General features: G+C 47.3%; 96 protein-coding genes, 3 tRNA genes and 1 pseudogene (1 of these 100 only partly in view). 42 read left to right on the top strand and 58 right to left on the bottom strand.

Annotated elements, in window-relative coordinates:
* Together EOO49_RS04175 and EOO49_RS04170 are read left to right on the top strand one after the other, a co-directional pair.
* On the top strand, window positions 1-1,151 hold the 3' portion of the coding sequence (locus EOO49_RS04175) for a S9 family peptidase (RefSeq protein WP_290843006.1). It extends 910 nt beyond the left edge of the window; the window shows 1,151 of its 2,061 coding nt (coding positions 911-2,061); its start codon lies beyond the left edge, outside the window; its stop codon occupies window positions 1,149-1,151.
* Window positions 1,152-1,229: 78 nt separating this feature from the next.
* Window positions 1,230-2,270: a PLP-dependent cysteine synthase family protein gene (locus EOO49_RS04170; RefSeq protein ID WP_290843004.1), complete on the top strand. Its 1,041-nt coding sequence runs from the start codon at window positions 1,230-1,232 to the stop codon at window positions 2,268-2,270.
* A gap of 659 nt (window positions 2,271-2,929) precedes the next feature.
* Here the strand turns inward: EOO49_RS04170 and EOO49_RS04165 are convergent.
* Window positions 2,930-3,652, bottom strand: a complete 723-nt coding sequence (locus EOO49_RS04165; RefSeq protein WP_290843002.1) for a YebC/PmpR family DNA-binding transcriptional regulator — start codon at window positions 3,650-3,652, stop codon at window positions 2,930-2,932.
* A 215-nt stretch (window positions 3,653-3,867) separates the two neighbouring features.
* Window positions 3,868-4,950 (bottom strand): glycine cleavage system aminomethyltransferase GcvT, encoded by a 1,083-nt coding sequence (gene gcvT, locus EOO49_RS04160; RefSeq protein WP_290843000.1) that lies wholly within the window; start codon window positions 4,948-4,950, stop codon window positions 3,868-3,870.
* A gap of 747 nt (window positions 4,951-5,697) precedes the next feature.
* Between gcvT and EOO49_RS04155 the strand changes: the two genes are divergently transcribed.
* Complete coding sequence (locus tag EOO49_RS04155) at window positions 5,698-6,543, top strand: NAD(P)H-hydrate dehydratase (protein ID WP_290842998.1); 846 nt, start codon at window positions 5,698-5,700, stop codon at window positions 6,541-6,543.
* On the opposite strand, the gene EOO49_RS04150 is transcribed toward EOO49_RS04155, so the two are convergent.
* The 6 genes from EOO49_RS04150 to EOO49_RS04125 all read right to left on the bottom strand — a co-directional run bounded on the left by EOO49_RS04150 (window position 6,527) and on the right by EOO49_RS04125 (window position 14,211).
* Window positions 6,527-7,225, bottom strand: a complete 699-nt coding sequence (locus tag EOO49_RS04150; RefSeq protein ID WP_290842996.1) for a hypothetical protein — start codon at window positions 7,223-7,225, stop codon at window positions 6,527-6,529. The genes EOO49_RS04155 and EOO49_RS04150 overlap by 17 nt on opposite strands.
* Complete coding sequence (locus EOO49_RS04145; RefSeq protein WP_290842994.1) at window positions 7,222-7,833, bottom strand: trans-aconitate 2-methyltransferase; 612 nt, start codon at window positions 7,831-7,833, stop codon at window positions 7,222-7,224. Before EOO49_RS04145 ends, EOO49_RS04150 begins: the two co-directional genes overlap by 4 nt.
* Window positions 7,830-9,128, bottom strand: coding sequence for a threonine synthase (gene thrC / locus EOO49_RS04140; protein ID WP_290842992.1), 1,299 nt, complete (start codon window positions 9,126-9,128; stop codon window positions 7,830-7,832). Before thrC ends, EOO49_RS04145 begins: the two co-directional genes overlap by 4 nt.
* Window position 9,129: 1 nt before the next feature.
* A complete protein-coding gene (locus EOO49_RS04135) occupies window positions 9,130-10,059 on the bottom strand; it encodes a homoserine kinase (protein WP_290842990.1) in 930 nt (309 codons plus the stop codon).
* Between the two features lie 68 nt (window positions 10,060-10,127).
* On the bottom strand, window positions 10,128-12,575 hold the full coding sequence (thrA, locus tag EOO49_RS04130; RefSeq protein WP_290842989.1) for a bifunctional aspartate kinase/homoserine dehydrogenase I: 2,448 nt from the start codon (window positions 12,573-12,575) through the stop codon (window positions 10,128-10,130).
* Between the two features lie 295 nt (window positions 12,576-12,870).
* Window positions 12,871-14,211 (bottom strand): TlpA disulfide reductase family protein, encoded by a 1,341-nt coding sequence (locus EOO49_RS04125; RefSeq protein WP_290842987.1) that lies wholly within the window; start codon window positions 14,209-14,211, stop codon window positions 12,871-12,873.
* Between the two features lie 115 nt (window positions 14,212-14,326).
* Here EOO49_RS04125 and hutH point away from each other — a divergent pair, with 115 nt between their 5' ends.
* From hutH to EOO49_RS04105, 4 genes are all read left to right on the top strand, one after another.
* Window positions 14,327-15,832 carry a histidine ammonia-lyase gene (gene hutH / locus EOO49_RS04120; protein WP_290842985.1) on the top strand — a complete coding sequence of 502 codons (1,506 nt, stop codon included), beginning with the start codon at window positions 14,327-14,329 and terminating at the stop codon, window positions 15,830-15,832.
* Window positions 15,833-17,359: 1,527 nt separating this feature from the next.
* Window positions 17,360-18,235 carry a carbon-nitrogen hydrolase gene (locus EOO49_RS04115; protein WP_290842983.1) on the top strand — a complete coding sequence of 292 codons (876 nt, stop codon included), beginning with the start codon at window positions 17,360-17,362 and terminating at the stop codon, window positions 18,233-18,235.
* Between the two features lie 83 nt (window positions 18,236-18,318).
* Window positions 18,319-19,380, top strand: a complete 1,062-nt coding sequence (locus EOO49_RS04110) for an agmatine/peptidylarginine deiminase (protein ID WP_290842981.1) — start codon at window positions 18,319-18,321, stop codon at window positions 19,378-19,380.
* 549 nt (window positions 19,381-19,929) lie between these two features.
* Window positions 19,930-20,172, top strand: a complete 243-nt coding sequence (locus EOO49_RS04105) for a hypothetical protein (RefSeq protein WP_290842979.1) — start codon at window positions 19,930-19,932, stop codon at window positions 20,170-20,172.
* A gap of 94 nt (window positions 20,173-20,266) precedes the next feature.
* On the opposite strand, the gene EOO49_RS04100 is transcribed toward EOO49_RS04105, so the two are convergent.
* The 3 genes from EOO49_RS04100 to EOO49_RS04090 all read right to left on the bottom strand — a co-directional run bounded on the left by EOO49_RS04100 (window position 20,267) and on the right by EOO49_RS04090 (window position 25,466).
* A complete protein-coding gene (locus tag EOO49_RS04100) occupies window positions 20,267-20,782 on the bottom strand; it encodes a DUF421 domain-containing protein (RefSeq protein ID WP_290842977.1) in 516 nt (171 codons plus the stop codon).
* The gene (gene rimK, locus EOO49_RS04095; RefSeq protein ID WP_290842975.1) at window positions 20,779-22,164 is read right to left on the bottom strand and encodes a 30S ribosomal protein S6--L-glutamate ligase; all 1,386 of its coding nucleotides are present in this window, start codon (window positions 22,162-22,164) and stop codon (window positions 20,779-20,781) included. The genes EOO49_RS04100 and rimK overlap by 4 nt, the downstream gene beginning before the upstream one ends.
* Window positions 22,165-22,919: 755 nt before the next feature.
* Complete coding sequence (locus EOO49_RS04090; RefSeq protein WP_290842973.1) at window positions 22,920-25,466, bottom strand: ATP-dependent Clp protease ATP-binding subunit; 2,547 nt, start codon at window positions 25,464-25,466, stop codon at window positions 22,920-22,922.
* A gap of 257 nt (window positions 25,467-25,723) precedes the next feature.
* Between EOO49_RS04090 and gyrA the strand changes: the two genes are divergently transcribed.
* Together gyrA and EOO49_RS04080 are read left to right on the top strand one after the other, a co-directional pair.
* A complete protein-coding gene (gene gyrA, locus EOO49_RS04085; RefSeq protein ID WP_290842971.1) occupies window positions 25,724-28,327 on the top strand; it encodes a DNA gyrase subunit A in 2,604 nt (867 codons plus the stop codon).
* 15 nt (window positions 28,328-28,342) lie between these two features.
* Complete coding sequence (locus tag EOO49_RS04080) at window positions 28,343-29,635, top strand: hypothetical protein (RefSeq protein ID WP_290842970.1); 1,293 nt, start codon at window positions 28,343-28,345, stop codon at window positions 29,633-29,635.
* A 52-nt stretch (window positions 29,636-29,687) separates the two neighbouring features.
* Here EOO49_RS04080 and EOO49_RS04075 read toward each other — a convergent pair whose 3' ends face one another.
* From EOO49_RS04075 to EOO49_RS04045, 7 genes are all read right to left on the bottom strand, one after another.
* The gene (locus tag EOO49_RS04075) at window positions 29,688-30,449 is read right to left on the bottom strand and encodes a C40 family peptidase (protein ID WP_290842967.1); all 762 of its coding nucleotides are present in this window, start codon (window positions 30,447-30,449) and stop codon (window positions 29,688-29,690) included.
* A gap of 219 nt (window positions 30,450-30,668) precedes the next feature.
* Window positions 30,669-31,844 (bottom strand): acetyl-CoA C-acyltransferase, encoded by a 1,176-nt coding sequence (locus EOO49_RS04070; protein ID WP_290842965.1) that lies wholly within the window; start codon window positions 31,842-31,844, stop codon window positions 30,669-30,671.
* A 236-nt stretch (window positions 31,845-32,080) separates the two neighbouring features.
* Window positions 32,081-32,154, bottom strand: a tRNA-Arg gene (locus tag EOO49_RS04065).
* A gap of 569 nt (window positions 32,155-32,723) precedes the next feature.
* On the bottom strand, window positions 32,724-34,049 hold the full coding sequence (locus tag EOO49_RS04060) for an SWIM zinc finger family protein (protein ID WP_290842963.1): 1,326 nt from the start codon (window positions 34,047-34,049) through the stop codon (window positions 32,724-32,726).
* Between the two features lies 1 nt (window position 34,050).
* A complete protein-coding gene (locus EOO49_RS04055) occupies window positions 34,051-37,332 on the bottom strand; it encodes a DUF6493 family protein (protein WP_290842961.1) in 3,282 nt (1,093 codons plus the stop codon).
* A gap of 121 nt (window positions 37,333-37,453) precedes the next feature.
* A tRNA-Pro gene (locus tag EOO49_RS04050) sits at window positions 37,454-37,528 on the bottom strand.
* A 54-nt stretch (window positions 37,529-37,582) separates the two neighbouring features.
* Window positions 37,583-37,666 (bottom strand) — tRNA-Ser (locus tag EOO49_RS04045).
* A 194-nt stretch (window positions 37,667-37,860) separates the two neighbouring features.
* Here EOO49_RS04045 and EOO49_RS04040 point away from each other — a divergent pair.
* Window positions 37,861-38,574 carry a M15 family metallopeptidase gene (locus tag EOO49_RS04040; protein WP_290842959.1) on the top strand — a complete coding sequence of 238 codons (714 nt, stop codon included), beginning with the start codon at window positions 37,861-37,863 and terminating at the stop codon, window positions 38,572-38,574.
* Here EOO49_RS04040 and EOO49_RS04035 read toward each other — a convergent pair.
* The 6 genes from EOO49_RS04035 to tsaD all read right to left on the bottom strand — a co-directional run bounded on the left by EOO49_RS04035 (window position 38,571) and on the right by tsaD (window position 43,886).
* A complete protein-coding gene (locus EOO49_RS04035; protein WP_290842957.1) occupies window positions 38,571-39,140 on the bottom strand; it encodes a hypothetical protein in 570 nt (189 codons plus the stop codon). The genes EOO49_RS04040 and EOO49_RS04035 overlap by 4 nt on opposite strands.
* A gap of 3 nt (window positions 39,141-39,143) precedes the next feature.
* Entirely contained in the window at window positions 39,144-40,325 is a 1,182-nt protein-coding gene (locus EOO49_RS04030; RefSeq protein ID WP_290842955.1) for a class I SAM-dependent methyltransferase, read from the bottom strand.
* A gap of 2 nt (window positions 40,326-40,327) precedes the next feature.
* Entirely contained in the window at window positions 40,328-41,416 is a 1,089-nt protein-coding gene (locus EOO49_RS04025) for an AI-2E family transporter (RefSeq protein WP_290842953.1), read from the bottom strand.
* Between the two features lie 4 nt (window positions 41,417-41,420).
* On the bottom strand, window positions 41,421-42,068 hold the full coding sequence (locus EOO49_RS04020; RefSeq protein ID WP_290842951.1) for a DUF4159 domain-containing protein: 648 nt from the start codon (window positions 42,066-42,068) through the stop codon (window positions 41,421-41,423).
* Between the two features lie 91 nt (window positions 42,069-42,159).
* Window positions 42,160-42,864, bottom strand: coding sequence for a 16S rRNA (uracil(1498)-N(3))-methyltransferase (locus tag EOO49_RS04015; protein WP_290842950.1), 705 nt, complete (start codon window positions 42,862-42,864; stop codon window positions 42,160-42,162).
* Window positions 42,864-43,886, bottom strand: a complete 1,023-nt coding sequence (gene tsaD / locus EOO49_RS04010) for a tRNA (adenosine(37)-N6)-threonylcarbamoyltransferase complex transferase subunit TsaD (protein WP_290842948.1) — start codon at window positions 43,884-43,886, stop codon at window positions 42,864-42,866. The genes EOO49_RS04015 and tsaD overlap by 1 nt, the downstream gene beginning before the upstream one ends.
* Before the next feature lie 205 nt (window positions 43,887-44,091).
* Between tsaD and EOO49_RS04005 the strand changes: the two genes are divergently transcribed.
* From EOO49_RS04005 to EOO49_RS03990, 4 genes are all read left to right on the top strand, one after another.
* Window positions 44,092-48,549, top strand: a complete 4,458-nt coding sequence (locus EOO49_RS04005) for a translocation/assembly module TamB domain-containing protein (protein WP_290842946.1) — start codon at window positions 44,092-44,094, stop codon at window positions 48,547-48,549.
* Between the two features lie 145 nt (window positions 48,550-48,694).
* Window positions 48,695-49,681, top strand: coding sequence for a 6-phosphofructokinase (gene pfkA / locus EOO49_RS04000; RefSeq protein WP_290842944.1), 987 nt, complete (start codon window positions 48,695-48,697; stop codon window positions 49,679-49,681).
* A 92-nt stretch (window positions 49,682-49,773) separates the two neighbouring features.
* A complete protein-coding gene (gene gap / locus EOO49_RS03995) occupies window positions 49,774-50,778 on the top strand; it encodes a type I glyceraldehyde-3-phosphate dehydrogenase (protein WP_290842941.1) in 1,005 nt (334 codons plus the stop codon).
* 187 nt (window positions 50,779-50,965) lie between these two features.
* Window positions 50,966-51,814, top strand: a complete 849-nt coding sequence (locus EOO49_RS03990) for an N-acetylglucosamine kinase (RefSeq protein ID WP_290842939.1) — start codon at window positions 50,966-50,968, stop codon at window positions 51,812-51,814.
* Window positions 51,815-52,489: 675 nt separating this feature from the next.
* Here the strand turns inward: EOO49_RS03990 and EOO49_RS03985 are convergent.
* From EOO49_RS03985 to EOO49_RS03970, 4 genes and pseudogenes are all read right to left on the bottom strand, one after another.
* Window positions 52,490-52,576, bottom strand: a pseudogene (locus EOO49_RS03985) (RidA family protein); the annotation flags it as partial.
* A gap of 152 nt (window positions 52,577-52,728) precedes the next feature.
* Window positions 52,729-52,854 (bottom strand): Rid family hydrolase, encoded by a 126-nt coding sequence (locus tag EOO49_RS03980; protein WP_290842937.1) that lies wholly within the window; start codon window positions 52,852-52,854, stop codon window positions 52,729-52,731.
* Window positions 52,855-52,967: 113 nt separating this feature from the next.
* Window positions 52,968-53,348: a RidA family protein gene (locus EOO49_RS03975; RefSeq protein ID WP_290842935.1), complete on the bottom strand. Its 381-nt coding sequence runs from the start codon at window positions 53,346-53,348 to the stop codon at window positions 52,968-52,970.
* 205 nt (window positions 53,349-53,553) lie between these two features.
* A complete protein-coding gene (locus EOO49_RS03970; RefSeq protein ID WP_290842933.1) occupies window positions 53,554-56,013 on the bottom strand; it encodes a putative LPS assembly protein LptD in 2,460 nt (819 codons plus the stop codon).
* A 31-nt stretch (window positions 56,014-56,044) separates the two neighbouring features.
* Between EOO49_RS03970 and EOO49_RS03965 the strand changes: the two genes are divergently transcribed.
* From EOO49_RS03965 to EOO49_RS03905, 13 genes are all read left to right on the top strand, one after another.
* Complete coding sequence (locus tag EOO49_RS03965; RefSeq protein WP_290842931.1) at window positions 56,045-56,311, top strand: hypothetical protein; 267 nt, start codon at window positions 56,045-56,047, stop codon at window positions 56,309-56,311.
* Window positions 56,312-56,363: 52 nt separating this feature from the next.
* On the top strand, window positions 56,364-57,527 hold the full coding sequence (locus EOO49_RS03960; RefSeq protein WP_290842929.1) for an N-acetylmuramoyl-L-alanine amidase: 1,164 nt from the start codon (window positions 56,364-56,366) through the stop codon (window positions 57,525-57,527).
* A gap of 50 nt (window positions 57,528-57,577) precedes the next feature.
* Complete coding sequence (locus EOO49_RS03955; RefSeq protein WP_290842928.1) at window positions 57,578-58,537, top strand: MlaD family protein; 960 nt, start codon at window positions 57,578-57,580, stop codon at window positions 58,535-58,537.
* Between the two features lie 6 nt (window positions 58,538-58,543).
* On the top strand, window positions 58,544-59,878 hold the full coding sequence (locus EOO49_RS03950) for a (Fe-S)-binding protein (RefSeq protein ID WP_290842927.1): 1,335 nt from the start codon (window positions 58,544-58,546) through the stop codon (window positions 59,876-59,878).
* 175 nt (window positions 59,879-60,053) lie between these two features.
* Window positions 60,054-60,500, top strand: coding sequence for a phosphoheptose isomerase (locus EOO49_RS03945; RefSeq protein ID WP_290842926.1), 447 nt, complete (start codon window positions 60,054-60,056; stop codon window positions 60,498-60,500).
* Window positions 60,501-60,639: 139 nt separating this feature from the next.
* Complete coding sequence (locus EOO49_RS03940; RefSeq protein WP_290842925.1) at window positions 60,640-61,431, top strand: (Fe-S)-binding protein; 792 nt, start codon at window positions 60,640-60,642, stop codon at window positions 61,429-61,431.
* Between the two features lies 1 nt (window position 61,432).
* A complete protein-coding gene (locus tag EOO49_RS03935) occupies window positions 61,433-62,023 on the top strand; it encodes a hypothetical protein (protein ID WP_290842924.1) in 591 nt (196 codons plus the stop codon).
* Window positions 62,024-62,033: 10 nt separating this feature from the next.
* A complete protein-coding gene (locus EOO49_RS03930; protein WP_290842923.1) occupies window positions 62,034-62,516 on the top strand; it encodes an ABC transporter ATPase in 483 nt (160 codons plus the stop codon).
* Window positions 62,517-62,525: 9 nt separating this feature from the next.
* Window positions 62,526-65,429: a glycoside hydrolase family 3 N-terminal domain-containing protein gene (locus EOO49_RS03925; RefSeq protein WP_290842922.1), complete on the top strand. Its 2,904-nt coding sequence runs from the start codon at window positions 62,526-62,528 to the stop codon at window positions 65,427-65,429.
* A gap of 38 nt (window positions 65,430-65,467) precedes the next feature.
* Window positions 65,468-65,995 (top strand): hypothetical protein, encoded by a 528-nt coding sequence (locus tag EOO49_RS03920; RefSeq protein ID WP_290842920.1) that lies wholly within the window; start codon window positions 65,468-65,470, stop codon window positions 65,993-65,995.
* 92 nt (window positions 65,996-66,087) lie between these two features.
* Window positions 66,088-66,582 (top strand): hypothetical protein, encoded by a 495-nt coding sequence (locus EOO49_RS03915; protein WP_290842918.1) that lies wholly within the window; start codon window positions 66,088-66,090, stop codon window positions 66,580-66,582.
* 186 nt (window positions 66,583-66,768) lie between these two features.
* Entirely contained in the window at window positions 66,769-67,902 is a 1,134-nt protein-coding gene (gene bshA, locus EOO49_RS03910; protein WP_290842916.1) for an N-acetyl-alpha-D-glucosaminyl L-malate synthase BshA, read from the top strand.
* Entirely contained in the window at window positions 67,899-68,324 is a 426-nt protein-coding gene (locus EOO49_RS03905) for a protease complex subunit PrcB family protein (RefSeq protein WP_290842914.1), read from the top strand. Before bshA ends, EOO49_RS03905 begins: the two co-directional genes overlap by 4 nt.
* Window positions 68,325-68,541: 217 nt before the next feature.
* Here EOO49_RS03905 and EOO49_RS03900 read toward each other — a convergent pair whose 3' ends face one another.
* Both EOO49_RS03900 and EOO49_RS03895 read right to left on the bottom strand, forming a co-directional pair.
* Entirely contained in the window at window positions 68,542-69,060 is a 519-nt protein-coding gene (locus EOO49_RS03900) for a hypothetical protein (RefSeq protein WP_290842913.1), read from the bottom strand.
* 71 nt (window positions 69,061-69,131) lie between these two features.
* A complete protein-coding gene (locus EOO49_RS03895; RefSeq protein WP_290842912.1) occupies window positions 69,132-69,998 on the bottom strand; it encodes a UDP-2,3-diacylglucosamine diphosphatase in 867 nt (288 codons plus the stop codon).
* A 304-nt stretch (window positions 69,999-70,302) separates the two neighbouring features.
* On the opposite strand from EOO49_RS03895, the gene aroC reads away from it, so the two are divergent.
* From aroC to EOO49_RS03880, 3 genes are all read left to right on the top strand, one after another.
* A complete protein-coding gene (aroC, locus tag EOO49_RS03890; protein WP_290842910.1) occupies window positions 70,303-71,367 on the top strand; it encodes a chorismate synthase in 1,065 nt (354 codons plus the stop codon).
* Window positions 71,368-71,718: 351 nt separating this feature from the next.
* A complete protein-coding gene (locus tag EOO49_RS03885; protein WP_290842909.1) occupies window positions 71,719-72,981 on the top strand; it encodes a dicarboxylate/amino acid:cation symporter in 1,263 nt (420 codons plus the stop codon).
* A 98-nt stretch (window positions 72,982-73,079) separates the two neighbouring features.
* Complete coding sequence (locus tag EOO49_RS03880) at window positions 73,080-74,129, top strand: T9SS type A sorting domain-containing protein (RefSeq protein WP_290842907.1); 1,050 nt, start codon at window positions 73,080-73,082, stop codon at window positions 74,127-74,129.
* A gap of 47 nt (window positions 74,130-74,176) precedes the next feature.
* Here EOO49_RS03880 and EOO49_RS03875 read toward each other — a convergent pair whose 3' ends face one another.
* Complete coding sequence (locus EOO49_RS03875) at window positions 74,177-74,599, bottom strand: thiol-disulfide oxidoreductase DCC family protein (RefSeq protein ID WP_290842905.1); 423 nt, start codon at window positions 74,597-74,599, stop codon at window positions 74,177-74,179.
* Window positions 74,600-74,712: 113 nt separating this feature from the next.
* Entirely contained in the window at window positions 74,713-76,878 is a 2,166-nt protein-coding gene (locus EOO49_RS03870; RefSeq protein ID WP_290842903.1) for a DNA mismatch repair protein MutS, read from the bottom strand.
* 100 nt (window positions 76,879-76,978) lie between these two features.
* On the opposite strand from EOO49_RS03870, the gene ung reads away from it, so the two are divergent.
* Window positions 76,979-77,647: a uracil-DNA glycosylase gene (gene ung, locus EOO49_RS03865; protein WP_290842901.1), complete on the top strand. Its 669-nt coding sequence runs from the start codon at window positions 76,979-76,981 to the stop codon at window positions 77,645-77,647.
* A gap of 1 nt (window position 77,648) precedes the next feature.
* Here ung and EOO49_RS03860 read toward each other — a convergent pair whose 3' ends face one another.
* The 9 genes from EOO49_RS03860 to EOO49_RS03820 all read right to left on the bottom strand — a co-directional run bounded on the left by EOO49_RS03860 (window position 77,649) and on the right by EOO49_RS03820 (window position 84,235).
* Complete coding sequence (locus EOO49_RS03860; RefSeq protein WP_290842899.1) at window positions 77,649-78,272, bottom strand: hypothetical protein; 624 nt, start codon at window positions 78,270-78,272, stop codon at window positions 77,649-77,651.
* Between the two features lie 13 nt (window positions 78,273-78,285).
* On the bottom strand, window positions 78,286-78,867 hold the full coding sequence (locus EOO49_RS03855; protein ID WP_290842897.1) for a hypothetical protein: 582 nt from the start codon (window positions 78,865-78,867) through the stop codon (window positions 78,286-78,288).
* A gap of 313 nt (window positions 78,868-79,180) precedes the next feature.
* Window positions 79,181-80,113, bottom strand: a complete 933-nt coding sequence (locus EOO49_RS03850) for a transglutaminase (protein ID WP_290842895.1) — start codon at window positions 80,111-80,113, stop codon at window positions 79,181-79,183.
* An 18-nt stretch (window positions 80,114-80,131) separates the two neighbouring features.
* Complete coding sequence (locus EOO49_RS03845) at window positions 80,132-80,977, bottom strand: substrate-binding domain-containing protein (RefSeq protein ID WP_290842893.1); 846 nt, start codon at window positions 80,975-80,977, stop codon at window positions 80,132-80,134.
* 363 nt (window positions 80,978-81,340) lie between these two features.
* Complete coding sequence (locus EOO49_RS19300) at window positions 81,341-81,733, bottom strand: DinB family protein (RefSeq protein WP_366927233.1); 393 nt, start codon at window positions 81,731-81,733, stop codon at window positions 81,341-81,343.
* Window positions 81,734-81,789: 56 nt separating this feature from the next.
* Window positions 81,790-82,662: a nucleoside phosphorylase gene (locus tag EOO49_RS03835; RefSeq protein WP_290842889.1), complete on the bottom strand. Its 873-nt coding sequence runs from the start codon at window positions 82,660-82,662 to the stop codon at window positions 81,790-81,792.
* Between the two features lie 19 nt (window positions 82,663-82,681).
* Complete coding sequence (locus EOO49_RS03830; protein ID WP_290842888.1) at window positions 82,682-82,804, bottom strand: hypothetical protein; 123 nt, start codon at window positions 82,802-82,804, stop codon at window positions 82,682-82,684.
* Window positions 82,801-83,151, bottom strand: a complete 351-nt coding sequence (locus EOO49_RS03825) for a translation initiation factor (RefSeq protein WP_290842886.1) — start codon at window positions 83,149-83,151, stop codon at window positions 82,801-82,803. Before EOO49_RS03825 ends, EOO49_RS03830 begins: the two co-directional genes overlap by 4 nt.
* Window positions 83,152-83,281: 130 nt before the next feature.
* Window positions 83,282-84,235 carry a 2-oxoglutarate and iron-dependent oxygenase domain-containing protein gene (locus EOO49_RS03820; RefSeq protein WP_290842884.1) on the bottom strand — a complete coding sequence of 318 codons (954 nt, stop codon included), beginning with the start codon at window positions 84,233-84,235 and terminating at the stop codon, window positions 83,282-83,284.
* A 181-nt stretch (window positions 84,236-84,416) separates the two neighbouring features.
* Here EOO49_RS03820 and EOO49_RS03815 point away from each other — a divergent pair, with 181 nt between their 5' ends.
* From EOO49_RS03815 to EOO49_RS03805, 3 genes are all read left to right on the top strand, one after another.
* Window positions 84,417-86,393: a dehydrogenase E1 component subunit alpha/beta gene (locus EOO49_RS03815; protein WP_290842883.1), complete on the top strand. Its 1,977-nt coding sequence runs from the start codon at window positions 84,417-84,419 to the stop codon at window positions 86,391-86,393.
* A gap of 340 nt (window positions 86,394-86,733) precedes the next feature.
* Window positions 86,734-87,885 carry a methionine aminotransferase gene (locus tag EOO49_RS03810; RefSeq protein ID WP_290842882.1) on the top strand — a complete coding sequence of 384 codons (1,152 nt, stop codon included), beginning with the start codon at window positions 86,734-86,736 and terminating at the stop codon, window positions 87,883-87,885.
* 367 nt (window positions 87,886-88,252) lie between these two features.
* Window positions 88,253-89,716, top strand: coding sequence for a glycoside hydrolase family 130 protein (locus EOO49_RS03805; protein WP_290842881.1), 1,464 nt, complete (start codon window positions 88,253-88,255; stop codon window positions 89,714-89,716).
* 239 nt (window positions 89,717-89,955) lie between these two features.
* Here EOO49_RS03805 and EOO49_RS03800 read toward each other — a convergent pair whose 3' ends face one another.
* From EOO49_RS03800 to EOO49_RS03720, 17 genes are all read right to left on the bottom strand, one after another.
* Window positions 89,956-90,240, bottom strand: coding sequence for a hypothetical protein (locus tag EOO49_RS03800; protein WP_290842880.1), 285 nt, complete (start codon window positions 90,238-90,240; stop codon window positions 89,956-89,958).
* A 12-nt stretch (window positions 90,241-90,252) separates the two neighbouring features.
* The gene (locus tag EOO49_RS03795; RefSeq protein WP_290842878.1) at window positions 90,253-90,414 is read right to left on the bottom strand and encodes a hypothetical protein; all 162 of its coding nucleotides are present in this window, start codon (window positions 90,412-90,414) and stop codon (window positions 90,253-90,255) included.
* A 184-nt stretch (window positions 90,415-90,598) separates the two neighbouring features.
* Complete coding sequence (locus tag EOO49_RS03790; RefSeq protein ID WP_290842876.1) at window positions 90,599-90,841, bottom strand: hypothetical protein; 243 nt, start codon at window positions 90,839-90,841, stop codon at window positions 90,599-90,601.
* 152 nt (window positions 90,842-90,993) lie between these two features.
* Window positions 90,994-91,164, bottom strand: coding sequence for a hypothetical protein (locus EOO49_RS03785; RefSeq protein ID WP_290842874.1), 171 nt, complete (start codon window positions 91,162-91,164; stop codon window positions 90,994-90,996).
* 98 nt (window positions 91,165-91,262) lie between these two features.
* The gene (locus EOO49_RS03780) at window positions 91,263-92,012 is read right to left on the bottom strand and encodes an Asp/Glu racemase (protein ID WP_290842873.1); all 750 of its coding nucleotides are present in this window, start codon (window positions 92,010-92,012) and stop codon (window positions 91,263-91,265) included.
* A gap of 77 nt (window positions 92,013-92,089) precedes the next feature.
* Window positions 92,090-92,269 carry a hypothetical protein gene (locus tag EOO49_RS03775; RefSeq protein ID WP_290842872.1) on the bottom strand — a complete coding sequence of 60 codons (180 nt, stop codon included), beginning with the start codon at window positions 92,267-92,269 and terminating at the stop codon, window positions 92,090-92,092.
* A complete protein-coding gene (locus tag EOO49_RS03770) occupies window positions 92,266-93,180 on the bottom strand; it encodes a fumarylacetoacetate hydrolase family protein (RefSeq protein WP_290842871.1) in 915 nt (304 codons plus the stop codon). Before EOO49_RS03770 ends, EOO49_RS03775 begins: the two co-directional genes overlap by 4 nt.
* Window positions 93,181-93,511: 331 nt before the next feature.
* Window positions 93,512-93,880 carry a nuclear transport factor 2 family protein gene (locus EOO49_RS03765; protein ID WP_290842870.1) on the bottom strand — a complete coding sequence of 123 codons (369 nt, stop codon included), beginning with the start codon at window positions 93,878-93,880 and terminating at the stop codon, window positions 93,512-93,514.
* 238 nt (window positions 93,881-94,118) lie between these two features.
* Window positions 94,119-95,225 (bottom strand): cupin domain-containing protein, encoded by a 1,107-nt coding sequence (locus EOO49_RS03760; RefSeq protein WP_290842869.1) that lies wholly within the window; start codon window positions 95,223-95,225, stop codon window positions 94,119-94,121.
* Between the two features lie 72 nt (window positions 95,226-95,297).
* On the bottom strand, window positions 95,298-96,605 hold the full coding sequence (locus EOO49_RS03755) for an amino acid permease (protein WP_290842868.1): 1,308 nt from the start codon (window positions 96,603-96,605) through the stop codon (window positions 95,298-95,300).
* A 361-nt stretch (window positions 96,606-96,966) separates the two neighbouring features.
* Window positions 96,967-97,566 carry a hypothetical protein gene (locus EOO49_RS03750; RefSeq protein WP_290842867.1) on the bottom strand — a complete coding sequence of 200 codons (600 nt, stop codon included), beginning with the start codon at window positions 97,564-97,566 and terminating at the stop codon, window positions 96,967-96,969.
* A gap of 119 nt (window positions 97,567-97,685) precedes the next feature.
* Window positions 97,686-98,654 carry a carbon-nitrogen hydrolase family protein gene (locus EOO49_RS03745; RefSeq protein WP_290842866.1) on the bottom strand — a complete coding sequence of 323 codons (969 nt, stop codon included), beginning with the start codon at window positions 98,652-98,654 and terminating at the stop codon, window positions 97,686-97,688.
* Entirely contained in the window at window positions 98,654-99,079 is a 426-nt protein-coding gene (locus EOO49_RS03740; protein WP_290842865.1) for a thioesterase family protein, read from the bottom strand. Before EOO49_RS03740 ends, EOO49_RS03745 begins: the two co-directional genes overlap by 1 nt.
* Window positions 99,080-99,264: 185 nt before the next feature.
* The gene (locus tag EOO49_RS03735; RefSeq protein ID WP_290842864.1) at window positions 99,265-100,848 is read right to left on the bottom strand and encodes an FMN-binding glutamate synthase family protein; all 1,584 of its coding nucleotides are present in this window, start codon (window positions 100,846-100,848) and stop codon (window positions 99,265-99,267) included.
* Entirely contained in the window at window positions 100,845-102,449 is a 1,605-nt protein-coding gene (locus EOO49_RS03730; protein WP_290842863.1) for an AMP-binding protein, read from the bottom strand. Before EOO49_RS03730 ends, EOO49_RS03735 begins: the two co-directional genes overlap by 4 nt.
* Window positions 102,450-103,116: 667 nt before the next feature.
* Window positions 103,117-105,423, bottom strand: coding sequence for an FAD-dependent monooxygenase (locus EOO49_RS03725; RefSeq protein ID WP_290842862.1), 2,307 nt, complete (start codon window positions 105,421-105,423; stop codon window positions 103,117-103,119).
* A complete protein-coding gene (locus EOO49_RS03720) occupies window positions 105,420-106,025 on the bottom strand; it encodes a flavin reductase family protein (protein WP_290842861.1) in 606 nt (201 codons plus the stop codon). The genes EOO49_RS03725 and EOO49_RS03720 overlap by 4 nt, the downstream gene beginning before the upstream one ends.
* A gap of 218 nt (window positions 106,026-106,243) precedes the next feature.
* On the opposite strand from EOO49_RS03720, the gene EOO49_RS03715 reads away from it, so the two are divergent.
* The 8 genes from EOO49_RS03715 to EOO49_RS03680 all read left to right on the top strand — a co-directional run bounded on the left by EOO49_RS03715 (window position 106,244) and on the right by EOO49_RS03680 (window position 115,262).
* On the top strand, window positions 106,244-106,663 hold the full coding sequence (locus EOO49_RS03715; protein ID WP_290842860.1) for a helix-turn-helix domain-containing protein: 420 nt from the start codon (window positions 106,244-106,246) through the stop codon (window positions 106,661-106,663).
* A 106-nt stretch (window positions 106,664-106,769) separates the two neighbouring features.
* On the top strand, window positions 106,770-108,143 hold the full coding sequence (locus tag EOO49_RS03710) for a porin (RefSeq protein ID WP_290842859.1): 1,374 nt from the start codon (window positions 106,770-106,772) through the stop codon (window positions 108,141-108,143).
* A gap of 51 nt (window positions 108,144-108,194) precedes the next feature.
* Window positions 108,195-109,733 carry an MFS transporter gene (locus EOO49_RS03705; protein ID WP_290842858.1) on the top strand — a complete coding sequence of 513 codons (1,539 nt, stop codon included), beginning with the start codon at window positions 108,195-108,197 and terminating at the stop codon, window positions 109,731-109,733.
* A 10-nt stretch (window positions 109,734-109,743) separates the two neighbouring features.
* Window positions 109,744-109,959 (top strand): DUF6814 family protein, encoded by a 216-nt coding sequence (locus tag EOO49_RS03700; RefSeq protein WP_290842857.1) that lies wholly within the window; start codon window positions 109,744-109,746, stop codon window positions 109,957-109,959.
* 153 nt (window positions 109,960-110,112) lie between these two features.
* Window positions 110,113-110,307 (top strand): hypothetical protein, encoded by a 195-nt coding sequence (locus EOO49_RS03695; RefSeq protein ID WP_290842856.1) that lies wholly within the window; start codon window positions 110,113-110,115, stop codon window positions 110,305-110,307.
* Entirely contained in the window at window positions 110,300-112,999 is a 2,700-nt protein-coding gene (locus EOO49_RS03690) for an ATP-binding protein (protein ID WP_290842855.1), read from the top strand. The genes EOO49_RS03695 and EOO49_RS03690 overlap by 8 nt, the downstream gene beginning before the upstream one ends.
* Window positions 112,996-113,361 carry a response regulator gene (locus EOO49_RS03685; RefSeq protein WP_290842854.1) on the top strand — a complete coding sequence of 122 codons (366 nt, stop codon included), beginning with the start codon at window positions 112,996-112,998 and terminating at the stop codon, window positions 113,359-113,361. Before EOO49_RS03690 ends, EOO49_RS03685 begins: the two co-directional genes overlap by 4 nt.
* A complete protein-coding gene (locus EOO49_RS03680; protein WP_290842852.1) occupies window positions 113,358-115,262 on the top strand; it encodes an AMP-binding protein in 1,905 nt (634 codons plus the stop codon). Before EOO49_RS03685 ends, EOO49_RS03680 begins: the two co-directional genes overlap by 4 nt.
* The last annotated feature ends 81 nt before the right edge of the window (window positions 115,263-115,343 follow it).

Genomic DNA, 115,343 nt, shown 5'->3' with positions numbered 1-115,343 from the left:
CGACTTCAAAAGAGAATTGGGTCGACCTTATCGCTCATCGGGAAGATACTTTGCTTGAAGGCATCGATATTTTTAAGGACTATCTCGTGATCGAGGAACGTTCGAACGGACTGAACAAAATCCAGATTCGTCCGTGGAATGGGCAACAAGCTTATTATTTGCCGTTCGATATCGAGACTTACACGGCTTACACGACGACCAATGTCGATTTCGATACCGAAGTTTTGCGTTACGGCTATCAGTCGATGGCGACGCCTTCATCGGTGATCGATTTCAATATGCGTACGAAGCAAAAAACAGTGTTGAAAGAACAGCAAGTGCTTGGCGGAAAGTTCCAAAAGGGAAATTATGTCGAGGAACGTCAATGGGCGACAGCTCAGGACGGGACCAAAGTGCCGATTTCGCTCGTTTACCGAAAAGACCTGACCAAGGATGGAAAAAATCCTTTGCTGCAATACGCTTACGGCTCTTATGGCGCATCGATGGATCCTTACTTTTCGTCGACGCGACTTTCGCTTCTCGATCGCGGTTTCATCTATGCCATCGCACATATCCGCGGAGGCGAAGATCTTGGCAGGCAATGGTATGAAGACGGAAAATTGCTGCAAAAGAAGAATACGTTTACCGATTTTATCGATGTTTCGAGGTTTTTGATTTCCGAAGGTTACACTTCACCGGAGCATTTGTATGCCGAAGGCGGTTCTGCCGGCGGATTGCTAATGGGCGCGGTGGCAAATATGGCTCCCGAATTGTACAACGGCGTGATCGCGCAAGTGCCTTTCGTGGATGTCGTCACGACGATGCTCGACGAAGACATCCCGCTTACGACAGGCGAATACGACGAATGGGGAAATCCGAACGAAAAAGACTATTACCACTATATGTTGTCCTATTCGCCTTATGACAATGTTTCGGCCCAAAATTATCCGAACATGTACATATCGACGGGACTTCACGATTCGCAGGTGCAATATTGGGAACCCGCAAAATGGGTGGCCAAGTTGCGGAATATCAAGACAAATGACAAGCTGTTGTTCCTCGATACCAACATGGAGGCAGGCCACGGAGGCGCCTCGGGAAGATTCGAGGCGTTGAAGGAACTTGCACGTGAATTCAGTTTTTTGCTTACCCTTGAAAAAATTGGGAAGTGAAAAGAATTTTTTTGTTAAATTTGCAAGGTTTCAAGGTATGCCCATTCGGCATGCTCGCCCTTGACTAATTATTTTTTTATGAAAGAAGAAATAAAAGCTTACAATAATGTCCTGGAACTTATCGGAAACACGCCACTCATCAAACTGAACCGCGTTACCGAAAATCTCAAAGGAAATTTCTACGCAAAAGTAGAGGCTTTCAACCCGGGACACTCCACCAAAGACAGGATTGCCCTTTACATTATTGAAGAAGCTGAGAAAAAAGGAATTCTTTCACCTGGTGACACTATCATCGAAACGACTTCGGGCAACACCGGATTCAGTTTGGCGATGGTGAGCATCATTAAAGGTTACAGCTGTATTTTGGCCGTGAGCTCGAAATCCTCGAGAGACAAGATCGATATGTTACGCACGATGGGAGCGAAGGTTTACGTTTGTCCGGCGCATGTTTCTGCAGACGATGAACGTTCCTATTATAACGTAGCCAAGAGGCTTCACGAGGAAATCAAGGGTTCGGTCTATATCAACCAATATTTCAACCAACTCAATATCGACGCCCATTACAAAAGCACAGGTCCGGAAATCTGGGAACAGACCAACGGAAAAATTACCCACCTTGTTGCTTGTAGCGGAACCGGAGGAACAATTTCCGGAGCGGCGAAATACCTAAAGGAGAAAAATCCGAACATCAAGGTGTTGGGTGTGGATGCCTTCGGATCTGTTTTGAAAAAATACCACGAGACAAGAGAGTTCGACAATGAAGAAATTTATCCTTACCGAATTGAAGGTTTGGGCAAAAACCTGATTCCGTCGGCTACAGATTTCGACCTGATCGACAAATTCATCAAGGTAACCGACGAGCAAAGCGCACACGTTACGCGTGAAATCGCCAAGAAGGAAGGACTTTTCGTCGGATACACGTCAGGTGCGACACTTCAGGCCGTGAGGCAATATGCAGAAGAAGGCGAATTTGACGAGAACAGTGTCGTAGTGGGAATCTTCCCGGATCACGGATCGCGTTACATGAGCAAAGTGTTCAGCGACGAATGGATGGCCGAGCAAGGATTTTTCGACAGTGTGAACGCCGAAGAAGCGCAGAAAGTGGAATTTATAAAATAATTACTAATTAGTAATTAGTAATTGACTGGCCTCGATATTTCGGGGCTTTTTTATTTCGGGTGTATGAAATCGGAAAGAGAAAAGATGCTAGCCTGCGAACTTTATCTGGCTTTCGGAAAAGAATTGTTCGACAAATGCAAGTGCTCCAAACGACTTTACATGAACGCAAAATCTCGATCCTGATGCTTTAGACAGACTGGCGCAACGCGAACTGGCGTTTAGCCAATCATGGATTTATACGGATGACACTGATTTTCGCCGCGCTTTCGGACACACTGATCAAATAGAAACTCGACTTCGTCCTTAACTTTCCTAACTCCTTAAGGCTTCAAAATCACGCAGAATTGCGGTTTTGCAACAAGTGAAGAGCCTTAACATTCTTAATGTTCTTAATGTCCTTAATGGTTCAATAAAATCACTTCCAAGATTAAAAGTTTGCAGCGAACTAATCGTGACAAATCCAAAAAATAATAAGCCACGAATGCACAAATAAGATTGTTCTGGTATTGCCTTCGGCCAGTTCGCGTTGCTCGGGTTGTGGCAACAAACAAAATTCATCTAATCTGCTACAAAAAAAATAGGCTCCAAAACGAAGCCTATTTGTATATGACTGCAATCGCGTCTGCATACTGCTACTGTAACTGCAACGCCACTAAAATTTACTCCGCGGCTTCTTCCATCGTGTGATAAACGTTCATCACATCATCGTCTTCCTCAATTTTCTCGAGCAACTTTTCGACATCGGCCACTTGATCCGGCGTCAATCCCGGCTTCATGACCTGTGGAATTCGCTCAAAGCCAGACGACAAGATTTCGATGCCACGATTCTCGAGCTCTTTCTGGATCGATCCGAAGCTACCGAAAGGCGCGTAGATCAAGATTCCGTCCTCGTCCTCGAAAACTTCCTCGGCGCCAAAGTCGATCAATTCCAATTCCAGTTCCTCGGGATCGAGTCCGTTTTTGGGAATCCTGAAGTTGCAAGTGTGGTCGAACATGAATTCCACCGAACCTTGCGTTCCCAAAGTGCCATTGCACTTGTTGAAATAACTGCGGATGTTCGCCACAGTCCTGTTGTTGTTATCGGTTGCGGTTTCGATCAGGATCGCGATACCGTGCGGCGCGTAACCTTCGAACAAAACCTCTTTGTAGTTCGCCGTGTCTTTGTCGGTCGCTTTCTTGATGGCGCGCTCGACGTTGTCCTTAGGCATGTTGGCCGATTTCGCGTTCTGGATCACGGCGCGCAAACGAGCGTTGGCTTCCGGATTCGGTCCGCCTTCTTTCACCGCCATGACGATGTCTTTCCCGATTCTTGTGAACGCCTTTGCCATTGCGGCCCAACGCTTCATTTTTCTTCCTTTTCGGAATTCAAACGCTCTTCCCATTTCTATATAAACTTCTAAGTTCGTTGTTCAATGTTCGTTATTCCTTGTTCATCCAAAGACACGAAAGTTTTTTTCACGCGCAAAAATAAGCCTTTCGGAACGTCTGCAAAAAGGCAAGCTATTTTTTTTGTCGCAACTACACCATTTTCGCTATTTGCAGAAGAATCGGATTCGTGGATTTATGCCCTGATTTTATTTCTACAGCCGGCGCAAAATCAGGCTTTATAAAAAGGCAATTTCACGACTTTGGCGGCGACATCGTTCTTTCGGATTCTGATAAAAATCTCCGAATCGACGCCGGCAAATTCCATAGTGACATAACCAAGACCGACTCCTTTGTTCAGCGACGGCGCCTGAGTGCCCGAAGTCACGTTTCCGATAACGTTTCCGTCCTTGTCGACAATCTCGTAACCTTGTCTCGGAACGCCGCGTTCGGTCAATTCAAAACCGACCAATTTTCTCGAAACGCCCGCTTCTTTCTGCTTTTTCAGATTGTCCGAATTCGTGAAATCCTTTGTGAATTTCGTAATCCAGCCCAAACCGGCTTCAAGCGGGGAAGTCGTGTCGTCGATGTCGTTTCCGTAAAGGCAAAAGCCCATTTCCAAACGCAAAGTGTCGCGTGCGGCCAATCCTATAGGTTTTATGTCCCAAGCTTTTCCGGCTTCGAAAACCTTGTTCCAGATCGCTTCGGCCTGTTCGTTTTTGCAGTAAATCTCGAATCCGCCCGAACCCGTGTAACCCGTAGCCGAGATGATCACATCGTCGAATCCGGCAAAATCACCCACCTCAAAATGGTAGTATTTGATGTCGGACAAATTCGTCGAAGTCAACGACTGCATGGCTTCGGCCGCTTTCGGACCTTGAATCGCAAGCAGCGAATAGTCTTCTGAAGCGTTGGTCATCTTCACGTCGAGATCGTTGTGTTTCGAAATCCAATCCCAATCCTTGTCGATGTTCGAGGCGTTCACGACCAAAAGATACTTCTCGTCGTTGAATTTATACACGATCAAATCGTCCACGATTCCGCCTTCGTTGTTGGGCAAACACGAATATTGGGCGCGTCCGTCGGTCAAAACCGAGGCATCGTTAGAGGTTACTTTCTGGATCAAAGCCAGCGCATTCGGGCCTTCCAAAAAGAATTCTCCCATGTGTGAAACGTCAAAAACACCAACGCCTTTTCGCACGGTCTCGTGTTCGGCATTCACGCCTTCGTAAGTGATTGGCATAAAATAGCCCGCAAATGGCAGGATTTTCGCCCCAAGTTGCTCGTGAATGTGCGTTAGCGCCGTATTTTTCATTATTCGTAGGAATTAGGATTTGAGGCGCTAATTTAGTCAAAAAATGCAATGTTGAAATTTGAAAATCTGGGAATCTGAAAATGTTTTGAAGTGATTTCCGGCTTTCGCTTTTAGCTTTCTGGCAAAACGATGGTTTGTTCAACATTCGTTATTCAGCATTCGTTATTCAACATTCGTTGTTCAACATTCGTTATTCGGCAGTCGTTGTTCAACATTCGTTATTCAACATTCGTTGTTCAACATTGTTTTCAATATTCATTATTCAACATTGTTTCAATATTCATTATTCATTTTCCAACTTCAGCTCCCCATGTCCCGAATTGCAAAATCGCGTTAAATGACTAGCGTTTCGGCATCCATAGACGTAAATTAAATTTTCAAAAGCCATCAGTTATGAGAATCATTGAGATTTTCTGCATTCGTGTATTCGTGGCCAAAAAAGCAGAAGTAAGCTAGGAAAAACCGTTTTAAATCCAGGCATCAGTAGCAGGAAATCACGACTAAGTCTTCGTCGTAAATAGAACAAACGGGAAAAGTTCGCCACAGATGCACATATTTATGTAGATCCAACCTTATAAATACAGGGCCAAAAAAAGTGTGAAATCTTAAAAAGTTCGGAACAAATTAGAATAACGAACAACGAATAACGAATAATGAACAACGAATAATGAACAACGAATAACGAACAACGAATAACGAATAACGAACAACAAATAACGAATAACGAATAACGAATATTGAAGTACGATGACCAAAATCACCAAATCAGCCATAAAAAAAAGCTACAAACCGCTAGACCCAAAAACGCACAAAGGCACGCAAGGTCACGCATTATTGATCGGCGGCAGCTACGGAAAAATAGGTTCGATCACACTTTCGTCCAAAGCGGCGCTGCATTCGGGAGCAGGTTTGGTTACGGCGTTCGTGCCTGAATGTGGATACGAAATCGTGCAAACCGCGATCCCCGAAGTCATGGTCTTGACAGATGTCGAAACAAAACACCTGTCCAAAATCGAATACGAATTCTCGCCAAACGCCATAGGAATCGGTCCGGGAATCGGGCAGGAGCAAGCCGTCCAAAACGCTTTGCACGACTTTTTGCAGCACGTGAAATCGCCTTTGGTGATAGATGCCGACGCGCTGAACATCCTGTCGCAACATCAGGAATGGTTGTCGCTTTTACCCGAGAACACGATCCTGACGCCACATCCGAAAGAACTTTCACGTCTTATAGGAAGTCATGAATCACAAGAAGAATCCGAAAAAGCGGCGTTGAAATTCGCAGCTGAACACAAAATAATCCTCGTCTGCAAAGGCGCGCCAACCAAAATCACGAACGGAGAAAACTGGTTTGAGAACACAACCGGAAACGCGGCGTTGGCCACCGCTGGAAGTGGCGATGTGCTGACGGGAATAATTACGGGATTGCTCGCCCAAGGATACGCTCCGCTCGAGGCTGCGAAATTCGGCGTTTACCTTCACGGCTTGACCGCAGATCTGGCTATAAAAACAACGGCGCCCGAAAGCTTTGTCGCATCGGACATCATCGAATATCTCGGAAAAGCATTTCTGCAAATTAGTCGGGCTTCTTAGCGATCGAATCTTTTTCGATATATTTCCCGTTGACCAAGCGCTTGACGGAATAGTGAGTGCCGTCCGCTTGGGGAAAATCCCTGTTTTCCGTAATCGATTCCAAAAGCACGACTTTGTTGCCTTTCCAAATGTAAATATCGTCGCTGAACGTAGACAATCCGGCGTGCCAGGACGACAGGATGCGCTTGGTCGACGGCTCGAATCCGGGGTTGTAAATGCTGTCAAGAGAAGGTTCATGAACGAACTCACCTGATTTTTCATCAAAAAGCCAGAAACTGGAACTCGAAGTATAATTTCCCGCGTAATTGTTGATTGTCAAATCGTTGTGTCCGTCAAAATTCGCGTCGTCATAAATCGAGAAACCTATTTCGTCCAAACTCAGGTAAGTTTCGTTCCATCCCAAGTTGATTTTTTGGGCACTTTTCCCGGCGTGTAAAGCAGCAATCAGTACAGAGTCGACCGTAAAGTGATCGCCGTCTTTGGTACAAAACAGCTCGAATTTGTTTGCGCTGTCGCCAAGCGTCATTCTTAGGAGATTGCCTTGGTAATCGATACTTGGTCTCGGAAGCGTGTCATCAAGCGTTTCAACCTTTGGCTCCGGAAATTTCGTGCCGATTTGCTTTTGTTTTTTGTCGCAAGCCAAAATGGTCATAGCCACGAGGATTGTCAAAAATCTGTTCATGAAAAATCCGAGATAAAAATGAGATGGGAATCGTTGTTTAGGCATTTCCGCAAAATCGAGAGGTATGAAAATCCGTTTTGGAACAGCATTTCCTTGATGTCTGAAATCGAGTACAAGTAAACGATCGTGCTGCTTTTTCCGTCGCTCGAACTTTGCCAACCTGACTTTTCGTGATCGCCTTCAAGGGTCGACAGATATAGTTTTCCGCCAGAAATCAACAGTTTTGCGCAATCCGAAAGCAATTTCCCAACTTCCGATCTGTCCAGATAAGGCGTGATGAATCCGCAGACGATCGCATCGAATTGCTCGCTGATCGTCGAAATCTGTTTCGCATCCGCTTGACGGAAATCGACAGTCGGGACATTCGATTTTGCCAGTTCGATCATTCTGGGAGAAAAATCGGTTGCCAAAATCTTTAGATCCGGACGGTTTTTGAGTAACTGACGCGTGATATTTCCCGGTCCGCAACCGAGTTCGAGCAGTCTTGCATCTTTTTTCAAATCGGACAAAAACCGAAGATACGTATCGTCATACAAATCCAAGTCCATATACTTTTGCTGATACAGCAATGCATTGGAATCGAATATCTCAAGGGCGGTCTTTTTCACTTTTTGTTCAATAAAAACGATTTCACTTCCTCGTAAGATTTAACGCTTTTGAAAACCTTTTCCTTTCCCAAAACCGCTTTGAGTTGCTGCGGAAGTTCGGGCACGAAATCAAGTATTTGGCTGACAGTTTGCTCAAATTTCATCGGATGCGCCGTTTCAAGAAAAATCCCGATCGCTTCCGGAAAACGCGTCAACTCGGTCTCAAGTCCCAAATATCCGACCGCGCCGTGAGGTTCCAGAACGTAACCGGAATTCCTGTAAACCGATTGCATGACCTCGCGGGTTTGCGAATCCGAAAAGGAGTAAGCCGAAAATTCCTGTTCAAATTGTGATTTGTCGTCGTGATATAGCTCGCGAATCCTTATGAAATTGCTAGGATTTCCGACGTCCATGGCATTCGACAGCGTTTCAACCGACGCTTTGGGATCGTATTTCCAATCTTCCAGAAACCTTGGAACGGTGTCGTTCGCGTTCGTCGCAGCCACAAAATGTTGTATCGGTAAACCCAGTTTTTTGGCGAGAATTCCGGCGCAGACGTTCCCGAAATTCCCGCTCGGGCAAGAAACGACAAGCGGTTTCCCGAACTTTTTGAGTTGTTTGTAAGCGAAAAAGAAGTAGAACATTTGCGGAAGCCAACGCGCAACGTTGATCGAATTGGCCGAAGTAAGCTTCAAACCTGACAACTCTTCGTCAAGGAAAGCGCGTTTGACCATTTCCTGGCAATCGTCGAAAACACCTTCGACCTTCAAGGCCTGAATGTTTTGGCCAAGCGTCGTGAGCTGTCTTTCCTGAACATCCGAAACTTTTCCGTCGGGATACAAAATCACCACGTCCACGCCCGCAACGCCAAGGAAGCCGTTTGCAACTGCGCCTCCGGTATCGCCTGAAGTCGCGACCAAAACCGTATTTTTCGCCTCGGGATTTTCGCGGTTGAAATAACCCAGACAGCGCGCCATGAATCTTGCGCCAACGTCCTTGAACGCCATCGTCGGCCCGTGGAAAAGTTCAAGCGAATAAACGTTTTCGGAGATTTTTACCATCGGGAATTCAAAAGACAACGTTTCCGTTACAATGCGTTTGAGTTCCGAAGTTGGAATTTCATCGCCCACGAATTGCCTGATGGCTTCGAACGCGATTTCAGCGTTTGACAACTGCTCGATGTTTTCAAAGAAATCGGTCGGCAAAGCGGTGATCGATTCCGGAAAATAAAGTCCTTTATCGGGCGCAAGTCCTTGTATGACGGCTTCGCGAAACGAAACCTTTGGCGCATTATGGTTGAGACTGTAGAAATTCATTTCAGTATTTTTCAAGGATTTTGATGCCGTCGGGATTGATTTTCGAAACGTGGATCTCGAACGGCAAGTGCATCTGTTCATAAATTTTGCTCATGGCCGATGCGACTTCCTGGGCGATCTTTTCACCTCGGCACAAAGCGAAAACCGACGGTCCGCTGCCCGAAATTCCCGAACCCAAAGCGCCGTAAGCCTGAGCCGCACTCTTGAGTTGATCGAATCCTGGAATTAGTACGCCGCGAATCGGTTCGACGATCTTGTCCTGGAGCGAACGTCCGATCAGATCGTAATCCTTGGTGTAAAGTCCGGCCACGAAACCACCGACATTTCCCCATTGCACGACGGCGTTCTGGAGTGTGATGTTTTGTTTCAGGACCGAACGCGCATCGGCAGTCTTGAGTTCGATTTGCGGATGGATCACGGTGGCGAAAAGTTCCTCGGGCGCGTCGATCCTGATAATGTCGAGCGGATCGTAACTTCTTACCAGCGTGAATCCGCCCAAAAGCGCAGGAGCGACATTGTCTGCGTGAGCGCTTCCCGAAGCCAGTTTTTCGCCTTGCATCGCAAATTTGACGAGACTTTTGCGTTCGTAAGGACGACCAAGCAGTTCGTTGATCGCGAAAACCGCTCCGGCCGAACTCGCCGCCGAACTTCCTATTCCGCTTCCGGCCTTGATTTTCTTGACAATCTCGATCTCGAAGCCAAAATCGGTTTCCCATTCGTGAAGCATCGCCAAAGCCGCGACGCCGGAGACGTTTTTGTCGGTTTCCAACGGAAGGTCCGCGCCTTCGATTTTCGAGATCCGGATGATTTTCTCGTCGATTTTCCTCACGGTCATTTCGTCCCCGACGTTGTCCAGGCAAAGTCCGAGCACGTCGAAACCGCACGAGAGATTGGCGATTGTGGCCGGGGCGAATATTTTGATATAGTCCATTTTTTTGTTTTTCGGATTTTGGAATTTGAAGATTGTCAGATGATCCGACAAACTGATGATCTTGAATCCTAGTTATTTCCGACCCTGATCACATCGGCAAAAATCCCACTGGCCGTCACCGCCGCACCCGCGCCCGCGCCTTTGATCAAAAGCGGTTGGTCGACGTAGCGATCGGTGAAGAAAAGCACGATGTTGTCCTTGCCTTCGAGGTTGTAGAACGGATGGTTTTTTTCGATGAACTGCAACCCGACCGACGCTTTCCCGTTCTCGAACTGGGCGACGTATTTCAGTCGTGCCTCTTTCGATTTGGCTTGCTCATAAAGTTCGTCAAAATGTTTGGCGTGCGTGAGGAGCGAAGTGAAAAATTCAGGCACTGTCGCTGTCTCAAGGCATTCTTTCGGAAGAAAAGATTTATTTTCTATGTCTGACATTTCCATTTCATAACCGCTTTCGCGAATCAGGATCAGGATTTTTCTCGCCACGTCGACACCACTTAAATCTATTTTTGGATCGGGTTCCGTAAAACCTTGAACGCCTGCTTCTTTTACGACGTCGTGGAAACTCGAATGCTCGTCGAAATTGTTAAAGATAAAGTTCAGGCTCCCGGACAGAACCGCCTGGATTTTGTGCACTTTATCGCCTGAAGCGACCATGTGTTTCAAAGTGTCGATAATCGGCAAACCCGCGCCAACATTGGTTTCAAACAAAAACGGGGCATTGTATTTCCGGCTGATGTTCTTGAGTTGGCGGTAGTTTTGGTATTCCGACGAACACGCGATTTTGTTGCAAGTCACAACCGCGATATTATCCTGAAGATAATCGCCATAAGTCGCCGCAACTTCGTGATTGGCCGTGATGTCGACAAAAATGCTGTTGCGCAGATTGAGGTTTTTTACTTTTTGGATGAATTGGTTTTTATCGGCCGATTCAGAATTTTCGAGACTCGATTTCCAGGTTTCCAGATCGATTCCGCTTTCGTCAAAATGCATTTTTCTAGAATTCGACAAAGCCACAACTCTCGCGTTGATCCTAAGATTTTCCCTGAGGAACTTTTGCTGCTGCCGCATTTGATCCAGGAATTTCTCGCCGACATTTCCGACGCCCATGACAAAAAGGTTCAACTGTTTTACATCGTCTTCGAAAAACCGCTCGTGCAGTGAATTCAACGCTTTGTTGACATCTTTTTGGTTGATGACCACAGAAATGTTCCGTTCGGACGCGCCTTGTGCAATCGCCCGGATGTTGACGTTGTTCTTTCCCAAAGTGCTGAACATTTTCCCACTTAATCCTTGGTGGTTTTTCATGCTTTCGCCAACCAAAGCCACGATGCAAAGCCCGTTTTCGACGCTGCAAGGATCAATTTTGTGTTGAGAAATCTCGACTTCGAACATCTTGTCGATCGCTTTCCTGGCTTTTTCTGATTCCGAATCGACAATACCGATGCAAATCGAGTGTTCGGACGAAGCCTGCGTAATGAAAATCACGTTGATGGCATTGTCTGACAAAACCTCGAAAAGCCGTTTGGAAGAGCCCGCAACGCCGATCATGCCCGAACCTTCGAGCGTCACCAGCGAAATATTCTCTATATGGGAAATGCCTTTGATCGGATTCTGGGATTTGTCGGGTTTGGACGAAATCAAGGTTCCGAAAGACTCGGGATCGAAAGTGTTCTTGATGAAAATCGGGATATTTTTGTCGAGCGCCGGCTGGATCGTTGGCGGATAAAGCACTTTTGCCCCGAAATGCGAAAGTTCCATGGCTTCCTGATACGATATCGATTCGATCGGTTGGGCTTGTTTGACGATTTTTGGATTGGCCGTGAACATGCCGTTTACGTCTGTCCAGATCTCGACTTTTTCCGAATTCAATCCCGATGCCAAAATCGCCGCGGTGTAATCTGATCCGCCTCGTCCCAATGTCGTATTGTCGCCGTTTTCGGTCGAGCCGATAAATCCCGGAAGAATCGTAACCTCGGCATCTGAAGCATCGAAAAAAGCTTTGATCAAAATATTGGTTCTGCCGAAATCAACTGTCGCTTTCCCGAATTTATCATCGGTTCTTATCAACTCGCGACTGTCTTTGTACTCACTTTTCGCAACAGTTTGTTTGATGGTCTCGGCCACGATGCAGGACGACAGCAGTTCGCCGAACCCGATGATCGTATCGGCGGTTCTGGGCGACAATTCTCCCAAAAGAAAACAGCCGTCGAGCAAGGTCTCGAGCAGGTTGACGATTCTTTTTGCGTGGCTCAAAAGTGCGCTCTGGCTTTGTATCGGAAGCAGATCTTTGATCGCATTAAGGTGTTTTTTCTCGATTTCGGCGACGATTTCCTTATAGGATTCGTCTTTCGAAGCCGCTTTTTTTGCCGCCGAAAGCAGCAAGTCGGTCACGCCGCTGAAAGCCGAGACGACTACGGCGATTTTTTCGTTCCTGCTCTTGTTGGCCACGATTTGGCAGACCAATTTTATGTTGTCGGCATTGGCGACCGATGTGCCGCCGAATTTCAATACGTTCATGTCGAAAAGTTTGGGTAAAGGATTTTCCGCTCCTCAAAAGGTGCGCACGTTTGCGGATGATATGGGAACGATTAACCCCGAAGGGTTGTGGTTGTGCCAACGGTAGTCACGCCCGTGAGAGACGTGAACGAAGAAGTGTATGTGAATTTTGTCGGCATTTTTCAAAAGTAGGACTTTTTGGGAAGAATGCAAGTCGTTTGCCGATTTTTGCGAATAATCGAAAATATTTTAGCAAAAAAGCCTGTGAAATCCGTAAAGGAAATCGCAGGCTTGTGAAAAATTGTCAGATGTGGAATTATAGCGGAAGCGAATCGAGCAATTTGGCCAATTCAGGATCGGATGGGCGAGGAGCGTCGGCGTTGACGATCTTTCCGCTTGGATCTATCAGGATGAAACGCGGGATTCCGTCGATTGCGTAAGCTTTGATGAATTCGGAGTCGAAGTCTTTGTCAGTAAGCAATTGCAATCCGCCCATTTGTTTTTCGGCTATCATCTTTTTCCACTTTTCGCGGTCTTTCTGTTTGTCTGCAGAAATGCTCACGAACTCGATTTTCTTGCCGTGGTAAGCCATTTCCATCTTTTGCAGATGCGGGATTTCCTCTCGGCAAGGGCCGCACCAGGTTGCCCAAACGTCGATATAGACATATTTTCCACGAAGGCTTTCGAGAGACGTTTTGGTTCCGCCGACGTTTTCATAGTCGAAAGTAGGCGAGGCATTTCCGGCTTTCGTGCGTTCGATCGCCGCTAGTTTCAGATCGAAATCTTTTTTCGCTTTTTCCGAAGTCACCACAGCGGTCAACCTGTCGTAAAGTTCCTTGGAATCGGGATTTCCGGCGTTGATGTTGTATTGAAGGCCGGAAAGGATCGCATCGCGCATCAACGGGCTGTCGAACTGCTTCACAGCCTCGAAAACCGGATATTTATCGGCAGAATCCTTGGGAAGATTCTCGCTTACCCAACGCGAGGTCATTTCGCGGAAAGACATCGAAAAGGCATAATCGGTCCCGTTGTTGAAATTTATTTTATCTTTTTCGGGCTTCGGAAAATCGGTCGCGAGCACGAAATTTTCCTTTTTGGTGATTCCGGGATGATAACTCGGATAATTCCACAGAAACGATTGCTCCATATAATAAAGGTCGCGCGCCTCGAGTTCGGAAAACGTTTTGGCGGGTTTCGATTTGGCCAGAGCGGCGGTCATGTCCGCTTTGAGTTTCGCGATCTGGTTCAGGTAAGATTTCTCGTCAGACGAATAAAAAGCTTTGAAATCCATGGCATTCGTGATTTCTTCCTTTTTCGCCAGATAAGCATTTTCGGAGGCGTCGGTTCCGGAAAATTTGACGGTTTTGAAAAAGTTCTTCGCATCGGCAGAAATCACGAGGTTCGATTTGTCGCGCAAATAAAGGAAAGTCGCGTTGTCTCCGGCTCCGAAATAGTATTTTCCGGCGTAGTCGAGTTCTAGTTTCTGGGAGAAACTTCCATCGGGTTTGACCTTGATGATGTCAGGTCCGAATGCGCCCGAAAGCATGACTTCGCCTGTTGCCAGATTCGTGATTTTGCCCGAAATGGTTACCGTGATCTTGGCCTCGCAAAGGCATCCGACCAAAAACAGGAACATCGATAGTACTACTTTTTTCATATTTATCATTGGTTTGTAAGTGATAACGGAAATCGTTTTCGCAAAGTATATTTTTCAAGATTTCATTTGCCTTATCGGATGCAAATGCGGAATTTTGGGCACCTAATTTTTTGAGATGGAAACCCACCATTATATCAGCACGGAAATTCTTACGCTGGAACAGCTTTCGGACATCATTTCTTCGGATAAAAAACTCGAGTTGTCAGAAGAAGCGCTCGTAAATATCCGAAAATGCCGCGAATATCTCGACAAGAAAATGGATTCCCAACAAGATCCCATTTACGGCATAAATACCGGATTCGGTTCGCTTTACAACATTAAGATCGACAACGACAACCTGTCGAAACTCCAGGAAAACCTCGTGATGTCGCACGCTTGCGGCGCCGGGGCCGAAGTGCCTCAGGAAATCGTCAAGATGATGCTGCTTCTAAAAATCCAGAGTTTGGGCTACGGAAATTCGGGCGTTCAGGTGGAAACCGTGCAGCGCTTGGTCGATTTTTACAACGAGGACATTTTGCCAGTCGTTTACGAACAAGGTTCGCTTGGCGCATCGGGCGATCTGGCTCCGCTGGCGCATTTGAGTTTGCCGCTAATTGGCATGGGCGAGGTTTGGTTCAACGGCAAGAAAGTACAGGCTCAAGACGTTCTGACACACTTCGGCTGGAGTCCGATCGCACTCAAATCGAAAGAAGGCCTGGCGTTGCTGAACGGCACGCAGTTCATGCTGGCTTACGGCGCTCACGTGCTGATCAAGGCGCACAAATTGTCGTATCTGGCAGATCTCATCGGAACGATTTCCCTCGAAGGTTTCGACGGCCGAAAAGAACCTTTCAACGAATTGATACACGCGGTCCGTCCACACAAAGGACAAATCATCACTGCGGCGAGAATCAGCGTTTTCCTCGAAGAAAGCGAAATCATAAAACAGCCCAAAAAGCACGTTCAGGATCCTTATTCGTTCCGTTGCATGCCTCAGGTTCATGGCGCTTCAAAGGACGCGATCGAGTATGTTCACAAGGTTTTCAAGACCGAAATCAATTCGGTTACCGATAATCCGAACATCTTCATAGATGCCGACCAAATCGTTTCCGGCGGGAACTTCCACGGACAACCTTTGGCTTTGGCACTCGATTTTTTGGCGATCGCCCTGGCCGAACTGGGAAGTATTTCAGAGCGAAGAACCTATCAGCTTATTTCGGGATTGCGCGGTTTGCCTGCGTTTTTGGTCGACAATCCCGGTTTGAATTCTGGATTCATGATTCCGCAGTATACGGCCGCGAGTATCGTGAGCCAGAACAAGCAACTCGCGAATCCGGCGAGTACAGACAGTATCGTTTCCTCGAACGGACAGGAAGATCACGTCAGTATGGGCTCGAATTCAGCTACGAAAGCTTTGCGCGTGGTCGAAAATCTGGAGACGATTTTGGCTATCGAGCTTTTCAACGCCGCACAGGCTTTGGATTTCAGGCGACCATTGAGATCCAGCGAATTCGTGGAGACTTTCGTAAGGGCTTACCGCCAGGAAGTTTCCCATGTCAAGGAAGACCGCATTTTGCATTACGATATCGAGACGTCCAAGGTTTTCCTGAGAAGTTTTGGGATTGCTGAGGAGCTCTTGTAATTTCGTTATTCGTTATTCGTTATTCGTTATTCGTTATTCGTTATTCGTTATTCGTTATTCGTTATTCGTTATTCGTTATTCGTTGTTCGATATTGGAAACTTCCCGCCTTTTTGGCCACGGATTGCTGGATTTTAAACAGATTTGATGCTCTGCGTGATTCGGGACTTAGGGCGTATAATTCGCTAATTCGCGGTTAATTTAATTTTTTTGCCACTAAGCGCGATACAGTTTTATTCGTGTATTGGCTTTTGGCCAGTTCGCGCTGCTCGGGTCGTGGTTTTTTATTTTTGCTGCGGATTTGTGGACTTCGATTTTGTTTAAACCGCGAATTCGCGAATTTTAGCACAACGCGTTTGGTAAACTCGCGAATTCGGTTGATATAATTTGCTTTGCCACGAATGCACGAATCGGCTCTATTTGCAAATTTGTAGCTTTTTATTTTTGCTGCGGATTTGCGGACTTCGATTTTGTTTAAACCGCGAATTCGCGAATTTTGGCGCAATACGTATAGTAAATTCGCGAATTCGCGGTTGATATAATTTGCTTCACCACGAACGCACGAATCGGCTCTGTTTGCAAATTTGTGGCTCTTTATTTTGCTGCGTATTTGTGGACTTAAATTTTATTTAAATCGCGAATTCGCGAATTTTAGCACAATGCTTTTGGTAAATTCGCGAATTCGCGGTTGACATAATTTGCTTCGCCACGAATGCACGAATCGGCTCTGTTTGCAAATTTGGTTCTTTATTTGTGCTGCGGATTTGTGGACTTGGATTTTGCTTAACCGCGAATTCGCGAATTTTGGCGCAATGCGTTTGGTAAACTCGCGAATTCGCGGTTGATATAATTTGCTTCGCCACGAAAGCACGAATCGGCTCATTTGCAAATTTGTGGCTCTTTATTTGTGCTGCGGATTTGTGGACTTGGATTTTGTTTAACCGCGAATTCGCGAATTTTGGCGCAATGCGTTTGGTAAATTCGCGAATTCGCGGTTGATATAATTTGCTTTGCCACGAAAGCACGAATCGGCTCATTTGTGAATTTGTGGCTTTTTACTTTGCTTAGGATTTGCGGACTGAGATTGCTTTAACCGTGAATTCGCGAATTTTAGCATGTTTGGTTTATTAAATTGGCTCTAACAGTCAACCCGATTTTTTTTGGTTGCAACTTTTATTTCGAGGCAAATTGGCCTGGGGATTTTTTGAGATGTTTGGAGGTTGTTTAGTGCTGTGAATCTCGTGTTGAGAGCAGTTGCTTTGGCAAACCTGCTTTTAACAATTTCGGCAGATTTTCTGTAATCGACTTGGGTTTGCAAAGCCTATTTTTACGACGGGAGGGTCGGAACGACCGTCTTGCAAAAAACTGCTTGTAGAAAAAAGGAATATCGAACAACTAACGACAAAAGGAAAATTGCGAAGTGTGTGTGGCAAACACCCAAAAATTAGCATTCCCCTAACAAACTTAGGCCATCGGCCGCTCAGAACTCTTTCACTTTTTACGTAAATTTGCGCCCTAAAACTTCAACTATGTCTAAAGTCCAGATTGGTTTGGTGCAGATGACTTGCGATGCCGACAAGCAGGTAAACCTTGAAAAAGCGATCCGCGAGGTTCGCGTGGCGGCTCAAAAAGGCGCTCAGATCGTGTGTTTGCAGGAATTATTCACGTCTTTGTATTTCTGTGATGTCGAAGATTACGAGAATTTCAAACTGGCCGAGGCGATTCCGGGACCGAGCACATCGGCTTTGCAGGAAGTGGCCAAAGAACTTGGCGTGGTCATCATCGCCTCTTTGTTCGAAAAAAGGGCAGAAGGTTTGTACCACAATACGACCGCGGTAATCGATGCGGACGGTTCGTACCTGGGAAAATACCGCAAAATGCATATTCCGGACGATCCGGCTTACTACGAGAAGTTCTATTTTACGCCGGGCGACCTGGGCTACAAAGTTTTCAAGACGAAATTCGCGACGATCGGGATCTTGATCTGTTGGGACCAATGGTATCCGGAAGCCAGTCGAATTACAGCGCTAATGGGGGCCGAGATCATGTTCTATCCGACAGCGATCGGTTGGGCGACAGACCAGGACGAGGAAACGAACAAAGACCAATATAACGCGTGGCAAACAATCCAACGCTCGCATGCTGTGGCGAACGGCGTTCCTGTCGTAAGTGTGAATCGCGTAGGTTTCGAGCAAGACGGCGCGATGAAATTCTGGGGCGGTAGTTTCGTGACAAACGCCCAAGGCAAGCTACTTTACCTCGGATCTCACGAAGAAGAAGAAACTGTCGTGGTCGAAATCGACAAAAAAGAATCGGACTTCTTCAGGATGCACTGGCCGTTTTTGCGCGATCGCCGCATCGACAGTTATCAGCCTATAACAAAGCGTTTTATCGACGAGGATTGATTTTTTGAGATAATAGATAACAGACGGATAGATAATAGAACAAGTCGTTGAGCATTTGGCTTTCGATCAGCTACACAAATTTTATGACACCAAAGCAACTAGGTTTCCATTTTCCTGCAGAGTTCGAAAAACAGACCGCTTTGTGGCTTTCCTGGCCGCATAAGGAAGCGTCGTGGCCCGGTAAAATCCATACGGTTTACAATCCTTACAGCGAATTCATCTTGCGCGTGGCTTCGCACCAAAAGGTTTGCATCAATGTCGCGAACGAGGAAATGAAGCAGTTTGCGTTACTAAGTCTTTACAATTCGGAGTATGCCAAGACTTTGAGCAATCTCGAGGCTTTGCTCGACAATGTGAAGTTCTACTTACATCCTACGAACGATGCCTGGTGTCGCGATCACGGCCCGGCGTTTTTGGTGAATCGCGAGACACGTGAGAAAGCGATCGTCGATTGGGGATACAACGCTTGGGGTGGAAAATATCCTCCGTTTGATCTCGATGACGTGATTCCGACCGAAATCGGGAAAGCTTTGGGACTGCCAGTCTTTCATCCCGGAATCGTGATGGAAGGCGGAAGCGTCGAGTTCAATGGAAAAGGAACGCTGCTCACCACGACGGCCTGTTTGCTTAATGAAAACCGAAATCCGCATTTGAATCAAAGTCAGATCGAGCAGTATTTGGTCGATTTCTACGGCGTCGACAACATTTTGTGGATCGGTGACGGAATAATAGGTGACGACACTGACGGACACATCGACGACATCACGCGTTTCGTGAACGAGGACACTGTCGTAACCGTAATCGAAGAAAATAAGTCTGACGAGAATTACGAGATTCTTCAGGAAAATCTTAAAACCCTCAAAACGCTGCGGCTCGAAACGGGCAAACAGTTGAACATTGTAGAGCTTCCGATGCCGAAGCCAGTGATTTTCGACGACCAGATCCTTCCGGCTTCTTATGCGAACTTCTATATTTCGAACGAAAACGTGATCGTGCCGACTTTCCGCGATGCCAACGACGACAAGGCTTTGTCGATTTTGCAGGATTGTTTCAAGACGCGAAAGGTCGTCGGGATCGATTCTACCGACATCATTTGGGGATTGGGCAGTTTTCACTGTTTGAGCCAACAGGAACCGGCGGTGTGACACTTCAAAATTCGTTATTCGTTATTCGTTATTCGTTATTCGTTATTCAACATTTCTTTACTCTCAAAGATTCCACCTTTCAGAGATAATTTTTGAACCATTAAGGCCGTTAAGTTCATTAAGGTTTACAGCTCATGATTTTGGTTTAATCAAGTCTTGGCTTCCAAAATCGGGCCTTTTCGGATTACTGGCGACTTGGCGTTCGTTATTCATTATTCATTATTCTAAAAATGTTGAACAACAACCATGGAATAACGAATTTTGGACTATTGCGTGAGGGATGCCGGCTTTGTTTGAGCTCTTTTGCCGAAATAAGATTTGTCATTCACAAATATTTCCCGGCAAAAAGCGAGTGCCTGCAGCCCGACGGCGGCTTCCAAAAAAACTTTCCTCAAAAACAATACTGCCGCTGCGACCGCAACCGAATTGAAAACCGCCGCCGGCACGCCCAAAAAAAATTAACTTCAACTTATCAAAACGTTGTGCCAAACGTCTATTGTCGCCGTGACAGTTTTCGTAATTTAGGGTAACAACTAGAACACAACTATTATGGAAGACAACAAAAACGATATGCGACATCGGGAAGATGCGCGCGATCGCAGACCTGAAAACGAAAATGAAGAACCGTACATTGGTGCCGACAAAGACGTTTCGGGAAATGATATCACGGTCGAAGGGCGAGAGGAAAGGCGCTTTCATCAAAACCACGGCAACCGGAAATACGAGTCGAATTCGAACCATTCATCGGCCGACGATCAACCGACCACGAATACCGGTCCGGGAAACTTTTAGAAATGAGAGAGCCTTCGGGCTCTTTTTTTATGCGTTAAAGTTAGTAAATTCGTCGGTTGCCAAGAAACGATTGCCATACTTGACCAAAAATTGATCAGACGTTGACGATATTCTTGCGATTCCGGCGGCGTTTGAAGTGCGTTTGTTTGAGACTGTCGTTCGCGCCCGAAATTATTGAAATGTTGCCATCGGGTTCGAACATGGCGAGCTTCACATCAGCATAATGTTCGACACCGTGTTCTCGCATGGCTTCCCCAAGTTCGTCGTGACTGATGTCGAGTTTGGCCAAAACCTTGAAATCGGGTTTGCCGTCGTGGATCAGGATTTCAGGTTTGTCGCGAAGCAGATTCTCGAAAAAAGACGATTTGGCGATGGTTTTCTTGAGGATGAAATTCAGTGTGAACAACACGGCCGCCGCGGCTAATCCGCCGAGCAGCGATGTGTCCGGACCGACCATCGCGTTTTGGACGGCGTTGCTTATCAGTAAAATCAGAATGACGTCGAACGTACTCAATTGTGAAAGTTCCTTTTTGCCGAAAATCCGCAAGGCGACGACCATAAAAATATAGACGGCCGAACTGCGTAGGATTATGTCGACAAACGGATTCAAACTTTCTCTGATTTTTGCAACTTGAAGTGTTTCTCGATCGCTTTTATCATTTCGCCCGCGATGTCTTTGTTGGTCGCGCCTTCGATACCTTCCAGTCCCGGAGAAGAATTGACCTCAAGCAGCAGCGGACCTTTCGCCGAGCGGATGATGTCGACTCCGGCCACTTTCAGATCCATAGCTTTTGCGGCCTTGATCGCGATACGTTTTTCCTCTTGCGTCGGTCTTATGACAGAAGCCGTTCCGCCAAGGTGAATATTTGCGCGGAATTCTCCCGGAAGCGCCTCGCGTTGAATCGCTGCAACGACTTTTCCGTCGATTACGAACAAACGCAAATCCTTTCCGTTAGCTTCTTTGATGAATTCCTGAACGAGAATGTTGGCATTCAGACTCTTGAAAGCGTTGATTACGGATTCTGCCGCTTTCTTGGTTTCGGCCAAAACGACGCCTTTTCCCTGAGTGCCTTCGAGCAATTTGACGATAAGCGGCGTGCCACCGACCATTTTGATCAGATCGTCGGTGTCGAGAGGCGAGTTAGCGAAACCCGTCGTGGGAATATCGACGCCGTGATTGAGCAAAAGTTGCAGCGAATACAATTTATCGCGGGATTGGGCAATCGCTTTGGATGAGTTCAGGCTAAAAACGCGCAAAGCCTCGAATTGACGCGTCAGGGCGCATCCGTAAAAAGTGATGCTCGGACGAATTCTTGGGATCACGGCGTCAAAATCGTTCAATTTGCGGCCGCCGCGGTAATGGATTTCAGGATTGTGGCCGTCGAGTTTCATGTAACATTCCTTGATGTTTAGGAAATGCATTTCGTGGCCACGACTTTCACCGGCTTCCATGATGCGTTTGTTGGAGTACAATTCCGGGTTGCTGGCCAAAACGCCGATGCGAAGTCCGCTTTTTGCCTTTTCTGAATATTGGTACAGATCCTTGAGTTCTGTTGCCGATGGTTCGTCCAAAACGTAATGTTGGCTGGGATCGACGAGCATGCGTCCGAACATGGCTTCACGCCCAAGAAGCATCCGGAATCCCATGGAATCGCGGTTGGTGAGCGTAATCTCTATTGGCCAGGACTGTCCGCCAATCTGGAATTCGGACGAAATCACATAGCGTTGTTCGCGGTTGCCGCTTGAACTTTTGACGATGCGTTTTCCCAGGAGTTTGGCCTCGCAATGCAAAACCGTCTTTACGTTTTTCTGTATCGGATTGACCTCGAAACGCACCCAATTTTCGTCGTCCTTGCGAAACGGCGCGATGTTGATGGCGTGAAGTGCCGACGTTTTTGCGCCAGAATCGACGCGTGCCTTGATTTTAGGGATTCCGAGAGTAGGAAAGGAGCACCATTCTTCGCTCCCTATGACGATTTTTGGGTCTTGCATTTTGGATGATTTAGATTCAAATTTAGACGTTTTGGGTTGGAGCCACGAGTATTTTTGGGGAATTTTAAGACGATTATTTTTTGGTTGGCCTTCGAATTAAAGAACATCAGAATTCGGGCGTCAGTGGCTTGATCTTTTTGTGACCACAAATTCACCGGCTATCAAGTCTCCAAAGACAAATCAGCGACCTCAAATAAAACAAAAAACTAGTCTGAAATGGCGGGCTTTTGTATCAAATTATTGTTAACATCAATGACTTAAAGATTTCGGGAAAGTATTGGAATTCGCGAATTCGCGGCGTTTTCTCGAAATTCGATTCGCAGCCTCAGAAACAGTTAACCGCGAATTCGCGAATTTTTTGTTTCCGTCCAAAGCAAATCAGCTACTTGAGTGAAACGAAAACCAATTTAAAGAAACGGGTTTCCACATCAAATCTTCGTTAACGTTAGTTTGGAAACATAAAACTGATTAGCCGATAAGTTCCTCATTGCCTCGACAATTATTTTCAATTATTTCGAGCCAGTAAGTTGACAAAAAATAAAGCCGCGAATTCACGAATTATCTAGGTGACTTTATAATTTCGGAAAAGCATTTAAATTCGCGGCGTTTACTTGAAAGTCGATTTGCAGCTTCAGAAATAGTTAACCGCGAATTCGCTAATTTTTTGTTTTCGTCCAAAAAGCAAATCAGCGACTTCAAATAAAACAAAAAACCCGCCTAATAAGACGGGTTTTCATATAAAATTATCGATAACATCAATTCGTGGGCTCTTCGGCTTTTTGGACCGTGACGGTCAATTCGTCGTTGGTCGTGTCCTCGATATCCATATAGATTTCGTCTCCGGCTCCAATTTTGGAGGTGATGATCTCTTCTGCCAAAGCATCTTCCACATATTTCTGGATGGCGCGTTTTAGCGGACGTGCACCGAATTGCTTGTCGAAACCTTTGTCGGCGATAAACGCCTTGGCCTTGTCTGACAGGCGCAAAGTGTAACCCAATTCTGCAATGCGCGCGTACAACTTCTTGAGCTCGATCTCGATGATAAGGTCGATATCGTGTTTCTCAAGCGGATTGAATACGATCACGTCGTCGATACGGTTCAAAAACTCGGGAGCGAAAGCTTTTTTCAACGCATTCTCTATTACAGATTTGGCGTGCTCGTCAGCTTGGTTCATTTTTGCCGATGTTCCGAAACCGACACCTTGTCCGAAGTCTTTCAACTGTCGTGCCCCGATGTTCGAGGTCATGATGATGATTGTGTTCTTGAAGTCGATCTTGCGTCCGAGGGAATCGGTAAGGAATCCGTCGTCCAAAACCTGCAACATCATGTTGAACACGTCCGGGTGCGCTTTTTCGATCTCGTCCAAAAGCACCACGCAATAAGGTTTGCGACGCACTTTCTCGGTCAATTGTCCGCCTTCTTCGTATCCGACGTATCCCGGAGGCGCTCCAACCAATCTCGAAATCGCGAATTTCTCCATGTATTCACTCATGTCGATACGCACGAGCGCATCTTCGGAATCAAACAATTCGCGAGCCAGAACCTTGGCCAACTGCGTTTTTCCGACACCTGTCTGCCCGAGGAAAATAAACGATCCGATCGGACGGTTCGGGTCTTTCAGGCCGGCGCGGTTACGTTGGATGGACTTGGCGATCTTGGCGACGGCCTCGTCTTGCCCGATCACCTTGTTCTTGATCAGATCTGGCAATTTCGCGAGCTTGTTGCTTTCGGTCTGCGCGATTCTGTTCACCGGAATTCCCGTCATCATCGATACGACGTCGGCTACGTTATCTTCCGTGACAACGATCCTGTTGCTCTTCGAATCTTCTTCCCATTGCTCCTGTGCAATCGCAAGGTCTTTCTCCAAACGCTTTTCGTCGTCGCGCAATTTGGCGGCTTCCTCGTATTTCTGTTTCTTGACGACCGTGTTCTTGAGTTCGCGCACTTCTTCCAACTGGCGTTCCAAGTCAAGAATTTGCTTCGGAACATCAATATTGGTAATGTGCACGCGGGAACCGGCTTCGTCCAAAGCATCGATCGCCTTGTCCGGAAGGAAACGCTCGCTCATGTAGCGATTGGTCAACTTGACACAAGCCTCGATCGCTTCCTGAGTGTAAGTCACGTTGTGGTGATCTTCGTATTTGTTCTTGATGTTGTTCAGGATCGTGATCGTTTCTTCGACAGATGTCGGCTCGACGATTACTTTCTGGAATCGACGCTCAAGTGCTCCGTCTTTTTCGATATACTGACGATATTCGTCGAGAGTCGTCGCTCCGATGCATTGGATTTCGCCACGTGCCAAGGCCGGTTTGAACATGTTCGAGGCATCGAGCGAACCCGTTGCGCCTCCAGCTCCTACGATCGTGTGGATCTCATCTATGAAAAGGATGATATCGTCGTTTTTCTCGAGCTCGTTCATCACGGCTTTCATGCGTTCCTCGAACTGTCCGCGGTATTTTGTACCGGCTACAAGGCTCGCCAGGTCAAGTGTCACGACTCTTTTGTTGAAAAGGATGCGCGAAACTTTCTTTTGGATGATGCGAAGCGCGAGACCTTCGGCGATCGCAGACTTACCGACTCCGGGCTCTCCTATGAGAAGCGGGTTGTTTTTCTTGCGTCGGCTCAGGATTTGCGAGACGCGCTCGATTTCCTTTTCGCGTCCTACGACGGGGTCGAGTTTGCCTTCTTCGGCCATTTCCGTAAGGTCGCGCCCGAAATTGTCAAGCACGGGCGTTTTCGATTTCTTGTTCGATTTTCCCTGCGGATTGTTGAAATTGCCTTCTTTAAGGCTGTCATCTTGTCCCGGATCGTCGTTGTAAGACTCGTTCCGCGGAAGGTTTTCCATGAATTCTTCTTCGTTTGGCGTCATATTCAGATATTGTTCTTTCGCTGCATCGTAGTCAATCTTGAGCTTGTTGAGCAGCTTGGTTGTGGGATCGTTTTCGTTTCTCAGGATACAAAGCAACAAATGGGCCGTGCTGATCGAGGTGCTCTGGAAAACTTTCGCTTCGAGGAAAGTGGTCTTTAGCGCACGCTCTGCCTGACGTGTCAGGTGCAGGTTCTTTTTTTCGTTGCTCATATCGGCATTAGGGTTGGCCGGGCTTAATATTTCGACTTTTCGGCGCAAGTGCTCGAGATCGACCGACAGATTGTTCAGAATCGTGATCGCCTTTCCGTTTCCGTCTCTAAGTATACCCAGCATAAGATGTTCCGTCCCAATAAAGTCGTGTCCCAGACGCAGGGCTTCTTCTTTACTGTAGGAAATAACATCCTTTACTCTTGGTGAAAAATTATCATCCATACTGTTTGAATTGGGTATTTGATTTTAGGAATTCGGATGGCAGCTTGCAAAAACCATTCCTGCCCTAAATTCGACAATCGCTAAGTGACGAAAATTATGGCAATATCCGAGTTAAACAACTACTAATTTATCAACGCGACGCGCCTCCAAATTGTTAATAAAATAAGGGGAAATTAGCTTTTTCCGACCCTAAAAAATGCGCCGGAAACGTTATATTAGCGGGATTTTTATACTAAAGTAAATTTAACAAACGGAATATGTCAGACGGATCAAAGTTAATCCCGATTAACATTGAGGATGAAATGAAAACGGCTTACATCGACTATTCGATGTCGGTCATTGTGTCACGTGCACTGCCAGATGTGCGCGATGGATTAAAACCCGTACACAGACGCGTCCTTTTCGGAATGTACGAATTGGGCGTGCTTTCAAATCGTCCGCACAAGAAATCAGCGAGAATCGTTGGGGAAGTTTTGGGTAAATATCACCCACACGGCGACTCATCAGTATATGACACGATGGTGCGTATGGCCCAGGAATGGAGCTTGCGCTACCTTTTGGTGGACGGACAAGGTAACTTCGGATCGATAGACGGTGACAGTCCGGCGGCGATGCGTTATACCGAAGCCAGAATGAAAAAGATTTCCGAAGAGATACTTTCAGACATAGACAAAGAAACCGTAGACTTCCAGCTCAACTTCGACGACACGCTCGAAGAACCGAAAGTGATGCCTACGCGTGTTCCGAACCTTTTGATCAACGGAGCTTCCGGAATCGCCGTCGGTATGGCCACGAACATGGCGCCTCACAACCTTACGGAAGTCATCAGCGGAACTCTTGCCTACATCGACAATCCCGAGATCGAGATCGACGAGCTCATGGGCCACATCAAGGCGCCGGATTTCCCGACAGGCGGCGTAATCTACGGATACGAAGGCGTACGCGAAGCTTTCAAGACGGGACGCGGACGTATTGTCATGCGCGCCAAGGCCAATTTTGAGGAAGTGGACGGACGCGAAGCCATCATCGTGACAGAAATCCCGTACCAGGTCAACAAAGCCGAAATGATCAAGAAGACGGCCGACCTTGTGAACGAGAGAAAAATCGAAGGCATCGCCAACATCCGCGACGAATCGGACAGAAACGGAATGCGCATCGTATATATATTGAAGCGCGAAGCCGTTCCGAACGTCGTTTTGAACACGCTTTACAAATTCACCCAATTGCAGTCGTCTTTCAGCGTGAACAACATCGCGCTTGTAAACGGACGTCCGCAAATGCTCAACCTCAAGGATCTTATCCATTACTTCGTCGAGCACAGACACGATGTCGTGACGCGCCGTACGAAATTCGAATTGAGAAAAGCCGAAGAAAGAGCGCACATTCTCGAAGGTTTGATCATCGCTTCAGACAATATAGACGAAGTGATCCGATTGATCCGCTCATCAAAAGACGGGGACGAAGCCAGATCGAAATTGATCGAGGCTTTCAAATTGTCCGAAATCCAGGCAAGGGCGATCGTCGAGATGCGTCTGCGCCAATTGACAGGTCTGGAGCAGGACAAACTTCGCGCCGAGTATGAGGAAATCATGAAACTCATCCAACGTTTGAAAGAATTGCTCGCCAGCAAGGAACTCAGAATGGAACTCATCAAAGAAGAACTTCGCGAAATCCTTACCAAGTATGGAGACGAGAGACGTTCGGTAATCGAGTATGCCGGCGGAGACGTAAGCATAGAAGACTTGATCGCCGACGAAACTGTCGTAATCACGATTTCGCACGCCGGTTACATCAAGCGCACGCCATTGTCGGAATACAAAACCCAAAATAGGGGCGGAGTAGGGCAAAAAGGCGTGGCCACGAGAGATTCCGATTTCCTGGAACATCTATATGTAGCCACGAACCACAATTACATGATGTTCTTTACGCAAAAAGGAAAGTGTTACTGGATGCGCGTCTACGAAATTCCGGAAGGAAACAAGACGAGCAAAGGCCGTGCGATCCAGAACCTGATCAATATCGAGAACGACGACAAGGTAAAAGCGTTCATCTGTACGCAGGATTTGAAGAACACGGAATACGTCAACAACCATTACGTGATCATGGTCACCAAGCAAGGTCAGGTCAAAAAGACGTCGCTTGAGCAATATTCGCGTCCTAGAACCAATGGTGTTGCCGCGATTACGATCCGTGAGGACGACGAATTGCTGGAAGCAAAACTGACTACCGGAAACAGCCAGGTTTTGGTTGCCGTGAAGTCTGGTAAATTGGTTCGTTTCGAGGAAAGCAAGACGCGTCCGATGGGAAGAACCGCATCTGGAGTTCGCGGGATAACGCTTGCCGACGAGAAAGACGAAGTAATCGGAATGGTCGCGATCGACGAAAAAGACATCAACATCTCCCAGATTTTGGTCGTAACCGAAAACGGGTACGGAAAAAGAACCAAACTCGAGGAAGACGGAGAACAAGTCTACAGAATCACGAACCGAGGCGGAAAAGGTGTCAAAACCCTGAACATCACTGACAAAACAGGAAAACTCGTTTCGATCAACAGCGTAACCGATGCCGACGATTTGATGATCATCAACAAATCCGGACTTACGATCAGAATGGCCGTCGAAGATCTTCGCGTCATGGGTCGTGCGACTCAAGGTGTGCGTCTTATCAACATCAAAGGAAATGACGCCATCGCGGCCGTGACCAAGGTGATGAAAGAGGAAGAAGCGCTTGACGTCGATCTTGAAGCGCTTGAAACGGACGGACCGATCTCGGTAGAAGATCTTCACACGGGTGAAGCCGACGCCGATCAAGAGGAAACCGACGATTCCGCAGCAGAAACCAACGACGATTCACAGGAATAATTCAACAACAACAATATGGTACGCAAATTAGCAATCGCGTCGATTTTGGCTGTTTCGCTTTCGGCCACAGCCCAAAAAGACGAGCTCAAGACACTTAAGAAACTTTACGCCATCGAACAGATGCAGGCCAAAGATGTAGCCGAATACAAGGCTGCTTTGTCAAAAGCCGAGCCTTTGGTTTCAGATCCGGCCGACAAAGTGTATTTCAACTTCTACAAAGGAATGTTGCCGCTGCTGGAAATGGGCACGAAGGAAAATGCGACGAATCCGCAAGCGCAGGCCAATCTGGTTTCTCCGGAAAAAGTCGATTTCTTCGTAAAATCACTGAACGCTACACTGGATTACGAAAAGACAAACAAGAAGGTTTACACCGACGACATCAAGGAAACGATCGTCTCGTTCCGTCCCTTGTTGCTGAATTATGCGGTCGGGCTTGGGAACGGCGGCAAAAACAAGGAAGCCGCAAAAGTCCTTTATTCGGTTTACGAACTCGACAAAAGCGACAAAGACGTCCTTTATTATGCCGCGAGTTATGCCGTAAACGGTCAGGATTACGACAATTCCATCAAGTATTACAACGAGTTGAACGCTGCCAAGTACACGGGTGAAAAGACGATTTTTACAGCCAAAAGCAAACTGAACGACAAGTACGAAAGCTTCAACAACAAAGCCGAGCGCGACCAGGCCGTAAAGATTGGAACGCACGTTTTGCCTAAAGAAGAACAGGAACCTTCAAAACAAGCCGAAATCTATTCGAACCTTGTAAAAATCCTGAACCAGCAAGGCAAAAAAGACGAAGCCAAGAAAGCTTTGACCGAAGGTTTGGCTGCGGTTCCGAACGATCCGACACTAAAGGCACTCGAATCTGAAATGGTCTTGAATTCGGCCAATTACGAAGAGTACAAAAAAGTCGCCAACATGAGCGATGCCAATGCGGTTTACAACCTTGGCGTTTTGGCTTTCCAGGAAAAGAAAATGCCTGAAGCAGAAAAGCATTTCCAGGAAACGATCAACCTCGATGCCAAGTACACGAACGCCTACGTAAACCTTGCGGCCGTAAAACTCGCGGCGGACAAGCAATTGACCGAGCAAATGAACAAACTTGGAACGTCGGCTGCCGACAACAAGAAATACGAGCAACTGAAAGGCCAACGCGTCGGTTTGTTCAAGTCTGTGCTTCCGCTTTTGGAAAAAGCCCACGAACTTGCGCCAGACGACCAAAGCGTAACGAGCAACCTGCTTTCCGTCTACAATTATCTTGAGATGAAAGACAAGTATGCCGCGCTGAAAGCCAAACAAGGCAAATAAGATATCTAACCGATATGTAAAGAAAAACCCGGAAGCGATTCCGGGTTTTTTGTTAGATGTATTTTTTGATGACTCTGAGTTTATGCGTGTGACGATTCGTTTCGGCATTGTAAATTCCCAAGTGGTCGAGCCTGTCAATCCTGACTTTTCCGCTCGCATGGATAATATAATTGTTCTCCATGATCAGCCCGACGTGGATGATATTCCCTTCGTCATTGTCGAAAAACGCCAGATCTCCGGGTTCGCTCTCTTCGATAAAACTCAAAGGTTCGCCTTCCAAAGCCTGTTGCGAGGCGTCTCTCGAAAGCTTGTAGCCGTTGAGTTTGTAGACCATTTGCGTCAGTCCGGAGCAATCGATCCCAAAAGGCGTCTTTCCGCCCCACAAATAAGGCGCGTTCAAATACAGATAGGCCGTCGGGATCAAATTCGATTTCGGGCGCTCACCGCTCACTTTAAATCCTTCAAATTCGAAATTCGAGACATTGATCTCATCCGAATTCAAAAATGAAAGCGAAGCACCAAGCGGAATAGGAAGCAAAGCATTGTTCGGCCCGGTCACGTATTCGATCAGATCTGAATTCATCACGGTCGCATTTGCGCTCAACTGATTGAAATCGTGTTCTGAAATTTTCTGGTATTGTTTGGTGTCGATCCAACCTTCGTATCCGTCGAAAGCCAAGCGCACACGCGTCCAGTTGCTTTTGGTCTCAAGCACGGTAAAATGCTCTCCAAAAAGTACTTGGGAAACGATTTCGCTGCGATCGCTCGATTCGGCGCGCAAAGGAATGATGGCAAGATTACAGATTCCGAACATTCGGTAAGGTTGATTTTTAGGAGCAAATTCCGGCTATCCGCTTTTAGCTTCCACCAAAAACGCCAGCTTTTGTAACGCGCGCCAAGAGCTTCCTGTGGTCGCTTTGGCGCGCGAACAAAACCGATGCCGTTTTTCGCGAAAGGCTAACCGCTGCTATCCGGGCTAGGTTTCGCGGCAAAAATACGAACTCGGTTGCAACCAAAAAAGTGTTTCGACCAATTATGCCCTTTCAAGCACGATTGCCGATGCGCCTCCGCCTCCGTTGCAAATCGCAGCCGCCCCGATCTTGGCATCGTTCTGTTCCAAAACGCTCAACAAAGTCACGATGATCCGCGCTCCTGAAGCACCAAGCGGATGTCCCAAAGAAACCGCGCCTCCGTTTACGTTCACTCTGTCGGCTGGCAATCCCAAAATCTTCGAATTGGCCAACCCGACAACCGAGAAAGCTTCGTTGAACTCGAAGAAATCGACATCTTCCTTGGAAATCCCGGCCTTGTCCAAAGCCTTCGGAAGCGCTTTCGCCGGCGCTGTCGTGAACCATTTCGGCTCTTGCTCGGCATCGGCAAAACCTTTTATGTAAGCCAGTGGCTTCAATCCAAGTTCGTTGGCTTTATCCTCGCTCATCAGCACCAAAGCCGCGGCTCCGTCGTTGATTGTCGAGGCATTTGCAGCGGTAACCGTCCCGTCTTTCGTAAAGGCAGGATTCAACGACGGGATTTTATCGAGTTTCACGTTCGAGTATTCCTCGTCTTTTGCAACCACAATCGGCTCGCCTCGTCTTTGAGGAACCGCAACAGGAACGACCTCATTGTCGAATTTCCCGCCGTCCCAAGCGTTGGCTGATCGTTGGTAAGATTGGATGGCAAAAGCATCTTGGTCCTCGCGAGTAAAATTGTATTCCTTGGCACATTCGTCGGCGAAAACTCCCATGGCATTGTTGTCATAGGCATCGCTCAGTCCGTCTCTTTGCAGTCCGTCGATTAGATTCGCTCCTCCGAATTTCACGCCGTTTCTCATGTGTACGTAATGCGGGATCGCGCTCATGTTTTCCATTCCGCCAGCGACCACGATATCGGCATCGCCCAATTGGATCGCCTGCGCGCCCTGCATCACGGCTTTCATCCCCGAAGCGCAAACCTTGTTCACGGTAGTCGTTATGACCGAACTCGGCAAACCTGCGCCCAAGGCGGCCTGACGCGCCGGAGCTTGTCCAACGCCAGCCTGGACAACATTGCCCATAAGGACTTCGTCTACCAATTCCGGTTTAAGGTTGATTTTTTCCAAAGCGCCTTTTATCGCCACAGCGCCCAATTGGGTTGCCGGAACGGTTGACAAAGCGCCCATAAAACTTCCTATCGGGGTTCTCACTGCCGATACGATTACAACTTTTTTCATGGTTTGTGTTCTTTAATTGGAATCCGCGTTGACGCGGACGATCTTTTGTTTGTGCAGCGAATTTAGCTAATTTTCAAAATAGTTGGTTTGCTTTTATGGTTCTGTTAATAAGTTGCGTGTAAAATTGAAGGCTGTTGCTTTTACGGCAATTATCCGCAAGATCGAAAGTGATGGATTAGGAGCAAAAAAAAATGCCTCAAGCAGCACTTGGGCATTTTTTCTTTGAAATTCATTCGTGATCGCAGAAGGATTCGAACCTTCGACCGCCTGCTTAGAAGGCAGGTGCTCTATCCAGCTGAGCTATGCGACCATTGCTTTAAAGCGGTGCAAATATAGATAGGTTTATCGGGTTTGGCAATATGGAAGCCAAATTATTTGGAAATTGTTTGGCGGGTCGTCACTAACGCATTGGTTTTGTGTCGGTTCAGATTCAAAACAAAAAGCGTCGGCGATAGCTTAGCTTGATTTGACGCCATTTGCTTTTTGAAACGACCTGTCAAACATCCAAGATCGGTTGAACAAGACCGGCAGAAGATTTTTTGCGCCAACCTACATTTAACTTTTTCGGCAGAAAATCCGTAAGGAAATGTGCTTTGGAAGCCCGAACTTCGTAAACCTAACAAATCTTCGAGATTTGTTAGGTCTGGAGAAAAGCGAAAAAACTTGCGAAATTCCCAATCCGAAATTTCGCCAATCGACAAATCCAAAAATCTTCCGATCTAAAAATCTTCCGATCTAAAAGCTTCCGATCTAAGATCCGTCAATCTGCCAATCCGAATATCTACCAATCCGAAAATTCCAATTCAAAGTCTCCAAATCCGATAATCCTTCAATCTGAAATCCATCAATCCAAAAGTCCAAAATCGACCAATCCGACAATCAAACATAAAGCTTCACACCGAGAATATGCTTGCAAATCCCGCGCTTGCCCTGATAATCGGTAAACCACTTGCAAGTACATCGCGCAGAATTGCCGTCGATGACCACTTTATGCAGGACATCGGTGCCTTTTACAATGGCCTCGATCGCGTCGGCGGTTTTGCTTACGATCGTGATGTCGTCGTTGGCAATAAGCGTTTTGGCATTCTTCAGGCGCGGATTCAGGCTCATGATGCGTTCGGTCTTGAACGGAAGTTGTCTGTAGAAATGGTTGCGCTGCGTCAGGTCGTACCCCAAAAGCCCGATAGACGACAGACTCGCCGTGAGGTTTTCCATCGTCCCGAAATCAATGTCATTCGCTATCGAGAGCATCGTCGGGTCGAAAGTTTCGTTCGATTTCAACATTCCGTTCAGGCCGACGACATATTCCATCGGCAAACTTTCGGTAATGGTTTCGAGCACTTTTCCTTCACCGGAGAATCCGCGGTAAGCGTCCGGTGAAAACGCCATCAAAAGTTGCATCTTGCCGAATTCGCACACAAGCGCGCAAGTCTGTTTGTCCGACGATTCGTAAACGAAAATCTTGTCCAATATCGGCAAAACGCCTTCAAGCAAACGCAGTCTGTGAATGCCGCCGATTCTGGCCGTATCGCTTCCGCCTAGCGTTGAGAAGACGAACTTTCCAGCCTTTTTCGCGATGAAGAAATCGCCTTTGGAATTTCCTTTGGGCAAACTTTGAAAGAGTTGGATCGCTTGGATCTTGGTGAGTTCGAACCGAAAATCCATGTCGGCCAAGTACAATTGGACACTCGTCAGGCCTTTGATCCAACGCGTCGGGAGCGTGACTTTGCGCTCGGTGACTTTCGCTTTCGATGTCGCCACGGTCATGTCTTTTTGCCCGACCGAAAGGGTTACGCGTTCGTTTTTCTGGATGCTGTTCAAGGCATTCAACATCGGATCGTTGAAATCGACGTTTGTAGTTCCGCTCGCGATGAATTCGCCGTCGATAGCTTCCGGTTTCATGTCCAATCTCACGTAAACGCCGTTGCAGGACGAAAATCCTTCGAAGCGGATGCGCTCGGTTCCGGCAGAAACGATCGGGTCGCGCAAACTTGGCGGAATCGGGCCAAAGCTCGAGCGCACGACTTTCGCGATCGTACTCCAACATTTTGCCGTCACATAAGGATCGACGAGATTTCCCCAGAAAAAGCAGGGAATCTCGTTCACCGATGCGATTTCGGTCCGGTGCGCCAAAACGAGTTTGTTCAGTCCTTTTTCGCGCGAAAATGTCGAATTCGCGTTGAATTCATATTGCAGATCGGTCATGTCAGTCGAGAATTTGTTTGATGAGCGGTTTCAGTGAAGCGACGTCTTTGTGTTTTTCGAAGAACGTTTTGGCTTGAAACGTTGGTTTTTGGCCGTTTTTGAGCGCGACGTCGAGGTAATTTTCGACGAGTTTCTTGAAGTTGGTCGGCAATTTTGCTTCGTATTTTACATCAGACAAAAAACTGTCGTAAAAGCCTTGCAAAGCCGAATTGTGGACGGCCGAAATGTCCTTGACCGCGGCCACGCTGTCCGACAACCGCTGGAACGGCGCGTATCTTACGTCCGAAAGGAAAGCGCAATGTTTGCCAAGTGCTTCCATGTCAACCGATCCATTTTCGATCAGCATTCCAAGAATTTCCGAAGCCATCATCCTGACTTCCTTGGAATCGTGGAAAAACGCGCAACCCAAAACTTTGTGCGCCAAAAGTGACATCCTGAATCCCGGATCGACCGTCAATTGCAGAAAGGCTTTGAGATCTGCTCCGGAACTGTTTGTCTGGGCGCAAGATTGTTTCAGCAAATGCAAAGCCAGAGCGTCTCCATTTTGTGGCATCAGGCTGTTCCAGTATTTCACATTCGCAGGCGTGCCGAGCTCGAACAGGTAATTTCGTTTTTGGTTTATGAGATCCAGGCTGTAAAGCAAAGGCGCGGGCACCGTTTTTACCGGTTGCGTGTCAAAACCCAATTCGTGCCAGATTTCCGAGCGCACCATTTTTTTGGTTTCATAATCCTTGTATTCATAAAAGCGTTCAAACGACTTCAATTCGGGCGCGAACGGCGCTTTTACCATGTGGAAGTTCGCAAAATCGGTGTTGTCGAATTCGGGAAAAATTCCGTTCGGGTTGTGCGTGCGCGCTGCTACTGCCCAGGAATAGGCGACGGGATTTGCGGTCTCGCCTCCGATTTTGGAAAGAAGTTTGCCAAAAAGCGATTTTTTCGGGGCATTGACTTTAATCTCATCGGTCAGACCAAGGCAATAAGCCAGCAACTCCTTGAATTCGCCGTTGATCTTTTCCAGAATAGGCAAGGCTTCGGACACATTTTCGCGCGGCATTCGCGAAATTGCTACGGCCAAATCGACCCAATCGACCGCGACGTTGTTTTCCTGGCAATCCAAAAGGCGTTGCAGCAGCGTTTTCGGCTCGATCCAATGCGGTTTGTGCGTCGGGAACGAAAGCATCGGAATGGTCGAATTGCGATCGATTCGCGCTTGGACGGCATACAAAATATGTTTGATCGACATCAGCGTCGCGATCTTTTCATCGGAATCGTCCTCGATCTGGAATTTGAAATTGATGTCGAGCATTTTCTGTCGGAAAAAAACACTGGCGTAATTGAGGTGAAAACCGCCCAGATAGTTGTTCTCGAGCTGTTTATAATACGGTTGGAGTTGCTTTGATTGATCGGCTGGAAACAGATGTCTCGAAACGATGTAAGTGTTCAGCAGGATTTCCATCGGCAAAACTTCGTCGGACGAAATGAATTCCCCAAACAGGAAAACGACGTCGTTCCAGGTTTCTGGCAAGGTGACGCGTTCCGTGAGCACTTTTTCCGAAGTTGTTTTCGGTTGGTAAATCTCGGCTGCCGAGTGTTCACTCCCGAAAGTTTGATCTGAAATAAATTTCGACAGGTCACTTCTTACCGCGCCTTGCAGCAACTCGCTATAGGAAACCAATTTTTCGACGAGTTCGGTTTCCTTCTCGGATGCCGATTTGTTCAGAAATCTGGCCGCGCGCTGTTGCAGATTGAGATCGGGAATCAGGAAGACCTCGGTCGTATTCAGATGGATTTTCTTTTTGAGTTTGGGATGCGATTTCGCCATTTTTTCGAAAACCATCAAAGCCGTCTTGACCGATGTTTTGCAATCGGCGCGCATCAGCATCGGCTCGACCCAATCCAGAAACGAATCTGAAGCGAACCTTGGATGTTCAGAAATCTTCTTGACCAAATCCATCCCGAAAGCGGTTACGGCCGGAAAAGCGTTGTGCAGACAAGCGAAGATGTGCTCCTGAAACGGCAGCAATTCCTCAACCGACAACTCCTGGGCGAGCAGTCGCTTCCTGAAAAAACTTTTGGCGTTGTTTGTCCAGTCTTTGGTCTGGATCAGGATCGTGTGTTCTATAAAAAAGTTCTTGTCCAGTTTTTTCTGAGCCAGTAACTCATCGAGCACGATTTCCCAAGTTTTCCGCTCCGGACGTTCGTCTTGTCCGTCTTCCCAAAAAACGAAATTCTGAATGTTGCAGTCGTAGTTGAAAAGTTGCGGAACGTCGCGCTTGTAAGCCGTTGCGTCCTCAAGCAGTTTCTCGATCTTCAAGCGGGGCACATTGTTATGAGACATTGTGACCATCGCGGCCAGCGACGTCGCGAAAAGGTCCGGACTGTAGGCGATAAATTCTCGGTCCTCCAGAAATCGCAAGGCTTCATACGGGAAAGTCCTCCACTCGTTTTTGCGTCTTTGGTCAAGCAGATACTCGTTGATCCAGTTGGGTTTTGCCCATTCCAGGACTTCCAAAGTTTCTTTGTCTTCCGGATTGGACAGCATCGAAAAAACTTCGTCCCAAGCCAGGACATCCGATTTGCTGAAAAGCGCGATCGCACTGAGCACAATCAGTTTCTCGTGATTTTCGTCGCCTCGTTTTCCCCAATACCAATTCTTGCCTTTTGGCTTGAACTCCGGATCGTTCTCAAGATCTACGTAATCAACCCAATAGCGCTTGTTTTTCTTGATTGCCTTCTTTAGCGCCTCGAGGTTACCTTTGGAATTGTCGTTGAGAAAGGGCAGGATTGCGGTTTTGTTTTTGGTTTTTATAAGATTGTCGTATTCGGGTGCGACATCTTTTTTCGCGGGCTTGATTTCTTTTTCGGATTTGCCTTTTGTCGCGATTTCCGACGGTTGTCCTTCTTCGGAATACCCTTTCTTGATTTTCTCGTTCATGATTTTCCCGGCGGCCTTAAGGCAGGCTTCCTCGCTTTCGAAGTTTTTGGTTTGGGATGTTCCGCTGGTCCCGGATTTGCCGTAGGTCACGGTAAATTGCGAACCAAAGGTCTCGATATTCCAGAATTTGTCAGAGGTGTCGTCGACGAAAGTCAGGTGTTTTTTCATCCTGAGGATTTTTTGCGTAAAGTAGGAAAGTTTTGGGAATTTGTTGGGTTGGAGGATTATTTGCTGTTGCGTTTGGTTGCTGCTGCTGCTGCTGCTGCTGCTGCTGTGTTTTTTTGACACGTTGTGAATCTTGTGCTGGTTACAGTCGCGTTCCGCAACTGCTGCTGCGTGTTTGGACACTTTGTGGGGCTTCGATCGGTAGCAGTCGCGTTCCGCAACTGCTGCTGTGTGTTTGAAAACATTATGCATCTTCGACTGGCAAACAAAAAATCCTTCTGCATTTGCAGAAGGATTTCCTTCGTCGGGGTGGCAGGATTCGAACCTGCGACCTCCTGGTCCCAAACCAGGCGCGATGACCGGGCTACGCTACACCCCGAATATTTAGCGGCAGTTGCAGTTGCAGCTTGCAGCACTAAATGTAACCTAAAAGCGGAGAGACAGGGACTCGAACCCTGGCGACGTTTGCACGTCGACAGATTAGCAATCTGCTCCGTTACCACTCCGGCACCTCTCCTGATGCAAAAAGACTTTCATCTTTTTGCGGTTGCAAATGTAAACGTTCAATCGATATTTTACAAAAAAGGGCGTTCTTTTTTTTAAAGTTTTTTGTGCCATTTTACGAATCCGTTAACAGTCAATGCTTAACACAAACTTTTCCGTTTCCTAAACTTGCGCGATTTTGAGTAACTTCGGAAAAAATAAGCCACAATGCGTTTCTCTACTGCCTTTTTTGTACTGATTTCAGTTTTTTCGATCGTCTGCTGCAAAAGCAATCAGCAGCCATTTGAAGGTGTTCAGCCGCAAGACGACATCATTGCCACGACTAACGATGCAAAGATCGGCAAAGCCAAAAAAATAGAAATGCCTGCAATTCCGGACACGACTTTCGTCGACCTGAAAAATTATAGCCGAGACTTTGTGTACGACATAAAATATGCTACATCGGACAATTTCCTCAAAAGTCAGGTTTACGATTGCGCCGAATGCTACCTGAGGCTCAAAACCGTCCAGGCCTTGTTGGCTGCCAATCAGGACTTCATCAAAATCGGTTATAGAATCAAGATATACGATTGTTACCGTCCGCTTGACATCCAAAAGAGAATGTGGAAAATCGTCCCGAATCCAAGTTATGTGGCGAATCCAAAAACAGGTTCAATCCACAATAGAGGCGGCGCTGTAGACATTTCGTTGGTAGATTCCGAAGGAAAAGAACTCGACATGGGAACCAAATTCGACCACTTCGGACCCGAAGCCGCAATCGACTACATCAATTTGTCGGAACAAGTAAAAAATAACCGCAAATTATTACAGGAAATCATGTCGCAACACCGTTTTTCCGTACTCAAATCAGAATGGTGGCACTTCAATTTCGCGGGCGCTTCCCAAGAAAAAGTTTCCAATTTCAGATGGGATTGCGATTAGTCAAAAATGCAATGCAAGGTGTCGATGAAATAAGTGTTCGGTGTATAGGTTTTGCCATCCTGTTCCGAGACGAAACTGCTTTTCACGATATAGTCGACAGTTTCGGTGCCATATCGAATCCGCATCAGGTCGATTGGTGATTTTCTGAGTTCCTCGTAAGTACTTTTCATGAAAAGGAAAACGGCGGTCTGGATGCGATTGTTCTTGTTGTTCTGGTCGCGAATGCTGGTTCCGCAGTTCTCATCTCCGGCATAAATCAACGTAACAACCTTGCCGTTTGCGAGTTGCAGATACATGCGCGAGTTCTTGTCGAGACAATTCGCCTTGACGAAATCGTTGCTTTTCGTGATGAAATTTACGTTCAACGCGAGTGTTTCGTCGGTTTTGACCAAGGAAAAGAAAATGTGTGCCGAAGTGCCGCCGAAAACCCGTTCATAAAAAGCATATTCGCGAGTCGATTTGTAAACGCCAAGACTATCCTTGACATCGGCCGAGAAATCACAAGGTTTTTGGGCAAAAGCAACGGTAATGGAAAAAAACAACGCAATCGCGATCAGGAATCTCATCTGTCAAATTTTGGCGCAAAGTAACACTATTTTGTCTTTGGAATTCACGGTCGTAAAAAAAGTGTAAAGTGATCCGCCGTCCTGGATTTTCCATTTGGCACGCAGTTTTTCGACCGATTCGGGGAAATTTCGCACCGAGACATTCGCTTTTTTCCCGTGAAGATTTTCTTTCATTTCGGATTTTCCGTACGCGATGACTTTGCCGACTTCGAAAATCCGGCCGGGAAATTCCGAAACGAGCTCGTCCGACGTGTAAAGATGAGAATGCCGATCGAGTTTCTCAAGGCCGAACCTGCGTCCGACAAGGTCAAAAGCGCCCGATTTGTAAATCGAGGAATTGGGTTCGTACAAGAATTTTTTGGGTTCCGAAAACCGGCTTTCGATTTCGATTTCAGAGGCGAAAAACTCGAATGTCTGAATTTTGTCTTTGAGCAAGTTAACGCATTTTACCTGAATATCCGATTCAAATCCTTTCCGAAGCAAGAAAAGCAATTCCTTGACCTCGTTTTCCAAAGCGACGATATGGATTTCGGCCACATTGCGAAGTTCTTTGAGTCCGGCGGAAATATCGAGCAAAGGCGCGGTCTTGACCAGAATGTTGTCTGATTTTGAAAAGTAGAAATCCAAAGATTCAGGAACGTTCGGAAGGCAGTCGACGAGCATGAAAACCTTGCCTTTATCGTCATTTCGGCGCGAAGGATCGACGTAAATCCAGTCGAAATCCGCGTCAGACTTTCGCAGGATTTCTTCGGAATTTCCACTTTCGCAATTGATGTTTTCGGCTTTCAGAACCTCGAAATTGTGAGCGGCGATCTGCGACAATTCGGCATTCATTTCACAATGCACGACAGAGGTGACTTTTTTGGAAAAATAAAGATCGTCCACACCGAAACCGCCTGTAAGATCAATGAGTTTTTCGCCTGACACAAGATTCGATTTGTATTCGGCAGTTTGCTCGGAGGAAGTCTGTTCAAGCGAAATTTTTGACGGAAAAATGACTTGTTCGTTGGCGAACCAAGTGGGCAATTTGTGCTTCGCCTTGGCGCGCGTGGCAACTTGATGCAACAGTTCGCGGTACTCGATTTGTGGAAACGGATTCTTGGAGAACGCTAATTTCCCGGCATCCGAATTCGTGTTTTCGACAATCCAACGCTGGATTTCGGGCAAAAGCAACTCCTTGTTCACGGCTAGATTTTTCGCGTCAGCAACTTTACGATCCTGTTTTCGGGCAAAAATTCCTTGGCGATCACTTTGAGAATCGTATACATAGGAACGGCGATAACCATTCCCAGAATTCCGAAAAGGAAACCGGCGACCAAAATCACAAGGAAAATCTCAAGCGGATGCGAGTCGACGCTTTTCGAGAAAATCAGCGGGCCTGTCAAATTGTTGTCGATGACCTGAACGACCCAAAATCCTATCATGACGTAGATCGTGGTGGGCAAAATTTCGCTTTGGAAATCGCTTCCGAGGTTGCTCAACATCGTCAGGACTGCGGCGAGAATCGATCCGATAAGCGGTCCGACGTAAGGGATGATGTTCAGGATAGCACACAAAAACGCGATGATCAGCGCATTCTGTACTCCGAAAATCAGCAAAACAACAAGATAAAGTACAAAAATGATCAGCAGTTGAAATACCAATCCGATGAAATAACGCGAGAGCAAATGGTCGATCTTTTCTATGGAATTGAGGATTTTTTCCTTGTGCGCTTCGGGCAAAAGCATCTTGATTCCGTTCTGGAACAAACGTCTGTCCTTCAAAAAGAAAAACGTGATGAAGAGCACCGAGGCCAATCCGACACCAAAACTTGAGATCGTTCCGAGAATGATGTTGAGGAAATTCGGGATAAAATTGAAATTGAGTTTTGAAGCAACATTCGATTCCTTGAGCAATTTGGCCGAATCGATGTTGTGGCTTTCGAGCCATTTCGTGGCCTGATCGGTGAGTTGGATCACATTCTGCTCGATGGCCGACGTGTTCAAAAGCGACAGATTATGGCCTTGGCTCGCAACCAAAGGCACGAACATCATGATGAACCCGAATATGAATCCGACGAAAATAAGCAAAGTAGTAAGCACCGCAAAAATGTTCTTGAACTTGCATTTGTTCTTGAGGAATTTGACGATCGGCATCCCGATAAGCGTCAGGACAAGCGAAACCGCAAGGTAGATCAACACCGATTGGATCAGCGACAAAAAGTAGAAAGCGAGTAAAATCGCGACCAGAACGCCGACCGCTTTGAGAATTCCTTTGGCAATGGTGTTCGAGGTCATAAGGCTAGTTGTTGAAAACGTAATTGATGATGTTGGCGCCCATTTTGAGCGCTTTTTCGCGTACTTCGGCCGGATCGTTGTGCACTTCGGTGTCTTCCCAACCGTCGCCCAAATCAGTTTCATAAGTGTAAAGCAACGCCAATCTTCCGTCTATTAAAACGCCGAAAGCCTGTGGCCGTTTGGCATCGTGCTCGTGAATTTTTGGGATGCCTTGCGGAAAAGGATTCGGTTTTTGGAAAATAGCGTGGTTTGCGGGCAATTCGACAAGAGGATTGCTCGGGAAAATGCGCTTGATCTCGCGTCGGATGAACTCGTCCATACCGTAATTGTCGTCAATGTGCAAAAAACCGCCGCCTTCGAGGTAGTTCCTCAGGTTCTGGATGTCGTTGTCACTGAAAACCACGTTGCCGTGACCGGTCATGTGCACGAACGGATACGACAGAAGATCCGGACTTCCGGGTTCGACTGTCGCGGGTTTTGCCGTAATTCTAGTGTTTATCGTGCGGTTGCAAAATTTGATCAGGTTCGGAAGCGAGGTTGGGTTTGAGTACCAATCGCCTCCGCCGCTGTATTTCAGCAGCGCGATTTCTTGCGCAGCCGCAGCGAAATGGAAAAGGATGACAAGCGACAGGAATATTTTTTTGTAGGTCACGAAACAAATTTTTTTAGCCACGAATTCACGAATCGGTGGATTTTTTATTTTAAAATGACTGAATTTGATTTTATAGCAATCAGAATTCAACCTACTCATTCACAAAAACCGCGCTATGACAAGCCACGACAGCCGCGGTCTCGGTGCGCAATCTCGTATTGCCTAAAGATACGGGAATAAAGGCGTTCTCGAGTGCCGATGCGATTTCTTTTTCGGTAAAATCGCCTTCCGGACCAATCAATACCGTCACGTCGCTTCCTTTTTGAAGTTCGCCTTTCAACGATTTCCTGTCGGTTTCCTCGCAATGGGCGATGAATTTCTGCGGACTGATTTCTCGTTTCATGAACTCCTTGAAAGTTTGGGCTTCATTGAGTTTGGGCATGAAATATTGGTTGGATTGTTTCATGGCCGATATGATGATTTTCTCGAATCGGTCGATTTTGACCTGGCTTCGTTCCGATCTTTCGCAGATCAACGGCGTGATTTCGGATATACCGATTTCAGTTGCTTTCTCGAGAAACCATTCGTACCTGTCGTTCATTTTCGTAGGCGCGACGGCCAAATGCAGGTAAAAGTCGAGCGGTTTCGATTTTTCTTCCGATACGATTCTCACCGTTGTTTTACTGTCGGACGGCAAAGTAATCTCGGTCTTGAAAAGCGAGCCCAAACCGTTGGTTACGTATATTTTGTCACCAGATGTCTTTCGCAACACTTTAACGATGTGACGGCTTTCTTCCTTGTCGAAAACAAGTGTTTTTGTGTCGGACGTAATATCAGGATTGTAGAATAACTGCATCAGAATTCGATTCTAGCTTTTGAAACCACCGACGCGTCCTCGAAATCGCCTTCGAGAAATTTGTGATAACCCGCGATTCCTATCATCCCGGCGTTGTCGGTCGTGTATTCGAATTTGGGAACGAAGGTTTTCCAACCCAGATCGGTTTCTGCGTCCTTCATCGCCTTGCGGATGCCCGAATTGGCCGAAACACCGCCGCCGATCGCGACTTGAGTGATTCCGGTTTGCGCTACGGCAAGTTTCATTTTGTCCATCAGTATCGCGATTATCGTATGTTGGATCGAAGCGCAGATGTCATCGCGGTTTTCCTCGACGAAATTCGGGTTCAGGGCTTTGTTTTTTTGGACGAAATACAGGATCGCGGTTTTGAGTCCCGAAAAACTGAAATCCAATCCCGGAACTTTTGGTTTGGTAAACGCAAAAGCTTTCGGATTGCCAGATTGCGCATATTTGTCGACGAGCGGTCCGCCGGGATATGGAAGCCCTAGGATTTTCGCGCTTTTGTCGAACGCTTCGCCTACGGCATCGTCTGTGGTTTCCCCGATTATTTCCATGTCGAAATACGAGTTGACTTTCACGATTTGCGTGTGTCCGCCAGAAATCGTCAGCGCCAGGAACGGAAATTCCGGTTTGTCGAAACCTTCCTCGTCTATGAAATGCGCCAGAATATGGGCTTGCATGTGGTTAATGGCGATAAGCGGAATCCCGAGCGCCAAAGCCAAAGACTTCGCGAACGAACCGCCCACCAAAAGCGAACCCATCAGGCCTGGTCCTTGCGTGAAAGCGATAGCCGAAAGCTTCGACTTATCAACATTCGCGCGTTTCAAGGCTGTCTCGATTACCGGAACGATGTTCTGCTGGTGTGCACGCGAAGCCAGTTCGGGCACGACGCCACCATACTCGTTGTGGATTTTCTGGTTGGCGACAACATTCGACAAAACCTTGTCGTTATGCAGTACGGCCGCGGCGGTGTCGTCGCAGGAACTTTCAATGGAAAGGATAAATACATCATTTGGATGCATAGTGTGGCACTTTTTTTGGTGGAAGCGGAAAACTTGTCGAAACGGTTGATAAAAATGAAACATTTTGCCCTCAACCGACAAAGTTTACACAAGTCCAAATGTTATCTTTGGGCAACAAATCTGAAAAAGCAAAATTAAAACATTCGCGGGTATCAAAAAATTTAAAAAAATAGCGATCCGTTCCATCGTCGGTTTACTGCTGTTTTTGCTCACGCTCGCCATTTTGCTTTCGCTTCCGCCAGTCCAGACCAAAATCGCGCAGTTCGCTACCGAAAAAATCAACGAGGATTTCGGAACGGACATCCACATCGACAAGATTGCAATTTCGGTATTTGGAGGTGTAAAGCTCAAGAAAGTACTGATCTACGACTACAAAAAAGACACTTTGGTCTACGCCAACCGCATCAAGACCAACATCTTGAGTTTCCGCCAGCTTTACAATGGCGATCTGCTTTTTGGCGACATCCGCGCAGACGGACTCACTTTCAACATGAAAACCTACAAAGGCGCAAAGGAAACGAATCTCGATCATTTCCTCAAGCTTTTCGAGACGCCGAAACAGAAACCTTCGGGCAGGAAATTTTTGCTCAAGGCCGACAATCTTTACATTTCGAACAGCCGGTTTGTTTTATCCGATGAAAATCGCGCCAATCCGAAAGACATCGATTTCAGAAAACTCGACGGACGACTGAAGGATTTCAAGGTTTACGGCCCCGAAGTCACGGCCGACATCCGCGAGCTGGCGTTTCTGGATCACCGCGGACTTTACGTGAAGAATCTCACCGCGCTTTTCAAATACAACAAAACCAACATCAGCCTTAAGAATCTCGATCTGAACACGGCGCATTCGTTGCTCAAAGGCGATGTTTTGCTCACTTATGTCAAGTCGGATTTTGCCGATTTCAACAACCGCGTGAAGTTCGACATCAGGATCGATCAGGCGACGTTGGCCACGAACGACGTGTATTATTTTTACAAGGACATCGGTCGCAACAAGTATTTTACGATGAAGTCGCACGTGACCGGAACGCTCAATAATCTTTATGCCGAGAACCTGCGGTTGAAAGACGAAAAAGGGTCGGAAATCATCGGAAACGTTCGCTTCAAGAATCTGTTTGGGAAAACCGGACAAAATTTCTACATGAACGGGAATTTCGACAAAGTTTATTCCGATTATCAGGATTTGGTCGATTTGCTTCCGAATGTTCTGGGCAAAAAACTTCCGACAAGTTTAAAGAAACTCGGAAAATTCAACATCGTCGGAAAGGCCGAAATCACGACGACTTCGATCGATACCGAACTCAAGATGTCCACCTCGCTCGGGAATCTGCAGACCGAGATCGTGATGACAGACATCGACAACATCGACAACGCCAAATACACCGGACACATCGTCCTGCACGATTTCCAGCTTGGGAAATTCCTCGAGAAACGCGATCTTGGAATCGTTAGCCTTGACGTTGACGTCGACGGAAAAGGTTTCCGACAGGAATTCATGGACACGTCTTTCTCGGGCGACATTTTCAAGGTCGGATACCGCGATTACCTTTACACGAACATTCTCATAAACGGGAATTTCACGAATCCCGTTTTCGAAGGCCAGGTTTTCGTGAACGATCCGAATCTTTTCATGGATTTCAACGGAAAGGTGAACCTGAGCCAAAAGGAAATCCAGTACGACTTCCACGCCAAGATCGATTATGCGAACCTGGGCAAGATGCGTTGGGTCAAAAACGACTCGATCGCGGTTTTCAAAGGTGATATCGCTACGCAGATTTCGGGCAATTCGCTTGACGACCTGCAGGGAAATATCCACATCAACCAAACGTCTTACCAAAACAAGCGCGACACTTACTACTTTGAGGATTTTGCGATAAACATTTCATTCGACCAGAACAAGGTCAGGACGATCGCGATCAATTCTCCCGATATCATCGAAGGCGAGATCGTCGGGAAATACAAGTTTGCCGAAGTCCCGAAAATGGTCGAGAATTCGCTTGGAAGCCTTTACGCGAATTACAGTCCGAACAAGATCGCGAAAGGGCAATTCATGCGATTCAACCTTTCGGTCTACAACAAGATTCTCGAGATTTTCCTTCCCGGAATCACGGTCGGGCCGAATACGCAGATCGCCGGAAGCATCAATTCCGACAACAACGAATTCAAGCTCAAATTCGATTCTCCGATGATCGGCGCGTTCGAGAATTACTTCGACAACGTAAGGATTCAGGTCGACAACAAGAATCCGCTTTACAACGCTTTTATCGAAATGGACACGATTCGGACAAAATGGTACAAGATTTCAGATTTCAGCGCTTTGAACGTCACGGCCCGCGACACGCTTTTCGTGAGAACCGAATTCAAGGGAGGCGAAAAAAGCCAGGATTACTACAACCTGAACTTGTATCACACCATCGACAAACAGAAGAATGTGGTCATCGGTTTCGATAAATCGGAACTCAAATACAAGGATTTTCTGTGGTTCATGAACGAGCCCGACACGAAAGAAGGCAACAAAGTCGTGATCGACCGCACTTTCAAGAACTTCAGTTTCGAGAATTTTGCCTTGTCGAACCAAAAACAGAGCATCAAGTTCAACGGATTGCTCAAAGGCAAGAAATATAAGGATCTATCGCTTACGTTCGATCATGTCGATCTGTCGAAATTCACGCCTGCGACCCAAAGTTTCCGAGTGGCCGGAAGCCTTAACGGCACCGTCAGCCTCAAACAGGACGGAGAAGTTTACCAGCCGATGTCTTCCGTGAGGATAAACGATCTGGCCGTGAACGAGACCGAACTCGGGAATTTAGTGCTGGATGTCGACGGAGACGAATCGTTCAAGAAATTCTACGTGAATTCGGTTCTCGAAAACAAGAACTTCGAGTCTTTCCGCGCCGATGGGGAAATTTCGGTGAGCGGCGGACAAACAAAATCTGACATCGACCTGCGTTTCAACAAGTTCAATCTGGCGATGCTCAATGCTTTGCTTGCGGGCGATGCGATTTCGGACATCAAAGGATTTGCGTCCGGAAACGCCAAGATCGAAGGCGCGTTCAGCGATCCGGAAATCAACGGACGACTTTATATGGACGAGACTTCGCTCAAAGTTCCGTATCTGAATACTGAATATGAGATGGACAGACATTCCGTAGTCGATGTGACCGAAAGCCAATTCATCATCAGGAATACGCAAATCACCGATACGAAATTCAAGACGATGGGAACGCTCGAAGGCAAGATCGAGCACAAAAAGTTCTCCGAATGGGCGCTTGACCTGAACATCCAGACCGACAGATTGCTTGCACTTGATACGAAAGACAGCGAGGACGCGGCTTATTACGGAACGGCTTTCATCAACGGAACGGCCTCGATTTCGGGTCCGACAACCGGGTTGTTCATCAAGGTCGATGCCAAGTCGATGCAAGGCACGTCGATAAAAGTTCCTATAAACAACGCCGAATCCACGGGATCGAGAAGTTACATCCACTTTTTGAGTCCGAAGGAAAAATACAATCTCGAGAAAGGTATCGCCGAACAAACCAGGAATTACAACGGACTCGAGCTGGAATTCGATTTCGACATCACGCCGGATGCCGAAGTGGAAGTCATCATCGACCGAAATACCGGCCACGGCATCAAGGGAAAAGGCTTTGGATCACTGCTGTTCAAGATAAACACGCTCGGGAAATTCAACATGTGGGGCGATTTCCAGGCTTACGAAGGAACATATAATTTCAAATACGGCGGACTTATCGACAAGAAATTCTCGCTCAAGAAAGGCGGATCGATCACTTGGGAAGGCGATCCGATGCGCGCGGTCCTGAACCTCGAAGCGGTTTACAAGACGACGGCGAATCCTGCGATCCTGCTCGACAATCCATCGGTGAACCGAAAAGTTCCGGTGGAAGTCGTCATTGGCGTGCGCGGAAACCTTGCGAGTCCGGAACCTGATTTCAACATCAATTTCCCAACAGTGAGTTCGGTTCTCAAATCTGAGATCCAATATAAACTCGACGATAAGGACACGAGACAGACGCAGGCTTTGTACTTGCTATCGTCTGGAACTTTCCTGAGTCCGGAAGGCGTGAACGAGTCTGATTTCGCCGGAAACCTTTTCGAGACCGCAAGCGGATTGATCGGCGACATTTTCCAGGATCCGGACAGCAATATCAAGGTAGGACTTGATTTCGTCGCGGCAGACAGACGTCCGGGAACGGAAGCCGATGGGCGAGTGGGCGTGAACATTTCCACCCAGGTTTCAGACCGGATTTCGATAAACGGAAAAGTGGGCGTTCCGGTTGGCGGCGTGAACGAATCGGCGATCGTTGGCGATGTCGAGGTGCAATATCGCGTCAACGAAGACGGGACGATGAACCTGCGCGTGTTCAATCGCGAGAACGACATCAATTATATAGGACAAGGAATCGGGTATACGCAAGGCGTCGGTATTACTTATGAGGTCGATTTCGATACTTTCCGCGAGCTCATCAGAAAGCTTTTCAATACGAAGATCGACGTAGACAAAGCCGATTCGGAAGTTCCGGATTCGTATATCCAGGAAGGCATGCACTTCACCGCGCCAACCGAAAAGAAGAAAAAGAAACCTGCTACGGCTCCAAAACCGAATTCGCAGGCTGTTCCTTCGCCCGAAGACGGCATGTGATTCTGAGCGAAACGTCTGATAAATTCGGCCTTTTCGAAAACTTATCAACGAAAACGTTTGAAAATGCTTAAAATGCTAAAGTAGTAATAATGGTGCCCGAGAAATAGCTCATATTTGCTAAGTTTACATTTTAATACCATAATAAATGTCAAAAACAATAAAACGGATTGGCGTGTTGACTTCTGGTGGAGATTCACCGGGAATGAACGCAGCAATCCGCTCTGTGGTGCGTACCTGCGCTTACCACGCTATTGAATGTGTCGGCATCTATCGCGGCTACCAAGGCATGATAGAAGGCGACTTCAAGGAAATGGGACCGCGTTCGGTGAACAACATCGTCAATAAAGGCGGAACCATCCTCAAATCGGCTCGTTCCAGAGAATTCATGACGCCGGAAGGCCGCAAAAAAGCTTTCGCGAATATCGAAAAGGCCGGAATCGATTCACTTGTGGTGATAGGCGGCGACGGAAGTTTTACGGGAGCCGAAGTTTTCCACTCCGAATTCAACATCCCGATCATGGGAATTCCCGGCACGATAGACAATGACATTTACGGAACAAGTTTCACTTTAGGATACGACACTGCCCTTAATACGGTAGTCGAGGTCATCGATAAAATTCGCGATACTGCATCTTCGCACAACAGGCTTTTTTTCGTGGAAGTCATGGGGCGCGATGCCGGGCACATCGCCTTGAACGCCGGAATTGGCGCGGGCGCCGAAGAAATCCTGATTCCTGAGGAAAACCTCGGGTTGGAGCGCTTGCTGGAATCTTTGAAGAAAAGCAAGGCTTCTGGCAAATCGTCGAGCATCGTCGTGATTGCGGAAGGCGACAGCATCGGCAAGAACGTTTTCGAATTGAAGGATTACGTGGAGGAAAATCTTCCGGAGTATGATGTTCGCGTATCGGTTTTGGGCCACATGCAACGCGGAGGCGCACCTACGTGTTTCGATCGCGTACTCGCAAGCCGCTTGGGCGTGAAAGCCGTGGAATCGCTCATCGAAGGAAAATCGAATTATATGGTGGGAATTTTGGGAGACAAGATCACGCTTACGCCGATCGAGCAAGCCATCAAAGGCCATTCCGAAATTGACCGCGAGCTTCTCAAAGTAGCCGACATCATGTCAACATAACAAAAAGGTTCAGAATCCGGTTGCACGACCTGATTTCCGAACCTTATTTTTTTGCACAAACTCTATATTAAAAATCAAATAAAACAAGTAAAATGTCAACAGTAAAATTAGGAATAAACGGTTTCGGACGCATCGGACGCATCGTGTTCCGCGAAACTTACAACCGCGACAATGTTGAAGTTGTTGCCATCAACGACCTTTTGGACGTAGACCACCTTGCATACCTTTTGAAATACGATTCAGTTCACGGACGTTTCAATGGAGAAGTTGAAGTCAAGGAAGGAAAATTGTACGTGAACGGAAAACACATCCGCACGACGGCCGAAAAAGATCCCGCGACTTTGAAATGGGATGAAGTAGGAGTAGACGTTGTTGCCGAATGTACCGGAATTTTCACGACGATCGAATCGGCTCAGGCGCACATCAAAGGCGGAGCGAAGAAGGTTATCATCTCTGCTCCATCTGCAGATGCACCGATGTTTGTAATGGGCGTCAACCATACGGAAGTCAAAGCTACGGATACTGTGATCTCGAACGCGTCTTGTACGACAAACTGTCTTGCGCCGTTGGCCAAAGTGATCCACGACAACTTCGGGATCGTTGAAGGTTTGATGACGACTGTTCACGCATCGACATCGACTCAAATGGTAGCCGACGGACCTTCAAGAAAAGACTGGAGAGGCGGACGCGCAGCAAGCGTGAACATCATCCCATCGTCAACCGGAGCGGCAAAAGCAGTAGGAAAAGTGATTCCTGCCCTGAACGGAAAATTGACAGGAATGTCTTTCCGCGTTCCTACTATCGACGTTTCTGCGGTAGATTTGACCGTGAGATTGGAGAAGGAAACAAGTTATGACGAGATCATGGCCGTTTTGAAAAAAGCTTCGGAGACAGATTACAAAAATATTTTGGGTTATACCGAAGACGATGTGGTTTCTCAGGATTTCGTTGGAGATTCGCGCACTTCGATCGTTGACGCCAAAGCCGGAATCGGTTTGAGCTCGACTTTCTTCAAGATCGTTTCCTGGTATGACAACGAGTATGGTTACTCGAGCAAATTGATCGATCTTGCCGTTTACACTGCAGGTTTGAAATAAATTACTTACAGAAATCCCGTTTGGAAACAGGCGGGATTTTTGTCTTTTTATACAGCAGATTTTGGTCGGAATTGTCTGCGAAACCAATTCCGGAAACATCCTGAACCTGTGCATTATAACAAACAAACCAAACTGCCGGCCGAAACTTCCATAGAAGCACATCCGGAAAAAACCAACCATTGACCCAATGAAATTATTAGTAGACAGTGGATCGACCAAAGCCGACTGGATCGCAATTGATGATGCCGGAAAGGTTTTGTTTACCACACAATCGCTTGGGGTGAATCCCGAAGTACTCGCAAAGGACGAGGTCATAGCGCGCCTTGACGATCGCTTCGACATTTCCCACAACAAGAAAAGCGTGACGCATCTGTATTTTTACGGAGCAGGTTGCGGAACCGAGCGCATGAGAAGTTTTCTCGCCGCGATCTTCAAGGATTATTTCCCGAATGCCAACATTTCGGTAAACGAAGACACTTATGCCGCCGTTTACGCCACCACGCCAAAAAACGAGAAAGCGGTTGTCTGCATCTTGGGTACGGGTTCGAATTGCAGTTATTTCGACGGAAAGGAATTGCACCAAAAAGTGCAGTCACTTGGCTACATCGCGATGGACGATTGCAGTGGAAACCGCTTCGGACGCGAGTTGATCCGCGCTTACTACTTTGGAAAAATGCCGCAGAATCTAGCGACCGCATTCGAAAAAGCACACGATCTTGAACCGGACGTGATCAAGCACAATCTTTACAAAGAGCCTAATCCGAATGCTTATCTGGCCACTTTCGCCAAATTTCTGATCCAACACAAAGACGACGCTTTCTGCAAGAAATTGATTTATGCCGCGATGGAGGATTTCGTCGAGCTTTATATCAAACAGTACGACGAACACAAGACCGTTCCTGTTCACTTTATCGGATCGATCGCTTTCTATTTGAGAGAGGAATTGAAAGAGGTTCTCGAGAAGCACAACATCAAGATCGGAAACGTTTTGCGTCGCCCGATCGATGGCTTGATTGCCTATCATTCGTTGAATTGAGCGCCTGAGTTCGAGGTGCCTCAGTGCCTGAGAGCTTTACTTATCGAAAATAAAAAAACCATTCGCTGCCGGATGGTTTTTTTATGGTTTTGCGAGTTAAGCTACCGATTCAGAATGTTTTGAGAGCCAGCGTCCGAAATGCCTGAAAACAAAACCACTCGCTGCCGTATCGTTTTCTTTTTTTTTGCGAGTTGAGTGCCTGAGTTCGAAATGTATGACCACCTGAATTTTTAACTAATCGTAAATAAAAAAGAGTTGCCGCGATAGTTTCACTTTCTGCGAATTTCGGTTTCGCAAGTTTGTGGAAAAATTTTCCGCATTTCATTAGTGGTCCGAATCAAAAATTTCGTAGGGATAAGCACCAACCCCTTCCCTGTGAAAAGATAGCATTTCCGCAAACAAGTCAATTCCAGAAAATCTGTACTTTTTGTTAAAAGATCATCGTCTGGCAATCATCGAAATCTCTACGTAACGCCTTTGGGTAAACCTGCGACCTGTACGGTTTCGCGCGACGGTGGGTTTTCAGTTTCGCAAGTTTGTGGAAAAATTTTCCGCATTTCATTAGTGGTCCGAATCAAAAATTTCGTAGGGATAAGCACCAACCCCTTCCCTTTGAAAAGATAGCATTTCCGCAAACAAGTCGATTACAGAAAATCTGTACTTTTTGTTAAAAGATCATCGTCTGGCAATCATCGAAATCTCTACCGTGACGCCTTTGGGTAAACCGGCGACCTGTACGGTTTCGTGGGCCGGAGCGGTTCTCGGTTTCGCAAGTTTGTGGAAAAATTTTACGCATTTCATTAGTGGTACGAATCAAAAATTTTGTAGGGAAAAGCACCAACCCCTTCCCTGTGAAAAGATAGCATTTCCGCAAATAAGTCGATTACAGAAAATCTGTACTTTTTGTTAAAAAATCAGCGTCTGGCAATCATCGAAATCTCTACCGTAACGCCTTTGGGTAAACCTGCAACCTGTACGGTTTCGCGGGCCGGAGCGGTTTTCAGTTTCGCAAGTTTGTGGAAAAATTTTCTGCATTTCATTAATGGTCCGAATCAAAAATTTTGTAGGGATAAGCACCAACCCCTTCCCTGTGAAAAGATAGCATTTCCGCAAATAAGTCGATTACAGAAAATCTGTACTTTTTGTTAAAAGATCATCGTCTGGCAATCATCGAAATCTCTACCGTGACGCCTTTGGGTAAACCTGCGACCTGTACGGTTTCGCGGGCCGGAGCAGTTTTCTCGTCGAGATAGCTTCCGTAAATGCCGTTGATTTTTGTAAAATCGTTCATGTCCATAATAAAGATCGTGGTTTTGACGACGTGTTCGAAAGTCATGTCGGCGGCTTCCAAAACGGCTTTGAGGTTTTCCATGACTTGCTTGGTTTCGGCCTCGACATCGCCCAAAACCAATTCCCCGCTAGCCGGATCGATCGCGATCTGTCCGGACGTGTAAATTGTGTCACCGAATTGTACTGCTTGGGAATACGGTCCGATTGGCGCTGGAGCCGCATCGGTATAAATTACTTTCTTCATATAATTTTAGAGTTAAGACTAATAGAGAATAGACTAATAGATAATGGACTAACAGACAAAAGACTTTTGCAAGGCTCATTTTTAGCCACTAATCAACAAATCTTTGGTCATTCACTTCTACTTTCTTGCACCAATCGCGCAAAGTTCTATGCTTCGAATAGGTGTGAGCGTGGTCAACTGCTACTGCTACTGCTAATGCGCTCTACTATCGGTTCGGCAAACTACGCTTGTCATACTTCACGTCCTGCAAAATGCTCGACTTGATTCCGATAAAGAAATTCCAGTAGCTCTGCGTTCCGAAAGGAACCCACGAAAAATCCATTTTCCAGCTCAGCAAATCGCGCGAAAAACGCAATTGTGTAAACGTGAAGCCTTGTTGCACGAAGTCGTAACCTGTGGAAACGCCCACTTTCCACATTGGCGTGATGTCGGTATTGGCCGAAACCATAAGCGAATTTCCGGTAATGTCGTTTTCGCGCCTGTTGTTCGAATAGGTCAGGGAATAGGCCAGGGTCATGTCCCACGGAATATCGAGCTTGAACAAGTCCTTGATCACCTTCGATTCTTCGTCGTCTTCATCGTCGTTCTGCCTTGGGTCGCTCATGTCGCGGTTGGTTCCGAACAAATCGTCGTCGCGTCCGCCGTTCTTGACACTTTGGGAATTTTCGCTCTTCTTTTTGGCGTCCTGACCGTCGGCACTCGAAAGGGAATAACCGATCGTAAGATTAGCCTGAGTAAAACGGAAAAGGCTTCCGCCATTGTCGATGTTGAATTTGTTGATGGTTCGGCCGGCGTTGTCCAAAGCGTAAGGATTCAACGTCGCCCCGAAGTTCACGTTCATTTTCTCGAACAAAGTCGTTCCTCCGGTAATTCGCAACGGCGCCCATTTAAGGGAATCGGCGGCCATGTTGTAAGAAGTCGAAAGATTGAAGTTGTTGAGCAGCATGACTTTCTTGGCTTCGACTTTGGTGGTATCGCTGTCGCGGACTTTGGCCTCGAAAGTGTTGCTGAGCGTGAAACCAAGACTGTTTGAAATGTTTCTGCCGGGCGAACCGAAAATACCGTTCTCGAATCTGGTGTATTCCTTTACGATCGTTTCGGCCGTGGCGCGGCTCACGTAACTGTCGTAATATTGATCAAAACTTGGCGTATAACTGTAAGAAACCGATGGACGCATCACGTGACGGATCGCCTGTATCTTGCTGTTCTCACCGAATCCGTAAGTTCCGTAGATAGTCGTTCCTAAGGACGCTCCGTAGTTGTAAGTCCTGAACGCGTCGAAACCGTTGACGTCGATTATCGTGTCTTTCGCCCTGGTTTCGTCGTATTCCTTTTTGATCGTCTTGAAATACCAGACCTCGTTGTAGTTGAAAGACGTCGAGGCACTGAAATATTTGAATATCTTGAAGTTGGTGGCAATCGGGATGGAATGCTGGAAACCTGTTCTGGCGTCCTTGAACATTTCCGACTTGAAGAAAAGCGAATCTGTTGTCTGATAGCGGTTTTCGCCTCTCAAACTATATTGGAAGTTCAAGTTCTTGATAAGCCCTTTTTTGGAGCCGTTTGCCGGGGCGAAAGGAAAAATACGGTCGACATTCACCTGCAAAGTCGGCAAGGTCATGCTTATCGATTGCGTCTGCGTATTTTGCTGATGGCTCGCGGTAACCGACAAATTTACCTGTGGAACGGTCTCGAAAGTCTTGGAATAGGAAATCGACGAACTCAAGGTGTTGTTCAACGACGATCCCACATTCACCTGATTGATCGAACGCTGGAAATACTGGCTACTACCAAGGTTGACCGATGCCGTAAAACGCGAATTCACGCTGGCTTTGGCGTCTTGCGTGTGCGACCACTGGATGTTGTAGATGCGCTGTTTGGCATAATCCGGATAACCTCTTTCGCCGTTGATGAGATTCTCGAACCTCACGTTGAAATTTCCGCTGAATTGGTAACGCCAGGCGTAGTGTGACTCGAATCGCATGGCATAACTTCCGTTGGTGTAGTAATCGCCTGTCACGGCAAGGTCGTAATTATCCGACAAGGCAAAATAGTAGCCCAGATTCTGAAGGAAAAATCCTCGGTTGTTGCTTTCTCCGTAAGACGGAATCAGGATTCCCGATTGCGATTTGTCGGTCATCGGGAAAAATGCGAATGGCAGATAGATCGGCGTCGGAACATCGGCAATCACCATATTCGTCCCGCCAACGACGACTTTCTTTCCGGGTACGAATTTGGCTTTCTTCGTATAAAAATAATATTCCGGATTGTCAACGTCTTTCGAAGTCGTAAACCGCACGCCTTTGATGAAATAGGTGGAATCGTTTTCCCTTTTGACGATTTCGCCCTTGATTCGGAATTCGCTTTGTTCGGTTCTTGAATTCCAGATCAAAGCCTTTTTGGTCTTGGTATTGAAGCGGATGGAATCAGGTTCGACAACATTACTACCTTGCTTGAAATACGGGCGTTGCGTGAAATTGCCTGTAGAATCCTTGATACGTCCGGCGTAGATTTCGTCCTTTCCGTAATCGAGCGTGATGATTCCGGCTTTGAGTTCGATGTCCTGGTAATAGACTTCCGCCTCGTTATATAAAGTAAGTTGACTCGTCTTTTGGTTGAAACGCTCGTAATCTTTGGCTTTTCTCCTAATTTGGGCTTCGAGCAAAGGTTTTTTCGGCTTGACCGAATCTTTGGTCTTGACGACGGCGGCAATTTTTGAGCTGTCTTGTGCGTTAGCAATGGAAGAATCGGCCGGTTTTACGGGAGACTGGATTAATGGCGGGATATTTGCCTTGTTTTTTCCGAGTTCCTGGCAGGAGGATTTTGAAGCTCCGACTGTTAGCAAGATTGCTGATAAAACGATATGGAATAAGTTTGCCCGCAACGCTATTAATGCTACTTTTGTGAAAATTATGGCTGAATTTGAAGCGCCAAACTTACATATAATTTTCCGTCAAAAATAAATAAATAATGACTTTAGCCTCGCGCATTTCATTAAAATTAACTTTTGGATTTATGGGAATTTCCAACAAGCTCAAAGCGGTCGTTTCGCTGGCTTTGCTGTTTTCTACTATAAGTGTTTTCGCACAGAATCAAAAATTCCGCGTCACGCTCGACGCGGGTCACGGAGGAAAGGATTTCGGGGCGATGTACAACGGTCACATTGAAAAAAACATAGCGCTTGGCGTGGTGCAGAAAGTGGGCAAAATTCTTGAAAGCACGCCGGGATTCGATGTCGTCTATACCAGAAAATCCGATGTTTTCATCGAACTCATCGAGCGCGCCAACATCGCAAACAGGGCAGATTCCCAAATTTTCGTGTCGATCCACTGCAACGCCAACAAGAATTCGGCAGCAGACGGAACCGAAACCTACGTGATGGGTATGACGAAAGTCAAATCGAACCTCGAGGCGGCCAAGAACGAGAACTCCGTGATTACGATGGAGAAAGATTACAAGCAGAAATACGAAGGATTCGATCCGCACAATCCTGAAAGCATGATAGGAATCGAGCTCATGCAGGAAGAATTCCTCGACAACAGCATCTCACTTGCGGCCAAAATCCAGGATGGATTCGTAAAAGCACTGGGCAAAAAGAGCAGAGGCGTGAAACAAGCACCTTATATGGTATTGCACAAAGCCTACATGCCGCGCGTTTTGATCGAAATGGGATTCATCTCGAACGCCAAGGACGGCGCTTACCTAGATTCTGACGAAGGCCAGCAGGAAATGGCGAAAGCGATCGCCAACGCCATAATCGGATACAAGAAAGAATACTTCGGAAGCGGCAATTTCGAACCTGCAGACGAACGTCCGTCGCAGCGAATCCAGGAAACTCCGGTTGCCGATACGCCAACTCCAGCGCCTGTGCAAACCCCGACGCGTGCCATCGAACCCGTTGTTCCAGAGACTACGACATCGGCCGGAGTCGTATTCAAAGTGCAAATCTCCGCCAGCGGAACGAAACTTCCCACGACGCCAAGCAACTTCAAAGGATTGAGCGGCGTTTCCATGATGTCTTCGGGCGCCAAATACAAATACTACTACGGCGAAACTTCAGATTACCAAATGGCCAGACAGAAACTGTCTGAGGCTAAGACAAAAGGCTTCCCATCGGCTTACGTCGTAGCTTTCCGCAACGGCCAACAGATAAGTTTGGACGAAGCCCTTAAAAATTAGGCAAAGTCTTTTCGGATAATTGTCTTACTTTTGTTCAAAACAGCAAAGCTTTGAAAATTACAAGGGAAATCAAGACCGCCATTCTGGTTATCGCATCAATTTTATTGTTTATTTGGGGATACAGTTTCCTTAAAGGGAACGACATCCTTACCAGCGACAAGACATTTTTTGTAGAATACGACAACGTCGAGGGATTGCCTGCATCGGCACCGATCACCATAAACGGATTTATCGTCGGACACATAAAAAAGATCTCGCTGAACAACAAATCGGGTAAATTGCTAGTGGAAATGCGCATTACCAACGAGGATTTCCCAATCGCAAAATCGAGCGTCGTGAACATTTACGAACCTGGCGTGATCGCGGGCAAACAACTTCAGATCGTCCCGAATCTTCAGGATACGCAAGAGGCCAAATCGGGCGATACGCTAAGAGGCGCTAACGTTCCCGGGCTCACGGCTTTACTTGGTGAAAAACTCGAACCGCTGCAACAGAAACTCGAAAAGGTCTTGGGCGATTTGTCGGTTACGATCACAAGCGTGAACAATATTCTCGACAAGAAAAGTCAGGAAAACCTGAAAGGGACGATCGCCGAACTCAATGCGACGATGACGCAATTCCACAAAGCGTCGAACAGTCTGAACGGAATCCTTGACAACAACAAGGGTAAAATCGATAACGTCGTGGCCAATTTCGACAAGGTTTCAAGCGATTTCAGCAAAATCTCGAACAAACTCGAAAAAGCCGAACTCGACAAAGCCGTCGAAAGCCTAAAAGGAACGCTTGCCAAGGTCGACAATTTGATGCTGACGATCGATTCCGGACAAGGCACGATGGGCAAACTCGTCAAGGACGAAGCGCTTTACAACAATCTGGCCAAGACTTCAAAAGAGCTTGAACTGTTGCTTCAGGACGTGAGACTCAACCCGACGCGTTACGTGAACGTGTCGCTTTTCGGAAAGAAAAACAAGCCGTACGTCGCTCCGACAGAGCCAACTCCTCAAAACTAGCACGCAATGAGTTACCTCGACAATATACTCTTTGCCGTAATTCTGGCATTGGCCGGCGGATATTTTGCGATCAACGTCAAAAAATTGGTGCGCAACATCAAACTCGGGCGTGACATCGATCGATCAGACAATCCCGGCGAACGCTGGACGAATATGGCGATGATCGCTTTGGGCCAAAAAAAGATGGTGAAACGCCCCATTTCGGGCATTCTGCACATTTTTGTTTACGTCGGATTCGTGATCATCAACATTGAAGTACTCGAAATCGTTATTGACGGATTATTCGGTACACACCGCGTCTTGTCTTTCCTTGGCGGATTTTACAGTTTCCTCATCGGATTTTTCGAGGTGCTGGCCGTTTTGGTGCTCGTTGGTGTAATCGCTTTCCTGGCCAGGAGAAACGTCATCAAAGTCAAGCGTTTTATCCATTCCGATCTGAAAGGTTGGCCAAAAAGCGACGCGAATTACATTTTGTATATGGAAGTGATCCTGATGTCGCTTTTCCTGTTGATGAACGCCTCAGACTACAATTTGCAGCTGCGTTCTTTCGGACATTACGAATCAGGGCAAGGCGCTTTCCCAATAAGCAGCTGGCTTTCGCCGATTTTTAACGGAATGTCGGCCGAGAAAGTCTGGGTTTTGGAACGCACTTTTTGGTGGTTGCACATCGTCGGGATTTTGTTTTTCCTGAATTACCTGTATTTTTCCAAGCACTTGCACATTCTTTTGGCTTTTCCGAATACCTATTACGCCGATTTGAATCCGAAGGGAAAATTTAACAACCTCGATTCGGTTACGGCCGAAGTCAAGCTGATGATGGATCCGAATGCCGATCCTTTCGCGACTCCAGCCAACGCCGACCCAAATGCCGTTCCGGAAAAATTCGGCGCACAAGACGTCCAGGACCTGAATTGGGTGCAATTGCTCAATGCTTACACGTGTACCGAATGCGGCCGATGCACTTCTGCCTGTCCGGCGAACATCACGGGCAAAAAGCTTTCGCCGCGCAAGATCATGATGGACACGCGCGACCGTTTGGAAGAAGTCGGAAAAAACATCGACGCGAACAAAGGCACATTCGTCCCTGATAACAAAACGTTGCTTAACGATTACATCACGCCCGAAGAACTTTGGGCGTGCACGACCTGCAACGCTTGCGTGGAAGAATGTCCGGTGAATATCAGTCCGCTTTCTATCATCATGGATATGAGAAGATTTCTGGTCATGGAACAAAGCGCCGCTCCGCAGTCGTTGAATGCGATGATGACCAACGTCGAGAACAATGGCGCGCCTTGGCCTTATAACCAACAGGATCGGTTGAACTGGAAAAACGAGAACTAGTTATGAGTTATGAGGTATGAGGTATGAGGTATGAGGTAAAGGCCAACAGGTTTACAAGTTGAGTTTCCGACTCATAACTCACGACTAATATCTAAAAGCTAAAATCATCTTTATAAAGTGAGGTTAAGGGTGTTTTTGATCAATTCTAAAAATCAGATTTATTAAAGACAAACAAATGAAAACGGAAGACATCGAGGATAACCTCCAACCCGCGACAGAGAACGGAAAACACATCAGCCCGGTATTGCCGGCCGACATCAAGAATTACCTGATCGACATAGACGGAACGATCTGCGACGACATCCCGAACGAAGAACCGGAGAGAATGGCCACGGCCGAATTGTATCCGGACGCTTTGGACACGCTCAACAAATGGTACGACGAAGGTCACGTGATCTTTTTCTTTACCTCGAGAACCGAGGCGCACCGTCCGGTAACCGAGGAATGGCTGAACAAGCACGGCTTCAAACACCACGGAATCGTGTTCGGCAAACCGAGAGGTGGAAATTACCACTGGATCGACAACCATTTGGTGAAGGCTACGCGCTATCGCGGAAAGTTCACCGATCTGATCGAGAAAGAAGTCACGATACAGGTTTTTGACGACGGAAAACACGAGTAACGCTCAAGTGCCCAAGTGCTTGAGTGTCTTAAGTAATAAAAGAATCGATAATAAACATTGAAGTAAAAGTGGAGAATTTACCTATTTTTTCGGTATACGGCTCAGGCACTCTTCTACTTCGGCACTTAAGCACTAAATAATGTCTGAAGAACTCAAAGTCCCGACAATGGCCGATTTCATGGCCGAAGGAAAATCACCCGAAGTCTTGTTCTGGGTTGGATGCTCCGGAAGTTTCGACGATCGCGCCAAGAAAATCACCAAAGCCTTCGTGCGCTTGCTCAACAAAGCGGGCGTTGATTTTGCCGTTTTAGGACAGGAGGAAAGCTGCACAGGCGATCCGGCCAAGCGCGCTGGCAATGAGTTTCTGTTCCAGATGCAGGCCATGATGAACATCGAGGTCCTAAACGCTTACGAGGTCAAGAAGATCGTAACGGCTTGCCCACATTGTTTCAACACGATCAAGAACGAATATCCAGGTTTGGGCGGAAAGTACGAAGTCGTGCACCACACGCAATTCCTCAAATCTTTGCTCGACGACGGAAGACTTTCGATCGAAGGCGGATCTTTCAAGGGCAAGAAAATCGTATTCCACGATCCTTGCTATCTTGGGCGCGCGAACAACATTTACGAAGCGCCACGCGAACTCATCCGGAAATTGGACGCCGAACTCGTTGAAATGAAACGCTCCCGTGCAAACGGATTGTGTTGCGGAGCCGGCGGCGCCCAAATGTTCAAGGATGCCGAACCCGGAAACAAGGAGATCAATATCGAAAGGGCCGAAGAAGCTTTGTCCGAAGAACCCAAAATCATCGCGGCGGCTTGCCCGTTCTGCAACACCATGCTCACCGACGGTGTCAAAAACAAGGAAAAAGAAGGCGAAGTCAAGGTGATGGACGTAGCCGAACTTATCGCCAGCGCGAGCGAACTCTGACATGAAAAATACCCTTCCAATCCTTTTACTGGCCTTCGGATTTTTTGCGAATGCCCAGGATGTTTACCAAAAAACGGCCACAGAAACCTGCAATTGCGTCAACGATCTCAAGAAATCGGGCGCGACCCAGATCACCGATACGCAACTTGGGATCTGCATGATAAAGGCTTACACGAACCACAAGTCGGAATTTCCGAAGGACAAACAATTTTCGCTTGACGACCAGAGCGGCGGTTTCGAAACCTTGGGCGCGGAGATCGGATTAAAAATGATGGATTTTTGTCCCGACGTACTGATGGCCTTGGTAGAAGAAGACGATTCGAGTGGCGCAGCTGCCGCGACGACGCACAGTTTGACCGGAAAAGTGCTTGAGGTCAAGACCGAACAGTTCGTGACAATTTCTGTCAAGGACGACAACGGACGCGCTCATACCATGATTCTGCTTAATTATTTCGCGTCTGCGACGATGTTTACAGAAGGAAAAGTTAAAAAAGGCGACAAGATTACCGTCACTTACAGCGAGGTCGAATTGTACGACCCAAAAATGAAAGAATTCCGATATTATAAAGTCATAGCCGGTTTGACCAAATAACCCGCAACTTATGTACGTACCATTCGACACATTGCCCGAAGATTCCAGGATTTGGATCTACCAATCCAACCGCAAGCTATCCGACGAGGAAATTTCTGAAATCGAGAAAGACCTTGCGCTATTCGTAGAAAACTGGGCGGCTCACGGAACCGGCTTAGAAGCCTCGTTCCTGACCAAATACAATAGATTTATCATACTCGCGGTCAATCAGGACGCGCATTCGGCTTCGGGTTGCTCGATCGACGCTTCGGTGCATTTTATCCAAAGCCTTGAGAAAAAATTCAACGTCGATTTGCTCGACAAAATGAATGTGACTTACAGAAATGGCGAATTCATTGCCCACAAGTCGCTTCTCGATTTCAAAAAAATGGCCAAAGACAAAGCCGTTACCGGAAATACGATCGTTTTCAACAATTTGGTGAACACGGTTGGAGAATGGAACGAATTTTGGGAAGTTCCCGCAAACGAGAGCTGGCACAGCCGCTTTTTTTAAACCCGAATCATGCGCATATCGATTTTCGTCCTCTTAGCTTGTTTTCAACTGGCGTCTGCCCAATTTGCCAAAAGTCCGATACTTAGGCAAAAAGAGGACGTTTGGGTAGACAGTCTCTACAAAAACATGACGATAGACGAGAAAATCGGGCAATTGTTCATGGTCGCCGCTTATTCCAATAAAGATACGGCTCACTTCAACTCGGTTTCGCGGCTCATCAAAAACCAGCACATCGGAGGCGTGATTTTTTTTCAGGGCGGTCCGGGCCGACAAGCCAAACTTACGAACCGATTCCAGAAAGAATCGAAAATCCCGTTGTTCGTGGGAATCGATGCCGAATGGGGATTGGCGATGCGACTCGACTCGGTGATGCGTTTTCCGTGGAATATGACTTTGGGCGCGGTTCAGGATTTGAGTCTGATCGAAAAAGTAGGTGAAGCTTACGGAAGACAGGCAAAAAGAGTAGGAGTGCACTTCAATTTCGCTCCCGTCCTCGACATCAATACGAATCCCAAAAACCCGATTATCGGTACGCGATCTTTCGGCGAGGACAAACTAAAAGTGACCGACAGAGCATCGGCGTTGATGAAAGGCATCCAGCGGCAAGGCGTTTTGGCCACGGGAAAACACTTTCCGGGTCACGGCGACACCGAAACCGATTCGCATTACAGCCTTCCGATGGTCAATTTTTCGAAAGAACGAATTGACGATGTCGAATTGTATCCGTACAAGCGCTTGTTTTCCGAAGGATTGGCATCGGTCATGGTGGCGCATTTGAATGTTCCGGCTTTGGAAACACGACCAAATTATCCGTCGTCGATTTCCTATCCCGTCGTCACGGAATTACTGCAGCATCAAATGGGTTTCAACGGACTGATTTTTACCGATGCACTTAATATGAAAGGCGCGGCCAATTTCAAACAACCCGGAGATATCGACCTCGAGGCTTTTTTGGCCGGAAACGACATCTTGCTTTTTCCCGAAAATGTTCCGAAGGCGCTCGACAAGATCTGTGTCGCCATGCAAGATAGTTTGTTGACGGAGCAACGTCTGGAGAAATCCGTAAAGAAAATCCTGCGTTACAAATACAAGGTCGGTTTAGACATCTATCTGCCCATCGATATGAAAAACGTGTTTGAAGGCGTGAACCCGAAAGAGGACACGGCTTTGCAATACAGCCTTTACGAGGACGCAGTCACGGTCTTGAAGAACGAGGGTGAGGTTCTGCCCATCACTGATTTGGCTGCCGAAAAAATCGCCTACGTAAAATTGGGAGACGACAGCAACCGCCAGTTCGTTTCCACGCTCAAACAATACACCGAAGTCACCGAAATCGCCGACGACAGCATCCACTTGATGCAAGCCAAACTCAAGGATTACACAACAGTCATCGTCGGATTCCACAAAAGTGACGGCGCCTGGAAAAACCACGATTTCAAACCCGAGGAACGCGCCAAACTCGATTCGATCGCCAAGTACAACAAAGTGATTCTCGACGTTTTCGCCAAGCCGTATTCGCTCTTGCCAATCACCGACATGTCCAGGTTCAAAGGCGTTATCGTGTCTTACCAGAACAGCGATGTGGCCCAGATCGTTTCTGCCGAATTGGTTTTCGGGGCGATTTCCTCGAAGGGAAAACTTCCGGTTTCCATTGGCGCGAATTTCAAAGTAGGCGACGGACTGACAACGAAAACAACTGACGTTTTGGGTTACACCGCTCCGGAAAATGTCGGGATGAGTTCGGCCAAATTGTCGAATATCGATATGTTGGCCTACAAAGCCATCAACGGTAAAATGACGCCGGGCATGCAGGTTTTGGTCGCCAGAAAGGGAAAGATCGTCTATCAGAGATCTTTCGGATACCAAACTTATGATGCGGTCGCGAAAGTCACCAATTCCGATTTGTACGACATCGCTTCACTGACCAAAATCGTGTCGACTTTGCCAAATGTGATGCAACAATACGACAAAGGCAAAATCACGCTCGAGAGCAAATTGGGCGATCTTTTGCCGGTTTTCGAGGATTCCGACAAGAAAAACATCAGGATAAAAGAACTGCTTTCACATTACGCCAGACTTCAGGCCTGGGAACCTTTCTACAAAAAAACGCTCGATAGCCTAAAACAGCCGGACGCGCGTTACTACAGTAAGGTTTACGACCAGAATTTCTCGAAACAGGTAGCCGAAAATCTGTACATCAGGAACGACTATCACGATTCGATAATGAAGTTCATCGCCAACAGTAAACTACTTTCGAAACGCGAGTACAAATACAGCGATTTTGCGTTCATCATCATGAAGGATTATCTCGAGAAAGCGACCAAAACGACGCTGGATATCCTGAGCCAGGCCAATATCTACAAACCTTTGGGAATGGATCACACACTCTACAATCCTTTGAGACGGTTCGACAAGGCCGTGATCGCGCCAACCGAGGACGACAAATATTTCCGCTACCAGATAATCCAAGGTTACGTGCACGATATGGAAGCCGCGATGGAAGGCGGAGTTGCAGGTCATGCCGGAATTTTCTCAAACGCGACAGACGTGGCCAAGATCATGCAGATGTACTTGTGGAAAGGCCATTATGCCGGACACCAATTTTTCAGTGCCAAGACTTTCGACGATTTCAACAGCACGTATTTTCTCAAGGAAGGCAACAGACGAGGCATCGGATTTGACAAACCACAACTTCCTGGGCAAGCCGGGCCAACCTGCAATTGTGTTTCCATGAAGAGTTTCGGACACACAGGATTCACGGGAACGATGGCGTGGGCCGATCCGGAAACGGAAACCATCTTCATTTTCCTGTCGAACCGAACTTTCCCGGACAGCACGACAAACACGCTTTCTAAGGAAAACATACGCGAGGATATGCAAAAGGCGATTCAGGACGCGATAATCCACAAATGATTTGGCATTTTTTTTAAATTGCTCCCAAAATGTGATTTATGAAAAAGTTTTGGATGCTTGCTGCCGCGATTTTTGCGCTTTCGTGTTCTTCTGACGACAGTGCTGACGATAATCAATCCTCGGTCAAAGTCGACGGTCAAAAATACACTTATGAACATTTGTTAATGAGCGATGCGAGCGATTTTCCGCTTTCTGATGCCGATGCCAAAACGACTTATTTTTACTTGGTCGAACCTGTTCCTTGCAGCGGCGCGCCTTGTTCGCGTCCCGTGGGAATGTCCATAACAATCGTGCAACCTTTGGGACAGACGTCTCTCGAAGGCACTTACCAATTTACGCCCGGAACGATTCCGAGAGCCAACGTTTACGATCACAAATCGCAGAGTCAATCTGGCGCTGGAAGCGTTACAGTCACGAGACTTGACAATGGCGAATATGAACTTCGCTTTTCGGAAGATGCGACTTTGGTCAACCAAGGCTTCGCCAGATCACTCAAAGGAAAAGTAAAAGGCAATTTCGAGGTCATTCCGTTCGATTACCGAACCGGGAACGGACAAACCAATTGACAAGCAATGCCGACCTCGAGTCGGCTTTTTTTTGAAATCGTTTTCGGTGGCATGGCATTTGTTGTTGCGCGATTATCCTTAAACAACAAATCATGAAAAAAATGCTCTACTTATTCCTTTTGCCGATCGCTTTTGGCTGTGCTTCTGACGATGAAACCGATAGATCTTCGGTCGAATCATCTATCTCGGTTGGCAATCTTGCTTTTGTGCCGAACGTTCCCGATTCCGATCACGACGGTCCGGCAATCACGTCTTTTACGCAAGGTTCCGAAAACGCATCGAACATGCGGTTTTTTACGGTTCACGATGCCGAGAAAGGTTTGACCTTGCAGTTGACCGTAACTTATCCGATTTCTCAGCAAACGGTTTCCGGTACATACGATCTGCACGATTTGGGCGACCGGACTGTCTCTGTGCTACTAATCGAAGGAACGACGGCTTATGACGGGACGCAAGGTTCGGTAATCGTGAACGATCTTGGCAACGGCAAATTCCACTTCTTTCTCGATGATGTATTTGTGCACGACAATTCGCAGAACATCAAATTATTGGGCGGATACGTCCGCGGTAAGTTCAAAAACATGTGAATGCAGATCGATCTTTACACAATCCGGTTCGCGCCGGATTTTTTTTGTGATTTTACAAACGCATCGGCCGCGAGCGAAACATGAAAATTGTCCAAATCTGACTTTCGCCAACCTCCCAAAATCCGCTTGACGGCAAAACCGATATTGCAAGCCAGTTTCGTACCTTTGCCACACAATGCAACTACCATGAAAATAGCAATCGTCTGTTATCCGACTTTCGGTGGTTCTGGCGTCGTAGCGACCGAATTGGGGCTCGAACTTGCCAGACGAGGACACGAAATACACTTCATCACTTACAGCCAACCCGTTCGCCTTTCGCAATTGAGCCCGAATGTGCACTATCACGAGGTCAACGTTCCCGAATATCCGCTTTTCCATTATCAGCCTTACGAATTGGCGCTTTCGAGCAAACTCGTCGATATGGTGAAACTCTACGGAATCGAACTTTTGCACGTACATTATGCGATTCCCCACGCTTATGCCGCTTACATGGCCAAGCAGATGTTGAAGGACGAAGGCATTTACGTGCCGATCGTGACGACTTTGCACGGCACCGACATCACGCTTGTCGGAAGCCATCCGTTTTACAAACCCGCCGTGGCTTTCAGCATCAACAAGTCTGACATCGTAACTTCGGTTTCACAAAGTTTGAAGGACGATACTTACAGGCATTTCGACATCCGAAAGGAAATCCACGTGATCCCGAATTTTATCGAACTGGACAAAAACACGTCCGATCCAAGTATCCGTTGCCGCCGTTCGGTCATGGCCGACAAGAGCGAGCGCATCGTGACGCACATTTCCAACTTCCGAAAAATCAAGAGAATCCCGGACATAATCAGGATTTTTGCAAAGATACAGGAACAGATTCCGGCCAAACTCATGATGGTCGGCGACGGACCAGAACGTGCCAAGGCCGAGAAATTGTGCCAGAAACTTGGAATTACCGACCGTGTGATTTTCTTCGGAAACAGCAACGAGATTGACCAGATCTTGAGTTATACCGATCTGTTCCTGCTGCCATCTGAAACAGAAAGCTTCGGATTGGCCGCGCTCGAAGCGATGGTTTGGGGAATTCCCGTCGTCTCGACGAATTCTGGCGGTTTGCCCGAAGTGAACTTCGATGGTGTTTCAGGTTATTTGAGCGAAGTAGGCGACATAGACGAGATGGCACAAAACGCCGTGAAAATCCTCAAGGACGATGCGACCTTGCAAAAATTCCGTGAAAACGCGCTTAAGGTTGCCAAACAATTCGACATCAAGAAAATATTACCGCTTTACGAAGCGTTATACGAAGAAGCCTTACAAATCAAAGTATGAGAAAAATTGCCGCGCTTTCGCTGATCCTAATCCTGTCTGCCTGTAGCTCGACCAAAAGCGTGTCGGGCGAAAAACCGCTTTACGAAGTGCTGACTTCTCAGTCTGACGGTGGCGGAAACATCCATTTTTTCGAAATCCTTTCGACCGAGCAGGAAATCCGGATGCTTCAGGCCGACGAGAAACTTCGCAAGAAAATATCGGCAAGTGATCTTACGAGCGCCAATTTCATCGTGCTTAACATGGGCGAAAAAAATACGGGCGGCCATTCGATTACGGTCGAAAAAGTAGAGGAGACGCCCGACAAAATCATCGTTTACGTCAAAGAAACTTCGCCTCCGGCCGATTCCATGAACATGCAGGTCATCACTTATCCTTATGCAATCGTGAAGATCAATTCGAAGAAGCCGATTGAAATCAAGTGATAAAATCTAAATTTCAAATCCCAAATTCCAATTGTCTCTGAAACAGCCAGTGGAATTTTTACATGAAAGCAAAAAAGCGAACCCGAGTAAACAGGTTCGCTTTTTTATTTATACCAATTTTCCGCGTGCAGCATAAAATTGTCGATCGAAAGCCAAAAGGAAATTATGAAACCAATTGGAATTTGGAATTTGAATATTGGAATTTGAATATTGGGATTTAAAAAGTAAATCTTGCCGCCAAACCAACATCCGGAACCAAGGCATGATAATCGCGGTCGAAATCATCGCGTCTGTCTCCAAAATGCGCCTCTGGACGGATGTCAAACGAAAGTTGCAAAGGAATGTTCGGGAACACGTATTCCAGTCCGGCAACGCCTGCAATCACACCGAATCCGCCGTCGTCGCGGTAATCCCCGGGAACGTCATTCCAGTGATTGGTTTCCCAACGTCCGGCCCCGATTGCCGGTCCGGCGTAAAAATTGAAGCCTTGCTCGATTGGGATGATCCAATGGAATCCGGCCATGAATTTCACTTGGTCGTAATGGTCCTGGTCGCGAAGGCCAAGGTCGAACTCAAGTCGGTTTTTGGAAAATACGCGTCTTTGATAAGAAACATCGGCACCAATTCCATCACCGGCGCTCAATCGGATTCCGATGGCGTTGTCCCGAACCGTCTGTGCCTCGGCAGAAAAAGCCGATGCGATCGCGAAAGCCGCGCAAATAAACAATTTCGTCATTGTTGTGTCATTTTAGGTTATACCCAAATTTAACATTTGACGAACGGGAAGAAAAGGCGGTTACCAATACTTTAACATTTATTGAACGCTTTTATTGCTCGCGAAATCACGGGTTTTTGGGAAAACAGCAAGGACGTCAAATCTGCGTTCGACAGCAAATCTTCCATCTCGAAAAGGTCTTCGTCCACGGTAGGTTTTTGTTCCGAATATCGATACATCTTCCAGCGTTTCTTATTGTATTCCAAAGCGGTAAGGTTCTCGATCCAATCGCCCGAATTCAGGTAAGTCGTCTTTCCGTGGCGGTTTTCGACCTCGACGATCTTGGGTTCGTGAATGTGTCCGCAAATCACGTAATCGTAGCCTTTTTCCGTCGCGAGTTCGGTGGCGGTATTTTCGAAATCAGAGATGAATTTGACGGCTTTTTTGACGCTTCCCTTTATTTTCTTGGAGAAAGAATAAGGCTCTTTTCCAAATTTATGCAGACACCAGTTCACGAATCGGTTGACCAAAATCAAGTAATCGTAACCCCAACCGCCGAGTTTTGCGATCCATTTGGAGTGTTGCACCGAGGCGTCGAAAACGTCCCCGTGAAAAATCCAAGCGTTTTTTCCGTCAAGGTTCAACACCAGTTTGTCGTCAAGCTTGAAATTGCCAAAATTCGTCCCGCTGAACTTTCGCAGCATTTCGTCGTGATTGCCTGTCAAATAATAGACTTGCGTGCCTTTGGAAGTAAAATCGATTATCTTTCGGATGACTTTCAGGTGCGATTTCGGGAAATACGACTTGCGGAATTGCCAGATGTCGATGATATCGCCGTTCAGCACCAGCGTTTTTGGCTTTATGGAATTCAGATAATGCAGCAATTCCTTTGCGTGGCAACCGTAAGTGCCAAGGTGGATGTCCGAAAGGACGACGAGCTCAACTTTTCTCTTTTTCATTTGGAAGGACGTTTCGCAAATAAACGTTTTGCGTGTTAAGTGAAACTGAATCAGGAGTTAAGAAATTTGTTTGAGTGCCTGAGTGCCTGAGTGCCTGAGTGCCTGAGTTCGTCGTACCGATTAGATCCGACCCGAATTGACGCAACCTTTCCTGAAATCGGGAAATCGACTGTATTTTTCAACTCGCTGTATATCAATTGACTGATCTGATCCTTATCGGATTTCATTCGCTTAGTTCGACGTCTTTCGGTTTTCTCCGGCACTCAGGCACGCTTCACTCAGGCACTTTTACTATTTTTACCAAATGGCAGGAAATTCATTCGGAACACTTTTCAGACTTACCACATTCGGGGAATCGCACGGCGAAGCCCTTGGCGGAATAATCGACGGTTGCCCGCCCGGAATCGAACTCGATCTTTCGGCGATCCAACACGAAATGGACAGGCGAAAACCGGGACAATCGGCAATCGTGACCCAAAGGAAAGAGGCCGACGAAGTGCAATTCCTCTCGGGAATCTTCGAAGGGAAGACCACGGGAACGCCAATCGGTTTCATTATCCCGAACACCGACCAGAAGTCGCACGACTATTCACACATCAAAGACCAATATCGTCCAAGCCACGCCGATTACGTGTACGAGAAAAAGTACGGAATTCGCGATTACCGCGGCGGCGGAAGAAGTTCGGCACGCGAGACGGCGTCAAGAGTGGTGGCCGGAGCGATCGCCAAACAATATCTCAAGGACATCAAAATCAGCGCTTTTACTTCGTCCGTAGGAGATATTTTCATCGACAAGCCTTATCAGGCGCTAGATTTCACGAAGATCGAGTCGAATGACGTGCGTTGTCCGGATGCCGCGACAGCCGAAAAAATGGAGGCCTACATACGTGAAATCCGCAAGCAAGGCGATTCTGTCGGTGGCACGGTGACTTGCGTGATCCAAAACGTTCCGATAGGTTTGGGAGAGCCCGTTTTCGACAAACTGCACGCCGAACTCGGCAAGGCCATGCTTTCGATCAACGCCGTCAAAGGTTTCGAGTACGGAAGCGGATTTTGCGGCGCCAAGATGAAAGGCAGCGAACACAACGACCTTTACAACGAGGATGGAACGACCAAATCGAACCTTTCGGGCGGAATTCAGGGCGGAATCTCGAACGGCATGGACATTTATTTCCGTGTCGCCTTCAAGCCCGTGGCTACCATAATCCAGAAACAGGAAGCGCTCGACAACAAAGGAAATATCGTCGAAATGCAAGGCAAAGGCCGCCACGATCCGTGTGTTGTGCCACGCGCCGTGCCAATCGTCGAAGCCATGGCGGCAATTGTGCTTGCCGATTTCCATCTGATAAACAAGACCTATAATAAGTAGCTTAATCCGGCTGCCCGCGTTTAGCTTTCTAGGTAAACCTTGTTTTGCAGCCGTCGCGAAGAGCTTCCTTCGGTCGCTTCCGCAACAGCGCAAAAACTACGGTTTCCCGTCAAAAGGCTAACCGCTTGAATCCGGGCTAGGCAATCGTTCAACATTCAAAATTCGTTGATCGTTATTCGTTGTTCGACAATCGTTGTTCGTCAATAAACATTCGTTGGTCGAAAACTTCGGTGTCTGTGGTCATTTGGATAAAAAACAATGAAGAAATTTAATTTGCTGGTAGAAAGTTAATTTTGAACAACGAATAAATGAATGATGAATAATGAATAACGAATTTTGAATAACGAAGTAATGACCCACAACGACCAAAAGATCCCTTTCCTCAAAAGCCTCACCGGCCAAATCCTGATTTCGATGATTCTCGGTGCCGCCCTTGGAGTCGCCATTCACGAAACGGCAAGTGCCGAATCGGCAAAGGAATTCAGCAATTACATCAAGCTGCTCGCCACGATTTTCATCCGTTTGGTGCAAATGATCATTGCGCCTTTGGTATTCACGACTTTGGTCGTAGGCATCGCGAAACTCGGCGATCTCAAGACAGTCGGCAGAGTAGGCGGACGCGCGTTGCTTTGGTTTTTCACGGCGTCTTTCATCTCGTTGCTCATCGGTGCATTTTTCGTCAATTTGCTCGCGCCCGGAAAAGGAATCGAACTGGGAGACATCGACGTGGCCGCCGCCCAGGATGTAGCTGCGAAAACCCAGAATTTCTCGGCCCAGAACTTCGTCGAGCACATTATCCCGAAAAGCGTCTTCGAGGCGATGGCCACCAACGAAATCCTGCAGATCGTGATTTTCTCGATTTTCTTCGGACTCGCAGCAGCCTCGATGCCGGCCGTTTCCGAACCTGTCGTCAAAGCGCTCGACAAGACGTCGCACATTATCCTAAAAATGGTGAATTACGTGATGAAGTTTGCGCCAATAGGAGTTTTTGGTGCGCTTACGGCGGTTTTCGCCACTCAAAATGCCGTCGAACTCATCATCACCTATGCCAAGTTTTTTGGTTCATTCCTGGTCGGAATTGGCTCGCTTTGGGCCGTTTTGCTTATTGTCGGCTATATCTTTTTGGGAAAATCCATGTCCGTTTTGCTCAAGAGAATCGTGAGTCCACTTGTAATCGCGTTCAGTACGACCAGCAGCGAGGCCGTTTTTCCAAAACTCACCGAAGAACTCGAGCGATTCGGCGTCAAGAACAAAGTCGTGTCTTTCATGTTGCCACTTGGCTATTCGTTCAATCTCGACGGAAGCATGATGTACATGACTTTTGCCAGTATTTTCATAGCACAGGTCTACGGGATCGACCTCGACTTTGGAACGCAAATGACGATGCTTTTGGTCTTGATGCTTACCAGCAAAGGAATCGCCGGCGTTCCGCGTGCAAGTCTTGTCGTTGTTGCGGCAACTTGCGGCATGTTCAAGATTCCCGAGATCGGCATCGCTTTGATCTTGCCTATCGATCACTTCTGTGACATGTTCCGAAGCGCCACGAATGTACTTGGAAATGCGTTGGCAACATCGGTTGTAGGCAAATGGGAATCGGGCAAAGCCACCGAATAAAATATTCTTCGCATTTTAACAATTCTGCGGTAAAAATATTTTGTTTTTCGATTGTATTATTCGCTAATTTAGTCGCAATCAATCCTAAAATAGAATATATGAAAAAATCTCTACTCTTATCTTTTGCGTTGTTGACTGCGGCTTTAGGCCAAGCTCAAACATTGCTGTCTGACGATGCGACTGCCTATACCGTAGGAAACGTCGGAACAGACATCACAGGCGCAACTCCCGGACAAGGCGGATGGCTCACAACAGTGACCGCAGGTGCAAATTCAGACTTTCAGGTCGTGAACGCCGGCGGAACTTACGGAAACGTGATCCAACTCACGGGCTCGAATACAGCCGTGAACACACGCCGCATGTACAAAGACGTTTCCGCGATTTGGGGAACGCGAACTGCCGGAAACGACGTGGCGCAAGTACAATTCGATTTTTACACAGGCGCTGCGACGACGAGCGCGAATTCGTTCCGCGTAATCCTTTACAACACCGACCTTACCAGAATGCTCGCCGGACTAACTTACATAGCCGCAACCCGCGAATTGCGTGGCCTTGGTTACTATGACAACACTGCAGGCGGTGGCGCAGTCGGAAACTATTCGTTCACGCTAGGTCTTACCGGAACTACATTCACGGCCGTAACTTTGGCGCAGAATACGTGGTACACTGTCGGTTTCAGCTACAACAAAACCACGGGCGAACTCAAATTCAAGGAACTTTCCGGAACGATGGTTACGGCTCCTTCGATAATGGGCGCGAGCACGGGAACAGATTTGTCGACTTTGAACCTTCTTGCCAACGCGATTTCTACATCGGGACAAGCCAATACAGTTGCTGCGACAGCGCAGTTCGACAACGTGAGCTTGCGCGCCCTGGCTGCTGACGGACCGCTGCTTCGCGTGGACAATCCTACTGTGGCGGCGTTTAGCTTTTATCCGAATCCGGCCGATAACGTCGTAAACATTTCAACTGTCGGAAATATAGAAAGTGTAAGCATTGCCGATATCAACGGACGCACTGTGAGAAACCAGAAAGTCGGTTTGGAAGACCAGGCGCAAATCGATGTTTCCGGATTGACTTCCGGCGTTTATTTCATGACCGTCGAAGGCGATTCGGGACGCGTCACAAAAAAAGTCATCAAACACTGATCGCTACAGAATAAACAAAAAGGCCGGACTTGAATTCCGGCCTTTTTTTATTCCAAAAATTTAGCTTTGAGTTCCGGCGTCGGAATCATGCAACTTTCTTTTTGTCCGTACCATTTATACCGGTTTTTGGCCACAAAATCGTAAGCGGGATTTCTCAGAAAGCCCGGAAGAATCTTGAAGCCCGTGGCAAGATTCCAAAATCCGCCGAGATTCTTGGTAATCTCGAGCGCTGCATCCGACTTGTAAAAATAAGCCACTCCGGGTTCATACAAAACCATGGAATCGATGTGTTTCCGGTCGATGCCGATGTGTTGTAAAACTCGTTCCCCAAGCTCCGACTGCAGTGCCACAAAACGAAAAACGTCCTTTTTGTCGCGCTTGATGATAAATTGCACGAAATTGTCGCAAAGGTTGCAGACGCCGTCGAACAGGATTATTTTCTTGCCTTTTGGGAGTTCGGAGATTTTCATTTTTTATGTGCCTGAGTGCCTGAGTGCCTGAGTGCCTGAGTGCCTGAGTGCCTGAGTGCCTGAGTGCAAAAGTAGCCCGAAAAGGCGCATGCAGACGTTCCTTTAACATCGATTTATTTCTTTTTGGCTTCGACGAATTCGAGTTCGTCAAGGCTTACTTTCGAGGTGAAAAGTCCGTAGTTTACCGTTGCTTTGTTTTTCTCTATCGCGTCGATGCTTCCAATGGCTTTTCCATCGACCATTCTCACGCGATCGCCGATTTTAAGTGTCACTTTCGGTTTTGGAGCCGCGGCTTCCTTTTTCTTCTTCTCCTTTTTCTCCTCGCGGATTTCCTCAACGACGACCTTCACTTCCTCGATGACTTCCTTTTTCTTTTGTTCCTCGACTTTTTTCTCTTTCGGATGCAGTTTCTTGCGCTTCGAATTCTCGATTTCGACCATTTTCAAGAACTCGCCGATAAGGTGTTTCTTGTCTTTATTGTTGAAATATTTGTCGGCCATGTCGTCGACTTTCTGTCCTAGATAGATAACTTTTTGGTTGCTGTCATATAATTCCTGATAGCTTTCGAGTTTTTGCCTGATGCGCGAATTCATGTCCTCGAGCTTCACGCTTTCCTCACGCGCCTTTGTTTCTTCGTGCTTGAGGTTTTCGGACGTTTTCTCGAGCTTCGAACGCTCTTTCTGCAAGTTGGCGATCGTCTTGTCGAAGCGCACTTTGCCGCCCTCGATCTTCTTTTTGGCGCGGTTTATCAATCCGTATGGAATGCCGTTTTTCTGGGCGACCTCGAACGTGAACGAACTTCCGGCCTGACCCAAAACCAATTTGTACATCGGCTCGAGCGATTTTTCGTCGAAAAGCATGTTTGCGTTGGTCATGTGCGGCATTTCGTTGGCCAGCATTTTGAGGTTGGAATAGTGCGTCGTGATGATTCCGAAGGCTTCGCGGTGGTAGAATTCTTCGAGGAAAACTTCGGCCAGCGCGCCTCCAAGTTCAGGATCTGAACCCGTTCCGAATTCATCGATGAGGAACATGGTTTTGCTGTTGCACTTCTTGAGAAAGTAGTTCATGTTTTTGAGTCGGTAACTATACGTACTCAAATGGTTTTCAATAGATTGATTGTCTCCGATATCAGTCATGATCCGGTCAAACAAAAACGTTTCGCTGCGTTCGTGCACCGGAATCAACATGCCGCTTTGCAACATCAGCTGCAACAATCCGACGGTTTTCAGCGAGATCGTTTTTCCGCCGGCGTTCGGACCAGAAATCACGATAATTCTGCTTTCGTGCGTAAAGTCAAAAGTTTGCGGATACGTCTTTTCGCCTTTTCGTTTGTTTGTCAGATACAAAATAGGATGGAAGGCTTCGCGGAAAAACAAGCGTCTTTCCTCGGAAATCTTCGGGAGCAGACCATTGATCCTTTGTGCATATCTGGCCTTGGCGTGAACCACATCCACATCTGACAAAAACGCTTGATATTGCCCCAAAGTTTCCACGAAAGGACGGATGTCGCCCGACAATTTCCTGAGAATTTTTTCGATCTCACGCTTTTCCTCGTATTCGAGATTCGAGAGTTCGCGCGAAAATTTCAAAGTCGCTTCGGGCTCGATGAAGGCGATGCTTCCCGTTTTCGAACTTCCCAAAATCGAACCTTTGACTTTCCGGCGATACATGGCCAAAACGGCCAGGACACGTCGGTTTTCCACAATGCTTTCGCGTATGTCGTCCAGATAACCAAGCGAATTGTAGTGCGTCAAGGCCTGACCGAAACTTTGGTTGACTTTGGCTCGGATCACGTTCATCTGGCTTCGGATTCCCGAAAGCTCGAACGACGCATCGTCCTTTATTTCTCCGTATTTGTCTACGATAGCATCGATTTTGGAAATGATATCTTTTGTAAAAATGACTTCCTGAGCGCGTTTGTAAAGCTTCGGATAATAATCGTCGAACTTCTTGAGGAATTGGATCAAGGTATTCGAAGTCTCGGAAACAGTGGCGATTTTGCGAAATGCCGAAGCGTCGAGAAAACTGTCCTCGATGGCCAAAAACTTGATCTCGTTGGTGATCTGCTCAAAGCCGTGGTTGGGCAAGGCATTGTTGTTCTGGAAAGAGGAAACATACTCCGAGGTCTGCGAAAGCGCGTCCATAAGGATTTCCTTGTCGCGGAACGGTTTTATGGCGAGTGCTTTTTCTTTGCCCAAATCGGTGACACAGGCTTCGGAAATCGTCTCTAATATGGTGGGAAACTGCAAGTCTTGCAGCGTTCTGTCTTGGATGATCATGCTATTTTTTAAACGTGTACAAATTTACCTAAAAATTGGCTGTCGTGGATTGGTTTCAGACGAATGTCCGATTGTATATTTGGGATAAAATCCTGAAAAAATGAAATTAGACGAAAGTTGGCAAAAGGAACTCCATGAGGAATTCGAAAAACCTTACTTCGCCAAACTAAGGGAATTTGTTGCTTCCGAATACGATTCCAGACACGGAAAAGTCTGTTTTCCTCCCGGACCGCAGATTTTCGCTGCTTTTGATCGATGTCCGTTCGACAAGGTGAAAGTCGTCGTTATCGGACAAGATCCCTATCACGGCTTCGGTCAGGCCAACGGACTTTGTTTCTCTGTCGCCGACAACATCAAGATTCCGCCTTCGTTGGTCAATATCTTCAAGGAAATCCAGAGCGACTTGGGGAAACCTTATCCTTTAAACGGAAATCTGGAACGTTGGGCAGACCAAGGCGTTTTGCTTTTGAATGCAACGTTGACAGTCAGGCAGGCCGAACCCGGAAGCCATCAAAAAAACGGTTGGGAAACTTTTACCGATGCCGTAATCCAGCGCGTTTCCGACGTTAAAGAAAATGTCGTTTTCCTGCTTTGGGGAAGTTATGCCCAGCAAAAAGGCAAAAACATCGATGCTTCGAAACATTTGGTCTTGAAATCGGGACATCCTTCGCCAATGAGCGCAAATCAGGGAAAGTGGTTTGGAAACAGGCATTTTAGCCAGGCGAACGCTTACCTGAAATCAAAAGGATTGCCTGAAATCGAATGGTGAATCAGTTGACGGTAAACGTGTAAAAACCGCCTCCGGTCAATTGCGTCGTACTCGAGATCAGGTTCAGGAACAGTTTATTGCCTTGTGTCTTGGAACGCAATTCGATCTTGTTGGCCGAATCGCTGTTCACGCCAAAACTCAGTCTGTAGTTTCCAGCTGAAGTCAAAGGATAACCGACATTGTATTCGTAAGTCTCGTCCGAAGCGTTGTAAAGAGCCGTTCCCAAAACAAAATTTCCGGCCTGGGCCGTTCCCGAATTCACCTGAAGTTGCTGCAAGGTTGTCGAAACAGGTGTCCAAATGCCGGGAGAAGATTCTTTCTCCATCAAATAGGTAAAAACGAATCCGGGAGCGCCGCTCGTAGTTTCATAAATGTCAAGCAACTGTGGAAAACCTTCTTCCGACTGGTATCGTCCGAAATCAGCGTCGACGTACAGAAAATCCCCGACCGCGTAAGTTGGTTGGATGTCTATCGTGACGAGCTCGCCCGTGTTGGCGTATTTTTCGTTGTAAAATCCGTCTTCGTCGTCGCACGAGGCCATGAACAATGACGAAAATGCGAGTGCGATATAAGTAAACTTTTTACTCGAGCGTAGTGAACTGATGATATTGATCATTGATTTCATGGGATGCAATTTTTTAGAATCTGTAACCGAGGTTTAGGCCGATGCGCGAGATTACATCTGGACTTTTGTCGGAATCCAGTATGTTGAAACCGGCGCCGACAAGGAACTCAAGAGCGACTCTGTCCGCGAAATAGACTTTGTATCCGATACTTGCGCCCGGAGCTACTGAAAAATAACCTTCTTTGGAGATTTTGTAGTAGGCGTTCGTGCCGTCAACGACTCTTTCGATCTCACGGAAATCTCCGCCGTTGGCCGAAATGAATCCTTCGATGAAATAATAATGCGCGTCGCTGTTGGACATTTTGTACCTGATGTAAGGAATCACCTCATATTTGGGAAGCGTGCTGCGAAACCCTTCGTCAAAATCTTTCTCGAATTTGTCGCCGACCGTAAAACTCCCGGTCAGTCCGTATGACCATTTTCCCTGTCCGAAACGTTCGTAGGAAATATTGGCTTTTCCGTAGGCGATGAGCGAAAGCACGTCAACGCGGAATTCGTTCTTTTTGGAGGCTACCGGAGCTTTGTTTTCGTTCTCGGCTTCTTGGGCAAACGCCATTCCCGAAACTAGCAGGCAGGCGATCAGGAGCTTTTTCATGAGCTTGGATTTGGGGCGAAGGTAAGGAAAAAAGTGCGTGCGTGCGAAAGTGCCTGAATGAAAAGTGACTGAGTCGTTACCGCGACTAGCCCGGATAGCAGCGGCTAGCCTTTTGCAGGAAAAGACCTTGGTTTTCCCGGGTTCGACAGCGACCGAAGGAAGCTCGTTGCAACCCTTGGAAAACCTGTCTTTTTCAAAAAAGCTAGTAGCGGATAGCCGGATTTTGCTTCCAATTAAATTTCGCGAATATCTTAAGGCATGAATTTTCCGAGTCACAGACTCGGCCACACGAATCGCGAAGTTAAAAACTTCGCTACTCCAAAGTCAAAGCGCCCAAAATCTCCTCATGCATAAAAGGTCCGCCGGGATATTTGGCCGTATAATCGAGATTCAGCCAAACTTGTCCACGCTCGTCTATGTGGTAATGGATCGTCTTGTCCTTGGCTTCCTTGACAAACAAAACCTTCTTTATCAAGTAGTTGATCGTTTCCAGATCGTTTTTGTTTCCGATGAGTATTTCGGGATAAATGTGTCCTCCGGTGTGTATCAGACGCGGCGTTCCTCCAATCGATTTCACGCAAGCCGCCATCAGGATCGAGTGGTCGTCGCAATCGCCTGATAGCAAACGCACTGATTCCGAAGCTGATGCGATGTACTCGCGGCCTTTCGGGTCGCTCACATAATTCCATCGGCCGTTGATTTCCTTGAACACGGCAAAACACTGGATCAACGTGCGATAATCGCCATAACCTTTGGTGTCGCGGAAATATTTGGTCGTCGCGGCCACCGAAAAATTGCGCACGCGGGGATTGTCGAACTGAACGGCTTTGATAATCTTTGATTTGTTGGGAAACGGAAGCAGTCGCGACATGATGAGATCCTGCGGATTCGGGCTGTCGTCCATCGCATAAACCATGTAACGGTAATCTTCGTAAACGTCGTCGAACCCGTATTGGCCAAAAAGCGTTCCCCAGGCGAGAAATACCAGATACAGGAAAATCGCGAAAATGATAATCTTTCGGAGCAATCTCAAAATCAGCTGGAAAGCCACCAAAATTCCAATGAACATGAGGATTCTATCGAGATGGATCGGCCAACCCGGATCGATCGTATACCGGTGGCACACGATAAAAACCGGAACGGCGATTAGCACATTCAGCACAAAAATAATGATGCTGTCCCAAGGCTTCTTTACAGTAAGCTTGTCGCGGATTTTGCGGAATGGAATTTCGCTGAGTTTGACCATGGGACGTTTCGCCCGGAATTATCCGTGCACGATATCGGCAAAAGTACCCTTTTTGGCAATAATGCCTAAATCGGCCAATTGATTTTGAATTTTGTTTAACACAGGTTCAGAAAAGTTCGCTTGCGACCATTGCGTGAGCGCCAGCCATTGTTGGATATCTTCCTGTTTTTGGTGGTAACGCCGAGAGAGCAGGACGTCTATATCGGGAATTTGTTTGAAAGCCGATGTTTTTTGGTTGATTACAGAAAGCAAGGTTTCGATGATTTCCGAATTGTTCTCGAGAATCTCGCTGCGAACCGCGATCACAAAGCAAGGCCAAGGCGTCGGGCAATCGTCTATGCGACGGAAAATCCCTTTGTCGACCAGCGGTTTGGTCATGAACCTTTCCCACATAAAATAATCGGCCGAACCTTTTGTCAGCGCTTCGACCGCTCCGTCGATCGTGTGCACGGTCTCGAACCTCAAATTCGCCTTCGACCAACCCTGATTGTCGGCATTCACGTAAGCCATGAGTTGGGAACCCGACCCGTTTCTCGAAATCGCCGCGACCTTGTTTTCAAGATCTGGAATCGATTCGAATTTAGAATTCGCGGCCACGTGAACACCCCAAATCAAAGGCGATTGCACGTAAATCTGTACGATCTTCGACGGATTTCCCGCCAAAATGTCCTTGATGATTCCCTCGGTCAGGATCACGGCCACATCGGTTTCGCCCTCGCGCAACATCTGGCAAAGTTTTCCCGTGCCTTCCGGAACATCCGTCCACGAGACTTCGAGTCCGGCTTTTTGGAAATAACCGTTTTCGAGGCACAAATGCCATGGGAGATTGAAATGTTCCGGAACGCCGGATATTTTTAGGTTCATGTTTCTATTTAAATTGTTATTAGAAGTTGCAGTTGCAGTGGCAGCGGCAGTGGCAGTGTTGAGCCGCAATTGTGACTGTAATTTTCCGGTCGTCGCGAAAATGACGCGCTTCCGTCGCAAGTTTACCAAATCTTTCTTGCTATTTGATAATGGTCGCCCTACTTTATTGATTTCAGGTAAGCTTCGAAACTGCTACCATTACTGCTACTGCTACTACTGCTACTACTGCAACTGCAACTGCTACTACTGCGACTGCGACTGCTACTGCTACTGCTACTGCTACTGCTACTGCTACTGCTACTGCTACTGCTACTGCTACTGCTACTGCTACTGCTACTGCTACTGCTACTGCTACTGCTATCCCTAACGCGAACGTTCCAATGACCTGATATGATGTTCCAGATGATCGGCGTAATCGGTCATCAAAAAACGCAAATCCTGAATCGTTCCATCTGAAAACACAATCGGAATCTGTAAATCCTTTTCGGAAACAATTGCGATCAAAGCCGCGATCCTTTTGTTTAAAGATAACCATAAAACCAACAAATCTTCGGTTTCCTGATTTTGATAGTCGTTGATTGTTACCAATTCGTTCTGATCGTAAATTCGGTGCTTGTAAGGTTGCGCTTGATAACGACATTCGGTGAACCTGACCAGATTGTGCACCGCCGAATCGATCAGATGTCCCAAAATCTCGCGTTTCGACCATTTGTCGGCCGAAGCTTTGAGAGAAAGTTCCTCTTCCGAAGCATGCATGAAAACGGCTGTGCCTTGTTTCAAAAGCGATTCGATACTGACGGTAATCTTTTCCATCATTTGGCAGCTGCGATTTTGTCCAGAGTGTACTTGATGAGTTCGTCCACGGCTTTGTAAGGATCGGCGCTGAAAGTTCCGTTGGCGCGGTTTGCGATGATGGCGTTCAGCGACAAGGCATTGTGACCAAGCAAAGCCGACAGTCCGTAAATTGCTGCGGTTTCCATCTCGAGATTCGTGATTTTTGCTCCTTCAAACTCGAAATTGTCCATTTTCGAATTGAGTTCCGAATCCTGCAAAGCCAGTCGCAAAACACGCCCTTGCGGCGCATAGAAACCTCCGGCGGTCGCAGTAATTCCTTTGAACATGTGCTCGCTTTCGACCATTGCCTCGAGTTTTTCCGAGCAGCGCGTCACGTAAGGACGGCCTTTTTTCGCATCCCAATTCGTGTGTTTTACGAAAGCTTCCTCGAGATCTTTGTCCGAAACCTCGTCGATCTGATAGGAGCGGAGCATGTTGTCCAAACCAAGCCCGAATTTCGAAAGCACGAAACTATCGGTTGGAATATCGGCCTGGAGCGACCCCGAAGTCCCGATCCTGATGATGTTCAACGAAGTCAATCCTTTTTTGGGCAGGCGCGTTTCAAGATCGATATTGACCAAAGCGTCGAGTTCGTTCAGCACGATATCGATGTTGTCAGGTCCGATTCCGGTTGACATTACCGAAATTCTTTTGCCCTTGTAGCTTCCCGTTTGGGTTTTGAATTCGCGTTTTTGCGTCGAAAATTCGATGGTTTCGAAAAATTGCGTGATTTTCTCCACGCGATTCTGGTCGCCCACAAAAATAATGTCGGGCGCAATGTGCTCCGGGCGCAGGTTCAAGTGGTAAACACTTCCGTCCGGATTCAGTATAAGTTCAGATTGTCGGATCATAATTTGTCATTGTCGAAGGTCAGGATTTGAAATTTGTCCCGATAACTACGGAATTGGGATTTGGGATTTGGAATTTGGAATTTCCATTTTGGGATTTGTCCCGATAGCCATCGGGATTGAAATTTGGGATTTGGAATTTCATCCACCAACCCGTTTCACAACATAACCTTCCGCCTTCAAAATCTCCATGACCTTGTCGCGAAAGTTGCCCTGGATGATGATTTCGCCGTCCTTGGCCGATCCGCCGACGCCGCATTTGGTCTTGAGCATTTTCCCCAATGTTTTGAGATCGTCGTCGCTTCCCTGAAAACCGAGGATGACCGTGGCAACTTTTCCGCCCCGGTTTTTCTTGTCAAGATGGGCTTCGAGCCTTTGTTTTCCAGGTTCGGGCGTTTCACCTGAGGATTCGCTGCTGTCGAATTCGAATTCTTTGTTCGTGGAGAACACGAATCCGCCGAGGTCGTTTAGGGATGTTAGTTTCTTTGGCATGATTTGCGTTTTTGGAACACGTATTTATCGGATAATATGCTCGCAAGCTCTATCTCATCCTTTCAATCTGTGCTCCCAAATAAAAAGGCATCAGGAAACCCCAATGCCTTCATCCGTAAAATTATAAAATTTATTTCTTGATCAACCCGAGTTCCACAAGCCGCTCGTGCAAAAATTCACCAGCTGTAATGTCGTCGTATTGTTTCGGATGATTTTCGTCGATTGTGTGTTCGAGCACGTCGAGTTTCATTTCGCTTATCGGATGCATGAAAAACGGGATCGAGAAACGCGAAGTTCCCCACAATTCACGCGGCGGATTGACCACTTGGTGAATCGTCGACTTGAGTTTATTGTTGGTGTGACGCGACAACATATCGCCCACGTTTATGACCAATTCGTCCGGTTCGGCGATCGCGTCAATCCACTCGCCTTCGTGGTTTTGCACCTGAAGTCCTTTTCCCTGTGCGCCCATGAGCAGCGTGATCAGGTTGATGTCCCCGTGAGCTGCGGCGCGCACGGCTCCGTCAGCGGGTTCATCCGTGATTGGCGGATAATGGATCGGGCGCAGGATGCTGTTTCCGTTCCTGATGTAATTGTCGAAGTAGAATTCGTCCAATCCCAGATATATGGCCAAGGCGCGAAGCACGTAAATCCCGGTTTTCTCCAGCATTTGGTAGGCTTCTTTTCCGACTGTGTTGAACTGTGGAAGTTCTTTCACCTCGACATTCGCCGGATATTCGGCTTCAAGCGCCGGATTGTCCTGAACGTACTGCCCAAAGTGCCAAAATTCTTTCAAATCGCCCGCAGAGCGTCCTTTAGCGTGTTCTTTCCCGAAAGAAACGTAGCCGCGCTGGCCACCGATTCCCGGAATTTCATACTCTTTTTTGGTTGCCACGGGAAGATTGAAGAAGTTGCGTACTTCCGAATACAATTCCTCCACGAGTTTGTCATCCAGAAAATGACCTTTTAGTGCTACAAATCCGATGTCTTCGTAGGCTTTTCCGATTTCATTTACAAACTTTTGTTTACGTTTCGGGTCATCCGAAAGGAAATCACGTAAATCCACACTTGGAATGTTCTGCATAGGTTTACAATTTTGTTGATAACCCAAACCTCGCTAAAGGCCTGGTTTCACAAAAATAGACAAATATTGACGCTCGTCGGATTTAAATTTATCAACATCGAAAAATCCGCAATCCAAACCTACGAAAGTGGTAAATTTTCATACTTTTGACAGAGTTTTTACAAAAACAGACATAAAACCGATGAATTTCGAACGCCGCAATCTTACAGACGACCAACTGCTCGACCTTTACAAACGTTTGCTCAAACCTCGTCTTATCGAGGAGAAAATGCTTATCCTGATCCGTCAGGGAAAGGTTTCGAAGTGGTTTTCAGGAATCGGGCAAGAGGCGATATCGTGCGGAATCACGGCCGTTCTCGGCAAAGACGAATACATTTTGCCGATGCACCGCAACCTTGGCGTTTTCACAGGACGCGACATTCCTTTATATAGGTTGTTTTCGCAATGGCAGGGAAAAGCATCGGGATTTACCAAAGGCCGCGACAGATCGTTCCACTTCGGGACGCAGGAATACAAGATCATCGGGATGATTTCGCACCTCGGCCCGCAATTGGGCGTGGCTGACGGGATAGCATTGGCCAACAAACTCAAGAAAAACGGAAACGTCACGGCGGTTTTTACCGGCGAAGGCGCAACATCCGAAGGTGATTTCCACGAGGCGCTGAACATTGCCGCAGTTTGGGATTTGCCTGTCCTATTTATTATAGAGAACAACGGCTACGGACTTTCGACTCCCACAAACGAGCAATATCGCTGCGAAAACCTCGCGGATAAAGGCGTCGGTTACGGAATGGAAGCGCACATTCTCGACGGGAACAACATCCTTGAAATCTATAACGAGCTTTCAGAAATAGTCGAATCGATGCGCGTCAACCCGCGTCCGGTTTTGATCGAGTTCAAGACTTTCCGCATGCGCGGGCACGAAGAGGCGAGTGGCACCAAATACGTTCCTCAGGAATTGATGGATTTGTGGGCCGAAAAAGATCCGGTCGACAACTTCCGCCGTTACCTGTTGAAGCAAAACATCCTTCGCGCCGACAAGGACGAACAATGGAGAGACGAGATCAAAAAGGAAATCGACGAAAATTTGCTGATCGCCAACACCGAAGCCGAAATCAAGGCGACTTACGAAGAAGAAATGGGCGATGTTTACGCTCCTTATGAGTTCGAGGACGTGAAGCCATCCGCCGAGACGGAAAATATCAGGTTCGTCGACGCTATTTCCCAAAGTTTAAGACAGTCGTTCGAGAAACACGAAAACCTCGTGATCATGGGCCAGGACATTGCCGAATATGGCGGTGCGTTCAAGATTACCGATGGATTTGTAGACCTTTTCGGGAAAGACCGCATAAAAAACACACCGATTTGCGAAAGTGCCGTCGTTTCGGCGGGAATGGGACTTTCGATAAACGGATACAAGTCGATCGTGGAAATGCAGTTCGCCGATTTCGTGTCGACGGGTTTCAACCCAATCGTGAATTACCTCGCAAAAGTGCATTACCGATGGGGCGAAAATGCCGATGTCGTGGTGCGGATGCCTTGTGGCGGCGGAACACAGGCCGGTCCATTCCATTCACAGACGAACGAAGCCTGGTTTACGAAAACGCCTGGCCTGAAGGTTGTTTATCCGGCGTTTCCTTATGATGCGAAAGGACTTTTGAACGCTTCGATCAACGATCCGAATCCTGTCATGTTCTTCGAGCACAAGCTTTTGTACAGAAGTGTGTATCAGGATGTCCCGACGGATTATTACACTTTGCCACTCGGACAGGCCGCGGTTTTGAGACAAGGTCAGGACGTAACGATCGTGACTTTTGGAGCCGCCGTGCATTGGGCGCTTGAGACGCTTGACAAGAATCCTGAAATCTCAGCCGATCTTATCGATTTGAGAACGCTCCAACCTTTGGATAAAGACACGATTTACAAGTCGATCAAAAAAACCAACAAGGTCATCATTTTACAGGAAGACAGCATGTTTGGCGGGATTGCGAGCGATATTGCCGCGATGATCACCGAAGAATGCTTCGAATATCTGGACGGTCCGGTGCGTCGAGTGGCAAGTTTGGATACGCCGATTCCTTTTACGAAAGCTTTGGAAGACCAATATCTGTCGCGCGGCCGATTTGAGGAAGCTCTGAAGGATTTGGTTGCTTATTGACTTTTGGATTACCGAAAATTGTCGCAACAAATAAACTCCATATAATTGCCGCGGATTTTTTCTGCGGCTTTTTTTTGTCGCGAGAAGTGAGCCTTTCACGGAATTTCAGCTTGATTTTATTGACGTTATTTTCTTACAAATGACGACACCCTGTCAGGGTTATAAACCCTGTCACCTTTTTAAACAGTGACAGGGTGATTTTTATTTTTGTTTTCTGGATTTTTGGTCTGCCAAAAAACGCATTGACCAACACGGAATTTACGGTAGTGACACCGGAAAAAATTCGATCGTTCCCTAAATCCTTGGCTAAAAAGATTGAAATTGCAGAAAAGAATCCAGAATGCAACTCCAGTCCAAACTCCCGAATCTCGGCCGACACATCTTTTCACACATGACGGCACTTGCCAACGAACACAATGCCGTCAATCTTTCCCAAGGTTTTCCCGATTTCGATCCCGATGTCGAATTGGTAAAATTGGTCGATGAAGCCTTGAAGGAAAATACGAACCAATACGCGCCGATGCCAGGTTTGCCGGTACTTCGGCAACAGATTGCCAACAAAATGAATTTGCGTTACGATCTACATCTGGATTGGGAAACCGAAATCACGATAGGAACAGGAGCGACCGAACTGATATTTGCTGCGATTTCCGCGACGGTTTGGCCCGGAGACGAAGTGATCCTGATCGAACCTTGCTACGATTGTTACCGTCCGGCGATTGAGATCGGGGGAGGAAAAGCTGTCGTTTACAAGATGAAAGCACCCGATTTTTCAGTGGATTGGAACGAGGTCAGGAAATTGGTATCGGACAAGACGAAAATGATTTGTGTTTGCACACCGAACAATCCGACTGGAACGGTTTTCTCCGAAGCCGACATGCAAGCTTTGATCGCAATCACGAAAGACACGAACATCGTGCTGCTGTGCGACGAAGTCTACGAATACATGACTTTCGACGGACGGAAACACGTCAGTCCGTTGCAGTTTCCCGAATTGCGCGAACGCACTTTTTCGGCTTTTTCGTTCGGGAAAACGTATCACGTCACGGGCTGGAAAGTCGGCTATTGCATCGCTCCGGAAATGCTGACGAACGAATTGCGCAAAGTACACCAAAACGTCACATATTGCACGAGCCATCCGTTTCAGAAAGCTATCGCGAAGTACATGGAAAAGTCCGAAAGTCATTTGGAGCTTTCCAAGTTTTTCGGGCGCAAACGCGATTTGTTCCTCGAAGCCTTGGGCGACACCGAACTCAAGCCCTTGAAGTGCGAAGGCGGTTACTTCCTGCTTTTCGATTACTCGGATGTTTCCGATGAGAACGATTTCGATTTTTGCGTAAGGCTGATAAAGGAATTCGGCGTCGCAGCCATTCCGGTTTCCCGACTTTATTCCGATTTGCACGACGATAAATTGATCCGGATCTGTTTCGCGAAAAAGGACGAGACATTGTTGGAAGCCGCCAACCGATTGAGACGGCTTTCCAAACTATAAATTTCTGGATCGGAATTGCTGAAATGCCCGAACCGATAAAGCCAAAATGAATTTCGAAGCTATTATTCCGATGATTCGCGAATTGGAAATCTGGGTTGCGCTAGGGATAAAGGCTTTGTCTGAGCTCTTTTGAATGCGGGCAGCTTTCAAAAAGCGAGTGCCTTTAGCCCGACGCCGGCTTATTTGGCTTCAATCGAAACAGATACAAGGTCTTACACTGAAAGTGCAACAAAAGAACGGCCGGCGACGCGCCCAAAACAAAATCCTGACGCATCGGCCTTACCTGAATAATCGGCCACTTTAGCACTCCTTTCACACTTTGCAAACCCAAAAGCCGTAACTTAGGGTAAACCTCTAAACCACGACTATGAGAATTTCGGTAGAAAGAAAAGACGTCAAAGTCTACCCTGACCCGAGACGCGTGATCGCGCGCTATTTTTTTAACGGAGAAGAACGGGCGGTTTCGCTGCTCAAGAAAATCCTCGCCCTGAATGCCGAAACCGTAAGCGCGGTGATTTTGCCGCTTTTGCAGGATTTTTCGAAACGCCACAGGAACATCACCAAAAAGCTTTCGAAACACTGCGAGAAAGTCAAGCCCTATATCGAAAAAGCGGGCTACGACTACAGTCAGTTGAGCGATTATCAGAAATACCTTATCGGATCGTATTTCACGCACGAGTATTCGATAGAGTCTGCGGCATTTTTCAATCCGTCTATCATCATCGACCCTGACCAAAGTCATCTGGAAGAAGGCCAACAGCGCTTGCTTATCAGTTTTCGGGCAGTTGGTGAAGGCCATATTTCCTCGGTGGTTTTTCGTCGGGCGATGATCGACAGACACAACAACATCCAGATCATTCCGGCCGGAAATTATATAGATGAAGCCGAGAAAATGCACCAGACGATCTACCAGAAAAAGCTTTTCCTGAAAAAAGGCGAGGAAGCGGAGATCGATCCGGAGTTTTTGGCCGAAGTCGACGCCAAACTTGAAGACCGATTCGACTACGAAAGTCTCAAGAAAATCATTCTGTCGGCACGCGAAAAAACCGACAATGACGAGAGAATCGCACAGTACAAGCAGATTTTGGCGTTGTCCGATTCGTACCGAAAAATCAGTTTCTCAAGAGATACCGACATCAGCGACCGCGTCATTTTCCCGATTTCGGACTTTGAAAGCAAGGGAATCGAGGACGCGCGTTTCGTAAGGTTCGTAAAGGAAAACGGACAATCGATCTATTATGCGACTTACACGGCTTACGACGGAGCGCACATCATGCCGAAATTGTTGCAGACCACGGATTTCTACGATTTCAAGACCTCGCCCTTGAACGGCGAAGGCGCCAAAAACAAGAATCTTGCGTTGTTTCCAAGAAAAATCAACGGGAAATTCGCGATGCTGTCCAGAATCGACGGTTGGAACAATTATCTGATGTACTCCGACAATATCAACATCTGGGACGATCCGGTTAAAATCCAATCGCCTGAATATACCTGGGAATTGGTACAGATAGGAAATTGCGGATCGCCGATAGAAACGCCACACGGCTGGCTCGTGATCACACACGCTGTCGGCCCAATGCGCCGTTATTGCATCGGAGCGTCGTTGCTCGATATCAACAATCCGGAAAAGGAAATCGGCCGTCTCAAAGAACCGTTGATCATGCCGAATCCTGACGAACGCGAAGGTTATGTTCCGAATGTGGTGTATTCCTGCGGATCGATCGTACACAACGGCGATCTGATAATTCCATACGGATTGAGCGATCACAGCTCTGGTTTCGCGACCGTTAACCTCAATTTGCTTTTGGATCGTTTGGTTAAAGGCGGGTGAGTTTAGTGGCAGTGGAAGTGGAAGTGGCAGTGGCAGTAGCAGTAGCGGTAGCAGTAGCAGTGGAAGTTGCAGTTTTGCAACCGACAAGATTTCCGCAGCATTAGATCCGGCAATCTCTATCACTCCGGCACTCAAATCAAATAAAAAACCCCGAGGTACTATCCCGGGGTTTTTTCGTGATTTCTATTTTGGTTATTGATTTCGTCAGATGCGGAAAGCGTCTACCATTTATTCGTATGTCAAACAGCGATGTCTCCGTCAAACTTCCCGGCCTTATCCACTTCGTCCGAAGCATTCTTGTCATAAGAACGCGTGAAAGTAGGAACGTGGTTTTTCGAATTGGCGTTCATCGCCTCATTGCTTTTCGAGATCGCGTCGTTGGGTTCGACGTTGCTTTGTTCGGTGTCGTCGTATTTGTGGAAATCGTCGGTTTCCTCAAAACTCTCATCTTTGTTGTAAGTCGACGCGTCCTGGTTCAATTCCGGATCGTCGATTTTGCGATTTTTATCTTCTTCAGGTTTCATGGCTTTCGGGTTTTAGTTGTCGCTTTTCTCGAAAGAAGGTTTGTCGGTGTCGTTCGGATCTGTCTTTGGATCTTCCTGAATCGTCTGTGATTCGCCTTTCGGCTTTGTAAAACCTTCCGTGTTCACGTCAGAATCCAGTTCCGAATCGTGTTTGTGGTCATTTCGCTTTTCCATAGTTGTTGTTTTTTGGTACGAAGCCATCAGAATTTGCCCAAAAGCCAATACACGATTATAAATACGATGATCATGCCGAAGCAGCCGCCTCCTAGTTTTTTGGCCGTGAATCCGGCGATGATGGTCTTGAAAAATCCGTTCATGGTGTTTTATTTATTGGTTAGTTAGTCAGTAAGTCTCGGAGTTACTCCATGCCGTGGTCGTTCGCGTGCGGATCGACGTTCTGCTTCTTGTCGTCGAATTCGCCATCGACCGTCAATCGGCCTTTCGCATCGTAGTTTTCGTCATTGGTCAACGTTTCCTCGTGCTCTTTGTAGTCGTGCTTTCGCGTCGCATTACGGATGTTGTCCGAATTTCTCTGATTGGAATGATCGTAGTTTTTCTGTCCGTCGTGGCGTGCTTGACCGCCTTTGTTTACAGTTGCCATAATGTGTGGTTTTTAGTTGTCTGATAAAATTAACATCTCAGGATAAGGTAGGCGTTATGGATTTTCCCTCAAACGTTTCACCATTTCACTTTGGCGAAAGGCCACAAAAAAAGCCGACCTTTTCAGATCGACTTTTTTCGCGTTGTTGCTTTTTAGTAATTGTTGTCGTTATCGTTCAACAGAGCGAAATACATCTCATTCGGATCGTAATCGAGGTCGTAGTCCTGTTCGTCGTTGTCCTCATCGTGGTTGTTGATTCGGATGATGTTGTCAAAGTCCTCGTTTGCATTGTAATTGATGTCGAAAGAAGTATTCGTTTCCATAGTAGAGCGTTTTAGTGTTGTTGTTTCACAAAATTGCCGAAAACGTTTTAGCCAAGTCTTACAGAATTCTCACATCGGCTTACAGAATTATCATTTTTTTAGTAATCCCCATTTAGCAGGCTTCCGCCGATGGCCGATTTGGCTTCGATCCCAAGTTTTTTCATCATTTCATAAGTGGTACAAACCGCAGCGGAGGTCACCGGAATGCCGATTTCTTTTTCCAGCAGGTCGATCGCTTCCAAAGAAGGCATCTGGACGCAGGCCGAAGCTACTAAAACATCCACGCCAGTGAGATCAAGTCTTTTGTAGATTTCCAGCAGATTCATCGGATCTTGCGCCGCGACCTCGAGATTGTCGGGAATTTCCAAAGCAACCGAATCGACGACTTCAAAGCCTTGATGCGTGATGTAGTCGACGACCATATCAGTCAACGGACGCATATAAGGTGTGATTATCGCGACTTTTTTTGCGCCCAAAACCTTGAGTCCGTTTATAAGTGCGCCGGCACTCGTCACGATCGGAGTCGGGAAACCGTTAGCGATCGTTTCCTGGTGCAAATTCACTTCGGATACGCAATGGTAACCGCGCCCCATGCTCATGATCGCCACCAGACAGGCGTAACCCATCACGTCGACGTGGGCATCCGAAAGTTCCATCGCACATTTCAAACTCATCGCGTCCATGGCTTCGAGTTCTTCCTTCGTGACCTTTTTCATGCGCATCCGGCTCGAATGAAACGTGAACTTTTCGGGCAAAATGGTTTCGCGCGAGCGGAAAATTGCCGGGATTTCGGTTTCCATCGTCACGTTTGACGATGGCACGATCTGGCCGATTCTGTATTTTTTCATTGGATTGTTTTTTGTATTCGGTATCGATCAATCAAGATTTGGACGATTTCGCCACGGAATTTGACTTTGGGGAAAATTCAGTTTCTGTCGCCTTTTTTGAGATTGGACAACGCAGAGGCAAAGAAAAGGAAACTGCAGACCAAGAAAATGATGTTGACCGCGCGACCAAACGGCGGCGCAAGTTCCGGCAGCAATTGTCCCAGCAAAACCAATAGATTCAAAACGATCAAAAAGAGTAAGACAGTCTTGTTGTTCATCTTTCGAGTTTTTTGACGGTGTTTTTGAGCGTTCCGATCTTCTCGACAGTAGCCTCGACGACGTCTCCGTCCCACATCCATTCCTGTGGATCGCGCCCGGCACCAACGCCCGAGGGAGTTCCGGTTGCGATGATATCGCCGGGTTCAAGCGTGAAGACTTCGCTCAAATCCTCGATCAGATCCGGAATTCGGAACAACAGGAATTTCGTGTTCGAACGCTGTTTTTCGACGCCGTTCACGGTAAGCGACAAATTGAGGTTGTGCGGATCCTCGATCTCGTCCTTCGTGACCAAAAACGGTCCGAGTGGCGCGAAAGTGTCCTGTCCTTTGGATACGATCCATTGGCCGGCGCGTCGGCAATCGCGTGCCGAAATGTCGTTGATTACCGTGTATCCGAAGACATAATCCATCGCATTTTCCTTGGAAACGTATTTGCCTTTTTTACCGATCACTACAGCCAGCTCAACTTCCCAATCGAGTTGTTGGGTGAGTTTTTCGTTGTGGACGATCTCCGTATTCGTGCCCGTTACAGCCGTTGGCGGTTTGGAAAAGATGACGGGTTTTTGCGGAAGTGCCTTGTCAGTGTCTAGCGTTCTGGCGCTTTCGGCCACGTGTTCGGTGTAATTCAACCCGATTCCTATGATGTTCTTTCTTGGCTTTGGGATGGGCGCGAGTAGGGTGACTTCGCTCATCGGCACAGAACTCGAGGCGATCACGTTCTCGCTCGATTCCTTGATTTTTGTGGCTATGCGCCTGAGTTCGTCTTGACCTGAATCGATAAGTTCGAGCATGGTTTTCGGAAACGTCGTATTGTGCTTGAATCCTAGTGTTTCCAGGTCAAGTAGTACGCCTTCGCGCGCGATTCCGATTTTTGGTTCGGAGTTTTGGATTGTGTAGGTAGCTAATTTCAAAATTCGTTGTTCGTTATTCGTTATTCGTTGTTAGTTGTTCGTTATTCGTTGTTAGTTGTTCGTTATTCGTTATTCGTGATTCACTGTTCGTTGTTCGTTATTCGTGATTCACTGTTCGTTGTTCGTTATTCGTTGTTCGTTATTCGTTGTTCGTTATTCGTTTTTCGTTGTTCGTTGTTCGTTTTCATAATTCGTTGTCCTAATCAGTAAATATAAACTTCAAAGGTCTGTAAAACAATAAGGCGCCTCGCTTTTGGTTCTTGTGAAACTATTTAAAAAAAACCATTAAGTGCAGTAAGGACATTAAGTTGCTTCGATTTTTTTGCACTTATTATTTACTTTGCACACAACTTCCGCCGATAACTTTGAGTTGGCCACCAAAAACTTTCCAAACCCTTATATAATGGAATTCACCTGACAAGGGTTGTCCGGACATTTTCCCCCAAGCGATCAGCTTTACTTTCGACACCGCGCAATCGTCTATGATCGAGATTTCTCCTTGCTCAAATGTTGCTTTTTCGATAATCATTAATTTTGACCGATGCGCTTCCATATCGGATTTTTTGTTCGTCGTTTGCCCGTTCGGAAGCAGGAAAATCAGGTCATCATGCAACAAATGGTCGAGCTTTTCGACGTCGCTGGATTTCATGGCTTCGAGCAATTCTTTCTCGACTAAACTGATTTCTTTACTGTTTAACATGGTTGCTTTTTATGACTCGATATCAGTAGAGGTTTGGTTTTGGAATGTTGAACAACGAATGTTGAATATTGGATGTTGAACAGATTGCCTAGCCCCGATACAAGCGGATAGCCTTTTGCAGAAAACGCCTTTTTTTTGTTGGATTGGCAAAGCGACCAGCGGAAGCTCTTGCCAAGACTTACAAAAATTGGCGGTTTCAAGAAAGCTAGCAGCGGGTAGCGGGTTTCCGCTTCTAAAATCAAACTTGCTGAAACCCGTTATTTTGGTCGTAATCTTTTGTTTGATAAAGTCCAAGTCCTTCAATTACAGGCAAATCGTTAAACGAAAACAAACATGCATCGTCGGTTTCCGACAAATTCACGTGTTCGTGCCAAGCCCAACTCGGAACGCAGAAAATATCGCGTTCTTTCCAGTCGAAACGCTGTCCGTTTACAATCGTGTAGCCTTGTCCTTTTGCACATTGATAGACGAACGAACCCGTGTGTTTGTGCGCTTTTCCTTTAAATTTTGGACGTAAAAGTTGCATTGACGCTCCCATGGTTTGCATGACGTGCCCGCCTGTCAATGGGTTGGAATATTGCATGATGATGCCGTCGAACGGACAATCTTGCGTGACTTTGGACACTTCGATCAAGGTCGGGTAAACGTCTTTCCACGCGTATTTGAAAAGTGGCGAATACGGTTTTTGCCAATCGTGGTTTGTAGGAAGCAATCCGGCTCCGGAATAGGAAATCGGCAGAAAATTCGTCTCTGTTCTCAAAGGTTGTTTCCCGTCAAAGACCGCATAGTCGTTGGCTTCGAGCGCGTTCACCAAAGGAATGTCGAGTCCGTCTTGCCAGATGCAGGTTTGGCCGTTTTCGTCGCATCCGTGTTCGTGCCAGGCCGAATTTGGCGTAATTACGAAATCATTGACTTCGAATGTGACTTTATTTCCATCCACGACAGTATAACCGCCGTTTCCTTCCATTATAAACCTTAATGCGGATGCTTTATGCCGATGCGCCGATGTACTTTCGCCCGGGCGCGTGACCTGGATTCCGGTGTAGAGCCATCCGACGGCGGCCGAAACATCTTTTCGTTTTTCGTTTACGAGATAAACCACGCGTCTGCCCGCTTTTTCAGGTGTAACCAAATCAGCGGATCTCAGCACAAGCTCGCGTAAATTCTCATATTTCCACAACATCGGAACAGACGAAGATCGCGGTTCCCAAGGTTCGATGTCGTTGGCGACCGTCCAAAGTGCGCCCGCGCCAAGGGTTTCGAGTTCTTTGTAATAGGCTTCGAGCTCTGGCGTGTCCTGGACTCGCGCGCGACCCAATACGTCGTCGGACTGTTTTGCTTCCATAAAATCGGTTTGTTCCCAAACTTACGATTTAGGGCGCGATTACGCAATCGTTTTCTTGGGTTCAAAAATAAGTCAGCTACGTTTTAGCATTCTGAAAATCGGGTAGGAAAGGAGCGCGATTGCGGCGATCACGCCAAGACTTACAAGGTCGTTAACGGCGAATCCGATCATAAGCGCTAAAGAAACCACGACAAGAAGTATAGCCGAAAACGGATAAGCCCACGATTTGAACGGACGTTCGAGTTCGGGTTCGGAAATCCTGAGTTTTATCAGCGACGCGTAGGCCAAACCCCAGACAATGACGGACATAAACGTAGCCAGTGCGAACAACACTTTAAACGATCCGACAAGTATCAACCCGAACGTAAAAGCCGATGAACACAGCAAAGCCACGATCGGAGTGCCGCCCGAATTTACTTTCGTCGCCGACGGAATGAAGAAGCTGTCGCGCGCCAATCCGTACAAAATCCTCGGCGGAATCATCAGATAAGCATTCAATATTCCAACGATCGAAAAAATTGCGATTACCGTTACGATCGCCGAACCTTTCGCCCCAAAAACCGTTTTCGCGACTTCGGATGCCGCCAAGGGTGAATTCGCCATGTCGGACGCGGGCAGCACCTGTAGGAACGCCATGTTGATCAACGCATAAATCGCGATCACGATAATGGCTCCGGTGTAAAGCGACCTTGGAATGTTCTTGTTTGGATTTTCGTCTTCCTCGGCAAAAAAACAGATGGCGTACCAACCGTCGTACGCGCCCAAAACCATCTGAAGCGATTTAATGAATCCGACGACGATTCCGGCCGACATCACCTTTTTGTCGATGGCGATCGGTTTTACTTCGATGCCCGAATACATAAAACAGGCTGCGATCAATCCGACGAAAAACAGCACTTTTATCACGCTCGTGATTTGCTGTACGACACTTCCGCTCTTGACGCCGCTTGCGTGCAAAACCGTGAATCCGACAAGGAAAGAAACAGCGATGACCGTTGTTAGATTCTGGATTTGCGGAAACAATATCGCGAGATACTCCGAGATTACGATGCAGAAAAAAGCTGGCGCGATCGCGTTGGTGATGTAGTCGAACCAACCCGAAATGAATCCGGCGTAATCACCGAAGGCGCGCTTGATGTAGTTGTACGAGCCGCCGGCTTTCGGGATTGACGTGGCCAATTCGGCATAGGCGCCGCATCCAAGTAAAATGTAAATCCCGCCGACGAGCCAGCAGCAAACGATAAGCCACTCGTTGTCGAGATAGGCCGCGATTTCCCCAGGTGTGCGCAGGATTCCCACGCCAATCGTTCCTCCGACGAAGATCGCAATCCCAAAACCTAGTCCCAATACTTTCTTGAGTTTGTTGTCTGATTGGCTCATCTTCGCATTTTGTTATATGAGTTAAACTTCGAGATTTGCCGATCTCGACGTGATTATTTTTTTGTAACAAAGAATTGCATCCGGAGATTGGCAAAGTTTCTTTGTTGGCATCTTTGGCTTTCCAAAGTATTGAATTTCAGCGAACGTGTTGGGACTTGGCGGATGAATTGTTTTGAAAATTGTCCGGAGGGTTTGATTTTGTTATCGGATGCTGGTGCTGTTCTGGTTCTTATCATTTTGGATTGTTGGATTTTGAGTTTCGATAGCGGAACAGAAAACCCTTCAAAAAACACCCTGTCACTGTTTAAAAAGGTGACAGGGTTTATAACCCTGACAGGGTGGTATAATTACCTAACAAATATCAGAAAACAGGAACACCGGAAGGCTTATATTTTTCCCGCAAAATCAGAAATTCCGAAAAGCTGTTGACCAAGTCTTCATCAATACATTTTTTTAGGCCCGAAAATTCATCTGATTGAAACGTCTGTGCCGAATTCCACTTATAGTTTTTCCAATCAGTTTCATATCCGCAATCGACGGGAAGCCGATGTATTCGCATGATACAACGCTGCAACTGGCCAGCAGTCAAAATCATTTTCCTGTAAAACGGGCGCTTGAAAAGACCCCCAGTTCTTGCGTAACGTTTTCCAGTGGCCTGAGAATAAGAATTAAAAAGGTTAGAAAATTGCCTGGACGGATACAGTTTGATCCGATCGGGAACATTCTGGAGTTCATCGAGGAAAATTAAGGAATCTTTCCCGTTGATCGCTACGATCATGTAAATTTCATTAGGAAGCAGACAAAATGCAAGAACGTCTGCGATTGGCTCGACGTATTTTTTGACGGACTTCAGAAAATACGGATAGTTTAAGTCTTCAATAAAAAGCGAGTGCTCTTCGAGGGCTGATGCCATTATGTAATAGACTTGATTGAATTCTAACGGCTTTGGATTTTTCGTCATGGCGTATATGTTTTAGATTAGACCTGTCACCGTTTAAAACAGTGACAGGGTTTATAACCCTGACAGGGTGTACCCAAAACTATCCAGAAATTCCCAAACCCAATTACAGAAAATCTACACTAATTGTTAAAACCATCCAAAAAAGTTATCTTTTTGGTCTTAGCCACATTCACGCGCAAATCGAAAATATCAAAGCGATTGTAATGCCCCAAAATATCGTGCATCTGTTTCGGTTGGATACACTTGGCCAAGTCGATTTCGGCATAAGCGATGCCTTCCAAATCAATCAACGGTTCGCCGATTACAGCACCGTTCGGCCCGATAAATCCCGAAAAAGCCGAGTTTTTGCGAGTCAAAAGTTCCCTCGCCTCAGGAACATCGACCGCCATTGCCTCAATAATTTCCGGGGAAATCGTCGAGCAGGAAACGATCGTGAACAATTTTCCTTCGAACGAATGCGCCGCCGCCCGAATCTTGATCGCCTCGGCCATATCGTAATCTGGCGGAGCGACCGGAAGCGAAATATAGTTGGCGATATGCACCAATTCGCCCTGAGAAAGCAAAGTGAATCGGGCCAAAGTATTCGTGTTTTCGCCACAAGCCAAAGTTCCAAGCGGCCCGACTTCGGTATCGTAAACTTTCAGGGACGAACCGTCACCCGAAGTCCAAGTGAGTTTTTCGGCCCAAGTCGGCACGAGTTTTCTGTGTTTCCCGATAAGATTTCCAAGGTTGTCGATAATAAGATTCGTGTTGTAGATCTCCCCATAACTTTCACCGCGCTCGTTGATCCCGATCACCACGTGAATGTCGAATTCCCTGGCGGCATCATAAATCCTTTGCATGTCGGCACCAAAAACATCGACCGAATTCCTGTACAGTTTCTCATACCACGAACTACCTTGAATCGGCGTCATGATCCAATTCCAATACGGATAACCCGCGATGAAAACCTCGGGAAAAGCAATCAGTTTTGCTCCGTTCGACGCAGCTTCGGCAATGATCGAAATTGTTTTTTCGACCGTTTTTTCCACGTCCAAAAAAACCGGAGAAGTCTGTACGGTCGCGGCTTTGAATTTTTTGAAGTCCATCATGCTGTGATTTGGAATTGGGAAATTTTTGATTTTGTGTCGTCCGAAAAAGGAACGGCCTTGATTTGATCGGCCGCTTTGTCAAGCCCGACGTTCACCAAAGTCACTTCGCCCTCGAGACAAATACTGCCGTCGATATGTCTAAAATCGAAACCGCAAGTCACCGAAGCGCCGCCCAGATTCGCAACCCAAAGCGATTTGGCCAAAACATCGCCAATCCTCGCAGGTTTCCTAAACTGAACCTTTAAGTCAACGGTAGGAATTCCATTGGTTTGGTGTATTTTGGAAAACGGCCTGTCAAGTTCCTCTCCAAACCAATCTTCTACCAAATCGTTCAGCATTTCGAGAAATCTCGGATAAAAAACGATTCCGGCAAAATCAACATGCTTGAAGCGGATCGTTTCGTGTTTTTCGAATTTTTTCATGGTATCGTTTGGGCAGCAAATCCGGCTGTTCGCTATTAGTTTTACACGCCACCGCGTTTTTTTGCAACTAGCGGCCGGGTCTTTTTTTCAAAAAGCCAGCCCGCGTCGGCAAAAAATACGCGTTGGAGCGCAAAAGCTAGCCGCGACATCCGGGCTGCGGTTTGGTTTTTCAGTTCAACATTCGTCTAAAAAGTCGCGCTCGAAGCCTTTTTCCAGTCGTAGAAAAATTTGTCGGGAACGGTTTCCGGCTGCAACAGACAGCCAGGTTTGAGCTCGGGAAAAAGTTCCGCGAACGTCCTGATATTCGTTTTGTCGATCCTCATGCTCACCACGTCGCGTCCCACGCTGTCGGGATGGTCGATTCCGGCCGAAGCCATCAATTCCATAGCAGATTTCACGGTTTCGTGGTGGTACCTGAAGACCCGGACGCTCTTCAAGGCCGGATCAAGTCCGCTCACGAGTTTCGGATCTTGTGTGGCAACTCCTGTCGGGCAAGTATTGGCGTGGCATTGCAAAGCCTGGATGCAACCCAGGGCGAACATCATTCCGCGCGCCGAATTGCAAACGTCGGCGCCCATCGAAAGCGCGCGGATAATGTCGAATCCACTGATGATTTTCCCGCTCGCCACAATCTTGATCTGATCCTTGATCCCGAATCCGTTGAGGCAATCGTACACAAAGGCCAAGGCGTCGCGCAAAGGCATCCCAACGTGATCCGAATATTCGATCGGAGCCGCTCCGGTTCCGCCTTCGCCACCGTCGACCGTGATAAAATCAAAGTACGTCTGCGTTTCGACCATCGCCTTGCAAATAGCAATGAACTCCGATTTATTTCCGACGCAAATCTTCATCCCAACAGGTTTCCCACCAGACAAATGGCGCAACGTCTTAAGGAAATCCATGAGTTCCAAAGGCGTTTTGAATGCGGAATGTTTGGGTGGCGAAATGATGTCGTTTCCTTTGTTGACCAGTCGGATCGCCGCAATTTCGTCCGTAACTTTTTCTTTCGGCAGAATCCCGCCGTGTCCGGGTTTCGCGCCTTGGGAGAACTTGATCTCTATCATTTTCACGCTGTCTTTTTGGGCGCGGTCGGCGAAATGTTCCGGAGAGAAATTGCCATATTGGTCGCGACAACTGAAATAGCCCGTCCCAATGTTCCAGACCACGTCTCCGCCGTTTTCGAGATGATACGGCGAAAGTCCGCCTTCGCCAGTGTTGTGATAGAATCCGCCTTGGGCCGCGCCTTGATTCAAAGCCACGATCGCGTTTTTGCTCAACGATCCGTAACTCATGGCCGAAATGTTGAAAAGGCTCGCCATATAAGGTTTAGAACACTGTGACGAACCAATCTGCACTTTCGGATTCTCGTCAATGTCCGCGAAAGCGATGGCTTTTATACTGTGATTGATCCATTGGTAACCTTCGTCATACACGTTCAATTGCGTTCCGAAAGGCTTTGTGTCGAGCTCTTTTTTGCTTCTGGCGTAAACCAAACCGCGCTGCAAACGATCAAACGGGCGTCCGTCGATATCGGTTTCCACAAAATACTGCCGAATTTCAGGCCCGATGGATTCCAACAGATAGCGAAGTCGTCCCACCAAAGGAAAATTGTGGCGAATCGCGTGTCTCGATTGATACATGTCGAACAATCCCATGGCGATCAAAGGCACGAAAAACACCAAGAGAAACGCGAATTTCCAGTTGATGAACGCCAGAATTGCCGTCAGGGTCAAGGCCGTGATTGAAAAAACGAGGAAAACTTTTCTCATTGCTGCTTGAGTTTGAATCGTTGGATTTTGCCCGTTTCCGTCTTCGGAAGCTGGTCTATAAAGTTAACGATTCTCGGGTATTTATAAGGCGCGGCGGCCAATTTGAACCATTCCTGTATCGCTTTGGCCTTCTCGGAATTGGCTTGCGATTTGTCGCTCAGCACGATATGCGCGCAAACCAACATGCCGCGTTCTTCGTCGGGAGTCGATGTCACGGCGCATTCGGCGATTTCGGGATGCATAAGCAGGACGCTTTCCACCTCGATGGCCGAAATATTGTAGCCGGACGAGATGATCATGTCGTCACCGCGCGCCACGAACCAGAAGTAACCGTCTTCGTCCTGTTTGAAAACATCGCCCGTAATGTTCCAGCCGTTTTCCACATACTCGCGCTGTTTGTCGGGCGCGTTCAGGTATTTACAGCCCGTGATTCCGCGAACGGCGAGGCGTCCGGCCTGACCTTCGGGCAAATCGTTTCCGAGGTGATCGACGATTTTGGCCTCGTATCCGCGAACTGCCAATCCGGTTGCTCCGGGTTTCATGTTTTCTTCGGTTGACGAAATGAAAATGTGAAGCATCTCCGTCGAGCCGATGCCGTCGATAATCTTGAGATTCGTCGCTTCGTGCCAATCTTTCCAGACCTTCAAAGGCAAAGTTTCTCCGGCCGACACGCATTTGCGCAAAGACGAAATGTCGAAATCCCTGACCAATGGCGTGAGCACGCGATAAGCCGTCGGAGCCGTGAAAACGATCGTGACTTTGTGTTCCGAAATGGCCTTGAGCAACATTTCCGGACTTGGTTTTTCGATCAGGAATGTCGACGATCCAAAGTAAAACGGGAACAACACCATTCCGCCAAGCCCGAAAGTAAAGCCGAGCGGCGGACTTCCCGTGAAAATATCGTCCGGCGTCGGATTGAGCGAATAGTTGGGGAAAGCTTCGCAAACCAACAGAATGTCGCGGTGAAAATGCGCCGTCATTTTGGGCTTTCCGGTCGTGCCCGAAGTGAATCCGATAATCGAGATATCGTCAGATTTGGCCCTGAAATTGTCGAACGTCCTGGGCTTGGTTTCCATCAGGCGTTCCAGTTGCGAGTCCTTGGTTTCCGATCCATCGAAAGGGCAAACGAATTTGAGGAACGTCGATTTTACCGTTTTCATCTCATCCAGCAACTTTTTGTCGCAGAACGCGTGCGAAATCTCGGCGCTGTCGCACATGATCGTGAGTTCTTTCTCGCGCAGAAGCGGCATTGTTGCCACGACGATTCCGCCGGCTTTGAGGATTCCGAACCAACAAGCCACGAACATCGGGTTGTTCGCCGATCTGATCAGCACGCGATTTCCCGTCGTGAATCCCAGGTCGTCCGTGAGCACGTGCGCGATTTGGTTGGCTTTTTCGAACAGTTCGCCGAACGTCCAATTTCCTTCGAAAGTCCTGATCGCGATTCTGTCCGAATTTCCTTCCCGGACGTGGCGATCGAGCAGATAATCGACGCAATTCAGGTTTTCGGGAAACTGAAAATCCGGATTGTCGAGATTGATTTCCGGCATCATATCTTTTGGCGGAAGATGGTTTTGGGCGAACTTATCTTGGTAGGACATCTCTTTTTTATTTTCGGATTTTCAGTTTTTTGGAACGCGGATTTTGTTGATTTTCGCCGCTATCCACATTTTTGATATTTGTTTTTTGAGCCACGACCCGAGCAACGCGAACTGACGCAAGCAATTCACGAATCAAGACGCATTACCTTTTTATTTTAACCGCGAATTCGCGAATTTAGATGCGGTTGTCAGATGAAATTCGCGAATTCGCGGTTGATCAATTTTGAACCTCAGACTTCCGCATTTGCTCTTGTGCGTTGGTGTCTCTAAATCGATTGAAATTTATTTTCAGTTACGACCCGAGCAACGCGAACTGACGCAAGCAATTCACGAATCAAGACGCATTACCTTTTTATTTTAACCGCGAATTCGCGAATTTATGTGCGGTTGTCAGATGAAATTCGCGAATTCGCGGTTGATCGATTTTGAACTTCAGACTTCCGCATTTGCTCTTGTGCTTTGGCGTCTCTAAATCGATTGAAATTTCTTTTCAGTTACGACCCGAGCAACGCGAACTGACGCAAGCAATTCACGAATCAAAACGCATTACCTTTTTATTTTAACCGCTAATTCGCGAATTTATGTGCGGTTGTCAGATGAAATTCGTGAATTCGCGGTTAAAAAAATCTCGAAAACCAAAGGTTACAAATCAATTCGCGGCCTGAACTTATTTGCGTTTGTGCGAATCGGGTTTCAAAGCCTTTTTCATGCCTTCTTTTTCGCGCCGCTCGGATTTTTTAAAACTGAAAAGCGAACTCGCGGCCTGAATGTATTGGTTCGGGATATCGTCTGGTTGGAATTGCTCGTAAGCCTGTGCGTTGCGAACAAAATTCGGATCGAGCAAAAGCGGTTTTCCGAGCGCTACCAAATCGGCGCGTCCGTTCAGCAAAATCGTATTTATCTGGTCGACATCCTGGACTTGTCCGACAGTAATCGTCGGGATGTGAACGCTGTTGCGGATCGCATCCGAAAAAGGCGTCATCCACATTCTGCCAACTTCGGGTTTTTGGTGCGGAACGGTATTTCCCGATGAAACGTCGATGATGTCTGCGCCGGCGGCCTTGAAAGCCCGAGCGATTGCCAAAACTTCATCGTCCGTAATGCCATTTTCAGCCCAATCGCTTGCCGTTATGCGCACAGACATCGGTTTGTCTTGGTTGAAAACCTCGCGCATGGCCGTAAAAACCTGAATCGGGAAACGCAGCCTGTTTTCAATGCTTCCGCCAAATTCGTCCTCTCGGATATTGGTCAGAGGCGACAAAAACGAAGCGATCAAAAATCCGTGGTGTGCCTGGAATTCTATCATGTCAAAACCTGCGGCGTCTGCGTTTATGGTGGCATTGACGAATTCTGCCGTGACTTTGTGCATGTCCGAAAGCGTCATTTCTCTTGGCGTCGGCATTTTATCGCTGAACGGAATAGGCGAGGCCGAGATGATTTCCCAACCGTTTTTCTCGAGCGGCAAAGTGTATTGTCCGTTTTGCGGCAACTGGCAAGAACCTTTCCGTCCGCCGTGACCGAGTTGTATTCCTATTTTCGATTTGGAATTCCGATGCACGAAGTCAACCACTTTTTTCCACGCAACTGTCTGTTCTTCATTGTAAATTCCGGCGTCACCTAAAGTGATTCTACCTTCTTCCGAAACAGCTGTAATTTCAGCGATTATCAATCCGACGCCTCCGGTAGCGCGAGCACCGTAATGTACCAGATGCCAATCGGAAACCAGGCCGTTTTCTGCTGAATATTGACTCATTGCCGCCATCACGATTCGATTCCTGAGTCGCATCCCACGCAAATCGAACCTCGTGAAAGCCGCGGGAACGTTGACCTTGAAATTGCCGATCGCACAATTGAATTCGGTCAAAACCTTTTGCGTAAACGACGGATCGCGCAATTGCAGATTCTCGAAAGTCACTTTTTTGGCGCGCGTCATCACACCGAAAGCGAACTGGTAAAAATCGTGCTGCACGTGTCGGTCCATATTTTCGAACCAATCGAGGGAAACGCCGGCCGCGTGCTGGATTTGCCCGACTCGGTTTCTCCTCAAAAGTTCGTAATGCTCGAACGCTTTTGGTTTGTCAGACCTGAATTTGATGATGGAATCGGCCAGACCGATGGCGCATTCCATGGCGAGTTTCGTACCCGAACCGATGGAATAGTGCGCGGTCGCTTTCGCGTCACCTAACAAAACGATGTTGTCGTGATGCCATTTCTCGTTGGAGATCGTCGGGAATTGGCGCCAGTGCGAACGGTTCGAGATCAGCTCGTGGCCGTCTAGTTCTTCAGCGAAAATTTCAGTCAATCTGGAAATCGTGTCCGATTCGTTTTCGGTCGCAAAACCTGCTTTTTCCCACGTTTCGGGCGTGCACTCGAAAATCCAGGTGCTTTTTCCCTGTTCGTATTGGTAAGTGTGGGCGACGAATGTGCCGAAAGTCGTCGTGCGGAAAAAATACGTGAATGCGTCGAGCGGTTTGGTCGAGCCGAGCCACACGAATTTGTTGCGCTGTAACTTGATCTTGGTTCCGAATTCCGAAGCGAATTTCTCGCGGATTTGGCTGTTGATTCCGTCTGAGGCGACGATATAATCCGAATCTGAAAATTGCGACAAATCGGATACATTGGCCTCGAAATGCAAGTTCACGCCTTCTTCACGACATCTTTGCTGCAAAAGTTGGAGCAAGGTTTTTCGCGAACAGCCGCAAAATCCGTTTCCCGTGATTCTCGCGATTTCCCCGTCTCTGGCCACGTCGAGTTCGTCCCAGTACGCGAAACTGTTTCGTATCAGGTCGTATGATTTTGGATCGCGCGAAAGGAATTCGCTCAGCGTTTCGTCTGAAAAAACGACTCCGAAGCCGAAAGCATCGTCCGCCTTATTGCGTTCGTAAATGTCGATTTGCGTCTCTGGAAGCGCCTTCTTTAAAAGGATCGAGAAATACAGGCCGCCCGGGCCGCCGCCGATTACGGAAATTTTCATGGTCGTTTTACGGTAAAGATTTCGCCAAGTTTGGCATAGTTCGCGCCCGCAAGTCTTGCTATTGGCTGGTAAGTTTCCAAATTGACTTTATAATTGTCCAACAGGACGTCGTCGTCGAAATGCATCATCACGACACGGCCGACGACCATTACCGCGCCTCCATATTTGTGGTTTTCAAGTTCGAAATGATGCGCGAGTTCGCATTCGAAATGAATCGGGCTTTCGCCGACTCTTGGCGGTTTGACCAAAGCCGAAGGAAGTGCCGTCAGTCCGGCGAGGTCGAATTCGTCTATGTCGTGCGGCACCAAAGACGCCGTGAGGTTCATTTTCTCGACGGTCGCCTCGGTTACCATATTGACCACGAACTGTTTCGTCGCCAAAACGTTGTTCAAAGTGTCTTTGTTGCGATCGCCAGTTCTTCCGGTAGAAAACATGATATGAGGCGGATCTTCGCCGACGACATTGAAAAACGAGAAAGGGGCGAGGTTGTTTATTCCTTCTGGGCTTGTGGTGGAAATCCATCCGATCGGGCGCGGGATCACGGCTCCGGTCAATAGTTTGTAAACGGCCGAATGCTCGAGCGTCTCCGGGTCAAATTGCATGGTGTGTCGTTTTCACAAATTAAAGGATTTTTGGCTTGCGATGTATATTTGGCGGAGGAATTTCGGACGCCTATCGTCCGTTACTTTGTTATAAATTTTATCCAAACGGCAAAAAATCTGACGTAAAATTTTATATCCGGTTAAATAACAGCAACTTTTTTACACAATCGATTTTTTCATTTTTGCTAATTTGCTATATTTATGCAAAATTTATATATATGGACGCTTTCGCCTGCCCCAAATGCCAGAACGAGCAAGTCGTAAAAAGCGGTGTGATCAACGACAGACAGCGGTATTTGTGCAAAAAGTGCAAGTATTATTTCACCGTGAACAAGCTTGGGAAAAAGATCGACAACTACTACGTCACCAAAGCTTTGCAATTGTATCTCGAAGGCATCAGTTACCGCGAGATAGAAAGGATTATCGGTGTTTCTCACGTGACGGTAAGCAATTGGGTCAAAGAATTCAAGGTCAAGAAGCCATCGCATTCCGATTATCATCCTACTTACAAGATCTACAACCATTCCGAACTCATCGAATTCCTCAAGGACAAATCGCATCTTTCGGGCGCAGGCATGATCATCACGGAACTTGGCGACAAGTTCATGCTCATAAAATGGGAGCGGTTCAAGGACTGAACTATATAAGGTTTACAAAAAGATATAGCACAATTTTTTTCTGAAGCACAAAAACAGAATTTGGCGGTAAGATCATCCAACCAAACCATCTAAAAATTCTGTTCTTATGAAAAAACGCATTGCCACATTGCTGCTGTTTTCGCTTGGACTGACGGCCTATTCGCAAGGTTCGCCAGATTACGGAAGCGGACTTAAGTTCAACCTGAACGAAGACGGGTCAAAATATCTTCGCGTGCTTGCCTGGAACCAAGTCTGGCTCAGGTCGACCGAAATGAATCCCGGAACGAACATCAACGGCGAAGGCGCTTCGACGAGCGAAGACATCGGAAACCGACGGCTCAGGCTTTTGCTTCACGCCCAATTGTCGAAACGCTACATGATCCTGACGCACATCGGGATAAACAACCAGACTTTTACCAACGGCGGCGCGGCCGGAACAACCGGAACCGGCGGCTACGGACAAGGCAAGAAACCGGGTCTTTTCTTTCACGACGCCTGGAACGAATATGCGGTGATCTTGCCCGGCGAAGCCAAGGATTTCAGCCTTACGCTCGGAGGCGGATTGCACTACTACATGGGTTTGTCGCGTATGACGATGGCATCCACACTCAACTTCCTGACAATCGATTCGCCTATTTTCTCTTGGCCGTTAATCGACAATTCCGACCAATTTGCGCGTCAGATGGGACTTTTCGCGAAAGGGAAATTCGGGCGTCTCGAATACCGTTTGAGCTACAATAAGCCTTATGCCACGAATCTCGCCCCGACAAACGTAACTTCGGAAGGCGCGGCGGTCGCCGTCGACAACAACGGAAACACGAAATGGTCCAAAGCCGGCTATCTAGAATGGCAGTTTTTCGATATCGAATCGAATTTACTTCCTTACAAAGTGGGATCGTATCTGGGAACCAAAAAAGTCTTCAACCTCGGAGCGGGATTTTACACAGCGCCGGACGGAACAAGAACATCGGTGAACAGCGACTTGCGCAAACACGACATCAAGTTGTTTGCCGGAGATGTTTTTCTCGATCTGCCTGTCGGAAAAAAGGAGAACAAGATGGCAATCACGGCTTACGGCGGATTTTTCAGCTACGACTTTGGGCCGAATTATCTGAGAAACATCGGGATCATGAACGTGGGTTCGCTCGATCCGACATTTACGGGAACGAACATCACCGGTCCGGGAAATCTGCAACCGATGATCGGAACCGGAAACATCCTTTACGCCCAGGCGGGATTCCTGCTTCCAAACAAAAATGAAAAACCGAAAGTGAGAATCCAACCGTTTGCGGCCTACACGCACAAAAATTTCGAAGCGCTTGAGAAAGCCAGCAACCAATATGACGTGGGCGCGAACTTTTTCATAGACGGCCACCACGCCAAGATCACGACCCAGTATTCGGCGCGCCCGGTTTACAGTTCTTTGAACGACAGTCAGTTGAAAGGCGATTTTGTTGTACAATTGCAGATATATCTTTAATACCTTTCCCAATCGAATTAATAATTAATAATTAACAATTAATAATTGAATATGAGTGCTACTTCAACCAAAGGAATTTGGAAAGTCATTACCGCCTCATCGGTGGGAACGCTTATCGAATGGTACGATTTCTATATTTTCGGAAGTCTTGCCGTGGTCATTTCGACCAAATTTTTCCCTTCGGACAACCCGACGGCGGCTTTTCTCTCGACGCTTGCGACTTTTGCCGCAGGATTTGTGGTAAGGCCTTTCGGAGCTTTGTTCTTCGGGCGTCTTGGCGATTTGATCGGACGCAAATACACCTTCATGGTCACGCTTTTGCTCATGGGCGGGGCGACTTTCCTTATCGGATGTATCCCGGGTTACGAAACCATCGGATTCCTGGCGCCATTGCTGGTTCTCGTGCTGCGCCTGCTGCAAGGTTTGGCGCTAGGAGGTGAATACGGAGGCGCGGCGACTTATGTGGCCGAACACGCTCCGGCCAACCAAAAAGGCTATTGGACATCCTGGATACAAACCACCGCGACGGTAGGACTTTTCGTTTCGCTTATCGTCATCCTGGCCACGAAAGCCATCCTGTCAAAAGAGGAATTCGACGAATGGGGTTGGAGAGTGCCGTTCTGGATCTCGATCTTCATGGTTTTCGTCTCGTACATCATCCGCAAGAACATGCACGAATCGCCGATTTTCGCCAAAGCAAAAGCCGAGGGAAAAACATCGACGAATCCGCTCAAGGAAAGTTTCGGGAACAAATACAACCTCAAATTCGTGCTGCTGGCGCTTTTCGGAGCCACGATGGGACAAGGCGTCGTTTGGTACACGGGCCAATTTTATGCGATGAATTTCATGAAAACCGTCCAGGGAATCGATTCGACGCAAGTGGATTCGCTGTTGGGAATTTCGCTGTTGCTCGCCACGCCGTTTTTCGTGATTTTCGGATGGCTTTCGGACAAGATCGGGCGCAAGGTCATCATCCTTGGCGGAATGTTCCTGGCTGTCGTCCTGTACCGTCCGATCTACAAATCGATGTACGAAACCACCGATACGACCAAGAAAATCGAGGTGGCCGGAAGCACGAATCTGGTTGCATCCGTAAAGGAAATCGACGCTACGAAATCTGATTCGATCTACACGACCACGAAAGCTTATACCGACGGCACGACTTTCGAGGAAGTCAAGACATTCCATCTCGAAGGCGGAAAAAGAATTGTCGACGACAAAGGAAAAGACAAGGTCGACACCAAGATTACCAAGACGATCCCGAGTGGCGACAAGTGGTTTCTTGTATTTCTCGTGTTCATACAGGTCGTTTTCGTGACGATGGTTTACGGACCGATCGCGGCTTTCCTCGTCGAAATGTTCCCGGTCAAGATCAGATACACGTCGATGTCGCTTCCTTACCACATCGGAAACGGGATTTTCGGCGGACTTTTACCCGCGGTTTCCACGTATTTCGTAACAACGGCCAAAGACAACGGCGACCCTGAATTCTATCTCGAAGGTTTGTGGTATCCGATCGTGATCGCGTCGGTTTCGCTTGTCATCGGGCTCATTTATCTCAACAGAAAAAACAATACGTCACACGACTAAAATTCAAATCATGAACGCAATCAAAAAAATATTCGGGATCGTTTGGATCTTACTCGCGGCGGCCACAGCCTATTATTGCATCGATATTTTCGGAGGCAAACTGTCTTCGGGAAAACAGGACGACCTGGTTTTCGGCATCATTATTTTCTTTATCTTGTTGCCACTCGTCTGCTTTGGTTTGGCCACTTTCGGCTACTATGCGCTGACTGACGAATACAAGGAATGATTTCAATTAATAATTAATAATTAGTAATTAATAATTGCTTGATAGTGAATAGTTGGTGTTCGAAAGCTCAATCGCTCCGAAGCCGATTGTTCACTATCGTTTTATCCGATATTACACTTTTAATTAATAATTAATAATTATTAATTATCAATTATGAAGAAGCGCCACATCCAAAAACTATTACTGCTAAGTCTGCTGCTGCTTTTGGCTTTCAACCTGCCGTTGGTGTTGCTTTTCAATTCCTCCGGGGCATTTTTCGGATTCCCTGTGATTTACGTGTATTTTTTCTCGATCTGGCTTTTTTCGGCCATCGCTTCATTGTTGATTTTCAAACGTTTCGATGAATAGTTTTGTACTGCTGCTGATTCTCGTCGCTTATTTGGGTTTGCTGTTTCTCGCAGCGCAATGGGCCGAAAAGAAAGCGAATTCGAAATGGGTGAACAACCCCTATGTTTATACGCTTTCTCTTGCGGTTTACTGCACGGCATGGACGTATTACGGAAGCATCGGAACGGCGGCCAAAAGCGGTTTGAACTATATTCCGACTTATCTCGGGCCGGTCGTGGCTTTTCCGGCCTGGATGTTCATTTTGCGCAAAATCATCCGGATTTCGAGAGTGAACAAGATTTCGTCGATCGCCGATTTCATTTCCCTGCGCTATTCCAACAGCCGGTTTCTCGGAGCCGCAGTGACCTTGATCTCGATCCTGGCGATTTTGCCTTATGTAGGATTGCAGCTCAAGGCGATTTCGGAGACATTTTACGTGATGACGCCAAAAAACGCAAATCCGAACATTTTCCTCGACACTTCGACATACGTAGCCTTGGTTTTGGCGCTGTTTTCGATGTTCTATGGAACGCGTTACGTGGATGCGACCGAGAAACGAAAAGGAATCGTGGCCGTAGTCGCGCTCGAATCGGCCTTGAAACTCTGCTTTTTTTTGATGCTGGGACTTTACGTGAGTTTTTTCGTGTTCGACGGATTCGACGACATTTACCAAAAGGCGTCCAAAATTCCGGGCTTTCACGAGAAAAATACGATACACGGACTCGAAGGTGCGATGAACTGGTTTTGGTACATCATGCTTTCCTTTCTCGCGATTTTTTTGCTTCCGCGGCAATTCCACATGGGAATCGTCGAGAACAACAGGGAAAAACACGTGAGAACCGCAAGTTGGCTGCTGCCGATCTATATGTTGCTTTTCACGATTTTCGTTTTCCCGATCGCTTGGGGCGGAAACATTCTCTTCGGCGAAAGCCAGCTCGAAAATGCCGACATGTACGCGCTTCTGATCCCGAAATTGTTCGACCAGAAACTGTTGACGGTTTTGGTTTTCCTTGGCGGATTTTCGGCCGCGATCTCGATGATAGTCGTTTCCTCGATCACACTCTCGACGATGTTGAGCAACAATCTTCTGATTCCGTACGGATTTATCGGGAATTTTCGCGGCGACAAGGAACGCAACACCAAACGCATTATCCGAAGCCGACAGATTGGGATTTTCTCGCTCATCGTCCTGGCTTACATCTGTTACAGATATTTGATGTCAGACTTTTCGCTGGTTTCGGTAGGGATGATCTCGTTTTGCATTATTGCCCAACTGGCTCCGATCTTTTTCGGCGCGATTTTCTGGAAACGCGGTTCGCTGAAAGGCGCACTCGCCGGACTTGGCGTCGGAATGGGCTTGTGTTTCTACACGTTGATGTTGCCGTTCGTGCTTGGCGGAATCGCGCCCGATAGCAGTTTTGTATCCGATGGCTTGTTCGGCCTAAAACTACTCAAACCGTTCGAGCTTTTCGGACTCGATTATCTCGAACCGATTCCGCACGCGCTTTTTTGGAGCCTTTTCGGGAACACGTTGACTTTCATGATCGTTTCGGTCAGTTTCAAAGGCAATTACCGCGAACGCAATTATGCCGAAATGTACGTCGATATCGACCGTTACATCAGCAATCACGAGAATGCTTTCGTTTGGAGAGGAACGGCTTATATCAAGGATCTCGAAAAAGTGCTGATACGGTTTTTGGGCGAAAGCAAAACCCAGAGAGCTTTCCGGATTTTCAACCTCAAATACGGAATCGACCAGGACGCGACGATGGCCGACGCGCGAATGATCAAGTTTGCCGAGAATCTGCTGACGGGTCACATCGGGACGGCATCGGCGAAAATCCTCATCGAAGGCGTGACCAAGGAAGACAAGATCAGCTTGCCCGAAGTCTTGAAAATCCTCGAGGAATCAAAACAAAACCTGATCACGAACCGTCAGCTTCTCGACAAATCGCGCGAGCTCAAAACCTTGTCCGAACAACTGGAATCGGCCAACCGATCCTTGATTTTTAAGGACAGGCAAAAAGACGAATTTCTCGATACGGTCACGCACGAACTCCGAACACCTATCACTGCGATTCGTGCGGCGAGCGAAATCCTGCACGACGACGGTGAAATGCCCGGCGAGATCCAGAAGCAGTTCCTTCAGAATATCATTACCGAAAGCGATCGGCTAAACAGGCTTATCGACAAAATCCTCGATATGGAAAGGTTCGAGTCCGGCAAAAAACAGATCGAGTTGGGCGAAGGCGATTTGGTGCACACGCTCAAAATGGCGCTTGAAATGCCGCTCAAGTTAATCGAATTCCAGCACATCGAATTCGATTTCTACACCAAGGAATCGCGCGCCATCGTTTGGTTTGACGAGGAAACGATCGTCCAGGTCATCACGAACCTTTTGTCGAATGCCATAAAATTCGCCGACCAAACCCGCGGCAGGATCACTGTTTCTCTCGAAAAACAACCCGACGAGATCCGCATTTCGGTTTACAACAACGGCCGCAACATCAATCCGGAAGACCTCGATTTCGTATTCGACAAATTCTACCAATCGACAGACCAGAATATCAAAAAACCGATAGGAAGCGGGCTTGGACTGGCGATTTCACAACAGATCGTCGAACTGCACAAAGGCCGGATCTGGGCCGAGAATCATTCGCCCAAAGGCGTTACCTTTACTTTTACGATCCCGATCAAAAAGCAATTCCAATGAAGAAAATCCTCATCGCAGACGATGAACCCAACATTATCATGTCGCTCGAATATACGTTCCGAAAGCAGCAATACCAAGTTTTCATAGCGCGAGACGGGCGCGAGGCACTCGAAATTGCCAAACAGGAAATTCCCGACCTTTTGATCCTCGATATCATGATGCCGAATCTCGACGGCTATTCGGTGATCGAAAAGGTCAGGCAAACGGAAAATCTGTCCGACTGCAAGATTTTGATCCTGTCGGCCAAAAACAAGCAAACCGATATCGAAAAAGGTCTTTCCCTTGGAGCCGACGCTTATATGACCAAGCCGTTTTCGGTAAAAAAACTCGTCGAAAAAGCGGCGGAAATGTCCGGACTATGAACTACGAAGATTTTTACAGCAAAAGTATAGCCGAACCAGAAGGGTTCTGGAAAGAACAATCGGAAGCGATAAGGTGGCACAAAAAACCGGATTCGATTTTGGAAAAGGACGAAAACGGTTACGGAAAATGGTTTGCCGACGCAGAACTGAACGCCTGTTATTTGTGCCTCGACAAACATATTGAAGACGGATTCGGAGACGAGATCGCGTTGATTTACGATTCTCCGGTGACGCAAACCGTGAAGCGTTTTACCTTTTCGGAAGTAAAGTCGGAAGTGGCAAAACTCGCCGGCGGACTGCTTTCGCTAGGCTTCAGGAAAGGCGACACGGCCATAATCTACATGCCGATGATTCCACAGACGATGTTTGCCATGTTGGCCTGCGCGAGAATCGGCGTGATCCATTCGGTCGTTTTTGGCGGATTCGCCCCGAACGAACTCGCCATCAGGATAGACGACTGCAAACCTCGCGGAATCCTGACAGCATCGTCCGGAATCGAGTTCGATCGCTTGATCGCCTACAAACCGTTGGTCGACGAAGCCATCGAGATCGCGACCCACAAACCAAAAAAAGTCGTGGTTTTGAATCGGAAACTAGGAGCGAGAATTCCGTTCAAAAAGTATGATGTCGATTATGACGCCTTGGTTTACGGATCGGAGGAAGCGAATTGGATTCCGGTAGAAAGCACGCATCCGCTTTACATTTTATACACGTCCGGAACGACCGGAAAACCCAAGGGAATCGTGCGCGATACCGGCGGATATTGCGTCGCCATGCAGTTTTCGATGCGCTACATTTACGATTCGAAACCCGGGGAGACTTTTTGGGCGGCGTCCGATATGGGTTGGGCCGTCGGTCATAGTTATATCGTTTACGGGCCGCTGATCAATCGGAACAAAACCATCATTTTCGAAGGTAAACCGGTGCGAACGCCCGACGCGAGTACGTTTTGGAGAGTGATTTCGGAACACGGCGTCAATACGATGTTTACCGCGCCGACTGCCATCCGGGCCATCAAAAAAGAAGATCCGAACGGCAAATTCATCAAACAGTACGATCTGTCCCGACTTCGCGTGCAGTTCCTGGCCGGCGAACGCTGCGACGCCAATACGCTGGAATGGTACCAAAAACACATCCCGATTCCCGTGATCGACCATTGGTGGCAGACCGAATCGGGTTGGCCGATGATCGCGAATCCCGTCGGACTTGGGCAATTCCCGATCAAACCAGGTTCGGCCTGCAAAGCGGTTTGTGGTTACGACATCCGGATCTTCGATGAGCAAGGAAACGAATTGCCGAATGGGGAAGAAGGCTTGGTGGTGATAAAACTGCCGCTTCCGCCGGGAAACATGCTTGGACTTTGGGAAAACGAGGCGCGGTTCAGATCGGCTTATTTTGAACGGTTTCCCGGATTTTATCTCGCGGGCGACGGCGGTTACAAGGACTCCGAAAACTATATTACGATTACGGGCCGCGTGGACGATCTTATCAACGTCTCTGGACATCGCCTCAGTACGGCCGATATGGAGGAAATCGTTTCTTCTCACGCATCGGTGGCCGAATGTGCCGTCGTTGGGATGGCCGACGATCTCAAAGGACAGATTCCGTTGGCGTTGGTCGTGATAAAAATGGGGCAAGACATTGAAAGTTATCGGCTGGAGCGCGAAATCATTGAATTGGTGCGAGCCAAAATCGGGGCGGTCGCTTCGTTGAAAGATGTGGTTGTCGTGCAGCGTTTGCCCAAAACACGTTCGGGTAAAATCTTGCGTAAAGTCATTTCCAATATTGCCGATGGCATCAGTTTTACGATGCCTTCCACCATTGACGATTCGGTTATTATCGACGAGATACGCAATGAGTTTCGCAAACAAGGCGTCGGAAAAAACCGAATTGGACTTTGATCTTCGATTTGCGGATTTTGGACTGGCGGATTGGCCGACAATCCTGATCTCGCGAATATCGACTGTAAGAAGAAGCCTTAA

The organism is Flavobacterium sp. (genome assembly GCF_004295795.1).
Classification (GTDB): Bacteria; Bacteroidota; Bacteroidia; order Flavobacteriales; family Flavobacteriaceae; genus Flavobacterium.
Note: the sequence above shows the minus strand (reverse complement) of the source record. Positions and strands in the feature narration are given on the sequence as shown.

Bases quoted from the DNA above. Each gene is read 5' to 3' on its own strand.
- EOO49_RS03820 (WP_290842884.1), bottom strand. From the start codon at position 84,235: ATGCAGAACATTCCAAGTGTGGATTTACGTGATTTCCTTTCGGATGAC.
- EOO49_RS03980 (WP_290842937.1), bottom strand. From the start codon at position 52,854: ATGAAATGCAGAAAATTTTTCCACAAACTTGCGAAACTGAAAACCGCT.
- EOO49_RS03855 (WP_290842897.1), bottom strand. From the start codon at position 78,867: ATGAAAAAGCTCCTGATCGCCTGCCTGCTAGTTTCGGGAATGGCGTTT.
- EOO49_RS03860 (WP_290842899.1), bottom strand. From the start codon at position 78,272: ATGAAATCAATGATCAATATCATCAGTTCACTACGCTCGAGTAAAAAG.
- EOO49_RS03760 (WP_290842869.1), bottom strand. From the start codon at position 95,225: ATGGAAGCAAAACAGTCCGACGACGTATTGGGTCGCGCGCGAGTCCAG.
- EOO49_RS04150 (WP_290842996.1), bottom strand. From the start codon at position 7,225: ATGAACAGATTTTTGACAATCCTCGTGGCTATGACCATTTTGGCTTGC.
- hutH (WP_290842985.1), top strand. From the start codon at position 14,327: ATGGAAACCCACCATTATATCAGCACGGAAATTCTTACGCTGGAACAG.
- EOO49_RS03940 (WP_290842925.1), top strand. From the start codon at position 60,640: ATGTCTGAAGAACTCAAAGTCCCGACAATGGCCGATTTCATGGCCGAA.
- EOO49_RS03735 (WP_290842864.1), bottom strand. From the start codon at position 100,848: ATGAGAAAAGTTTTCCTCGTTTTTTCAATCACGGCCTTGACCCTGACG.
- EOO49_RS04165 (WP_290843002.1), bottom strand. From the start codon at position 3,652: ATGGGAAGAGCGTTTGAATTCCGAAAAGGAAGAAAAATGAAGCGTTGG.
- EOO49_RS04025 (WP_290842953.1), bottom strand. From the start codon at position 41,416: ATGACCTCGAACACCATTGCCAAAGGAATTCTCAAAGCGGTCGGCGTT.
- EOO49_RS03960 (WP_290842929.1), top strand. From the start codon at position 56,364: ATGGGAATTTCCAACAAGCTCAAAGCGGTCGTTTCGCTGGCTTTGCTG.
- thrC (WP_290842992.1), bottom strand. From the start codon at position 9,128: ATGAATTTCTACAGTCTCAACCATAATGCGCCAAAGGTTTCGTTTCGC.
- EOO49_RS03975 (WP_290842935.1), bottom strand. From the start codon at position 53,348: ATGAAGAAAGTAATTTATACCGATGCGGCTCCAGCGCCAATCGGACCG.
- EOO49_RS03715 (WP_290842860.1), top strand. From the start codon at position 106,244: ATGGACGCTTTCGCCTGCCCCAAATGCCAGAACGAGCAAGTCGTAAAA.
- EOO49_RS03685 (WP_290842854.1), top strand. From the start codon at position 112,996: ATGAAGAAAATCCTCATCGCAGACGATGAACCCAACATTATCATGTCG.
- pfkA (WP_290842944.1), top strand. From the start codon at position 48,695: ATGTCAAAAACAATAAAACGGATTGGCGTGTTGACTTCTGGTGGAGAT.
- EOO49_RS03920 (WP_290842920.1), top strand. From the start codon at position 65,468: ATGAAAAAGTTTTGGATGCTTGCTGCCGCGATTTTTGCGCTTTCGTGT.
- EOO49_RS03895 (WP_290842912.1), bottom strand. From the start codon at position 69,998: ATGAAAAAGAGAAAAGTTGAGCTCGTCGTCCTTTCGGACATCCACCTT.
- thrA (WP_290842989.1), bottom strand. From the start codon at position 12,575: ATGAACGTATTGAAATTCGGCGGCACATCGGTCGCCAATGCCGACAAC.
- EOO49_RS03805 (WP_290842881.1), top strand. From the start codon at position 88,253: ATGAGAATTTCGGTAGAAAGAAAAGACGTCAAAGTCTACCCTGACCCG.
- EOO49_RS03905 (WP_290842914.1), top strand. From the start codon at position 67,899: ATGAGAAAAATTGCCGCGCTTTCGCTGATCCTAATCCTGTCTGCCTGT.
- EOO49_RS03815 (WP_290842883.1), top strand. From the start codon at position 84,417: ATGAATTTCGAACGCCGCAATCTTACAGACGACCAACTGCTCGACCTT.
- EOO49_RS04110 (WP_290842981.1), top strand. From the start codon at position 18,319: ATGACACCAAAGCAACTAGGTTTCCATTTTCCTGCAGAGTTCGAAAAA.
- EOO49_RS03800 (WP_290842880.1), bottom strand. From the start codon at position 90,240: ATGAAACCTGAAGAAGATAAAAATCGCAAAATCGACGATCCGGAATTG.
- ung (WP_290842901.1), top strand. From the start codon at position 76,979: ATGAAATTAGACGAAAGTTGGCAAAAGGAACTCCATGAGGAATTCGAA.
- EOO49_RS03885 (WP_290842909.1), top strand. From the start codon at position 71,719: ATGACCCACAACGACCAAAAGATCCCTTTCCTCAAAAGCCTCACCGGC.
- EOO49_RS03845 (WP_290842893.1), bottom strand. From the start codon at position 80,977: ATGAACCTAAAAATATCCGGCGTTCCGGAACATTTCAATCTCCCATGG.
- EOO49_RS03745 (WP_290842866.1), bottom strand. From the start codon at position 98,654: ATGGACTTCAAAAAATTCAAAGCCGCGACCGTACAGACTTCTCCGGTT.
- EOO49_RS04015 (WP_290842950.1), bottom strand. From the start codon at position 42,864: ATGCAGTTATTCTACAATCCTGATATTACGTCCGACACAAAAACACTT.
- EOO49_RS03835 (WP_290842889.1), bottom strand. From the start codon at position 82,662: ATGATCCGACAATCTGAACTTATACTGAATCCGGACGGAAGTGTTTAC.
- EOO49_RS03775 (WP_290842872.1), bottom strand. From the start codon at position 92,269: ATGAACAACAAGACTGTCTTACTCTTTTTGATCGTTTTGAATCTATTG.
- EOO49_RS04080 (WP_290842970.1), top strand. From the start codon at position 28,343: ATGGTACGCAAATTAGCAATCGCGTCGATTTTGGCTGTTTCGCTTTCG.
- EOO49_RS03950 (WP_290842927.1), top strand. From the start codon at position 58,544: ATGAGTTACCTCGACAATATACTCTTTGCCGTAATTCTGGCATTGGCC.
- EOO49_RS03915 (WP_290842918.1), top strand. From the start codon at position 66,088: ATGAAAAAAATGCTCTACTTATTCCTTTTGCCGATCGCTTTTGGCTGT.
- rimK (WP_290842975.1), bottom strand. From the start codon at position 22,164: ATGCAAGACCCAAAAATCGTCATAGGGAGCGAAGAATGGTGCTCCTTT.
- EOO49_RS04155 (WP_290842998.1), top strand. From the start codon at position 5,698: ATGACCAAAATCACCAAATCAGCCATAAAAAAAAGCTACAAACCGCTA.
- EOO49_RS04070 (WP_290842965.1), bottom strand. From the start codon at position 31,844: ATGAAAAAAGTTGTAATCGTATCGGCAGTGAGAACCCCGATAGGAAGT.
- bshA (WP_290842916.1), top strand. From the start codon at position 66,769: ATGAAAATAGCAATCGTCTGTTATCCGACTTTCGGTGGTTCTGGCGTC.
- EOO49_RS03710 (WP_290842859.1), top strand. From the start codon at position 106,770: ATGAAAAAACGCATTGCCACATTGCTGCTGTTTTCGCTTGGACTGACG.
- EOO49_RS03825 (WP_290842886.1), bottom strand. From the start codon at position 83,151: ATGCCAAAGAAACTAACATCCCTAAACGACCTCGGCGGATTCGTGTTC.
- EOO49_RS03945 (WP_290842926.1), top strand. From the start codon at position 60,054: ATGAAAACGGAAGACATCGAGGATAACCTCCAACCCGCGACAGAGAAC.
- EOO49_RS03765 (WP_290842870.1), bottom strand. From the start codon at position 93,880: ATGTTAAACAGTAAAGAAATCAGTTTAGTCGAGAAAGAATTGCTCGAA.
- EOO49_RS03680 (WP_290842852.1), top strand. From the start codon at position 113,358: ATGAACTACGAAGATTTTTACAGCAAAAGTATAGCCGAACCAGAAGGG.
- EOO49_RS03730 (WP_290842863.1), bottom strand. From the start codon at position 102,449: ATGTCCTACCAAGATAAGTTCGCCCAAAACCATCTTCCGCCAAAAGAT.
- EOO49_RS03930 (WP_290842923.1), top strand. From the start codon at position 62,034: ATGTACGTACCATTCGACACATTGCCCGAAGATTCCAGGATTTGGATC.
- EOO49_RS03900 (WP_290842913.1), bottom strand. From the start codon at position 69,060: ATGACGAAATTGTTTATTTGCGCGGCTTTCGCGATCGCATCGGCTTTT.
- EOO49_RS03720 (WP_290842861.1), bottom strand. From the start codon at position 106,025: ATGCAATTTGACCCGGAGACGCTCGAGCATTCGGCCGTTTACAAACTA.
- EOO49_RS03705 (WP_290842858.1), top strand. From the start codon at position 108,195: ATGAGTGCTACTTCAACCAAAGGAATTTGGAAAGTCATTACCGCCTCA.
- EOO49_RS03785 (WP_290842874.1), bottom strand. From the start codon at position 91,164: ATGGAAACGAATACTTCTTTCGACATCAATTACAATGCAAACGAGGAC.
- EOO49_RS03810 (WP_290842882.1), top strand. From the start codon at position 86,734: ATGCAACTCCAGTCCAAACTCCCGAATCTCGGCCGACACATCTTTTCA.
- EOO49_RS03780 (WP_290842873.1), bottom strand. From the start codon at position 92,012: ATGAAAAAATACAGAATCGGCCAGATCGTGCCATCGTCAAACGTGACG.
- EOO49_RS04035 (WP_290842957.1), bottom strand. From the start codon at position 39,140: ATGAGATTCCTGATCGCGATTGCGTTGTTTTTTTCCATTACCGTTGCT.
- EOO49_RS04090 (WP_290842973.1), bottom strand. From the start codon at position 25,466: ATGGATGATAATTTTTCACCAAGAGTAAAGGATGTTATTTCCTACAGT.
- EOO49_RS03870 (WP_290842903.1), bottom strand. From the start codon at position 76,878: ATGATCATCCAAGACAGAACGCTGCAAGACTTGCAGTTTCCCACCATA.
- EOO49_RS03750 (WP_290842867.1), bottom strand. From the start codon at position 97,566: ATGACGAAAAATCCAAAGCCGTTAGAATTCAATCAAGTCTATTACATA.
- gap (WP_290842941.1), top strand. From the start codon at position 49,774: ATGTCAACAGTAAAATTAGGAATAAACGGTTTCGGACGCATCGGACGC.
- EOO49_RS03875 (WP_290842905.1), bottom strand. From the start codon at position 74,599: ATGAAAATCTCCGAACTCCCAAAAGGCAAGAAAATAATCCTGTTCGAC.
- EOO49_RS03755 (WP_290842868.1), bottom strand. From the start codon at position 96,605: ATGAGCCAATCAGACAACAAACTCAAGAAAGTATTGGGACTAGGTTTT.
- EOO49_RS03790 (WP_290842876.1), bottom strand. From the start codon at position 90,841: ATGGCAACTGTAAACAAAGGCGGTCAAGCACGCCACGACGGACAGAAA.
- EOO49_RS19300 (WP_366927233.1), bottom strand. From the start codon at position 81,733: ATGCATGCTTCGGAAGAGGAACTTTCTCTCAAAGCTTCGGCCGACAAA.
- EOO49_RS03935 (WP_290842924.1), top strand. From the start codon at position 61,433: ATGAAAAATACCCTTCCAATCCTTTTACTGGCCTTCGGATTTTTTGCG.
- EOO49_RS03830 (WP_290842888.1), bottom strand. From the start codon at position 82,804: ATGAAATTCCAAATCCCAAATTTCAATCCCGATGGCTATCGGGACAAA.
- EOO49_RS04135 (WP_290842990.1), bottom strand. From the start codon at position 10,059: ATGGACTATATCAAAATATTCGCCCCGGCCACAATCGCCAATCTCTCG.
- EOO49_RS03725 (WP_290842862.1), bottom strand. From the start codon at position 105,423: ATGAAAATTTCCGTAATCGGCGGCGGCCCGGGCGGCCTGTATTTCTCG.
- tsaD (WP_290842948.1), bottom strand. From the start codon at position 43,886: ATGCATCCAAATGATGTATTTATCCTTTCCATTGAAAGTTCCTGCGAC.
- EOO49_RS04040 (WP_290842959.1), top strand. From the start codon at position 37,861: ATGCGTTTCTCTACTGCCTTTTTTGTACTGATTTCAGTTTTTTCGATC.
- EOO49_RS04105 (WP_290842979.1), top strand. From the start codon at position 19,930: ATGGAAGACAACAAAAACGATATGCGACATCGGGAAGATGCGCGCGAT.
- EOO49_RS03700 (WP_290842857.1), top strand. From the start codon at position 109,744: ATGAACGCAATCAAAAAAATATTCGGGATCGTTTGGATCTTACTCGCG.
- EOO49_RS04125 (WP_290842987.1), bottom strand. From the start codon at position 14,211: ATGAAAAAAGTAGTACTATCGATGTTCCTGTTTTTGGTCGGATGCCTT.
- EOO49_RS04115 (WP_290842983.1), top strand. From the start codon at position 17,360: ATGTCTAAAGTCCAGATTGGTTTGGTGCAGATGACTTGCGATGCCGAC.
- EOO49_RS04075 (WP_290842967.1), bottom strand. From the start codon at position 30,449: ATGTTCGGAATCTGTAATCTTGCCATCATTCCTTTGCGCGCCGAATCG.
- gyrA (WP_290842971.1), top strand. From the start codon at position 25,724: ATGTCAGACGGATCAAAGTTAATCCCGATTAACATTGAGGATGAAATG.
- EOO49_RS03690 (WP_290842855.1), top strand. From the start codon at position 110,300: ATGAATAGTTTTGTACTGCTGCTGATTCTCGTCGCTTATTTGGGTTTG.
- EOO49_RS04060 (WP_290842963.1), bottom strand. From the start codon at position 34,049: ATGACCGATCTGCAATATGAATTCAACGCGAATTCGACATTTTCGCGC.
- EOO49_RS04170 (WP_290843004.1), top strand. From the start codon at position 1,230: ATGAAAGAAGAAATAAAAGCTTACAATAATGTCCTGGAACTTATCGGA.
- EOO49_RS03850 (WP_290842895.1), bottom strand. From the start codon at position 80,113: ATGGTCAAACTCAGCGAAATTCCATTCCGCAAAATCCGCGACAAGCTT.
- aroC (WP_290842910.1), top strand. From the start codon at position 70,303: ATGGCAGGAAATTCATTCGGAACACTTTTCAGACTTACCACATTCGGG.
- EOO49_RS03740 (WP_290842865.1), bottom strand. From the start codon at position 99,079: ATGAAAAAATTCGAAAAACACGAAACGATCCGCTTCAAGCATGTTGAT.
- EOO49_RS03795 (WP_290842878.1), bottom strand. From the start codon at position 90,414: ATGGAAAAGCGAAATGACCACAAACACGATTCGGAACTGGATTCTGAC.
- gcvT (WP_290843000.1), bottom strand. From the start codon at position 4,950: ATGAAAAATACGGCGCTAACGCACATTCACGAGCAACTTGGGGCGAAA.
- EOO49_RS03925 (WP_290842922.1), top strand. From the start codon at position 62,526: ATGCGCATATCGATTTTCGTCCTCTTAGCTTGTTTTCAACTGGCGTCT.
- EOO49_RS03695 (WP_290842856.1), top strand. From the start codon at position 110,113: ATGAAGAAGCGCCACATCCAAAAACTATTACTGCTAAGTCTGCTGCTG.
- EOO49_RS03990 (WP_290842939.1), top strand. From the start codon at position 50,966: ATGAAATTATTAGTAGACAGTGGATCGACCAAAGCCGACTGGATCGCA.
- EOO49_RS03880 (WP_290842907.1), top strand. From the start codon at position 73,080: ATGAAAAAATCTCTACTCTTATCTTTTGCGTTGTTGACTGCGGCTTTA.